This is a genomic window from Cerasicoccus arenae (assembly GCF_014651635.1).
GTDB lineage: Bacteria > Verrucomicrobiota > Verrucomicrobiia > Opitutales > Cerasicoccaceae > Cerasicoccus > Cerasicoccus arenae.
Map to the genome: position 1 here is coordinate 1 of NZ_BMXG01000002.1, position 115,343 is coordinate 115,343.

At 51.9% G+C, this 115,343-nt stretch carries 105 protein-coding genes, 2 tRNA genes and 1 pseudogene (1 of these 108 running past the window's edge); 37 read left to right on the top strand and 71 right to left on the bottom strand.

Annotated features, from left to right (window positions below):
- On the bottom strand, positions 1 to 1,191 hold a 1,191-nt coding region (locus IE065_RS01665; RefSeq protein ID WP_189511198.1), incomplete at its 3' end, for a hypothetical protein.
- Positions 1,192 to 1,326: 135 nt separating this feature from the next.
- Positions 1,327 to 2,490 carry a Gfo/Idh/MocA family protein gene (locus IE065_RS01670; protein ID WP_189511200.1) on the bottom strand — a complete coding sequence of 388 codons (1,164 nt, stop codon included), beginning with the start codon at positions 2,488 to 2,490 and terminating at the stop codon, positions 1,327 to 1,329.
- A 445-nt stretch (positions 2,491 to 2,935) separates the two neighbouring features.
- Here IE065_RS01670 and IE065_RS01675 point away from each other — a divergent pair, with 445 nt between their 5' ends.
- The 3 genes from IE065_RS01675 to IE065_RS01685 are packed head-to-tail and all read left to right on the top strand — an operon-like array spanning position 2,936 to position 4,599.
- The gene (locus IE065_RS01675; RefSeq protein WP_189511202.1) at positions 2,936 to 3,340 is read left to right on the top strand and encodes a hypothetical protein; all 405 of its coding nucleotides are present in this window, start codon (positions 2,936 to 2,938) and stop codon (positions 3,338 to 3,340) included.
- The gene (locus IE065_RS01680) at positions 3,310 to 4,413 is read left to right on the top strand and encodes a hypothetical protein (RefSeq protein ID WP_189511204.1); all 1,104 of its coding nucleotides are present in this window, start codon (positions 3,310 to 3,312) and stop codon (positions 4,411 to 4,413) included. The genes IE065_RS01675 and IE065_RS01680 overlap by 31 nt, the downstream gene beginning before the upstream one ends.
- Positions 4,414 to 4,425: 12 nt before the next feature.
- Positions 4,426 to 4,599: a hypothetical protein gene (locus tag IE065_RS01685; protein ID WP_189511206.1), complete on the top strand. Its 174-nt coding sequence runs from the start codon at positions 4,426 to 4,428 to the stop codon at positions 4,597 to 4,599.
- Between the two features lie 62 nt (positions 4,600 to 4,661).
- On the opposite strand, the gene recD2 is transcribed toward IE065_RS01685, so the two are convergent.
- The 4 genes from recD2 to malQ all read right to left on the bottom strand — a co-directional run bounded on the left by recD2 (position 4,662) and on the right by malQ (position 10,834).
- Entirely contained in the window at positions 4,662 to 6,863 is a 2,202-nt protein-coding gene (gene recD2 / locus IE065_RS01690; RefSeq protein ID WP_189511209.1) for an SF1B family DNA helicase RecD2, read from the bottom strand.
- A 143-nt stretch (positions 6,864 to 7,006) separates the two neighbouring features.
- Positions 7,007 to 8,944 (bottom strand): 1-deoxy-D-xylulose-5-phosphate synthase, encoded by a 1,938-nt coding sequence (gene dxs / locus IE065_RS01695; protein ID WP_189511211.1) that lies wholly within the window; start codon positions 8,942 to 8,944, stop codon positions 7,007 to 7,009.
- A gap of 24 nt (positions 8,945 to 8,968) precedes the next feature.
- Complete coding sequence (gene xseB, locus IE065_RS01700; RefSeq protein ID WP_189511213.1) at positions 8,969 to 9,220, bottom strand: exodeoxyribonuclease VII small subunit; 252 nt, start codon at positions 9,218 to 9,220, stop codon at positions 8,969 to 8,971.
- A gap of 81 nt (positions 9,221 to 9,301) precedes the next feature.
- Positions 9,302 to 10,834: a 4-alpha-glucanotransferase gene (gene malQ, locus IE065_RS01705; RefSeq protein WP_189511216.1), complete on the bottom strand. Its 1,533-nt coding sequence runs from the start codon at positions 10,832 to 10,834 to the stop codon at positions 9,302 to 9,304.
- 134 nt (positions 10,835 to 10,968) lie between these two features.
- On the opposite strand from malQ, the gene IE065_RS01710 reads away from it, so the two are divergent.
- Entirely contained in the window at positions 10,969 to 11,550 is a 582-nt protein-coding gene (locus IE065_RS01710) for a hypothetical protein (protein WP_189511218.1), read from the top strand.
- 43 nt (positions 11,551 to 11,593) lie between these two features.
- Positions 11,594 to 11,670: transfer RNA gene (locus tag IE065_RS01715), tRNA-Val, on the top strand.
- A 48-nt stretch (positions 11,671 to 11,718) separates the two neighbouring features.
- Here the strand turns inward: IE065_RS01715 and IE065_RS01720 are convergent.
- The 3 genes from IE065_RS01720 to IE065_RS01730 all read right to left on the bottom strand — a co-directional run bounded on the left by IE065_RS01720 (position 11,719) and on the right by IE065_RS01730 (position 17,433).
- Positions 11,719 to 12,768, bottom strand: coding sequence for a peptidase M42 (locus tag IE065_RS01720; RefSeq protein ID WP_189511220.1), 1,050 nt, complete (start codon positions 12,766 to 12,768; stop codon positions 11,719 to 11,721).
- 76 nt (positions 12,769 to 12,844) lie between these two features.
- Positions 12,845 to 15,502, bottom strand: a complete 2,658-nt coding sequence (locus IE065_RS01725; protein ID WP_189511223.1) for a hypothetical protein — start codon at positions 15,500 to 15,502, stop codon at positions 12,845 to 12,847.
- A 47-nt stretch (positions 15,503 to 15,549) separates the two neighbouring features.
- On the bottom strand, positions 15,550 to 17,433 hold the full coding sequence (locus IE065_RS01730) for an FAD-dependent oxidoreductase (RefSeq protein ID WP_189511225.1): 1,884 nt from the start codon (positions 17,431 to 17,433) through the stop codon (positions 15,550 to 15,552).
- A gap of 97 nt (positions 17,434 to 17,530) precedes the next feature.
- Between IE065_RS01730 and IE065_RS01735 the strand changes: the two genes are divergently transcribed.
- Positions 17,531 to 18,403, top strand: coding sequence for a ribokinase (locus IE065_RS01735; protein WP_200163359.1), 873 nt, complete (start codon positions 17,531 to 17,533; stop codon positions 18,401 to 18,403).
- Positions 18,404 to 18,456: 53 nt separating this feature from the next.
- Here IE065_RS01735 and IE065_RS01740 read toward each other — a convergent pair whose 3' ends face one another.
- Entirely contained in the window at positions 18,457 to 19,602 is a 1,146-nt protein-coding gene (locus IE065_RS01740; protein ID WP_189511227.1) for a sigma-70 family RNA polymerase sigma factor, read from the bottom strand.
- Positions 19,603 to 19,835: 233 nt separating this feature from the next.
- Between IE065_RS01740 and IE065_RS01745 the strand changes: the two genes are divergently transcribed.
- Positions 19,836 to 20,519: an exopolysaccharide biosynthesis protein gene (locus tag IE065_RS01745; RefSeq protein ID WP_189511229.1), complete on the top strand. Its 684-nt coding sequence runs from the start codon at positions 19,836 to 19,838 to the stop codon at positions 20,517 to 20,519.
- A 4-nt stretch (positions 20,520 to 20,523) separates the two neighbouring features.
- Here IE065_RS01745 and IE065_RS01750 read toward each other — a convergent pair whose 3' ends face one another.
- The gene (locus IE065_RS01750) at positions 20,524 to 22,920 is read right to left on the bottom strand and encodes a copper-transporting P-type ATPase (RefSeq protein WP_189511231.1); all 2,397 of its coding nucleotides are present in this window, start codon (positions 22,918 to 22,920) and stop codon (positions 20,524 to 20,526) included.
- Between the two features lie 107 nt (positions 22,921 to 23,027).
- On the opposite strand from IE065_RS01750, the gene IE065_RS01755 reads away from it, so the two are divergent.
- From IE065_RS01755 to IE065_RS17940, 3 genes and pseudogenes are all read left to right on the top strand, one after another.
- Positions 23,028 to 23,115 (top strand) — tRNA-Ser (locus IE065_RS01755).
- 57 nt (positions 23,116 to 23,172) lie between these two features.
- Positions 23,173 to 23,367 (top strand): annotated as a pseudogene (locus tag IE065_RS18330) (GIY-YIG nuclease family protein); the annotation flags it as partial.
- A gap of 14 nt (positions 23,368 to 23,381) precedes the next feature.
- On the top strand, positions 23,382 to 23,522 hold the full coding sequence (locus tag IE065_RS17940) for a GIY-YIG nuclease family protein (RefSeq protein ID WP_229792037.1): 141 nt from the start codon (positions 23,382 to 23,384) through the stop codon (positions 23,520 to 23,522).
- 4 nt (positions 23,523 to 23,526) lie between these two features.
- On the opposite strand, the gene IE065_RS01765 is transcribed toward IE065_RS17940, so the two are convergent.
- The 4 genes from IE065_RS01765 to IE065_RS01780 form a co-directional block, all read right to left on the bottom strand.
- A complete protein-coding gene (locus tag IE065_RS01765; RefSeq protein WP_189511235.1) occupies positions 23,527 to 24,579 on the bottom strand; it encodes a PqiB family protein in 1,053 nt (350 codons plus the stop codon).
- On the bottom strand, positions 24,572 to 25,219 hold the full coding sequence (locus tag IE065_RS01770; RefSeq protein ID WP_189511237.1) for a paraquat-inducible protein A: 648 nt from the start codon (positions 25,217 to 25,219) through the stop codon (positions 24,572 to 24,574). The genes IE065_RS01765 and IE065_RS01770 overlap by 8 nt, the downstream gene beginning before the upstream one ends.
- A complete protein-coding gene (locus IE065_RS01775) occupies positions 25,216 to 25,857 on the bottom strand; it encodes a paraquat-inducible protein A (RefSeq protein ID WP_189511239.1) in 642 nt (213 codons plus the stop codon). The genes IE065_RS01770 and IE065_RS01775 overlap by 4 nt, the downstream gene beginning before the upstream one ends.
- A gap of 77 nt (positions 25,858 to 25,934) precedes the next feature.
- Positions 25,935 to 26,972 carry a sugar phosphate isomerase/epimerase family protein gene (locus tag IE065_RS01780; RefSeq protein ID WP_189511241.1) on the bottom strand — a complete coding sequence of 346 codons (1,038 nt, stop codon included), beginning with the start codon at positions 26,970 to 26,972 and terminating at the stop codon, positions 25,935 to 25,937.
- A gap of 266 nt (positions 26,973 to 27,238) precedes the next feature.
- On the opposite strand from IE065_RS01780, the gene IE065_RS01785 reads away from it, so the two are divergent.
- A complete protein-coding gene (locus tag IE065_RS01785) occupies positions 27,239 to 27,652 on the top strand; it encodes a hypothetical protein (RefSeq protein ID WP_189511243.1) in 414 nt (137 codons plus the stop codon).
- A gap of 30 nt (positions 27,653 to 27,682) precedes the next feature.
- Here IE065_RS01785 and IE065_RS01790 read toward each other — a convergent pair whose 3' ends face one another.
- The 3 genes from IE065_RS01790 to rpmB form a co-directional block, all read right to left on the bottom strand.
- Entirely contained in the window at positions 27,683 to 28,447 is a 765-nt protein-coding gene (locus tag IE065_RS01790) for a tetratricopeptide repeat protein (RefSeq protein ID WP_189511245.1), read from the bottom strand.
- A 65-nt stretch (positions 28,448 to 28,512) separates the two neighbouring features.
- Positions 28,513 to 29,475, bottom strand: coding sequence for an adenylate/guanylate cyclase domain-containing protein (locus IE065_RS01795; protein ID WP_189511247.1), 963 nt, complete (start codon positions 29,473 to 29,475; stop codon positions 28,513 to 28,515).
- Positions 29,476 to 29,624: 149 nt separating this feature from the next.
- The gene (rpmB, locus tag IE065_RS01800; RefSeq protein ID WP_189511249.1) at positions 29,625 to 29,855 is read right to left on the bottom strand and encodes a 50S ribosomal protein L28; all 231 of its coding nucleotides are present in this window, start codon (positions 29,853 to 29,855) and stop codon (positions 29,625 to 29,627) included.
- 163 nt (positions 29,856 to 30,018) lie between these two features.
- On the opposite strand from rpmB, the gene ykgO reads away from it, so the two are divergent.
- The 3 genes from ykgO to IE065_RS01815 all read left to right on the top strand — a co-directional run bounded on the left by ykgO (position 30,019) and on the right by IE065_RS01815 (position 31,683).
- Complete coding sequence (gene ykgO / locus IE065_RS01805) at positions 30,019 to 30,144, top strand: type B 50S ribosomal protein L36 (RefSeq protein WP_189511251.1); 126 nt, start codon at positions 30,019 to 30,021, stop codon at positions 30,142 to 30,144.
- A gap of 21 nt (positions 30,145 to 30,165) precedes the next feature.
- Positions 30,166 to 30,414, top strand: a complete 249-nt coding sequence (locus IE065_RS01810; protein WP_189511254.1) for a type B 50S ribosomal protein L31 — start codon at positions 30,166 to 30,168, stop codon at positions 30,412 to 30,414.
- A gap of 204 nt (positions 30,415 to 30,618) precedes the next feature.
- Complete coding sequence (locus IE065_RS01815) at positions 30,619 to 31,683, top strand: response regulator (protein ID WP_189511255.1); 1,065 nt, start codon at positions 30,619 to 30,621, stop codon at positions 31,681 to 31,683.
- A gap of 29 nt (positions 31,684 to 31,712) precedes the next feature.
- On the opposite strand, the gene IE065_RS01820 is transcribed toward IE065_RS01815, so the two are convergent.
- From IE065_RS01820 to arfB, 40 genes are all read right to left on the bottom strand, one after another.
- A complete protein-coding gene (locus IE065_RS01820; RefSeq protein ID WP_189511257.1) occupies positions 31,713 to 34,988 on the bottom strand; it encodes a hypothetical protein in 3,276 nt (1,091 codons plus the stop codon).
- 64 nt (positions 34,989 to 35,052) lie between these two features.
- Positions 35,053 to 35,931: a PEP-CTERM sorting domain-containing protein gene (locus IE065_RS17945; protein WP_200163152.1), complete on the bottom strand. Its 879-nt coding sequence runs from the start codon at positions 35,929 to 35,931 to the stop codon at positions 35,053 to 35,055.
- Positions 35,932 to 36,134: 203 nt separating this feature from the next.
- Entirely contained in the window at positions 36,135 to 38,228 is a 2,094-nt protein-coding gene (locus IE065_RS01830) for a hypothetical protein (protein ID WP_189511259.1), read from the bottom strand.
- A gap of 18 nt (positions 38,229 to 38,246) precedes the next feature.
- Complete coding sequence (locus tag IE065_RS01835; protein WP_189511262.1) at positions 38,247 to 39,797, bottom strand: exosortase/archaeosortase family protein; 1,551 nt, start codon at positions 39,795 to 39,797, stop codon at positions 38,247 to 38,249.
- Positions 39,798 to 39,799: 2 nt separating this feature from the next.
- Complete coding sequence (locus IE065_RS01840; RefSeq protein WP_189511264.1) at positions 39,800 to 41,506, bottom strand: hypothetical protein; 1,707 nt, start codon at positions 41,504 to 41,506, stop codon at positions 39,800 to 39,802.
- A 4-nt stretch (positions 41,507 to 41,510) separates the two neighbouring features.
- Positions 41,511 to 43,634 carry a hypothetical protein gene (locus tag IE065_RS01845; RefSeq protein WP_189511266.1) on the bottom strand — a complete coding sequence of 708 codons (2,124 nt, stop codon included), beginning with the start codon at positions 43,632 to 43,634 and terminating at the stop codon, positions 41,511 to 41,513.
- Between the two features lie 142 nt (positions 43,635 to 43,776).
- Positions 43,777 to 44,568, bottom strand: a complete 792-nt coding sequence (locus IE065_RS01850) for a hypothetical protein (protein ID WP_189511268.1) — start codon at positions 44,566 to 44,568, stop codon at positions 43,777 to 43,779.
- A gap of 53 nt (positions 44,569 to 44,621) precedes the next feature.
- Positions 44,622 to 46,253 carry a tetratricopeptide repeat protein gene (locus IE065_RS01855; protein ID WP_189511270.1) on the bottom strand — a complete coding sequence of 544 codons (1,632 nt, stop codon included), beginning with the start codon at positions 46,251 to 46,253 and terminating at the stop codon, positions 44,622 to 44,624.
- Between the two features lie 71 nt (positions 46,254 to 46,324).
- A complete protein-coding gene (locus IE065_RS01860) occupies positions 46,325 to 47,764 on the bottom strand; it encodes an O-antigen ligase family protein (RefSeq protein WP_189511272.1) in 1,440 nt (479 codons plus the stop codon).
- Positions 47,765 to 47,820: 56 nt separating this feature from the next.
- The gene (locus IE065_RS01865; protein WP_189511274.1) at positions 47,821 to 48,699 is read right to left on the bottom strand and encodes a FecR family protein; all 879 of its coding nucleotides are present in this window, start codon (positions 48,697 to 48,699) and stop codon (positions 47,821 to 47,823) included.
- Between the two features lie 41 nt (positions 48,700 to 48,740).
- Positions 48,741 to 49,943: an outer membrane beta-barrel protein gene (locus IE065_RS01870; protein WP_189511276.1), complete on the bottom strand. Its 1,203-nt coding sequence runs from the start codon at positions 49,941 to 49,943 to the stop codon at positions 48,741 to 48,743.
- Positions 49,944 to 50,015: 72 nt separating this feature from the next.
- Positions 50,016 to 51,362, bottom strand: coding sequence for a hypothetical protein (locus IE065_RS01875; RefSeq protein WP_189511278.1), 1,347 nt, complete (start codon positions 51,360 to 51,362; stop codon positions 50,016 to 50,018).
- Between the two features lie 46 nt (positions 51,363 to 51,408).
- Complete coding sequence (locus IE065_RS01880; RefSeq protein WP_189511280.1) at positions 51,409 to 52,293, bottom strand: phosphodiester glycosidase family protein; 885 nt, start codon at positions 52,291 to 52,293, stop codon at positions 51,409 to 51,411.
- A 35-nt stretch (positions 52,294 to 52,328) separates the two neighbouring features.
- Positions 52,329 to 52,721 (bottom strand): LbetaH domain-containing protein, encoded by a 393-nt coding sequence (locus IE065_RS01885; protein WP_189511282.1) that lies wholly within the window; start codon positions 52,719 to 52,721, stop codon positions 52,329 to 52,331.
- A 181-nt stretch (positions 52,722 to 52,902) separates the two neighbouring features.
- Positions 52,903 to 54,204, bottom strand: coding sequence for a glycosyltransferase (locus IE065_RS01890; RefSeq protein WP_189511284.1), 1,302 nt, complete (start codon positions 54,202 to 54,204; stop codon positions 52,903 to 52,905).
- A 296-nt stretch (positions 54,205 to 54,500) separates the two neighbouring features.
- Positions 54,501 to 55,898, bottom strand: a complete 1,398-nt coding sequence (locus IE065_RS01895) for a hypothetical protein (protein WP_189511286.1) — start codon at positions 55,896 to 55,898, stop codon at positions 54,501 to 54,503.
- Positions 55,895 to 57,007: a glycosyltransferase family protein gene (locus tag IE065_RS01900; protein WP_189511288.1), complete on the bottom strand. Its 1,113-nt coding sequence runs from the start codon at positions 57,005 to 57,007 to the stop codon at positions 55,895 to 55,897. Before IE065_RS01900 ends, IE065_RS01895 begins: the two co-directional genes overlap by 4 nt.
- Before the next feature lie 2 nt (positions 57,008 to 57,009).
- Positions 57,010 to 58,032, bottom strand: a complete 1,023-nt coding sequence (locus tag IE065_RS01905) for a CgeB family protein (protein WP_189511290.1) — start codon at positions 58,030 to 58,032, stop codon at positions 57,010 to 57,012.
- Position 58,033: 1 nt separating this feature from the next.
- Positions 58,034 to 59,188, bottom strand: a complete 1,155-nt coding sequence (locus IE065_RS01910) for a glycosyltransferase family 4 protein (protein WP_189511292.1) — start codon at positions 59,186 to 59,188, stop codon at positions 58,034 to 58,036.
- 10 nt (positions 59,189 to 59,198) lie between these two features.
- Positions 59,199 to 60,203 (bottom strand): glycosyltransferase family 2 protein, encoded by a 1,005-nt coding sequence (locus IE065_RS01915; protein WP_189511294.1) that lies wholly within the window; start codon positions 60,201 to 60,203, stop codon positions 59,199 to 59,201.
- 6 nt (positions 60,204 to 60,209) lie between these two features.
- Entirely contained in the window at positions 60,210 to 61,091 is an 882-nt protein-coding gene (locus tag IE065_RS01920; RefSeq protein WP_189511297.1) for a glycosyltransferase family 2 protein, read from the bottom strand.
- An 18-nt stretch (positions 61,092 to 61,109) separates the two neighbouring features.
- The gene (locus IE065_RS01925) at positions 61,110 to 61,856 is read right to left on the bottom strand and encodes a hypothetical protein (protein WP_189511299.1); all 747 of its coding nucleotides are present in this window, start codon (positions 61,854 to 61,856) and stop codon (positions 61,110 to 61,112) included.
- The gene (locus tag IE065_RS01930; protein ID WP_189511301.1) at positions 61,853 to 62,953 is read right to left on the bottom strand and encodes a glycosyltransferase family 2 protein; all 1,101 of its coding nucleotides are present in this window, start codon (positions 62,951 to 62,953) and stop codon (positions 61,853 to 61,855) included. Before IE065_RS01930 ends, IE065_RS01925 begins: the two co-directional genes overlap by 4 nt.
- Positions 62,950 to 64,146 carry a glycosyltransferase gene (locus IE065_RS01935; RefSeq protein WP_189511303.1) on the bottom strand — a complete coding sequence of 399 codons (1,197 nt, stop codon included), beginning with the start codon at positions 64,144 to 64,146 and terminating at the stop codon, positions 62,950 to 62,952. Before IE065_RS01935 ends, IE065_RS01930 begins: the two co-directional genes overlap by 4 nt.
- On the bottom strand, positions 64,143 to 65,099 hold the full coding sequence (locus IE065_RS01940; protein ID WP_189511305.1) for a glycosyltransferase family 2 protein: 957 nt from the start codon (positions 65,097 to 65,099) through the stop codon (positions 64,143 to 64,145). The genes IE065_RS01935 and IE065_RS01940 overlap by 4 nt, the downstream gene beginning before the upstream one ends.
- A 29-nt stretch (positions 65,100 to 65,128) precedes the next feature.
- Positions 65,129 to 66,115 (bottom strand): NAD-dependent epimerase/dehydratase family protein, encoded by a 987-nt coding sequence (locus IE065_RS01945; RefSeq protein ID WP_189511307.1) that lies wholly within the window; start codon positions 66,113 to 66,115, stop codon positions 65,129 to 65,131.
- Positions 66,116 to 67,225, bottom strand: coding sequence for a glycosyltransferase (locus IE065_RS01950; protein ID WP_189511309.1), 1,110 nt, complete (start codon positions 67,223 to 67,225; stop codon positions 66,116 to 66,118).
- A 1-nt stretch (position 67,226) separates the two neighbouring features.
- The gene (locus IE065_RS01955) at positions 67,227 to 68,378 is read right to left on the bottom strand and encodes a glycosyltransferase family 4 protein (protein ID WP_189511311.1); all 1,152 of its coding nucleotides are present in this window, start codon (positions 68,376 to 68,378) and stop codon (positions 67,227 to 67,229) included.
- 3 nt (positions 68,379 to 68,381) lie between these two features.
- Positions 68,382 to 69,674 carry a glycosyltransferase family 4 protein gene (locus IE065_RS01960; RefSeq protein ID WP_189511314.1) on the bottom strand — a complete coding sequence of 431 codons (1,293 nt, stop codon included), beginning with the start codon at positions 69,672 to 69,674 and terminating at the stop codon, positions 68,382 to 68,384.
- A 2-nt stretch (positions 69,675 to 69,676) separates the two neighbouring features.
- Entirely contained in the window at positions 69,677 to 70,864 is a 1,188-nt protein-coding gene (locus IE065_RS01965) for a glycosyltransferase family 4 protein (RefSeq protein WP_189511315.1), read from the bottom strand.
- A 29-nt stretch (positions 70,865 to 70,893) separates the two neighbouring features.
- Entirely contained in the window at positions 70,894 to 72,060 is a 1,167-nt protein-coding gene (locus IE065_RS01970) for a glycosyltransferase family 4 protein (RefSeq protein WP_189511316.1), read from the bottom strand.
- A 1-nt stretch (position 72,061) separates the two neighbouring features.
- Complete coding sequence (locus IE065_RS01975; protein WP_189511317.1) at positions 72,062 to 72,931, bottom strand: hypothetical protein; 870 nt, start codon at positions 72,929 to 72,931, stop codon at positions 72,062 to 72,064.
- A 131-nt stretch (positions 72,932 to 73,062) separates the two neighbouring features.
- Positions 73,063 to 73,812, bottom strand: coding sequence for an acylneuraminate cytidylyltransferase family protein (locus IE065_RS01980; RefSeq protein WP_189511318.1), 750 nt, complete (start codon positions 73,810 to 73,812; stop codon positions 73,063 to 73,065).
- Positions 73,813 to 73,833: 21 nt separating this feature from the next.
- Positions 73,834 to 75,093, bottom strand: a complete 1,260-nt coding sequence (locus IE065_RS01985; protein WP_189511319.1) for an ABC transporter ATP-binding protein — start codon at positions 75,091 to 75,093, stop codon at positions 73,834 to 73,836.
- A 1-nt stretch (position 75,094) separates the two neighbouring features.
- Positions 75,095 to 75,937: an ABC transporter permease gene (locus IE065_RS01990; RefSeq protein WP_189511320.1), complete on the bottom strand. Its 843-nt coding sequence runs from the start codon at positions 75,935 to 75,937 to the stop codon at positions 75,095 to 75,097.
- Between the two features lie 304 nt (positions 75,938 to 76,241).
- Entirely contained in the window at positions 76,242 to 77,096 is an 855-nt protein-coding gene (locus IE065_RS01995) for a PIG-L deacetylase family protein (RefSeq protein WP_189511322.1), read from the bottom strand.
- A complete protein-coding gene (gene nagB / locus IE065_RS02000; RefSeq protein ID WP_189511324.1) occupies positions 77,093 to 78,997 on the bottom strand; it encodes a glucosamine-6-phosphate deaminase in 1,905 nt (634 codons plus the stop codon). The genes IE065_RS01995 and nagB overlap by 4 nt, the downstream gene beginning before the upstream one ends.
- 88 nt (positions 78,998 to 79,085) lie before the next feature.
- Positions 79,086 to 79,400 carry a hypothetical protein gene (locus IE065_RS02005; RefSeq protein WP_189511326.1) on the bottom strand — a complete coding sequence of 105 codons (315 nt, stop codon included), beginning with the start codon at positions 79,398 to 79,400 and terminating at the stop codon, positions 79,086 to 79,088.
- 202 nt (positions 79,401 to 79,602) lie between these two features.
- Positions 79,603 to 80,907, bottom strand: a complete 1,305-nt coding sequence (locus IE065_RS02010) for an O-acetylhomoserine aminocarboxypropyltransferase/cysteine synthase family protein (protein WP_189511328.1) — start codon at positions 80,905 to 80,907, stop codon at positions 79,603 to 79,605.
- A gap of 85 nt (positions 80,908 to 80,992) precedes the next feature.
- Entirely contained in the window at positions 80,993 to 81,403 is a 411-nt protein-coding gene (gene arfB, locus IE065_RS02015; RefSeq protein ID WP_189511330.1) for an alternative ribosome rescue aminoacyl-tRNA hydrolase ArfB, read from the bottom strand.
- A 205-nt stretch (positions 81,404 to 81,608) separates the two neighbouring features.
- Between arfB and IE065_RS02020 the strand changes: the two genes are divergently transcribed.
- A complete protein-coding gene (locus tag IE065_RS02020; RefSeq protein WP_189511333.1) occupies positions 81,609 to 82,358 on the top strand; it encodes a helix-turn-helix domain-containing protein in 750 nt (249 codons plus the stop codon).
- Complete coding sequence (locus tag IE065_RS02025) at positions 82,355 to 83,863, top strand: sulfatase family protein (protein WP_189511334.1); 1,509 nt, start codon at positions 82,355 to 82,357, stop codon at positions 83,861 to 83,863. The genes IE065_RS02020 and IE065_RS02025 overlap by 4 nt, the downstream gene beginning before the upstream one ends.
- 73 nt (positions 83,864 to 83,936) lie before the next feature.
- On the opposite strand, the gene IE065_RS02030 is transcribed toward IE065_RS02025, so the two are convergent.
- From IE065_RS02030 to IE065_RS02060, 7 genes are read right to left on the bottom strand one after another with little or no spacing between them, the layout of a single operon-like run.
- Positions 83,937 to 84,563 carry a bifunctional 4-hydroxy-2-oxoglutarate aldolase/2-dehydro-3-deoxy-phosphogluconate aldolase gene (locus IE065_RS02030; protein ID WP_189511337.1) on the bottom strand — a complete coding sequence of 209 codons (627 nt, stop codon included), beginning with the start codon at positions 84,561 to 84,563 and terminating at the stop codon, positions 83,937 to 83,939.
- Between the two features lie 19 nt (positions 84,564 to 84,582).
- Positions 84,583 to 85,356, bottom strand: coding sequence for a 3-ketoacyl-ACP reductase (locus tag IE065_RS02035; protein ID WP_189511340.1), 774 nt, complete (start codon positions 85,354 to 85,356; stop codon positions 84,583 to 84,585).
- A gap of 2 nt (positions 85,357 to 85,358) precedes the next feature.
- Positions 85,359 to 86,510: a Gfo/Idh/MocA family protein gene (locus IE065_RS02040; protein WP_189511342.1), complete on the bottom strand. Its 1,152-nt coding sequence runs from the start codon at positions 86,508 to 86,510 to the stop codon at positions 85,359 to 85,361.
- A gap of 31 nt (positions 86,511 to 86,541) precedes the next feature.
- Positions 86,542 to 87,354: a sugar phosphate isomerase/epimerase family protein gene (locus tag IE065_RS02045; protein WP_200163154.1), complete on the bottom strand. Its 813-nt coding sequence runs from the start codon at positions 87,352 to 87,354 to the stop codon at positions 86,542 to 86,544.
- Positions 87,355 to 87,356: 2 nt separating this feature from the next.
- On the bottom strand, positions 87,357 to 88,115 hold the full coding sequence (locus IE065_RS02050) for a sugar phosphate isomerase/epimerase family protein (RefSeq protein ID WP_189511344.1): 759 nt from the start codon (positions 88,113 to 88,115) through the stop codon (positions 87,357 to 87,359).
- Between the two features lie 11 nt (positions 88,116 to 88,126).
- Entirely contained in the window at positions 88,127 to 89,500 is a 1,374-nt protein-coding gene (locus IE065_RS02055; RefSeq protein ID WP_189511346.1) for a glycoside hydrolase family 88 protein, read from the bottom strand.
- A 6-nt stretch (positions 89,501 to 89,506) separates the two neighbouring features.
- Positions 89,507 to 90,043 carry a helix-turn-helix domain-containing protein gene (locus IE065_RS02060; RefSeq protein WP_189511347.1) on the bottom strand — a complete coding sequence of 179 codons (537 nt, stop codon included), beginning with the start codon at positions 90,041 to 90,043 and terminating at the stop codon, positions 89,507 to 89,509.
- Between the two features lie 191 nt (positions 90,044 to 90,234).
- On the opposite strand from IE065_RS02060, the gene IE065_RS02065 reads away from it, so the two are divergent.
- The gene (locus tag IE065_RS02065) at positions 90,235 to 91,533 is read left to right on the top strand and encodes a hypothetical protein (protein ID WP_189511349.1); all 1,299 of its coding nucleotides are present in this window, start codon (positions 90,235 to 90,237) and stop codon (positions 91,531 to 91,533) included.
- A 3-nt stretch (positions 91,534 to 91,536) separates the two neighbouring features.
- A complete protein-coding gene (locus IE065_RS02070) occupies positions 91,537 to 92,334 on the top strand; it encodes a type II secretion system protein (protein WP_189511351.1) in 798 nt (265 codons plus the stop codon).
- Here IE065_RS02070 and IE065_RS02075 read toward each other — a convergent pair.
- On the bottom strand, positions 92,331 to 92,723 hold the full coding sequence (locus IE065_RS02075) for an ExbD/TolR family protein (RefSeq protein ID WP_189511353.1): 393 nt from the start codon (positions 92,721 to 92,723) through the stop codon (positions 92,331 to 92,333). The two genes, IE065_RS02070 and IE065_RS02075, sit on opposite strands and share 4 nt — an antisense overlap.
- Before the next feature lie 42 nt (positions 92,724 to 92,765).
- The gene (locus tag IE065_RS02080) at positions 92,766 to 93,347 is read right to left on the bottom strand and encodes a MotA/TolQ/ExbB proton channel family protein (RefSeq protein ID WP_189511355.1); all 582 of its coding nucleotides are present in this window, start codon (positions 93,345 to 93,347) and stop codon (positions 92,766 to 92,768) included.
- A 248-nt stretch (positions 93,348 to 93,595) separates the two neighbouring features.
- Here IE065_RS02080 and pgsA point away from each other — a divergent pair, with 248 nt between their 5' ends.
- Genes pgsA through IE065_RS02095 form a run of 3 tightly spaced genes read left to right on the top strand, consistent with a single transcriptional unit; the run spans position 93,596 to position 94,937 of the window.
- Positions 93,596 to 94,195, top strand: a complete 600-nt coding sequence (gene pgsA, locus IE065_RS02085) for a CDP-diacylglycerol--glycerol-3-phosphate 3-phosphatidyltransferase (protein ID WP_189511357.1) — start codon at positions 93,596 to 93,598, stop codon at positions 94,193 to 94,195.
- Positions 94,192 to 94,719 (top strand): phosphatidylglycerophosphatase A family protein, encoded by a 528-nt coding sequence (locus IE065_RS02090; protein WP_189511359.1) that lies wholly within the window; start codon positions 94,192 to 94,194, stop codon positions 94,717 to 94,719. The genes pgsA and IE065_RS02090 overlap by 4 nt, the downstream gene beginning before the upstream one ends.
- A 5-nt stretch (positions 94,720 to 94,724) precedes the next feature.
- Positions 94,725 to 94,937 carry a hypothetical protein gene (locus IE065_RS02095; RefSeq protein ID WP_189511361.1) on the top strand — a complete coding sequence of 71 codons (213 nt, stop codon included), beginning with the start codon at positions 94,725 to 94,727 and terminating at the stop codon, positions 94,935 to 94,937.
- Positions 94,938 to 95,005: 68 nt separating this feature from the next.
- Here the strand turns inward: IE065_RS02095 and aroQ are convergent, their stop codons facing one another.
- Positions 95,006 to 95,455 carry a type II 3-dehydroquinate dehydratase gene (aroQ, locus tag IE065_RS02100; RefSeq protein WP_189511363.1) on the bottom strand — a complete coding sequence of 150 codons (450 nt, stop codon included), beginning with the start codon at positions 95,453 to 95,455 and terminating at the stop codon, positions 95,006 to 95,008.
- Positions 95,456 to 95,623: 168 nt separating this feature from the next.
- Between aroQ and IE065_RS02105 the strand changes: the two genes are divergently transcribed.
- Positions 95,624 to 97,420, top strand: a complete 1,797-nt coding sequence (locus IE065_RS02105; protein ID WP_189511365.1) for a bifunctional lysophospholipid acyltransferase family protein/GNAT family N-acetyltransferase — start codon at positions 95,624 to 95,626, stop codon at positions 97,418 to 97,420.
- An 81-nt stretch (positions 97,421 to 97,501) separates the two neighbouring features.
- On the opposite strand, the gene IE065_RS02110 is transcribed toward IE065_RS02105, so the two are convergent.
- Positions 97,502 to 99,403: a tetratricopeptide repeat protein gene (locus IE065_RS02110; protein WP_189511367.1), complete on the bottom strand. Its 1,902-nt coding sequence runs from the start codon at positions 99,401 to 99,403 to the stop codon at positions 97,502 to 97,504.
- Between the two features lie 91 nt (positions 99,404 to 99,494).
- Here IE065_RS02110 and IE065_RS02115 point away from each other — a divergent pair, with 91 nt between their 5' ends.
- The 15 genes from IE065_RS02115 to IE065_RS02185 all read left to right on the top strand — a co-directional run bounded on the left by IE065_RS02115 (position 99,495) and on the right by IE065_RS02185 (position 113,368).
- Entirely contained in the window at positions 99,495 to 100,505 is a 1,011-nt protein-coding gene (locus IE065_RS02115; RefSeq protein ID WP_189511369.1) for a DUF362 domain-containing protein, read from the top strand.
- A 143-nt stretch (positions 100,506 to 100,648) separates the two neighbouring features.
- Entirely contained in the window at positions 100,649 to 102,256 is a 1,608-nt protein-coding gene (gene serA, locus IE065_RS02120) for a phosphoglycerate dehydrogenase (protein WP_189511371.1), read from the top strand.
- 83 nt (positions 102,257 to 102,339) lie between these two features.
- The gene (plsY, locus tag IE065_RS02125; RefSeq protein WP_189511373.1) at positions 102,340 to 102,954 is read left to right on the top strand and encodes a glycerol-3-phosphate 1-O-acyltransferase PlsY; all 615 of its coding nucleotides are present in this window, start codon (positions 102,340 to 102,342) and stop codon (positions 102,952 to 102,954) included.
- Between the two features lie 126 nt (positions 102,955 to 103,080).
- Entirely contained in the window at positions 103,081 to 103,278 is a 198-nt protein-coding gene (gene rpmI, locus IE065_RS02130; protein ID WP_189511374.1) for a 50S ribosomal protein L35, read from the top strand.
- Positions 103,279 to 103,372: 94 nt separating this feature from the next.
- On the top strand, positions 103,373 to 103,756 hold the full coding sequence (gene rplT, locus IE065_RS02135; protein WP_189511376.1) for a 50S ribosomal protein L20: 384 nt from the start codon (positions 103,373 to 103,375) through the stop codon (positions 103,754 to 103,756).
- Positions 103,757 to 103,834: 78 nt separating this feature from the next.
- Entirely contained in the window at positions 103,835 to 104,875 is a 1,041-nt protein-coding gene (gene pheS / locus IE065_RS02140) for a phenylalanine--tRNA ligase subunit alpha (protein WP_189511378.1), read from the top strand.
- An 83-nt stretch (positions 104,876 to 104,958) separates the two neighbouring features.
- On the top strand, positions 104,959 to 105,114 hold the full coding sequence (locus IE065_RS18290; protein WP_378080058.1) for a GxxExxY protein: 156 nt from the start codon (positions 104,959 to 104,961) through the stop codon (positions 105,112 to 105,114).
- A gap of 66 nt (positions 105,115 to 105,180) precedes the next feature.
- Positions 105,181 to 105,765, top strand: coding sequence for an SGNH/GDSL hydrolase family protein (locus IE065_RS02150; protein WP_189511382.1), 585 nt, complete (start codon positions 105,181 to 105,183; stop codon positions 105,763 to 105,765).
- A gap of 9 nt (positions 105,766 to 105,774) precedes the next feature.
- Positions 105,775 to 108,201 carry a phenylalanine--tRNA ligase subunit beta gene (gene pheT / locus IE065_RS02155; protein ID WP_189511383.1) on the top strand — a complete coding sequence of 809 codons (2,427 nt, stop codon included), beginning with the start codon at positions 105,775 to 105,777 and terminating at the stop codon, positions 108,199 to 108,201.
- 295 nt (positions 108,202 to 108,496) lie between these two features.
- On the top strand, positions 108,497 to 108,997 hold the full coding sequence (locus IE065_RS02160) for a YciE/YciF ferroxidase family protein (protein WP_189511385.1): 501 nt from the start codon (positions 108,497 to 108,499) through the stop codon (positions 108,995 to 108,997).
- A 21-nt stretch (positions 108,998 to 109,018) separates the two neighbouring features.
- Positions 109,019 to 109,465 (top strand): ferritin-like domain-containing protein, encoded by a 447-nt coding sequence (locus IE065_RS02165; RefSeq protein WP_189511387.1) that lies wholly within the window; start codon positions 109,019 to 109,021, stop codon positions 109,463 to 109,465.
- Between the two features lie 152 nt (positions 109,466 to 109,617).
- Complete coding sequence (gene gatC / locus IE065_RS02170) at positions 109,618 to 109,905, top strand: Asp-tRNA(Asn)/Glu-tRNA(Gln) amidotransferase subunit GatC (RefSeq protein ID WP_189511389.1); 288 nt, start codon at positions 109,618 to 109,620, stop codon at positions 109,903 to 109,905.
- Positions 109,906 to 109,961: 56 nt separating this feature from the next.
- Positions 109,962 to 111,422, top strand: a complete 1,461-nt coding sequence (gene gatA / locus IE065_RS02175) for an Asp-tRNA(Asn)/Glu-tRNA(Gln) amidotransferase subunit GatA (RefSeq protein WP_189511391.1) — start codon at positions 109,962 to 109,964, stop codon at positions 111,420 to 111,422.
- Between the two features lie 102 nt (positions 111,423 to 111,524).
- Positions 111,525 to 112,676 carry a class I SAM-dependent rRNA methyltransferase gene (locus IE065_RS02180; protein WP_189511392.1) on the top strand — a complete coding sequence of 384 codons (1,152 nt, stop codon included), beginning with the start codon at positions 111,525 to 111,527 and terminating at the stop codon, positions 112,674 to 112,676.
- A gap of 50 nt (positions 112,677 to 112,726) precedes the next feature.
- Positions 112,727 to 113,368, top strand: coding sequence for a hypothetical protein (locus IE065_RS02185; protein WP_189511394.1), 642 nt, complete (start codon positions 112,727 to 112,729; stop codon positions 113,366 to 113,368).
- Here IE065_RS02185 and IE065_RS02190 read toward each other — a convergent pair whose 3' ends face one another.
- Positions 113,369 to 114,616, bottom strand: coding sequence for a tetratricopeptide repeat protein (locus IE065_RS02190; protein WP_189511396.1), 1,248 nt, complete (start codon positions 114,614 to 114,616; stop codon positions 113,369 to 113,371).
- Positions 114,616 to 115,343, bottom strand: partial view of an ATP-binding protein gene (locus IE065_RS02195; RefSeq protein WP_200163158.1) — the 3' portion only. Its footprint extends 640 nt past the window's final position; the window shows 728 of its 1,368 coding nt (coding positions 641-1,368); the start codon falls outside the window, past its right edge — the gene reads right to left on this strand; it ends in the stop codon at positions 114,616 to 114,618. Before IE065_RS02195 ends, IE065_RS02190 begins: the two co-directional genes overlap by 1 nt.

The following is a 115,343-nucleotide window of genomic DNA, read 5'->3' on the forward strand; positions in this document are numbered from 1 at the left end:
ATTGCTGGACCGAGTGTTTTTTGGGGCAACATTGGCCAGCGGGAGGCTGCTGCTGTGGGAGGGGGGGGGGGGGAGGGTTTGCTGGAAAGAGATATTGGCTTGGCGGGCGAGCATTTCCTGCTGGTTGCGCATATTGCCGAGTTCGGCGAGGGCGGAGGCTAATTCATCGCGCAGTTCGGTATTGGTCTTGGCTAGGACGGCGTTGTCTTTTGCCAGAAACTCTTGGCGCACAGTCATTTGCGCAACAGAGGCGGCGGAGAACTCCCGTGCTTCTTGTGAATCTTCCAGTTTCTCAAGCAGGGCAGCGTTGGCCTTTTCCATAACTTGGATGGCTTCGCCGGAGCGCAGTTGCTCGGCTTGTTTGGCCAATTCGGCGTTGTGGGCTTCGAGTGCGGCGATCTTCTCATCGCGGGCCTTGAGCTTCTGGTCCTGCAATCCGAGGCGGGTCTGCAAATCGGCGATCAGCTTTTCCTTGGCGGTCAGTTTTTCATCGAGCTCACGGATTTGCTCTTCGAGCTGCTGAAAGTCCTGCTGCGGGGTGACGTCGCGCTCCAGATTGGCAAAGAGGGTAATGGGGCCAGTGGCCTTGGCTTCTTCACCTGTCTCGGGGTTAATGAAGAGAAGCTCGAAGCTGGCTTCTTTATAAGCGGGGGCGGTGTAAAATGGGTCGGTGGAGTCAACCATTTCGCCATCATCGTCAAACAATGTAATGACTAAATTTTGAATCCTGAACCCGCTTTTTAGCGCCTCACCTTGCATCTGAGTGCTAAAGTAAATCACGTCGTCCTTATTCTTGGCTTCTCCATTTGTGATTAGAACGTAGTTTAAAAGCGGGGTATGCCCATCGGTTAGGAAACCTTCATAAGAAATCACGTAATTACGATCCAAGGTGAACTCTGCCTTGGTGATCGCTATCTTGGTTGGGAGGGACACGGTCGATGAGTATTTTCCAAAATTATTCGGATCTGAGTTAAGTTTTGATAATTCGCCCAGCTCCATCGTCCCGGCCAGCACTCTGGGCGGGCCAATCTCATCGCGGAGCACGGGGTCGACATGATCAATCTCGCCCTCGAAAACGAACGCAGGCGTCGTGTTGACATTCGCCGACGCAGCGGTCCCGGCCTGCTGTGCGCGCAGAATGGGCGCAAGCAGGCTCAGGCAGAGCAGACAAACGATGATTTGGGGACGCATATTGATTAGAGACAGGTAGGATAAGAAAGGGTTCTCTCACGAAGACACAGAGGCGAAGATATCATTCAAAATTGTTTTTTGGATGAAAAACGCTCTGCCTTGGTGTCTCCGTGCGAAAATCCTCGTTGTATTCGATTAGAGCTTCGGGAACTTGGTCCACTTCTTGGCCTTGGCGCTTTTGACGCAGGTTTCGATGAAGGCCATGCCGTAAACGCCGTCATCGACGTTCGGAAAGTCGTAGCCTTTTTTGCGTGGATACTTGCCCTGAATCTCGTCGGCAATGGCTTCGGCGGCGTTCGTGTAGGTGTTGGCAAAGGCTTCGAGGAAGGCTTCGGGATGGCCGGGCGGGATGCGGCACGCGGCCTGGGCGACGGGGGTTAGATATCCCTGTCCGCGCTTGAGCGTTTCGCGTGGCTTGTCTGGGTACTTGACGACCAGATCGGTTGGGTTTTCCTGATGCCATTCCAGCGAGGCTTTGGAACCATAAACGCGGATGCTGAGGTTGTTTTCCTCGCCGCTGGAAATCTGGGACGCATAGACGATGCCCTTGGCACCGCCCTTGTAGCGGACAAGCATGTTGCCGTCGTCTTCGAGTGTGCGGCCTGGCACAAAGGAGGTGAACTCGGCGCAAATCTCATCAATTTCGAGGTCGGTAATGTAACGGGCCAAGTTTTCAGCATGCGTGCCAATGTCGCCCACGCAGCAGCTGGCCCCAGCGCGCTTGGGGTCAGTGCGCCAAGCGGCTTGCTTCTGGTCGTCGGCTTCAAGGGCTGACAGCAGCCAGTCCTGCGGATACTCAGCAACGATCTTCAGGATGTTGCCGAGCTTGCCTTTTTTCACCCACTCGCGGGCTTCCTTGACCATTGGGTAGCCGGTGTAGTTGTGGGTCAGGGCAAAGACTTTGCCGGACTTTTCGACGATTTTTTTGAGCGCCTTGGCCTCCTTGAGGTCGAAGGTCATGGGCTTGTCGCAGATCACGTTGAAACCGGCTTCGAGGAAGCACTTGGAGACCGGGAAATGCAGGAAATTCGGCGTGACAATGGAGACGAAATCAAGCCGCTGGTCTTCGGGCAGTGCGGCTTCGGCCTTGGCCATTTCCTCGTAGGAGGAGTAGGTGCGTTCTGGGGCTATAAAAAGATCCAGCCCGGAGAGGCGGGAGCGGCCGGGGTCGCTGGAGAAGCAGCCGGCGACGAGCTCGATCTGCCCGTCTAGGTTCGCAGCCATACGGTGCACCGCGCCAATAAAGGCGTCGCGGCCACCACCAATCATTCCATAGCGGAGTTTTCGTTTCAGTTTCATGATAAAATGTTTTTCTGGATTTCAGTTCTAAGATTAATTATTCGAGATGGGCGTTTGCGCCCGAGTTTTAACATCACACCAGCGTGGGAGGGGGACAGTGAATGCTTGAAAAAGCGAAACAATGCAGACCCACATCGTGCAAGTCAATGCGCTGCTTTGGGGTGGGGTGCAGCGCCTCATTGAACTGGAGAGAGCGGGGAGTCGTGGGGAAATCGGGGCTATTCTATTTATATGAACGTAAGTATATGTTTGGGTGCGGGTTTGTCGAGTGATTTGTTTGTCGTTTTAAGAAATTTCGTTTCTTCGGCATCTCATGATGCGTGGATTAAGTCTTACTTTGCTGACCGAGTCATTGGATTGTTTCCAGGATGCGCGTTTCATCTGCATATAACTAATTAAAATAGTAGGAAATGTTCTTGATTATGCTTTACTGTATCTTTAATTCATGATAAGTAATCCTGATTCGGTTGATTTACATATGTTTTTTGTACTTAAGATTTATTTTTTTGTGTTTTTGAGTTTATTCACGGTTGGGTGTCACATGCACACGTCTGAGTATGCAGACGGGGCTAGGGTAGAGCACTATTTTGGCTACACGAGCGTGAGTTATCCTGCTACGGAGTCCAATGATGATCGTTTGGAAGTTAAGGATGTTGAAAATTTTGGTATCGCTCTGACGGATGGCATTCAGTTCGGGTATTCGAAGCAGAAAACCGTGCTATTGCCGTCGGATAACGCATTTTATGTAGAGAATTTGTCTGATCAACAAATTGATATTTTTGCATCAATAATAAGAGAAACTGAAACAAAAAATACGCTATGGCTACTGGAGAAAGAAACAAATCAATGAAGGCATTACTCCCAATGACTCTTGCATTACTGCTGGTTGGGGGATGCGTTCCCCAGCATAAGGATGCGATTGTTTTTGCTACAAACACAGTGGTCGGTGTAAAGGTGGGCACTAATTCGCAGCAGATTCCTGAAATCCAAGTGGGTTACACCAGACAAGAAGGTGCCTTTGTTCCACTCTATGTTAATGATGAGACATCAAAAGAGCTGGTTGCCGGTCAATTGAAGGATGATGTCGGTAAGGATTGGAGCAAAGAGCAGCAGTATTTGGGGCTCGCCTTAGTGGATCTTCAAGATGCGAAAAATATTTTTGAAGACCCGAATCAAAAGGGAGCTGTAAGCCAATTATTAGCGAACAGTAAGAACTATGTGGCTAATTTTAAAGCGAAGCCGATAACCAATGAGACAATTATTCAGTATATTGACGGTGCTATTACTGGAATCAATAACAGTGACACTCCGGCTGCCGGGTTGAATATCGAGAAGGCAATTCGCCTTATACAAGTGGAGCTTGATCTTCCTATTGCTATCATTGCATTCAATCCCGAAGCAAAATATACAGGCACGGTTAGTGAAAAAAATCGAACAGATGCATATTCTGTATTAGGAACGTTTTCTGGCGATATGAATGCAAAGTCTAAAACCAGCTTTAAGGCCAATAACAATCGAGGTCCTAATGCGCCATCCTTCGGAACCGATGCTAGTGGCGAAACTGGTGTAAGCGGTGGGATTGCCCAGTATTTTGCGACTGGTATTGCCGCTCAAATAATGGCTGAGAAGGGCGGGGCTGCGTTGGTTAATAGTGGAAGTGAACCAGCTGCTGAGTCGGCTTCAAATGCAGAGGTGATTGATGCGTTTACTAAAAGTATTGATCGGGCAAAATTAGAGGCTAAAATCCAAAATCGCTTTAAGGCGCTGACGACGAATGTTGATCAGCAAAAATTTTGCAGTGCATTTAATGCAAAGTATGGTACTAGTATTACCGATGGGACTTCACTTAAAAACGCGCTGGCAACCCTCACTCCAGAACAAATTGTTGAGGCAGATAAACTAACCGGAAATATCAACTATTAATAAATAAATGCTATGAGAATAGAAGTTATTAAAGAAGCTACATTTGATCTAATTGCGGATGATGATGAGGTAATGAACAAATTCCGTGATTTTATTAAAAGTTGGAAAGAAGCAAATTGGAAAGTTGTGATGATTAAAGAGATAAAAGACGATGGAAAACCTGCGTTGGAGTTCACAATGGAGTAGTCTATTATAAATGTATTCGCTGGACGATTTCTTATCTTCTTAGATTGTTGTGGTAATTGTTGTCATATGAATACATCGCCAAGGCGGGTGCCGAGGCCGGTGAGGCGGCGGAGGGAGTCGACGTTGCGAACAGCCATCGCGTAGGCGGCGGGGTCGCCAACGAGGAAGACTTTTTTGCGGCCGCGCGTGATCGCCGTGTAGAGCAAGTTGCGTTGGAGCATCACGAAGTGCTGCTTGAGCAGCGGTATCACTACGATGGGGAACTCGCTGCCTTGGCTCTTGTGAATCGTTATGGCGTAGGCGAGGGAGAGGTCGAGTAGTTCCGGGCGCTCGTAATCGATCGGGTCGCCGTCGAAGCGAACGGCCACTGTGCCAGCTTCAGCGTTGACCGCGCTGACGCGGCCTAAGTCGCCATTGAAAACGCCTTTTTCGTAGTTGTTACGGGTCTGAATGACTTTGTCACCGATGCGGAATTTGTTCTGCCCATAGGTGATGCCGCGGCTTTGCGCATTGAGGACTTCGGGTAGGGTTTCGTTGAGGCGCATGACGCCGCCCGCACCCTTGTGCATAGGCGCGAGAACTTGGATGTCCATGAACGGATCCGCCCATTTAAACCAGCGAGGCAGGTGTTCGTGGACGAGCGAAGTGAGCAGCTTGAGGGCGTCTTCGGGGTCTTCGGCAGCGAGGAAGTGCAGATCCTGTGCAGGATCGACATCTTGGATTTGATTGACGACGAAGGGGGCTTGAGCGCGGTTGTTGAGGATCGCGTGGGCGGTTGCAACGATGGCCGAGCGTGAGCCTTGGCGGAAAATTTTCTCCAGCCGCGTGACGGACATTTGCGGGCGGGGCTTTTCCTCGATAAAGGAAATGATGTCGCTGAGCACGGCACCGGCACCGACTGAGGGCAGCTGATAGATATCGCCAACCAGCAGTAGGTGCGCTGAGTCGGGTAGGGCGCGCAGCAGCGAGGAGGCGAGGCGGGAATCAAGCATCGAACTTTCGTCGACGATCATGAACTCCGTCTTGAGTCGGTTGTCATCGGTGTGAAGGAAGCCGCCAGCTTGGGCGTCAAACTTGAGCAAACGGTGGATGGTCTGCGCGTAGGCTCCCGTGCTTTCGGCCATGCGCTGGGCGGCGCGTCCCGTCGGTGCGGCCAAAGTCAGGCGGACTTTTTTGGCCTTCAAAATATCCACCAGAGCACGGAGGATGGTTGTCTTACCCGTGCCGGGGCCGCCAGTGAGGATGCTTACTTTGCAACGCAAGGCATGGCGCACGGCGTCGGCCTGCTCGGGGGCGAAATTGAAGCCTGCGCGTTCCTGTGCCCATTCCACGGCCTTGTCGATCTTGATGTCGGGCAGGGCGCTTTGAGCTTTGGCTAGGTCGGCGATAGCTTGGGCGATGGAGACTTCGGCTCGGCGCAATGCGGGGAGCTGGATGAAGGCTTCGCCATCGGCTCCGGCTTGCTGGACCAAATGCGAGCCCTCGACCAGAGCGTTTACGCGGGGTGAAACGAGGTCTTCCACTACGTCGAGCAGTACCGCGGATTTTTTCACCAGGTCTGAAATCGGGTAGCCCGTGTGGCCATCGACTTCGAGCTCTTGGAGGGCGAACAGCAGCCCGGCGTCGATACGCTGCGCGCTTTCGTTGGAGTAGCCAAGGTTGACCGCGATTTTATCCGCTGTCTTAAAGCCGATGCCGGGCACCTCGCGCGCAACGCGGTAGGGATCGTTTTGCAGGATGGTCTTGGCGGCGTTGCCGTATTGGCGGATGAGGCGCAGGCAAAGATTGGTGCCAACGCCATAGGTTTGCAGGAAGGTCATCACGTCGCGCAGGGCGTGTTGCTCGTCCCAAGCCTTTTTGATTTCTTTGGCTCGTTTTGGGCCAACGCCGGGGATTTCGCGCAGACGGCCGGATTCCTCAGAAATGACGCGAAGAGTGTCCTCGCCAAACTTGGCGACGATTTTCTTGGCGAACTTAGGGCCGACTTTGGGGATTTGGCCGCTGCCCAGATATTTCTCGATTCCGTAGACTGAGGCGGGAAGTTGCGAGGTGAATTCTTTGACCTTAAACTGCTTCCCGTGCATCGCGTGGTTGGACCACTCGCCGGAGAGCTTGAGGGTCTCGCCGCACTGCACGCCTGGCAAGTTGCCCAAAACGGTGATCGGCCCTCGATGTCCGTCCGTCTTCAGCTCGCCAATCGTATAATGGTTTTCCTCGTTGTGGAAAACAATGCGGTCAAGCACGCCTTGGAGAACATCTGGCATGCAGAAGAGGTAAAAGGTTAAAGGTTAAAGATTAAAGTCGAAACGTTGGAAAAGCGTCCAAGGGACTTATAAAAAGAAAAGGTCGCCATTTTGGCGACCCTTCTTTAAACTTTTAACTTTAATCTACGGCCTTAGGCCGGGCCTTATTTTCCGCTGGGGAAGCGGATAGCGTCGGCGGTGACTGATTCTTGCGGGATTGCGCGGAATCGGTTGAGGATGTCGTCCTCCATTTGCTGAGGGGACATGCCGTTGTCGCCGCGAAGTTCTTCGACTGTGTTGCCGTGGGTGACAAATTTGTCCGGCCAGCCAATGCGCACCACTGGGGTGTCAAGGCCAGCATCCTGAAGTTCTTCGAGGACCGCGCTGCCGAAACCGCCCTTGAGGACGTTTTCTTCGATCGTAGCGATCAGGCGGCAGCTCTTAGCATGCTCCAAAAGTAGCTCGGTGTCGATTGGCTTGGCGAAACGAGCGTTGACCACACCAACGTGCAGGCCTTGCTCAGCGGAAATCTTGCTGGCGAGCTTGAGGGCATCGTTAACCATCGGGCCGAGAGCCCAGATCATGACGTCGTCGCCTTCTCGGAGCAGTTCAGCCTTACCGATTTCGATCGCTTCCGGCTCGTCCTTCATCTTGACGCCGACGCCGTTTCCACGTGGGTAGCGAATGAAGGTCGCACCCTTGTGGTCGATGCCGGTCTTCATCATGTCGACCAGTTCGTCTTCATCCTTGGGAGCCATGATGATGGCACGGGGGACGCAGCGCAGGTAGGAAATGTCGAACAGGCCGTGGTGTGTTGGGCCGTCATTCGGTGACAGGCCAGCGCGGTCCATGCAGAACATTACATCGAGGTCTTGGAGGCAGACGTCGTGGATGATGCAGTCGTAAGCGCGCTGGAGGAAGGTTGAGTAGATCGCGACAACCGGCTTGATGTCACTGGTAGCGAGACCAGCGGCAAACAGGACGGCGTGTTCCTCGGCGATACCAACGTCGAAATATTGTCCTGGAAGCTCGTCGTGGAGATGCTTCATGCCAGTGCCTGATGGCATGGCACCAGTGATGCCGACAATGCGCTTGTCCTTCTTGGCGAAGTCTACCAATGCGCGTCCAAAGACATCCTGATAAACGGGTGGTTTACCGGGCTTGGAGGGCTTGGATTGGCCAGTTTCGGGGCAGAAAGGGCTGGTGCCGTGAAATTTCTCAGGATTGTTCAGGGCGGCTTCGAAGCCTTTACCCTTGGTCGTGAGGACGTGCAGGATGACTGGTTCTTCGCACTTCTTGGCAAAGGTCATGTACTGGTCGAGCAGCTCTTGATCGTGTCCGTCAATCGGGCCGATGTAGCGCAGGCCATATTTTTCAAAGAGTGAGGATTCCTGATCACTGAAGAAGTCCTTGGTTTCAGCCTTAACCTTTTTGCCAAATTTGCGGATCGCATTGCCGCCGGGAACGGACTCCAGGAAGCTCTCTAGATCGTTATGGAGGCGGTTGTAAACTGGATTGGTGATCAGTTCGTTGAGATAGCCGGGGATCGCGCCAACATTGGGAGCGATGGACCACTTGTTGTCATTAAGGATGACGATCAGGCGTTTGGTGGAAGCTTTGATGTTGTTCAGAGCCTCCATTGTAATCCCGCAGGTCAGGGCGGCGTCACCAATGACGGCGACGACGTGTTCGTCAGAGCCCTTCAAATCACGAGCGGTCGCCATACCCAGAGCGGCAGAAAGCGCGGTGCCAGCATGGCCAGCGCCATAACAGTCATGCTCGCTCTCATCACGGGTCAAGAACCCTGAAAGGCCTCCCGTAGAGCGAATTTTCTTGAACTTGTCGCCGTAGCGGCCGGTGAGCAGCTTGTGCACGTAGCCCTGATGCGCGACGTCGAAAACAAATCGATCTTTCGGGGTGGAAAAGTGCCGATGCAGTGCGATGGAGAGCTCCACGACACCTAGGTTCGGTCCAATATGGCCGCCATTATCGGAAGTCACCTGGATAATTTCCTGGCGAATTTCGTTGGCCAAAATTGGCAATTGTTCCGGGCTGAGCGCCTTGACGTCATCCGGGCCCTTGATGCGAGGGAGTAATTCCATGTTAAGCAGTCACCATATGCGGCTTCAGGGTTTAGAAGCGTCCGTAGGAATATCCTTCGGCTCGGCTTCGCCTTCCATCCGCAATTGTTCGATTTTCAGTTCAGCGTTAGTTAGTTTGCGATTACAAAGTTTAAAAAGGTTACTACCTTCTTCGTATTTTTCAACGAGTTGGGCAAGGGCAATATCTCCACTTTCGAGGGAGTCGACAAGAACCTCAAGCCGCTCTAAAGCATGCTCGAATGAAAGTTCTTCATCGTTGTCACCGTTTTGACCCATAAATGTATCCTCAACGGATAGCAAAAGACGTGCCGAATGAAAGCGCTGATTTCAAGCGTAAAATTGTCTGACGATTTTCCATTAGTCGCGGCATCGACCAAAAATATGGCCTAAATCCTTCAGGTAACCGGCTACTTCACGGTTGAGGAAATCGAGATTTTCTGGCTGATAACGCCATTGCCAATTGCCTTGAGCAGTGCCTGGGGCATTCATCCGTGCGTCACTACCCAGATTCAGGAGGTCTTGTAGCGTGATGACCGATAATTTTGCGGGCGAGCGGAAGCAGGCCCGAATAAAATCCCACTGAGGGGCCTCATCGCCCACACTCAAATAGCGTCGCACGTGCTCGCGAACATGGTCTCCCTCGGTCCAATACCAGCCGAGGGTGGTGTCGTTGTCGTGGGTGCCGGCGTAGGCGACGCTATTTTGCTCGTGATTGTGCGGCAGATAGTCGTTTTCGGCGTTTCCGCCGAATGCGAACTGGAGGATGACCATGCCAGGTAGGCCAGTTTTGACGCGAAGCTCGTGGACACCTGGTGAGAGGTCTCCCAAATCTTCGGCTATCAAATGCGCGTCAGGGATGGCCTTTTTAATCGTCTCGAAGAAATCGATCCCTGGGCCAGGCTTCCATTCTCCGCTGGTGGCGTCCTTGGCGTTTGCAGGGATGGCCCAGTAGTCGTGGAAAGCGCGGAAATGATCGATGCGCACCACATCATAAAGGGCGAAATTGGCCTTTAGGCGGTCGATCCACCAATCATATTGGCGGGCTTTTAGGGCATCCCAGTCAAATAGGGGATTACCCCATAGTTGGCCGAGCGGCGAAAAATAATCTGGTGGGACTCCAGCGACGGCCTTGGGTTTGCCATCCTTGGTCATCTGAAAGATTTCGAGCTGGGACCAGGCGTCTGCGCTGTCCAGAGCAACGAAAATGGGGACATCGCCAATAATGCCCACGCCTTTTTGATTGGCATAGTTCCGGAGTTGGGTCCATTGGCCGAAGAAGAGGTACTGGTAGAATTTTTCCGCCGCAATGTCGGTCGCTAGAGCTTTGGGCAAATCCGATTTCGACCACTCATCGAAGGAGCGGTATTTCTTGGGCCACTGGAACCATGCTTTGCCCTTGAAATGGGCTTTGGTCGCTCGATAGGCCGCATAAGCGTCCAACCAATGTGATTGTTTTTTGAGGAAGGCCTTGTAGTTGCCGTAGCCATCGAGGCTGGGTTCACCGTCTTTGGCGAAGCGTTTCGCGGCTTTGGCCATGAGTGGCCAGAAGGTTTCGTAAAGGGCACCGTAATCTACGTGGTCGTTGGGTAAATCGCGTAGGGGGGCGATTTCTTCCTCTTTTAATAAGCCAAAGCCGACGACGGGGTCTAGGTCAATCAGGTAAGGGTTACCAGCGAATGCAGAAAAACACTGATAGGGAGAATCGCCAAACCCGGTGGGGCCGAGTGGGCAAATCTGCCAGTAAGCAAAGCCTGCGTTGGCCAAAAAATCGACAAACTGGTAGGCTGTGCGGCCCAAGTTGCCAATGCCATGGCAGGAGGGGAGGGAAGTTGGGTGTAACAGTACGCCTGATGAGCGCTTATCGAGCCAATTGAAGAGTGGACTGGGCATAATTAGAGTTCGTGGTGGCGAAGCCTTTTATAACAATCCTGAGAGGGCCGTTTCTTCAAGCCGGAAATAGTGCGCGCGCTATTTATACTTTACGCAAGGAACTTTTTCGGGAGAATGTGGTTAATAAATTATTGATGATTGCTCCTCGAATTTTCAGCTCACGAGTGCTTATACTCGCCCCATTGATCGCCTTGGCTCCGAGCTTGTCGCATGCTGCCTTGGATGAGGCGCGTGAGAGTTTGCTGCGAAATTCACCCTTCGTCCAGTGGCAACCGCCACGTCAAGAGATCAAGGCACCGCCAGCTGTTGCGCCAGTTGGTAATTTAAGCCGAGAAGTGGATTTTAAGGGCATTCTGAAAATTGAGGACGAAACCTTTATCAATCTTTTCGACAAGGTTGAAAACAGGAGCGTTCTGCTGGGGCTTAATGAAAGTAAGGATTCAGCTCGTTTTAAAGTGGTATCATACAATAGCGAAGGAGACCGCTCCATCGTTCTTCAGGCTGGTAACGGCCAGAAAGAAACCATTTACTTAGCCTCGAGTGACGGCGTGTCGATTCCAACTGCTACCGCGCAGCCAGCACGGCCCACGAGTCCGCAAACAATCGGTGTTGATCGAACGACGCCAGCGATTCTCAATCGTACTTCAAGCGAGCCCAATACAAACCGCCGTCGTCGGGTGATTCCCCGCCGCGTGAACAGTAACTCTGGCGGATAATAAGGACGAGCTTCCGGATCTGATTAACCTTTTTAAGAGGAATGGGGGAGTAGCTCAGTTGGTTAGAGCGCATGCTTCACACGCATGAGGCCCCGGGTTCGAGTCCCGGCTTTCCCACCATTGTAGGGATTAACCCAAATGCCTCTTAGAGGACTCGTTGAGTTGCGGCTACACGTAGGAACTCAATAGCCGTAGGGCAGCCTCCACAGATGCAATGGACGCCGTTTCGCTGGCCGTATGATAGCCCGTTGTGGGGATCTGCAAGGTTGTGCCATTGATCGCACCACCGGTGGCCGCCGCAAGTCGCCCCAGTTCGGTGCGTCCGAGGGACATGGGTTTGGGCCGATTTAAATTTTGCTCGTCAATCCAAGCGTCCTTAAACGTGTAAGTGATTTTCAGTCGATCGCAAAGGGAAGCGATTTCTCTGGTGAAGCCTGGGTCGAACGGATACGTCGCGTCCTTATTGCGCAGCACGAGCTCTTGCTCTGCGGCGGCTTCGGGCGTCGGATAGGGGCTAGTGTCGACGACCAGCAGCCGGGACGTTGTAATGGACTCCCGCTGGAACCACGACAGCGCATAGCGCCAACTGCGACCCGCCTCTTCCTGAGCAGTCAACAACGCGGTGCCGGTGAAGCCATTGCGGAAGAGGTGGATGATCATCGCGACACTCAAGACATTATCGAGCTGCGCGGAAAGGTGTGTGTCGGTGAGTTGGAGTCGATCCAGAAAGGAAACCGGAGCACCCGGTTGAAGATACTCCAAGCCCTTGATTTCAAAGATGAGATTATTCCGTTTGGGACAAAGGTAGCTATTGGAAATGACTCCTTGGCCCAGATACGTGCCAGTGTATGGCAGGTGGGCCTGGACCCGCTGTCCAGTGAATCGATCCGCGATGGAGGCCATCATCTGCTCGGAAACAGAATCTCCCGTCAGCTCACCACGGTTTCCCGCAATGAAGGCTGCGTATTGAAACTCATTGGGCCCGGTGCAGAGCAGGCCATGTCGGTCAATGTGCGCCGAGAGGATCAGGCTTTCCGGCTCGGTTCCCTGGGCCACCAATACGCCCAGATGACGTTCAATGCGGACATTGACCTCCTCCAGTTCACGCCGAAGCACGCGGAAAAAGGAGTCCTCGGCGCCGACGACAGAAGGTTCGCGGACAAGCTGCTGGAGTATTTCGTAGAAGCCGGATAGGTCGGCGGCCGAGTGAGTGTTCACTGATGGATTTTAATGGGTGGCATAGCAAGAAAAGTGCCATGGCAATTTGATGAATTGTCGTGATTACGATGCATTGCTATTTCTCAATCAGATAATAAACAGTGTCTGGCAACAGTTCAAAACGCTTAGCGCCAGTGAAAGAGTTCTTCTGCGGATAGCCATTAAGGTCGAGCGGCGTGACCGTCATTTCTTGGGCATCTGGACGGGCGAGAAAGGCAGTGCCGTGCGGTGACTTAAAGAGCCAAGGATCGCGCCCAAGATTAAGAATTCGCTCTAATCCGTTGCCAGCTGATTCAGTTTCATAGTCGGTGGGCTCTTCCTCGGTCATTACTTGGAAAAGCAGCTTGCGGGAGGTCTCGACCGGTTGGTCATCGAGAGACACCAGCGCGGTGTAGATGGCGTCCATATCTGATGACAGTGCGTATTGCCCCGCTACGACGGCTTGACTGCGCTTGCTTAAGTCGCCCATGATTATCTGGGCTTGTGGCGCATTAACCGCCAGCACGCCATCGCCGTAGTCCCACTGGATTTCCCCTGTGGCGCTGCGAATGATTTCCTGATCCAAATCGATATACGGGCTGAGGTCATCGACCCGGGTTTCGCCGCCATCCTCAGTCATGTCTACATGAGTTTGGCCGACGTAATGAATCAGTGAAGTAATCTGGCCTTCATCATCGAGAGGAGCTTTCAAGTCCTTGGCTCGTAGCATATCGAGGTTCGACCGGGGGGAGAGCGGGGTGCCCTTCAGCGCTAGGAGGTCGCTGATTTTTAGTTGGATATCCGCTATCCGTGGCGCAGTCTTCACCAAGCCTTTACGGTAGATCAGTGCGGCGACAGAGTATTGCCCCATTTGGGTTGGCGTCATGATCGTCCATGGATCGACGTGGTGATGTTGTTGCGTCTGCCATTCGGTGCCATGCAGCGCGAAATGCATGATGGAATCGACGTCCTGTAGAGCACCAAAAATAGCATAATAGAGCTGTGATTCGCCGCGATAGCGATTGGGCCGCGTCCATGATGTTTCCGAAATAGTGCTCGGGTAATCGCCGTACTGAATGTCCATGACCGGATGGCTGAAGGAACGCGTTTCTCCCGGTTTTTGTGGATCGAATTTGAGGGCATTGCGATTTCCTGTAACGTGGTTTGTGCGGATGGACCACGAGGCCCCCGTACCTTCGCGATAGCTGCCAAAGTAGGCACCATGCCGGTCGATGAAGTCACCTGGGTAGTAGCTTAGGTATTCCAGTGGTCCAAGGATAGCTGGGCTTGCTGTTTGCCAGTTACTTGCGGTGATGAGTCCTTTGAAACCAAGTTCGTTACGTAGGAATTCGACCTGTTCTTGATAGAAACGGCGCTGGTCTTCGTAGAGGAAAGTGATGGTGTCCTGGTCTCGCTTTGTCTTTTTCGTAAAGGTTTCGCCGATCGGACGGAAAGCGAGGCGACCTTCCTGTGGACGATCACGTTTCATGCGCAAGCCGTCCCATGCCTTGTAGGCTTCATCGAAGGAACCGTATTTTTGCTTCACCCAGTTGCCGAAAACGTTTTCGTAGATGTGCATTTGTTCCGCCGGGATATTGTCATAGTTGAATGTCCAGAACAGGTTGGAGTCTTCGTTTTGGATTTCCACGCTCATCAATGCGGGATGGTCGATGAGCTTTCGCCCGTCTGGCCCTGGGACCAGCAACAGCTCACGCCACCAATTATGATAAAGCTCTTGAAACGCCTTATTAAAAAAGAGTACGGAAAAGCTGCGTTGTTTTCCATCGTAGCCCTTCAGGAAATCCAGGCCCGGTTCTGGGCGGAACCAAAGCGGAAAATAGATCGAGAGGTGCAGGTAAATGCCGTTTTTCTCGGCCTCGTCGGCCAAGGCTTGAATGCCCTCCCGCGCAGTGGGCTTAAAGGCCCCCGTGCTTCCGTCGAATACCGCCCCATGAATACGTAGCAGGTTGACGCCACGCTTGGCCAGTAGGCGACAAGACTTCGCCAGCTCTTCGCCGCGCATGTGAATGCCTGGGCCGTTAACTGCCCAAAATCGAACAGGCTCATCGGTTTTTTCAAAGAAAAATTGGCCGTCTCGGGCGATCACTCGGCCATCTAGGCCCGAGCGTTCCTGATTGAGCCAACGCATGTCGAGTGGGCTTTCTTTAAAGGAATCTTCATTGGGTTGCCAAACGGACCAACCGGGTTTCGCCTTGGGCTTTTCGTCCGGTCGTTGCACGCCAGATGGCCGGAACGGTTCATTGGTAAATACGATGGCATCGACCATGCCGTGGTGGTGGTTTGCACTGTCAAGAGTGAGGACCAAGGTGTTGTTGCCTGTCTTAAGAGTTACTTCGCCGACTCGGATCCACGCAATGAAACGCAGGTCGATTTTATCGTCTCTCGCTACATTTAGATGCCCCGTTTGGGCGGCGTCAGGAGGGACTGTTTGGGGTGCGCCGCCGTTGATCTCATACTGAATCTTTGTTCGGGTCGCATTCGCCCGTAACCATAAAACATAGTTGCCCCCCTCTGGGGCTTCAAAGCGATAGGTGAGCTTACCGGGCTCTTTATCGTCCCAATGATGCGCCAATGCGCCGTTGGAGAGGTTATTCGTGTGTATGCTGCCGTACCACGAATGTTCGGTTACGACAGCAGGATTAGCGTCCTCTCCCTCTAGCCAAACGAAGGATGCAGGAAGAGGCGAATTTATGATTAACAAGAGGGTAAGCAGGCGGGGGAATTGCTTAGTCACAAGCAGGGATTATTGCGCCTGCAAACCACCTGTCACTGCTAAATCAATCACGCCCCCACGCGACTTTGTCCACGTGATGAGTTCTCCAAACCGTGGTCAGGCTCTTTCAGGTCATCCGGGTTCAAGCTGTTGACAACATCTGTCCATGACTGCCCATTTGGTGGGTCTTCGCTCAGTGGAATCGGCGTGGTTGACGCTTCAATACTGAATAGACGGATTGGCGAATCGCCCCACGCGCTCTTTCCTGTAAATCGGAGGCCGACGATCTCGTCTTTGACGGGTAGCACGACTAGGCGGCGCTTGTTGTCGTCCTCTTCGTGGATTGTTTCCCATCGGCCATCAGCATGCTGTGCCTCGATTTGGAAGGCGCGGACAAGCTGTTTGGGCATAGTAACCGGCTTTCGGTTATGCGGGTAAAGGACGGGCATGCGCTTGCTGTCGTTCAGATCGCTATCAAAGACCAAGCGTAGGCAATCAACCTGAGCCGGAGTCCCCAAATTGAGGGTGACGGATGCGCCTGCCGGGCCTTCCCAAGCATTGTCTACCTGATTAATAATGCGTTCGTGCCCGTTGAGCAGGATGGAGGCGTCGGCGTCATTGGATGCATTAACCGTGGCCTCAGCCATCAAAGGAAGCGCGGGCTTGGCTAGACCTGGGAGCCAGCAGTCGTCTTCCATGAGTTGACGTTGTAGTTCGTGGAGGGTGTCGCCGACGATGTCACGTGGTTCAATACCGAGCTTTGCACACAGAGACGCTGCCGTGCCGACTGCTTGCCCGAGTAGCGCGCAGGTGCCCATGACACGCGTCGAGGACAGTGCACAGTGCGTCGCGGAAATGTTCCGACCTGCACAGAGCAAGTTGGGGACATTACGGGAGTAAAGTGTGCGTAGCGGAATGCCGTAGGGGGAGGGGGCCTGGTGAAACATCGTGGGTTTGCCGGGGTAGAGAAGCCCTGCAGGGTGATGATCGTCCATGCTCCAACCGCCGTAGGCGATAATGTCCTCGAATTTGCCTTCAGCGGTGACGTCGTTTTGGGTCAAAATATGATCCCCTAGATAGCGGCGATTCTCACGTTTCCCAGGAAGTGCGCCAAGCCAACGCAAGCGCCAATTAATGAGCTTTTCGGCCTGTGGACCGCGGTTTTTCATGTAGTCCCATACGCCCCAGGCGGCCTTAACAAGGTCATCGCGGATGTTTTCTGCATTGGAAATGGTGTTGGTCAGGCCGCCCAGCTCAAGCCACCAGAAGTTATTGCCCAAGCCACTGCCAAGGCGGGAGGGGAGGGTTGAGTTTTCGTCGAAATAATTGGCCCAAGGGGGGGGGGTAAAGGGTTGCGGTTCGGGGGTCTCTTCGAGCTGGAGGAGCACCGTGTTGCCCATGGTTTTCATGTCCGCGGCACGGGGGGCCAGGGATTCGTTAAACTCTTCCTGAGCTTCGCGACCTTGGCGTGTCTCTGCGCCGGAAAGCGGGGCAAGGATGGAGTCGCCGGAGCAATCGATGAAATACTTTGCCTCAATGCGCCGCCAAGTCTGGCTGGTCATTTCCCAAGCATCGATAGAGTTGAGCCGTCCGTCCTTGAGTTGTCCGTTGTTACAGGTGCAATTCAGGAAGGTCGTCAAGCCGGGCGTCATCTTGGCAAATTCGAACAAGACGGAATCCCAGACCGAATACATGCCTTGGGGGTTGCGGTGCAGGTTGCGGAGCTGGATCTCTTCCAGCAAGCCGGTTTCCTTCATGTTTTGGCCGTGGGCACCACAAATCCACATACGGATCTCCGATGAGGCGTTACCGCCAAGAACGGGCCGATCATGAACGAGAATGACGGAGCTGCCTCGTCGGGCAGCAGATACAGCAGCGATTAGGCCGGCGACGCCGCCGCCTACTACGCATACATCAACGGAATGTTTTTCTAGGGCAAGTTTGGGATTCATTGTATAGCTACAAATTCCTAGAAAAAATTGGTTTAGTAAAGTTCAACTCCGACATTTCAATTGAACGCGTTAAGTTAAATTGCCTATCTTCTTAATCATGGTGCGTATTCTCAATTTAGGTTCGATCAACATAGACCACGTTTATGCGGTTGATCATTTCGTCCGCCCCGGTGAAACACTTGCCAGCTTGGGCTACCAGGTATTTGCGGGAGGCAAGGGCTACAACCAGTCCATCGCTTTGGCCCGTGCTGGGGCCACTGTCAGCCATCTGGGCTGCATCGGCGAGGACGGTCGCTGGCTAGTTGATCGCCTGACCAAGGATGGTGTGGGCGCTGACCTGATTGCTGAAAGTGACTCCGCCACTGGCCACGCGATTATCCAAGTTTCTAGCTCGGGGGAGAACGCCATCGTCCTGCATGCAGGCGCGAACCACGTTATCGACGAAGCAGCGCTAAAACTAGCGTTGGCGAGCTATGGCCCTGGCGATTGGCTGCTAACGCAGAACGAAACCAGTTCGGTGGCAAACGCCATGCGCCTGGCTAAGGCTAAAGGACTGCGCATCGCTTTCAATCCCGCGCCGATGACAGACGCTGTGCAGGATTTTCCGCTGGAGCTGGTCGACTGCTTCATCCTCAATGAAACAGAGGCCGAGGCGCTTTCCGGCGGTGAGACTGATCAGGCTGGCGAAGCGCTGCGGGCGCGTTATCCGCAGGCTGTTGTTGTGCTGACACTGGGGGCCAAGGGGGCATGCTATCTGGATGCTCAAGACGAGGTCCATCAGGCGGCGGAACCCGTTGAGGCGGTGGATACGACTGCGGCGGGGGACACGTTTACGGGCTTTTTTCTAGCCTCGCTGATTGCGGGGGCCAAGCCTCAAGAGGCATTGGCGTTGGGCAGTCGGGCGGCAGGAATCTGCGTTACTCGGTCTGGCGCAGCCAATTCAATTCCGTTTCGGAGCGAGCTTGCCTGATTCTTGAACGAGCTGAAATGGCGCGTGTGACCTGAGTCGTATAGCCAAACGGCTTATAGCGCGTTCATTTCCTCGTAGAGCGGGCGCAGTACGCTTTCCAGCTTTTCGAGGGCGCGTTTCTCTCGTTGGGAAACTTGCTGGTGGCTGATGCCGACTTCTTGGGCAATTTCGGAGAGGGTCCACTGTCTATTGCCTTCATTGAGGCCGAAGCGTAGGGCGAGGACTTCGCGCTGCTTGTCGGTCAGCTCGCTCATCAGGCCACGCAATGCTGTGTGCAGATCCTTGCGGGAAAGTCGTTCGTGGGGGTCTTGGGCAAATTCGTCAGCCAGTTGGCGCGGGGCCTCATCATCGGTCGCTGGTGCGTCGAGCGGAACGCCGGGGTGAAGTAATTCATGAAACTGATTGAACTCGTGGTTGGTCGGAGATGGATCGCCGGGCCGCTCGGTCTTGGCCTCGTTTTCTTCACGACGTTGGGCTTCATTACCCTCACGCAATAAGCGAGAGGCGAGATTGATTGGCACATGGACGGGGAAGCGTTCGCCCATCAGGTAATTACGGATTTGCCGAGTAATCCAAGTGCGTGCATAGCTGCCGAACGATGCGCGGGAGTCCTCCACCTTATCAATGGCATGCACAAGGCCTAGAGCTGCTTCTTGGTAGGCGTCGGGGCGTTGCCCGGGATCGAAGACCTGGCGATTGACGAGTCGGTAAAGAAGGGACTGATAGCGGCGGAAAAGAATTGTCTGTGCTTTCTTGTAGCGGCTGTGCTCAAGGCGCATGCGATACAGGAGGCGTTCCTTGAACTCGAGCCACTCACTAAAGGAGAGGGTTTCACCCATTGGCTGATCAACGCCATCGAGTGCCCAGATACGGGCAATTCGGCGTGCGTGAGCGGCGGGAAAGCGGCCTCGGTACTGGGTGATTACCCATTGGGCGAGGAGTTGCTTGTATTCAACCATGAGGCTGTCGAGCAGCGCGCGTAAGTTGATACCACGGCGAGGCAGGGGTAAGGACAGCTCTTCCAAACCGGGTTGGTAGAGGTTCTCCCACTCGGGCACATGAAGAAGGTAGTCCACCTGAATACGGTGACGTGAAATTGTCTTGCGGCAGAGCCGCTCGCTAACCTGATCGTCCTTAGTCTCGACGCGCCCGAGTCCCGTCATCAAGTAAGGGCGAACAGACCTGTCTTCGGCGCTCATGGAAATTATAAGGGGTGTGGATTTATTCGGCGAGCAGCACGTTCGCCGAGGTGGTTTTGGGTTTTGAATCAACTTCTAACTAAAGAAGGCGTTGCCTTTCTGAATTTATTATGCATCGAGAATTGTTCGCATTGCCATACTGAAATGTAGTCTCAAGTAATTAAGTAGAACATCTGAACATATCACCTCAGTAATGCTTATCACGCATTTTTCTGGAACATCCCAAATTTTATATGTCGCACGACCATCGAACAAGCTTATCTGAAGCCTTATGCCGGTTCCGCGATTTTAAGGAAAAGCGTAATTATACCTTTGAAGAAATCCTGCAAGTAGTTGATGAAAAGGGCTTTGCGATTTTGTTGATTCTTCTTAGTTTGCCTGGTGCGCTTCCCATGCCAGCTACTGGCTATAGCACTCCGTTTGGCATCGTGATCCTGTCGCTCGGGGTCCAAATGCTACGAGGTAAGGCGATGCCGTGGTTGCCAGATAAGGTTAAAAAAATGACCCTACCGCACGGTTTTTTTCAGAAAATGATCAGTGCGGCGACGAAATTTCTGGGTGTGATCGAACATTTGATCCGTCCGCGTATGCGCTGGGTCACCCAGCCGATTGGGCGTCGGGCGCTTGCCATTTTGGTCATTATAATGGCTGCGCTGATGTGTTTGCCCATTCCGGGCACGAATACGTTTCCGGCCTTTGTTATTTTTTTAGTCGGTGTTTGCCTAAGTGAAGAGGATGGTCTGCTGGCTTTCTTTGCTCTAGCGGCTGGTCTTTTAGCGATATGCGTTTACGCCGCTGCAATCTTCTTTTGCGTGAAGTTCTTCCAGGAATACGGCTGGGATGGCATTCACGAATTCCTGAGCATGATCAAGGGTTACGTGAAGGGACTGTTGGGGCTGGAGCCTTCGGCTGAGTGAGGCTTTAATTCTTAATTTTCAATCGCTTCAGCCGCAGTGCGTTGCCAATCACGGAGACCGAGCTAAGGCTCATTGCAGCGGCGGCAATCATGGGGCTGAGCAGGATACCCAGAAACGGGTAAAGAATGCCCGCTGCGACGGGGACGCCAACGCCATTGTAGACGAAGGCAAAGAATAGGTTTTGGCGGATGTTTTTCATCACGCCTTGGCTCAGCGCACGTGCTTTCACAATGCCTAGCAGGTCGCTGTGTACCAGTGTGATGCCCGCGCTCTCCATTGCGACATCGGTCCCTGCGCCCATTGCGATGCCCACGTCGGCGGCAGCGAGGGCAGGGGCGTCGTTGAGACCGTCACCGGCCATCGCGACCTTCTCCCCACTTTGCTTGAGGCGCTGGACTTCGTCATGCTTGGCGGCGGGTTTCACGCCAGCATAGTATTTGTCGATCCCGACTTCTTCTGCGACGGCCTTGGCGGTCTCTTGATTATCACCAGTCATCATGACGATTTTCAGGCCCTGCGCATGAAGCTGGCGGATGGCTTCCTTGGTCGTGGACTTAATGGGGTCCGCAATTGCGATCAGTCCAGTCAGTTGGCCATCCTTCGAGACCCAGATAACTGTGCGGGCCTGCTTGGCAAGCGTGTCGCCTTTCTGGGTTAAATCATTCTGTGGCACCTTGCCTTGGGTGACAAATTCCAAACGTCCCACACGGATCTCGGCACCATCAATTTGGCCCATAACGCCGTCGCCGGTTTCCGAATCAAAATCCGTCACTTTGGCCAGCTTGAGATCGCGCTCCTCCGCGCTACGGATAACAGCCAGCGCGAGTGGGTGTTCACTCTGTTTTTCAATACTCGCAGCCAAGCGCAGCACGGCTCCTTCGTTGGAGCCATCGATGACGGCGACATCGGTCACTTTGGGTTGGCCTTCGGTCAGCGTGCCAGTCTTGTCGATGACAAGGGTAGTGACTTTTTCGAGGGTCTCAATGGCCTCGGCGTTTTTCACCAGAATACCTTCCCGGGCGGCGCGTCCGACGCCAACCATGATCGAGATCGGAGTCGCCAATCCGAGGGCGCAGGGGCAGGCAATGATTAGCACCGCGACGGCATTCACCAGCGCGTTGGCGAACTGCGGTGGTGGCCCAAAAATCGCCCAGCAAATGAACGATAGCACTGCGATACCGATCACTGCTGGCACGAAAATGCCGGCCACACGGTCCGCTGCTGCCTGGATGGGCGCGCGGCTGCGTTGCGCCGAAGCAACTAGGCTAACGATGCCAGCCAGCAAGGTGTCGCCGCCAACCTTTTCCGCAGTCATGATGAACGAGCCGCGCTGGTTGAGTGTGCCCGCAGTGACGGCATCGCCCTGTGCTTTTTTCACCGGATCGGGTTCGCCGGTAATCATGGACTCATCAACCGCGCCGCTGCCGTCGACCACCTGGCCGTCGACTGGGACTTTGGCACCCGGTTTGACTCGAAGGCGTTGACCGACTTTAACCTCGTCGAGGCTGACTTCCTTTTCCTCGCCGCTCTCATCGATCACGATTGCGGTGTCCGGCGTCTGACTCATCAAAAGCTGGAGCGCCTCGCCAGTTTTGCCACGGGCGCGCGCTTCGAGCATTTGGCCAAGCAAGACGAGGGACACGATAACCGCTGCTGACTCAAAATACAAATGGGCCTGCCCCCCCATCTTAAACGCATCAGGTAGGATGTCTGGCGCAATGACCGCGAGGGCGCTGAAGGCAAATGCTGCGCCGACGCCAATCGTAATCAGCGAGAACATATTAAGGTTCCAACTGATGATTGATTTGTAACCGCGCACAAAAATGAAGCCGCCTGCCCAAATCAGGACTGGCAATGTAAGTGCAAACTGGAGCCAACCGTTAGCTGCCGAATGGAAAAAATCCGCTTCGCCAAGCCCCGGAATCATTGGGAGCATTGCCAGCAAGAAGACCGGGATGGAGAAGATCAGTGAGCCATAGAAATACTTCCGCATGGTGCGGTATTCGGAGTCGTCAATAGCGCCAGTTGGCTCCTTTGGCTCAAGAGCCATGCCGCAAATGGGACATTCGCCCGGTCCGACTTGCTCAACTTCCGGATGCATGGGGCAGGTGTAAACCGCGTTGGGATCGGCTGAGCCAGTTTGCTTTTTCGGGCTGTGTCCATGACAGCATGAGCTGTGATCGTGTTGGTCGTGAATAGGCTGTACGTGGCTTTCTTCTTCGTGGCAGCAGTCATTTTTATTATGTCCACAGCAGTCGCCCTCTTTTTTGTCTTTGGCGTGGTTATGCTTCTCGTGGCCTGCTTGTTCCTTGTGGCAATGCTGTTGGTGGCCGTGTTGGTGGCCGTGTTGGTGGTCATGACCATGGTCATGGTCGTGGTCTGTTTTTGGTTGGGAGCCCATTAGCCAACTAATACAATCAAAACGTCGACAAGCGCAAGTGTTGAGCAATGTGTAAAATCGCCTTGCGCTTTCTCCGCAGACATGGGAATAGTTCGCTTCTTGATTCTGGATGGGTGGCAGAGTGGCCGAACGCGGTAGTCTTGAAAACTATTGAGGCGCAAGCCTCCGGGGGTTCGAATCCCTCCCCATCCGCCATTCGGTGCGCTCCGCTTGCTCATGGCAGGTCGAAATGATATATTGGAGACAAACAGAATGGAACTCCCAGAAGGGATAGTGTGCGTCGAATGCCCTGAGCCTGTCGAAGGGCTTTGCTGGGTGTACATTTTGTTGATGTGCAACGGAATGTTATATGTCGGTCAGACTCATAATGTTGCGAAACGTATTCAGCGTCATATTGATGGAACAGGTGCACGACAGACAAATCAGCTGAAAGATTTCCTTCTGGTATTCGTCGAAGGTCCATGGAATCTACTGCTGCGATCAAACGCGAGCGTCAGCTCAAGAAATGGTCGCGGGCCAAGAAGATGGCTCTCATCCAAGGTGATCTGAAAATGCGCAGCATCGATAAGGTCGATACTCGATCAAATCAATGGGCCTGCTGAGATATTACTGATGCCTTCCGGGCGGGCCAACAGGCAGTGTTTTTGGTGGCGAATTGGTGGATTCGTCGCTTATTTTATCAGTTCCAGCGGGCTGGGAGACTGTATTGCTATCCTTTTGAGAGGAAATGCTAATGGCGGCTGGAGAAGCGTTGGCAGTGATCGGGAGTTCGACATCTGGTATGGTAAGTGGAATGTCGGGAGACCAATCGGCCCAATCATCTTCAGGGTCGTCATATAGCTTGAAAACAGTGCCATCAGTGGCGGGCGGACCCATGTTATCATTGTTTGGAGTGGCAAGGGCGACGCCACCGCTGAGAATGGAGGACAGGGACTCAGTGTTTATCTTGGCACCGAAGAGGCCAAGGCTCATACCGATGCCTGATGCGTTCCAGAAGCGCGTGTTTTCGCGGATAAGCGGTTCATATTCAGCTTTGATGTGGATATGCGCATGGACGGAGCGGGAGTCACTGGAGAGGTAAACCTGATCCACTTCACCAATTTGGAATTCGCGATAATAAACCGGATCACCGTCAGTGAGTGAGCCGAGCTTTTCAGCTTGCAGGATGATGTTCAGGCCGGGTTCGTTAGGGCCTGCTGGTGGTTGCTCAGGCAGGCCGATAAATGATTTTGCCGGTGTTGATTCCTTACCCGGCGAAACTCCGATATATGGGCCGCTAAGAAGAGTATCGAGGCCACGTACCCCGCCGAGGCCAATTTGCGGACGTACGACCCAATAGGATGAGCCGTTCGTTGCGAGTCCGGCAGCGCTTTTATCGAGCCGTGCGCTTAGCACAACTTGTGATAATTTTTCGTCGAGATGGACTTTCTCGACCATGCCTACTTTGACGCCACGGTATTGGATTTCGGTTTTGCCAGCAACTAGGCCCGACCCATCCTGAAAAGTGATGGTGATATCAGGGCCACGTTTGGAGTAGCTATTGTAAATTAGCCAGCCAGCAACTAGCAGTGCAATGATTGGCACGACCCAGATGATTGAGAAGCCGCTGTGTTTGGTCACCACTACTTCGGGCAGAGAGTCTTTATTTTGATTATCCATGATGCGTAGCTGTTTCCGCGCTATCCCAGAGCACGCGCGGGTCAAAAGTGTTGGCCGCGAACATCGTGACGATGACGACTGCGGCGAAAAAGACAGCGCCAATTTCGGGGCTAATGGTGGCGATTTGGCCAAGGTTCACGACAGCGACCAAAATTGAAAGTAAGAAGACGTCCAGCATGGACCATCGGCCGATGCTTTCAATGGCGCGGTAGAGTCGGGTGCGGTCGCGTTTGCGATTTGGCTTGGCTCGTTGGACGGAAATTAGCAGGTAAGCCAAGCCAATGAGCTTCATCAATGGGACGACAATGCTGGCGCAGAAGACAAGCAGTCCGATGGCCCACATACCGCTTTGAAAAAGTTGGATGACGCCCGAGAGGATGGTATCGGCCTGTGCATTTCCCATCATATCGAGTGTCATGATGGGAAACAAGTTTGCCGGGATGTAGAGCATCATGCCCGTCAATACCAGTGCCCAGGTGCGTGAAACCATGCGATCAATGCGGCTTTCGACACGCTCGCCACATGTCGGGCAGGTAAGGGATTCCTTGGTGTTTTTAGGCAGGCGTGATAGTTGTCCGCAGCTTTCACAGGCTACGAGTTGATGGGCTTTGGCGGTTGGGCGGGGGGGGGGAGGGGTCATGCGCGTCGCCTTTCACTGGCGGTGACATAACGGGACCAGAGTAGGTCCGGGTCGTAACTTAGGCTTGCGAGTACGGTGCAGGCCAGAACGCCTGCCAAGCAATAAAGTCCTGTTCCGGGATCGACTTTAGCGAGGTCGGCGAGCTTCACAAAGGCGACGAGGCAGGCGAGGATGTAAACGTCGATCATTGCCCAACGGTAAAGCTTCTTGAGCAGTCGCATTACCTGGGTGAACGAGCGGTCTGGAAAGCGATCCAGCTGGCCGCAGGCCGAGACGTAGCCAAGGCACAGTAGGAGGAGGATTGGGAACACGATGCTCGTTAGAAACACCAGTAAAGACACGGCGGGCATGCGGCTGGACAGTAGCTCGATGGGGCCAGAAGCTAATTCATTCTGATTGTGTACTCCGTAAGATGAGAGCGTGACGAGCGGAAAGATATTAGCCGGCAAAAAGAATACCAATCCGCTCAGTGATAAGGCGAGAGTGCGCTGAATGGAGTTCGGGATTCGAGTAAACAGCTTGTGGCCGCAGGCGACGCAGTGGCCATCTCCGGTCAGAGACTCATCTGGCCGACGATGTAATGCGTCACAGCTGGGGCACGCGATCAAACCACGCCCAAACTTTACCCTCTCAGTCATGCTGGGAATAGAAATGAAATGCGCACCGGGGCGCAATGCTGTACAATCAGGAAATTTAATGCAGTTGTATAGCCAGCTTACTTATCCTTGTCGAACGCTGCGTCAAAGGCGACATCACTGGTTGGGAAATCGACGCTACGCACGAATTCTGCGGCTTCCGCAGCGCCGTGAAAACGGTCCATGCGGATGTCTTCCCATTCGACGGAGAGTGGGCCAGCATAGCCAACATCGTTCAGCGCGACAATAATGTCTTCGAACATGATGTCACCATGGCCGAGCGAACGGAAATCCCAGTAACGGCGGTGATCGCCGAAGTCGGTGTGGCCGCCGAAGACGCCCACCGAGCCGTCGCCATGGTCCCACCAGACGTCCTTCATGTGGACGTGGTGGATGCGGTCAGAGAAGGTGCGGATGAACTTCACGTAGTCGACGCCCTGATAGCCGAGATGGGATGGGTCGTAATTGAATCCAAAGCGTTTGTGGCCACCAATGGCCTTCAGGGCGCGTTGAGCGCTGGCGATGTCGAAGGCGATTTCAGTCGGGTGCACTTCGAGGGCGAAGTTGATGTCAACCTTGTCAAAGGCGTCCATGATGGGTTTCCAACGGGCGGCAAAGTCCTTGAAGCCGTCTTCGATCATCTTGGGGGTGACGGGTGGGAAAGAGTATATGAGGTGCCAGATACTGGAGCCAGTGAAGCCGTTCACGACAGCGGGGAACGAACTTTTGCCCAAGCTCTTGGGTTTGGCATCCATGAATTTGCGACAGGCCTTGGCGGTAGCGATCATTTCCTTGGCGGCACGTTTGCGGACGCCTTCCGGCTTGCCGTCTCCCCAGACATAATCGGGGATGATGGACTTGTGACGCTCGTCAATGAGGTCGCAGACGGCCTGGCCGACGAGGTGATTGGAAATTGCGTAGCAATTGAGACCGTGGTCAGCAAGCAGCTCCCACTTTTCAGTGAGGTATGATTTTTTACCGGCCTGGGAGACGTCGAAGTGGTCGCCCCAGCAGGCGAGTTCTACGCCATCGTAGCCCATCTCCTTGATGCGAGGGGCGAGCGTTTCTAGGGAGAGGTCGGCCCACTGGCCGGTGAACAAGGTGACAGGTCGGGACATTGCAGCAGGGATTTAAGGTTTTATGTGGTAATGATTAAGCCGACTATGTTTCAACGGTTTTCGTAAGGCAGTTCAACTGCAAATCGCATTTTTTCATCATGCCCCGTACTTTCGTTTGGCAAATAAAAAGCAGAATCGAATGCTGAGTCGTTGTTTCCAGATGCCCAATCGCACAATGATTGAGCGGGGAATCCGCCTGATGGGTGAATTTGGGCTGGCCAATTCGGGCAGCGGGCACTTTAGTGCGCGGCTTTGTCCCACCAAAGATGACTCCGAAGATCGATATTAATAACGTAATTGCCGTGGCGTCCACTAACGCCGAACAGCGCCAAGCCGCCTTTGAGGCGGTGAAGCAGATCGCTGCCGAATTCGGCGACAAGGTGCAGGTTGGCGAGGACCGTGTCCTTTTTCACTGTGAGTGGGAACCCCCTTTCAAGGCGCTTAAAAAGCTCTCCAAGGAGATGCCGGATGTATCTTTTACCCTTTGGGCGGATGCATTTCAAAAAAGCCACTGGATTTGCAAGGTGGAGTATCTGGAAGGCAAGGGCGAAGAGCAGACGCTGTCGCGCATTGACGACGATTTCCCCGGTATTTTTAAAGAAATCTTCGGTATCGAGGAGCCTTCTTGGCAAAAGAAGCAGACTGCGTCTTTTCAGGCGTGGTTTCCAAGCGCTCAGTAGAGCATTTGGCGGGTCTTTAGTCACGAAGCCTTATGGCTGCATGCTCTTGAGAATCTGCTGCGATAGAGAGACTGTTGCTCGGGTGGATTGCGGGTCGGTGATTAGCCCTTGCAGCAATTGATTTGCTTCTTTTTGGCGTCCCAAGAGTTGCAGCGCCATCGCTTTATTCATGATCAGCATGCCCTTGGTTTCGGCGTCCGGATTATAGGATAAGCCTCGATTGAGGTAATTAATGCGGTCATCAAGGTTTTCGGTCAAAATAGCCTTTTCCTTCCATGCGGGAGCAAAATTCGGCGCGTTTTTGATCAGTGTATTCACTTTTTGGAGTTTCGACTCATTGCTCTGCTCCCATTCGAGCATGGTGTAGGAAAGGAATAATCCTCGCGGAAACTCTTCCTTTGCTTCGCGCTCTAGGCTCCAGACGGCTGTTTTGGTCGCGAAGAATCCCTGAGGCTCTAGCTCGTCGACTTGCCGATAGATCGCCAATGCCTTTGCGGGGTCATTGATCAGGAGATGCGTAAAGGCCAAATCATAGCGTGGATATGCCCAATCGGGGGCGATCTGGATAGCTTGATTGAGTAGGGCAATCGCGGCGTCATACTCGCCAGCCTGCCCCTTCAATCTCGCTTCCTGATGAAGGCGCTTGGCGTCTTGGGTCATCATTTCAGAGCCAACTGGCGCGGACGAACTCTCAGAGGGCTGATCGTCGTCTATACGCGCAACTTGATTCTCTTTTTTGCCGCAAGCGGTAAGGAGAACAACAGCTGCAATGGCTGGTAATATTGAAAACTTCACTTGCCGATCGATTTATCTGTCGGGGGGGGGGGGCGCTTAACTTCCGCGATTTTAATTTACCCCGTTTACCGGGTCTTCATGCGCCACACGTTGTAGCGACCGAAGGACTTAATGTGGACGGAGATGTCGTCTTTGGGGATGCTCTCGTCGAGGCCAGGGACTGATCGGTCGATGAGTATTTCTGAGCCGTTACAGACGCTACAGAGGCGGCTGGCGACGTTGATGGGGCGGCCAATATAGTCATCTGCACCAGGGATTTGGCTGGCCAAGCCGAAAGACAGCCCGACTGCGACCTCTGAAGGGGCACCATGGCTGAATTGCGGTGCACGGCGAACGATGTCCCAGCGTTCTTGCAGCTCGCGAAGCCCGGTGAGGCACACGTCAAGCGCTGCGGCGCGGTCTTCATAAGTCGTTTCCCAAAGGGTAAGCACGCCGTCGCCCAAGTATTTGATGAGATCGGGGCGGAATTTGTTAAAGCGCTGCTCCACCACCTGATAAAAGGCGTACATGAGGCCGCAAGTATAAGGGCTTTCAATTTGAGGTTGCTCGCAAAAGGCGGAGAAGCCGCGCATGTCGATGATGGTGGTCAGGACTTCACAGGGGATGCCGAATTCAATACGTGGCTCGGAATCGTGGTCGAGCTGGTATTTTTCCAGCAATACTCCCTCAAATTCAAAAGTGTTCAGTCTGGAGATGGATGGAGTCTGTACCGTAAGGCCCATTGGTGAGTTGACTGAATCCCCGGCTTCGGTGATGTAGTCGAGTTGGGCGCAAAGAGAGGAATCAACCTTACCGTTATAAAGGGTGGCGTGGAACCGGTAAATCGAGGTGGCCTTGTCATGGAGAACCTTGAGAATCAACGAAATGTCATGTTCGTCTTCTACTATGGGGCCGTGGTCCGCATAGATGCTGTAGCGGACTTTAGGGAACTGGGGTTGTACGCGAAGTAAATAGCCGCAAATATCCCAGAAGTCTGTAAAGTCCAGGTACGGTATTGCGTAGTGTCGGTGCAGGCTTTTCGCAGGCATAGGGCGGAACCAGTTCAGAGATTCAGGATTTCTTATTTTATGGCAAGACTGAACCCTTTGTCATCATGCGAAGTCATCGAGTGGCGACGACATAAAAAAACCGCCGCGAATGCGACGGTTTGGTGAAAGAGTAAAAATCTTGCTTGAAGCTAGGCCTTTTCGATCATGCCAGCCTTGATGGCCTTAACAGAAACCCACATGCGCTTGACTTGACCGCTAGGCAGCTTGACGCGTATGCGCTGAAGGTTTGGACGGAAGGTACGCTTCACGCACTTAGTAACGTGCGTGCCAATGCCGCCGCTCTTTTTGGTCAGACCACTACGGTGGATTTTACGGCCTTTTACTGGGCGCTTGCCGGTTACGGTGCAAATTCGTGACATGTTGTCAAATGGTTGAGATTTGTCTTAGGAAAAGCGGATGAAACTGGGTGTCGGCCTAGCTATTGGCAAGACCATTTTTTAAAAAAATGACACCTCTTCCAAAAATCCATTGACACTTCGCTGGCGAAAGGCTTTTTTCTCCCTTTTTCCAAATTTCACAATCATGAAAGTCGTATCTTCCATCAAGTCGCTGAAACACCGCCACCCGGACTGTCAAGTAGTCCGTCGTCGCGGTCGCATCTACGTCATTAACAAGACCAACCCGCGCTTCAAGGCGCGTCAGGGTTGATCCTCAACGGATTCCTTTAACGTGAAAACCGAAATTCATCCCAATTACAATCCGGTCTGCTTCGTAGACGTCTCCAGTGGTAAGAAATTTCTGACCCGCTCGACTCTCAAAGGCAAGCAGAAGGAAACTATTGACGGCGTCGAATACAACGTGCTCGTCTGTGACGTGACTATGGACTCGCATCCTGCATACACTGGTGAAAAGCGCTTTGTCGACACCGCTGGTCGTGTGGAGAAGTTCGAAAACAAGTTCCGCCGCCGCCGTCGCTAAGCGATTACGATTCCAAGGCAATTATTTATCTAAGCCCTCAGCTTCACCGCTGGGGGCTTATTCTTGGATTAGTACAAGCACTGTTAAGAGGAACCGATTTTGATTGGTTTATTCGCAAAATCGACTCATTTAAACCGAATATAACGGGTAATGAGCCTATGAATATTCAATTTACTTCCAAGGGGCTGTTCTGCTTTGATTGATATGTTGAAAACTACTGCGAAATCTTTGCCCACCTTTGCTGGAAATCTTCTGGTTGTGGATGATGCTCCGAGCATTTTAATCATCTTGAAAAGCTTTTTGGAAGGTGATCGCTGCCGTCTTTTTCCGGCCGAGAACGGTGCCAAAGCAATCGAAATACTAGAGCAGCAGTCGATCGATTTGGTTTTGCTCGATATTATGATGCCCGAAATGGGCGGATACGAAGTTTGTCGTCACATGCGCGCGAATCCGCGTACACGAGATATTCCGGTTATTTTTCTTACGGGCCTCGCTCGAAAAGAAGAAATTATTCGTGGTTTAGAGGTCGGAGGTTCAGATTACCTGATCAAACCTTTTGATCGGGAGGAGCTGGTGCTACGAGTTCGCCATCACCTTCAGGCCTATTCAAACCAGAAACGTCTTCAGCGCATTATGCATGAGCAGCAGCTGTTCAATCAGGCGCTTAATGAGGAGCTTAGGCGTCAAGCGACGGATTGGGAGTCTGTGTATCAAGACGCCGGTGGAATGGATTGGGCGACGCTGGATATGGACAGAAAACTCGTTGGCCTAAAGCGATTCTTCCAGAATGTGCGGCAGTGGGGCGATCTACTTTCCGGCAACGAGACGATCATCCGATCAATGGTGAATTTTCGCGATGAGATATCCTGGCCAGCGTGGGAAGGGTTCTTTGCTGATCGGAATTTAGATCGCCAAATTATCTGCGAAACTGGTGCGGAGATTTACGCCGATGTCCGCATGGTCAATTTGATGTTTAGCCAGCTGTTGCCTTGGATGACTGCGATGGCTGTGCCAAAGACTGCTATCACCATTCAGCTTCTGGCGACTAGTGACATGGTTACGGTGCAATTCTCATGGGAATCAATGCCAGAGCGACTGGATTCCCTGCCTGATATACTGGATGTGGATTTACGGATGGGAAATAGTGATGAGGCGGAGCTTCCTTTGCGCCTGTCTCGCCTGATAATGAGCCGCCATTTTGGGGAGTTGATGTTGACGCGCGATGCACCCAATTGCGCCCGTCTTAGCTTGTCTTTTCCGACTACTTAGAGATGCCCCGAGTAGAGGGGGGGGGGGGGCTAGCGAGCCTCGTAGATATATTGGCTTTCGCCTGCTGGTAGCTGTAGCTCAATTGAATTCTTGAAGGCTGCCGGTCCTTTACGTGCTTTGATACGTGACCATTGACCGGGCGCGACGATTTTTACCGAACCGCCTGGGCAGTCGTCTGTCGTGCTCACCATTAGTCGGCCTTGGGTCACTTTTAATACTGTGGGGAAGTCGCCCTCGAGCTTCAATTTTCCTAGCTGGACTTGCCCTGGTGCACCGAGGATTAGCTCGCGCTCAGCGCCCCTTTCTTTGGCAGCTCCAGCGGTACCTCCAAAGGTTACTTCATCCATACTGGCCTTTTCATTTTGATCGCTTAAAAACGCATAATCTCGCCCTTGGGGCAGATCCACTCGGATGATTCGCCGACTCTCGTCTGTTGAAAAAGTTGGCGCTGGATGGTCATTAAAGCGGGGAAACAGGGCGAGGAAATACGAGCCATCATGGGGTAGCTGAAGGTGCATGAGGTCTTGGAACTGTTTGTGGTTTTTTTCATGCTGCACATCGCCGCCATAGCGTAAGGTATGACGTGGTGTGCCTTGGGGGGAGGCGATAAAGTATTCTAGATCAACTCCATATTGCCCGAGGGCGGTGTAGTGATCCCCTGATGGCAATTGATGTGCAGGCTGGGTGGAGTCTCCAAGTTGTTTGCCGAGGCTTGCTTCGTTACTAGTGAAGAGCCCGTTGGAAAGCGTCCAGAACTGCCAAACCGTGGGTTCTCCCCCAGAGGTGGTGTCCCGTACCACAAGGTAAGCTGGTGCCTCAGGGTTTTCCTCGCGCATAAAGAGGAATTGTCGATCGACGGTCAGTTGGCCGCTTTGAGCCTCATTTATTTGTGGATATGCTGGCAGGTCGGGCGGTAGCCAATTGCGATCGTCGCGTTTAGTGTTGGTGCGACTTGTGCGGGTATAGTCGAGGCCGGGGAGTGAGGCGAAAGCAGAAAAATGCGTTGTCGAGTAATAACCAAAGGGTAGGCCATTGTTTCCGGGTTGGTAATTGCGGGCTAACTGAACGCCTTCACTCAAGAGTTCATGCCGGTCTTTAGTGCCCGCTAGAATGGTGAAGCTGGTGCTGAGAGGCTTGCCCAAGGCATACCATTGGGCAATGTCCGTTACGCTGGGTGTCCAGATGTCCAAATTCCGTTCGGAGCCAACGCCGGTCAGTATGTTGACGAAGCTTTCCTGTGGCGTATTGAATGCTGCTCGGAAAACGGTGCCGAATTGAGGAAAGTTTTCGGAACCCCACTTGGGAGGAGACTGTGGCAAATTTCGGTCGAGATAGTAGCCAGCGAGCCCACTTAAGCGGAAGTCACCGATTTGTGCGGGGTACCCAGACTGAGCCCATGACCACTGCATTTCGGCGGAAAAGTCAGGATCACTTTTGGCTGTCATACGAGCTGCGATGCCAATCGTTGCAAGTTGCTCGGCGGCAATGCCTCGACCGTAAGCTGCTGTAGCCCGTTTGTCGCCTCGTTTGGGGTCCGGCGGCGTGTGCATACGGGCAAAGAAACTGATCAACTTTTTCAAGCGTGAATCGTTCGTGAAATCACGGTAGCCAGCGCGTTGTGATGCAATGGCGAAGCTGATAATGACTTCTAGGCTGACATTACCATAATGTGAGCCTTCGGGAATCCACTCGCCGGCGGAACCGACTTCCGCAGTCAGCCAATGATCCAGCCAGTCGCCCGCGTAATTTGCCCAAGTATCTGCCATAGGATGGTCCCGTAATACGCAGGCGACGACCCCAAGCGTGAGAATATAGGAGCAATGCATATTGGGGTTTCCGGAGCCATATCCTCGTTCTGATGACCAGCACATGGGATCGGCCAATACATAGCCTAAGTAGGCCATTTGAGCCCGGAATAGGTTACGCTGCTTCGCGCTTAGTGAGCCTGAATCGATGAGCGTATCATAAAGCCCGGCCGTGGCGATACCTTGGCGCATGACGTCAAAATTACCCAGAAGTGAGAGCTGTTTACTTAGTTGAGCGATGGCCTTGCCTGCGCGGTCGGTTATCCCTTTCGGTTGACCAATCGCGACTGCTGCGGATGCCCATTGGTTACCCAGTTGGCTTGAAGGCTGGTTTTGATTGGCTAGTGTGATTTCTGCTGCGTTTAGGAAAAGTAATGGGTGTTGCGCAGTTTCGGCCCAGTCTAGATTGAGGGACTGAATATGTGCGAGTTGGTCACCTATTAGGGGAGGGGCATTGCTTATGCGCCACTCACGGGCACCACGTGCAAAGTCGGCAATGAGGCTGATTGCTCCATTTTTCCCATAAACGACGGGCATTCCGCGCTCACGCCAACCGACCCACATTTGCTCAATCATGGGTAGGCTCCACTGCTGTTGGCCAAAATAGGTTTGGGGGGATGGCGGCGAGACCCAATCTCCTGGCTTACTGGAGGATAATTCCAAGGTTGTCTGCCCGTTGGTGAACACAACATGGGAGGGGTGGTCAGGGAATAGCCCTAGCAGGCTGGTATTTGGGCTTAGTTGCAGAAATCCATTGGCCGCCGATGTTGTTTGCAATTGGCGATCCTGTTTTGCCCATTGTCCGTAGCCCTTTGGCAATGTCACACGCTGGACATTGAATACGTTGGGCAATGCGAATACCAGCTTGGTGTCGGGGTTGTTGCCACTGACAGCCATTCGCCATCGAATGGCAGAATCTCCTGCGATTATTGTGGCCGTAAACGATGCCAAGGTCTGGTCAGTGAGTTCGTAGCTGATCCTTGTTTTAATATAAACGGGCCCTTCCTCAAGGATGCTTGATGACCATTGCTTGATGAGTTGGGGATTTTGCCACTCGCTAGGGGGGGACCATTCACCAGTTCCTAGGCGGAGGCCGAGGAGAGGGGGGGGAGGGGTGGCATTGCCTTGACCAAGAGGAAGGCGCGCGCTGATCAAGCCAGTGGAGATTTCAATGGAACTGGTGGTGCGATTAACGGAAAGTTGAGGAGTCGTGGGCTTGGCAGCGGGTTTATCAACGAGATTGTATGTGGAGGATTCACTTGCGGAAAGTGGGGCTGTGACGAACCAAATATCTTCGCCTGATATCTGATAGGGGATCGGGCCTTGTGGACCAATCAGGCTGCTGGTGCTTGAAGGATTGGCATTCAGCGGAAAGTGGATAAGCTCCGGACCGTAGTTACGGCCGAGTACCTCAGTGACTGTATATTCAGCGAGTGGTGTAGAGAGGGCTACAGTAGTTGAGAAAAGCCAGAATAGGAAAAAGTGTAGCGAACGACGCATGACACATAAAAAAAGCGTGCTTGGATTTAACCAAGCACGCTTTATGAAAGATTTGCTCTGCAATTTAGCTGGCTACTTCTTCTGTTGTTGCGATGGCCTTCTTGGCGCGGCGGCGATAGATGAAGTAGCCGAGGGCTACGAAACCGAGTCCAGCAATGTAGGTAGAAGGCTCAGGAACTGCAGCGATGCTGATATTATCGAGGCCTACACCTTGAACTGCGTTACCAGTGCTGACCACACCGAGTAGGTAGTAATCATACGTTGTTGCGCCAGCAATTGAGAAATTCTGCGTTTCCCATGCTGGTGCAGCATCGGTGCTTAGACTTGAAACGGCACTAAGATTCGTATTGATAATGCTGGTGAAGCCGAAGCCTGCAGGGTCATTAATATGATAACCTTGTCCGAGGATGGAATTACTCGATAAGGCCGTTGCCAAAGCCGTGGCATCGCCGGTAAATCCGTAAAGTGCAAATTGAACGTTTGCCGTATTGTTGATGTTTGCACCCGTAGTGGTAACAACGCCAGCGTCAGCTGTGTTGTAATCACTGAATACTGCAGCGTCGAAAGAAATGTCCGTTACGAAACCACTTTCACCGATTGCATCCATCGAAAAAAGATTCCATGCAGTTGTGCGGCCTGCTGCTGAAGCTGTACCGTTGGTAGCGAGGAAGAAGCCGCCGCCTCCATTGCCAGAAGTCGAATCTGTTAGATAGCTGCCGTATTGGCTCGGAACAGTCGTGTTTGAAAGACCATTGAAGATACGATTTGGATTATCTGATCCAATCCAGCCACCGTTTAAGTCGCTGCTTTCAACATGCACGAGTCCACCGCCTGTACGATAGGCTGGTGAATTGAAATCGCCACCGACGATTATGCCAGCAAAAGCGGATGATGCGGTAGCGGAAAGTGCACAAATTCCAATGATCTTCGTATAATTGTTCATAGTAGTAGTACCTGTTGCAGATTTATAATTTATTCACATTGAGATTTTCCTCATGTGAAGTCAAGGCCTTACACGATTGATTTTGTGGAATTTAATTTTGCTCTATAATTACCTTGTTTTAGTATTCAGTGATCCAGTATGATTTGAGCTAAACTATTTTAAATCAGTGCTTTAGAAGTGTTTTTGGGGTTCGAGGCTGGGCGTTATTTTTTTCCCTCTAGAAAGAGTGCCTTTTCATTGGGAAGGATGGCCGTTGAAATGTCTGGCAAATAGCTAAGATCACCAGTGACAGCGGCATATGCTAGGCGATGATGGCTAGATAGAACTTCTGGTTGGTATTGCATCGGCAATGATTTCAGGACTGCCTGCGCCATTTTTTCATGACCTGACTGGAAGTAAGCAAAGGCTAATGTGATGTAACAGTAGTATATTTCAGGGAACTCCTCGATGAACTGTTCGCTGTAGTAGCGACATTTTTCTAGATCCAGGCCAAACTGTAACTTCAGATAAATGATTAGGCTCATTGAGTCTGGGTCACCTTTGAATTGATCCAGATTAACATGCTTCAGGATCGTCTTGAGTTCATCGCTAAGGCCGAGAGCATATAGCAGTTCGACGTATTTGCGTATGGTGTAGGGGTTGCTATTGGTCAGGCCATATAACTCTCGATAAAATACCAGCTGCTGATGTGGTGAGGTGTAGGTTTTGACAAGGAACTCGATTTCGCCCCAATCACTCACATCGGATTCATCGATGGCTTGGAGCATTTCCAGGGTGTAGCCTTCATTGTTGCCCTCATATAAGTGGATGAAACTTTTCCAAAAGTGTTTGTCCGACTCGTTGAGCGCGCTGTTCTTAGTATTAATATCCACTAATTCCTTGGCGCGCTCGATATCTGGGCTATCCGACATGATCAGTGAGTAAAGTAAATGACGGCAGAGATCACGGTCCCGTCGAAGATCATTTTCAGTGATCAGTATATCGCTGACATCCCCAATGTGGAAAAAATTAAGGACACCAAATACCGACTTTCGCTCATCAGAGTCCTTCAGGTCATACTCTTCCAGAATGGACCGCAGGGCTTCTTCGCGGCCTAATTGTCCAGCTTCATAAGCGCGTCCAACGGCTAGAGTGATATGCTCGCGATTGGAGTCTGGATGTTTGCGTAGGTGCTCTAGAATGGCCAGGTAGTCAAAGGCATTGTCCCCTTGGTTTTCGGCGATACTTTGAGAGAGTGCGATTTCGCAAAGATAGAGGCCAATATCGTCCATGCGCATCAAATTATCGCGATGGTGCTGTTTGCTTTGTTCTGCGATAGCTGGATCGTCATTATTCGCGAGGCCAATAATGATGTCGTGAACGAGGGGCGTTTCCATCCCTTTTGCGTACATTTCGCGAGCACGTGTGAGTGCGCGATTACGATGTCCTTGCGCAAGGAGTAACTTGAGTTCGGTGTCGATGACTTGCTGTGAATCTGGATGCTGGGCTTGTAGGCGTGCCAAATACTTGGCACCAGTCGGCACTTGATGATAATCTACTGCATAATCAATGACCTTAGCCATGCTCGGAGCATCAAATTGCTTTTGTTTGGTCATTTGCTCGCTCCACCAGACGGCTTCTGCGGTTTCCAATGAACGAGCAGTCTCCATGGTGCGTTCGAGCACTGATGTATTGGTTGGATTGAGTAAGGCCGCGCTACGTAGTTTTTCGTAGGCTTTTACTTCGTAGTCCTGATCTTCAAGAGTTTGTGCCTCCTGCACCAATTGATCAGAGCGCCATTGCTTTGCCTCGTCTATCACCCACCTACTACTGATCAAAAAACCGATGCCAACGAGCAGGACTAGTATCGTTAGAATACGGGTAAGCATCCGCATCGCCAGCCATCGGTTGAACAGGCCCTCGAAGATGTCAATTATCGCTAACAAGATAGCAATATAGGACCCCCAAATTCCGGCGAGGATGCTCTTCAGTGACATGGAACTGACGTATGTCCATGCCCCTTTCATTTGCCGGAAGGCACGTTTGGGTGAGGTTATGAGGTCCCAAAGGAAATGGAGTAACTTTTGTGGTATCTCCAGTAATTGATCCTTCAGCTTGTTAAGCGCCTCTTTCCTCTCATGTTGTCGTGTGCGGCGCGCGTTTGGCAGTGCCTCTTTCCACAACTTGAGCATATAGAACTGATCATCAATCCATGCAAAGACTGACTTGATCTGATTTTTCAGGCCAAAGCGGAGATAGGCTCCAATGTCAGCAAGTGTGTCTTTTATTCGAAAGAATAATTCTTGGAAGAAATTCATACTGAGCCGCTAGTGGAGTTACCTGGCTTCATCCTTATTTAATGCCTCATGGATGAATCGATAAAGAGTGTCCTCTTCATTGGTTGATGAAGGGGAGGTGACTCCGATTAACAGGAGCTGTCGGGTCACCATGCTGTTTTCGTCAATACGATCCCAGAAATTTCGATATGACATTTTTAACTTATCAAACCATCCACTCGATGCTTGCAGGTAGAACTGGTTATATTTCTGCGTGCTTACTGGCAACATGAGGCTACGGTAGACGGCGATGCGCTCCGAGCTGATTGGATGCTGGAATTCGTAGCTCTCATACTCGGTGTCATCCCATGGCTGCTGGAGCATGTGTACCTCACGTGGTTTGGTGGTCAACATGCCTTCCACTGTCCCCATGCAAACCTCAGGCGTATGTGCATTGGCCCGCATGACAGGGTAGCCATCCGTCCAAGTGATGAAGAAATAATTCACCAAGCTTTCACCCACGAGAAATTGGCCCGAATAGACATCTTCCGTTTCGTAAAGTGTCTTCACCAGTGGATCGACTTTCAGGGTGCGATGGGCTGGTAATTTGCTTAACTGCGTAGGATCGATTTCCCAGTGGTCGCCATTATTCAGCTCTGGCATGTTATACCATTGCCAGCGAAAGAACTCGACTCCTCCGTAGGCTAGCAGAGCGAGCATAGAGAGTATCGAGCACCAGCGTGAGACAGGGAAGGTACTTGGTTTAGCTGCTGGTTTGGCGGACTTGTTATTCTTGGGCTCGATAATTAGAAATGCGATAAAGACCACGCCTAGTCCGAAGACAAAGGTGATCGCGCCAGTGTTGTCATGCCAGCGATCATAGGCTTCGGAGCCTTCGATGCCAGTGATCCAACCAAGGGCCAGAGCACGGATTGCATTTTGTACGAAAGAGGCACACATGCCAGCGATCAACAAGGCGATACGACGGGGCATTGAAAGCTGACCGTATTCGCCCAGAAAGAGCGTTGTAACGAGTAAGAATTGGAGGGATCGAATCCCACTACATGCCTCGGCGACCTCCACAACTGCATCGCCAATGGATATTTGGATGCCCTGAAGCATGGCGGGGATGCCGAGCATTTGAAGGGAAACAGTAACAAAGTTAGCAATGTGGCCGGTCAGCCAATCGCTGACTGCCATTTCGATGCGCCCAGGCCATGGAATTGATGTTAGAAAGAAAACTAAAGGGAACAGATAATGCCGGGACCAACGTACTCCGCCCCAAGCCATTCCCCAGAATATCCCAAAAGCGGCGAGGCAAAGACCCTCTGACCAACTGAGCATGTGCCAAGTGCTCATCGTTTCCCACAGCACTCGAATTATCGCGAATAGCCCGAGGAAAAACATAGCTGGAATCAGCCAACCAAACGTAGGCAGGCTACGCGGAGGTTCGTCTTCTGCTCGCGTCCAAAAAAGAAAGAGGCTCAGGACTGGCACTCCCCAGCCGAAGAAATAGTGCGAATCTGGGTCCCAGAAACCACATATCTGGTAATAGAACGCGAATTGAAGCAACAAAGGTAGCAGCCAGATCTTAAGGGTCGCAGTACTCATGTCTAGGAATTGAGCCTTTGCTTGGCTTCCAATAATAATGCACGCTCTTCTGGTAACAAGGCGCTTTCTGATATGCTTAGCGAGATTGCCCGGGCTTCGCCTAATTGGTTATTTCCTAAGGCGACTAACAGAGTAATCAATTGGCATGAGGGCAGAGGACGGTATTTATCAGGTAGTTGATCAAGAGCCTCTTGGGCAGCCTGGAAATCGCCATCACGCCATAAGGCTAAGGCATAAGTTGACCAGATGAAGCCATCCAGTTCCTTGATGATCTTTTCAGACGGATATGGGATGGGACCCTCTTGGACATCCAGCAGTGCCTCCAGATAGAATCGATTGTTGAGCATAACGCTGTGTTTGGGATAGACGTCGAGAAAGAGCCGAACGTCTTCTAATGCTTGCTGGGTACGCCCAATCTGCAGTTCAGCGTTGAACTTCTCTTGTAAAAGTTGAGCACGTGCGACTGGTGACTCTGTGGATTCTAATGCTGCGGAAAAACTTGCAAGTGAGTCTTTCCACCAGCGTGACCTTGCGGCTAATCGGGCCAGTGTGGTCAGCGCGTTGGCGTCTCCAGACTCCATTGCCAAGCTTTGTGCACTATACCAGTATTGGGTCGGCTCGGGAGGCGTTTCAGTTAGTTGATCATTCTCGATCAGTGCCAAGAGCGTCGCTCGTTGTAATTTATTAACTCGACTGTCGGAATGCACATTAGTGAGTAGCTTTTGAGCTTCCTGAAAATTCCCCTGATCCAGCGCGACTTTTAGATTTAATTCGAATTTTTGGTCAGGATTTAGCCCACGCGCGTCTTTACTCAGTAAGAACTGCTGAAGTTCTGGAATGGCCCGAATGCTAAGCAGCCATGGAGCGACATAGTCCGGGGCTGATTTTCCGTATTGCTTGATCCCATCCTGGATAATGCGCTCACGCTCTTCTGGCTTTAGAATAAGCTCTTGGTTTGAGGCGAGCAATCCAGTGCTGGCATTATTTTTAGAACTGTCGCGAAGTTCTCGAATTAGCCATGTTCGGTCATTATTGAACAGTGGTATCTCAGGTCGTGTGGCTAAAAGGATTAACGCTTCCGTGCCAACGGAACTATTATCGCGGGCGGCCTCACGCAAATTCACCTTGGCCTGCACGTAGTTGGCAAAAGAGTCTAGCCCGAGCAATAACTTTGCCCGCAAGAGGCGAGCTGATGAATGATCGGAATCAATCGCGAGCAATCGATCAAGCACGATTAAGGACTCCGCGGTTTGGTCCATCTCGTATTCGTATCGTGCCCACCAGTAAAGGTAGTCTGGCACGTGATTCAAATTATGGTAGTGCTTCTTAATCGCTTGGTCTGCCTGTTCATATAGCTTCGATTCGATCGCGATGCTTAAGTATGAGACAGTGTTCTCTTGGTAGTCCTCTGCGTTTGCATCCTCCATCAATGAATCGAGGATTTTAAGGGCTTCCTGCGGATCTTTCGCTTTTAGATTCAGTGCTTTTAGCTGTTGGACTTCACGTTTGCGCAAGCTGAGTTTCTCGAGGGTTGCGGAGCGCTCTGTTGCTTCACTGGTACTGCCCTCAGAAACGTTTTTCCGCAGTGCCTCAATTTGCTTTTCCTGCCAAAGATACCACGATAAGATGCCGCCGCCAAGTACGAGTGCTAGCAATAAGAAAACTGGAAGGAACTTGAGCTTCCCTAAGCGTTCTGGAAATAACAACATAACACTACAGGGCAGGCTTATCAATGGTCATTGACTGCAAGAGCGATTTCTCGCCTTGAGTTGGCAATTGGTCAATGGTGGGGAGGTTGCTTAAATCACCGCTGACATAGGCATGCATTAGTCTAATACATGGCTGCGCATTCTGAGGAGGCGGAGGTATTTCACTGTCGATGGATCGGGCAAGTGAAAATTCATCGGACATAGCGTAAACGAAGGCTAGGTTACGATAAAACAAAGCCGCCTTTGGATACTGACCAATCAATTTTTCCAGCCGCGTTCGAGTTTCTGGCAAGTTACGCCCTTGAACCGCATGCAAATAGAGGAGGAAATTTAGGGCATCCGGTTTATTCTCAAAGCGCTCGGGCTGAAGTTGCTTTAGAAGTATTTTCAATTCTTGGTCTTTGCCCAGTGCATATGCCAGCGTCAGATATCGTTCGGCCGCGATAACAGGGCTTTCCGGGCGCCCAAACAATTCGCGATAAAATGCCAATTGCTGCTCGGTGCTGGTGTGTTTTACCAAGATGCTGTGCATGTAGTCCCAATCACTGGTGGCCGAATTTTCTACGGACTGTAAAAGGCGAACAGAGAATTCCTTTTCCTGCTGTCGCGCGTTGGCGATCATTGCCTGCCAGAATCGTCGGTTGGCTTCGCTGATAGGTAGTGGGTGTTCCTGCTCGCCCGAAAGTAAGAGCGTGGCCGCATCGAGATCAGCCTGTTCGGAAAGAATTAACCATTCCAAGTAGGCGAGTGCATAATCAGGGTTTGAGTAAATTTTAGTTTCTGAGATCAATTGATCTCGGCCCCAGTAAATTTCGAATCTGCTTAGTGTGTTCAATGCGTTTAGCACTTCATCGTCATTGTTTAGGTCGTACTCAGCAATGATTGCCTTGAATGCCTCTTCTTCTGATATTTGTCCAGTAAAGGACGCAAATCCATTGGCTTCTATTCGGTCCATTCGTGTGGCTGAAGGATGAGCCAAAATGAGTTTACGTATAGACCGATCGCCCAGATCGATTTTTTCACGCTCTTCTGGTGGTAGGCGTTGAGCCAGTTTGCAAAACTCTAAACCGATGTCGTTTTGTTGTTCCAAGCCATCGCTTAATTGTTTTCGCGCATCTTGCTTGAGGCGTTCATCACTCGTGCGAAGTGAGAGTTCTACAAATACCCGATTGGCTAGTGGGCTATCGCTTCCTTCTTTTACAAGTTTAGCAGCCTTGAGTAGGGCTTGTTCTCGAAGTTCCTGTCGGAGCAGTAGTTCGATTTCCACATCGGCAAGTGTCGTGCTTTCTGGGAAGCGTGAGCGCATGACTGATAAATAACGTGCGCCAGTGCCCAATTGCCCATAGCTCATCGACTGTTCGACAATATTGACTAGGGAATCCGAGTCGTAGTGCTTACTGCGAGCCACTCTCTCGGACCACCAAACAGTATGAGGGTGCCGGAGCTTATTGGCGAGATTCATGGTTTGCTCTAGATTTTCATGCACGTCTGGTGCAAGCATTGCGGCGACGCGAGATTTCTCGTATGCTAGCTTTACCTGTTCTGTCTCCATGAGTGATTTTGCCTGATCATGGAGCTTGGAGGCACGCCATAATTTTGCCTCATGAAATAGATATGGACTGGCAACGAGGCCCACGGAAGCCGCCACTAGAAATGCCCCAGAAAGGACGCGTAGCCACACCTTTTGTTTCTTCCACCATTTAATGAACTTTTGTGGTAGGCGTGCAATGTAGCCAAGTATCGCTAAGTAAAGCCGCCAAGATTCCAGTAAGAATTCACGGAACGTTAGCTTACGCAGTTTTTTGTATGTCGAGCGTAGCGACTTAATGCACTGCCCCGGTATTTTTACGAGGAAAGCAATGCTATTGCTAATCCGATCACGGATCTTTTGTGGTGCCTTGGCTATTGAACGGTTGAGCTTTTGGTTCGCCTTTTTACGATCCTGCTCTCGATACATCTTTCTTACTGGCTGACTTTCTCGCCAGCGACGGTAAGTATCTCCTAGTTTACGCCAAGACTTTATGAGCTTTCGTCGACGCTGAGGCAGCACCTGCGTCCGGAAATAATATAAATCGTCTAAGCGCTTTTTTATCCAAGACTGAGACTTTTTTTTCCGGTGAGTCTTCATCGGATTAGACATGTGTACTGTAAACCCGTAAGCATGGCTGAATGTTCCTTGGTTACAAGTGACAATCCAATAAAAGAGCCTGCGACTATTCGCCGCAGGCTTTTATGTTTGAAATTAAAGAAATTTTACTTTGCTTAAGCGATTAAGCATTTTTCTTGGCCTTCTTCCGACGATAGCAGACGAATGCACCGAGCATAATCGCTGTTGCGCCAGCCATGTAAGTAGATGGTTCAGGGATTGCTTCCACAATGCCATTAAACTGAACGAAGTCGTTGTTTATGCTGGAGAAGGTTGCTCCAGTAGCTGCTCCTCCAGAGTTGCTACCTACGAGATAAAGCGTGTAGTGCTCAGGACCAAAAAAGCTGATTGGCAAACGGCCAACAAGATCGAAGGTCAAAGTAAAGGCACCATTTGCTCCTGGAGTTGGTTGAAAGGAGACATCACCTTTGTTGTCTTGGAGCAAAATACCTGAGAGATTCGTTCCAACACCTTGGATGACAATGCTTTCAGGCAAGATTTGGTAACCAATCGGTGCATCAAAAGTAGGAGTCAAGTCGTTCAGAATTGTAAATTGACCAATTGCTGCGAGCTGTCCAGTTGCTTGACCTGGGTTTGTTGGATTCGATCCAGCTGGATTGACTGTTCCGCCATATGAGTTGGCACCGGCAAGTGGCTGCATACCAATTTGAATTGGGAAGGTAATCAGCGGTGCAATGGTCAAGCCAAGCGTATTGTTGAAAGTGGCAGTGTTGTTATCAATGATGACCTTTGGGTCAAGGCTTGCGCCGCCTGCTGGCTGCCATCCGGCAGTCTCATCAATGTCAGCACCACTGTTAAAGAATGTGAATTCAGCCAAAGTGGCCGCATTAAGGGATGCCGCGCTTGCAGCAGAAATTGTCAGTATTGATAGTAGCTTGGTTGCCGAGTAGCTCATAGTGCCAGTAAACATAGATATTTCTAAAATTCTGTAAAGTATATTCTCAGCAATTATTTACTTGGATTTAGCGATTTTAGAGCCTCTTCCCTGAGTGATTTTTCTTCAGGAAGTAAGTTTTCTGGATTGATTTGGCTGATAATTTCAATCGCTTGTTCTTGGTTGCCAAGTTTCCCCGTGATAAGCCCCTTGAGGAGCTTTACGTCGGCTTGCACCTTAAGCCAATCTGGCAAGTCTTCGATTTTCTGCTGGGCTAAGGCATAGTCGCCATCGAGATAAAGCAGGAAAGCATAAGTCGCGTTGAGAGATTTTACCTGATTCTCCTCAATCAGTTTTGCAAACTGTTGGGTTTGGTTTTCGTTCTCCAGCCCTAAGAGAGCTCGGAAATAAAAGTAATTATTTTGGAAGACAGGGTTAAATGGGAAAAGCTCGCGCAATTCAGTGGATACTTTGAGTGCTTCGGCAGTTTTTCCTCGGGCTAAGAGCACGCTTAAGTATTCCCGTTTGGCATTCGCTTTCATCAGCTGATCTGTGGACAGGTCAATCGTGATCAGATAGGCTTTTTCTGCTTTTTCCCACCATTCTTTGCTTCCAGCAGCACGCGCTAGAGCAAGCATGGAGGCCTGTTCTTGGCTTTTTTCGGCCATCGAAAAGGCTTCGTCCCAAGCTTGAGCGGAATTCGCGCCAATCGAATTTAGCCCAATCAGGGCCTGAAGTGTTTTGCGCTGGATGTCATTAGCGGCGGAGTAATCAACGTCTAGTAGCTCCTTGATTCGCTCAAGGTCTTGGTCTTGCAGAGCGAGTCGGTACTGCAAAACCCACAATTCAGGGCTCGCAGAAATATCTACACGATCTAGAAACTCACGCGCTATTTCCGGTTCATCTACCGCTAAGAGCCACCGCCCTACGACTAAAGGCGTTTGGTTGCCGTGCTGGGAAATTGTTTGGGTGACGATTTCTTTTTTGCGAGCCTCATCAAGCATGATCTTCTGGGTCGCAGCCATAAGATGTGCCTCAACATTGGCATATGGGTGATTTTCTATCTTTTGGACAAGCCAGAGTCGTTCGTCTGGAAAAAGCTTAATTTCTGGCCGTGAACCCAGTGCAATAATTGAATCTAGTCCGTATTTGTCAGGCATTTGGGCCGCTTCTTTTAGGGCCGCCTTAGCTTCGATCCAATTGGTCACTCGAGGTTGACTAAGGAGTATCTGCGCCCGAATCCATTGGGCTTCAGAATTGTTTGGCGATATCTTTAGTAGATAGGTGAGTTCTTCCATGGCTTGCGCCAGATTACCTTGTTGCGCTAATCTCCGGGCATGGAGCATCATGTAATTGATGTTTTCACCCATACTCGGTGCCATGAGTTTAATGATGGCGTCAGCTTGGTCTCCTCGGCCAAGTTTGATACATAGATCTAAGTAAATCAGAGCACTTTCTTGGAAGGCCTCGCCATTTGGGTCTTTTATGAGCTTCTCCAGAGCTTGGATCGCCGATTCAGGGTCCTGTTCTCGAATAGCGGCTGCGAATAAATAATCATTCACTGGAGAACCAGGCTGAAGAATGCGGAGGAATCGAATATTTGAGAGCGCGGCGTCCCATCTGCCTTTTCGGATGTTCAGTTGTACTTGCTCTAGCTCATAGTTTAGCCAATTGGCCCAACCGAAATAGGAGACGCATGTTCCCATGAGGACTAACAATATTATTCCGAGCCATTTGGGCGGTTTTTTCTTCGAAGATCGCTTAGCCATGAGGTCAATTAGTCGTAGTAACTTGTTTTTTCCTTACTGGGACCCAAGCTGAGGCGGGCACATGCCCCAAAGCAGACTGCAAAGAGCGCAATGCCTGCGGAAGGGCCAAATGGAAAATCAAATGAGGCAAAACTCAGGAACAGCCCGATCGAAAAAGCAAGCCAGTACGATTCAGGGCTTTTCCGTGGGCGTCGAAAAGTTAGTACGATTATCCCGACTGGCACTGAGAGAAACAGAACGTAGCCGACAGTGCCTAACTCGACCCAATATTGCATCCAGTCATTGTGAGCATACTCGTTTCGTTTAACGATTTTTCCAAGCGGATGGCGGTATTCAGGGCCTGCATATTGGTAAAAAACATAGGCATAGGAACCTAAGCCCCAGCCCCACACTGGACGGTCTTTTACCATTTTCCAGCAGTCCCGAGGCGAGGCGTAAAAGCGCTGATCTATGCGCCCTTGTCCAATTTCTTCTTTGGTTTTTTCTAGGCGGTAATTCAGATTATCCCATACTAGGGCGAAACCAACGAAACTAAAAATGGCGAGGAAAGCCAGGAGAGAAATGCCTAAAGCTTTTCTTGTCTGTCGTTCTAAATGGGAAAAAATTGATGTGCGCCGTCGATAGGCGAACACCAAATAAGCTCCGCTGCCAAAGATAAACAAGGCAGAGAAAATCATTCCCGAACGTGATCCCGATAGAGGGATACTCACCCAAATGATGGCTGCAATTGTGACCCATACGATATCCCACCGCTGTCGTCCCCGCACATTCCATCCGGTGCGGTTGTAGTGTTGGATGTAGTTGTCGGCTACTGTAACTGCGCTGCCTAATGACAGAAGGGCGAATGCAACCCAGTGATTGTAATATCTAAAGCTCGAATAAAATCTTGGGTTTACGGCTTCAAACATACCCAGCACTTCTGGGTTGTGCGTTATCTTGAACCAAGCGCCAATTACGGCAAGGATGACCCCATTTATCCCAATCAGGCTTAGTAGCGTTATCACTTGCTTCTTCTGTTGGATGATTGTGAATACGCTCGTGGCGGTGATAAGCGCTCCAATGAAAATCCAGATGTATTCCTGTGTTCTGATTGGGTTGAAGCACACGGGAATGCCAGCGATTGGTTCAATGCTATCCCATACAACGAATGCCGATTCGGTGTTGTTTTGTGGCTTCCTCATTGGGTTTAGGTAGCCAACTACGAGTTGGGTGATCAGCAATAGCCATGGTGAGAGACATAGCGCCCATTTTTTGAAGCCGTGACCCTCTCGTTCATACCAGTAACGTATGAGCGGTATCAGGCCTAGCCACGCGATCGATCCAATATAAAAAGAGCTACCTGGGTAGCGCCCTCCCAGAGCCCAACTGGAAAACACGATCAGGGCGACGGCTTGCCCGGTTGCCAGCTTTACCGTAATGCCAGATGGTGAAGGTGAGTGCTGGTGCATAAAAAAAGCTGGAGCGCATTTTGCGCTCCAGCAATTTAAATTTTTTGCCAATCAACTTAGAACGGAGAATTCGTGAAGTTGGTGCTTTGACCCACATTATCAAGGTTCGTTGGGTCGTCCTGAGTCCGCAGGGGAGTCAAAACGAGATCACCTTGATCACCGCCGGGTGAAATCAGAAATTGATTGTTCTGGGCCTCGAGCAATTCATCGTCGAGTTTACGCAAGAGGATTGCGTCTGCCTCCAACAGGTCAGTTTCAGGCAGTTCTTCAGCGACTCGAATCCTCAATTCACCAACAGTGCCGTCTTCAAAACTGATTTCGATAACTTTAGATTCTCCAGCGGGGACAGTATATGTAACACCATCCACGACCAACTCCACCACACCCTCTCCAACAGAGAGCGAAGTAACGGTTGACTGAAGGTTGCCCTGAGACGCTTGTACTGCTTCACTTTTGGTGATAGTCGCATAGACAAACGTCGTGCCTCGGATCCCAGCGCTGCCGGTTGGTGAGTTGATAACGTATTTTGACTGAGGGGTCAACTTACGCACATTGCCAACGACTTTGCCGTAGTGAAGCTCTAATGTAGTATTAGAAGGGGAGGGGTCCTGGCCTAAAAGAGCATAGTTGCGCACGGACATCTCATACGGTTGCTGAGAGAACTCAGCGATGTTCAAGTAGGTTTCAGGAGTTACATTGATTGAACTGCCGTTGGAAAAGAGCAATAATGCGGAAGAGTTTACTTGTGTCTCAATCGCATAGCCCTCGCCAATTAGATCGCCACGTTGCAGTGGTTGAGTCTCTCCGGTGGCTAATTCAATTAGTGTGACGTCACCCTTAACCAGATAGACTTGAACAATGGCCTTTTCAACGGTGCCCGCTGATAAGGCGCTGGCTAGGGCCAGCCATAGAAGAAAGTGAGTAATAGTTTTCATTGGATTGATAGTCTTGAATTTAGCAGTCTAGTAGAAGCGATTTAAAAATGCACGCCTACATTTCCGAAGACCTGCCAGCTATTGTAATGGAATGTGTTCACGTCTGAATCATTAAATTGGTAGGATCCGTTAAGCCCGGCATTGGCCCATTCATTGATCTTGTATAAAAGCCCTCCACCAAAAATGAAGGAGTCATCACGGCGATTCGTTACTCCAGTGAAAAAGGTGTGCGTGTAATCAAACGCTGCATTGGCGCTCCATTGATCGGTGAATTCATGTGAGGCAGTGATGCCCGCGCCGGCTGTTTCCAATCCTTGATTGCCAGGGGATTGTCCGAGATCAACGCCAGCGTTTAAGCCAAAGGTAGTCTTGTCATCATATGCCCACTCCAACCCGATGTTAACGTAAGGATATACGAAATTTGATTCAGTATTGGGGTCTATCCAGTCGCGATATGTCAAACCGACCTGTGCGTTACCGGTTACTTTGGGGGCAATGACACCAAAGGCACCAGCAAACAGCGTGTGGTCCATGGATTCATAGGTCGGGCCGTTTCTGCTGCTTGGGGTGTACTCGTATCTGAACCGGTACCCTGCATCAAATGAGAGGAGTTCTGAATAGTTATATTGTAAATCCGTCGCTAAGCTGGCGGATAGCACGTCAGAGAATCCACTAGTGCGATAATCTTGGTATTGGAACGACGGTGATACGCCGATAGAGAACCTGTCCGACAGTTTGTAATTAAGGTCTGCGACTACATTATAATTGTAGCTGCTCGTTAATTCGCCAACTAAGTCGTTGGCTTCTGTCACGCGGCGGAAATCGAACAAAAGCTGAGCAGTTAGAGGCGATGTAACTCCATTTGGCCCCGCTAGCTTCAAGTAGAAGAATGGATCAACTGAATTATTTCCCTTCTGTGGAGTGATGACGAAACCAAAAGGAGAAAGTATTGTCGGTGTGACCACACTTCTTGAATTACCGGTTTTGTCGTATCGAATGATGCTCACACCAGCGCCGACGTCCAACGTGACGATTCCTTGTCGTCTTATAAATTGAACAGCAGGTGTAATTGTGAGGATGTCATCTCCTTCTTCGCCACTGTTAGCATTGATATTGGATGAGTATCCATATTTAGTGTTAAGAGAGACGCCGACCTCTCCACCCATGACTGGGAACAGCGCGTTTACTTGTGATGCTAAAGCAATGCATGCTGTAGCGGATAGCAGAATATTTCGTTTGTGCATAGCTAGTGTAATGCAGTTAGTTGCAGTTTGGATTAGAGATAGCGTGAATTCAGATAGTCGCAAGGCTAATTTTTACTTAATTCTCAAAACTGGAGCTGTTATGGCGGTTATAGTTGGAGGTATGCTAGTGCCAATGTGGCGCCAGATCTGGTATGTTTTCCCTGGCGGGTCTGGGGTCGATATTTCGATGGGGAGATCCCAGATATTAATGATAATTGACGAAGGTGGAGTGGAACCCACGGGAGTTACACGAGCAACTGCGTAGCTGAGATTTGATAAAGCTGACCAAACGACTTCATTATCTCCTTCTTTCGGGATATCAAAGTTACACACCTTGCCGGTTTTGATTAATGAGTTGTATTCGCTAAGTTCGCGCCAAATTTGGCTGATGTCTTGGATTTCGGCTATCTGTTCGTCCTGACTAAGTGTTGGTGCATTGAATATCATCATGCCCTGTATGCCACGCAACCACAGGTGTCGAAGACTCTCTCTGTACGCTTCGCGGCTCATAACGGGAAGGTCTTGCTTTTGGGCGTCGCGCACGATTCGTGCCACCCATGCGACTGAGCCTATGTATGGGGCGGATACGGCTCGATTCCGGGCGTCTACTGAGACGTGTTGTAGGAGCAGCCTTTGGTAAAACTGATCAACTTGGTCTGCTGCAAGTTCTGGCGAAAGACCGGCTAGCTCATAGGCTAAGGTGTTACCGTATGCATATGGATTACTATGGGTAAAGAAGAGTGCCCCGCTAGCTGCTGTCTGTTGTCCGGTTGCATCAATTATCGGTGATGCTGGGTATGATAGGTTTCCTACCCAGTTTAAGGTCGATATATTAGGAAAACTTTCGCGAGCAGGAGCAGCTAAATAGGCCGACGCAATGTTAAGGGCGAATTGTCGTCTCCATTGTGACCATTCGTGCAGATTCAAGCCATGTGGGGCATCCGTTAGGAGCTTACTAGTAGGTGCCATGAATGGAAATCCCTCATAGTCGAGCCAGAGTGCATTAACGGTGATGCCCCGTTCCTTGTAGCTCGTCATCCTGTCTCGTACAAGGTTTCCCACCGCATGCCAGCGAGATAAATCGGTTGAATCTTCTACCTGAGCTGGAAATTGATTTATATGGCCATCAGAGTCTTTAATCGGAAATGTTTTGAGGCCTTGCATCAGTTGGATAGGTGCCCCCCGCTTGCTTAGTGCTTTTGCTGTTTCGAAATGGTCTCCAAGCAGCGGCAGATGCTGATTAAAGCCAGCATTGAGGAGAAGTTGGATATCCTCTGGGGGCAGCGGCTCAAAGCCAACTCCGGACCAAAGCAGAATCGGGCCGGCTGGAGGAGAGGGTATCGCCTCTTGTGTAGCGGCTTCTTGCCGAAATATCTCAAGTATATCTTGAACTGATAATGGAGCCGCCCTGAGCGTCATACCGCATAGGATTAGCGTAAGGATTATTGTGGCGCGTATTATCATTTCAGTGATTGGGCGTAATTCCTAGGATGACAGGAACCGGCCGCGAAATGTATTTCTCAGGAGGAGGCGTTAGCAGATAGCTCTTTTGTTGCTTGATGATCATGCTAGTACTGCTTCCGCCATCAAAATTGAGGGCATTGGCTACGCCGAGGGACAACATGAATTCTGCTAGCTCGGGTAATGACGCGCCGGAATCTTTTGAGCTCTTTTGATTACTTGGGCCGCAGGCGACGAGAAAAAGCCACCTTCCATCCTCGGAGATCCCAGCGGCTGAGCGATTGGTTCTCTTGATGTAAGGGAGGGCCGCGTGGAAGACTTGATGCTCCTTGATTAACCAATGATAGGCGCTCAGGAACCATACGGCATTTTCAGGAGGCCGTAGGGTCGTTAATCCTACTTTGCCATTACTGTCTTGCCACAGAACGGGATAGCTGGGGGCTGCTGGGCCAAGACCAATTTGTTCCTGGTTTCGCGGTTTCGCTACGCCGCGCAAGGTCACGTTTGTTCCGGGGAGAAACGTTCTCCATGACTCTGTTTGCTCAGGTGACTTTCCCGGTAAGGTATATGATGTTGCGTTAACAGCGACAAGATATCCACCGACTTGCGCCATGGCGAGTGGGGATTCTAATCTCGCATTCGCGTCTTTATTTGTGCTGTTGTTGCTTGGATTTACTAATAAATTCAATGCGTAGTCGACCGCATGTAAATCTAATCGAACGGCCGTAAATTCGCCAAAGCCACTGCGAGAAATTTCACTCCACCAGACTAGTGGTCGTTCATCTGTTTTGTCTGGTCGCTCATCGATTCTTACGGGGAACTCGGGTCGTCGTAGACTCAACAAAACGATCAGAATGCTGATTGCGACCAAAGCAGGTGCAGCAATCACTAGTTTTGTTTTTGTTCTCAATCCTCAGACTGATCTCAACGTTTACCAATCACACGGGCAGGGTTACCAGCAACAATAACTCCCGGTTCGGTGATATCCTTAATGACAATTGCCCGTGCGCCGACGACTGCGTTATTTGCGATCGTGACTCCTGGTCCGATGAAGGCACCTGCGCAAATCCAGACTCCGCTGCCGACCGCGATGGGGGGGGTGATCAGAGGTAAATTGGGCTTTCGGAATTCGTGTGTGCCTGCGCATAGTTGTACTCCTTGGGAGACTAGGGTGTGTGAGCCAATCTCAATTGGGCCCAAGTTGTACACCTTCACATCCCAAGAGATAATGGAATGATCGCCCACCTTCAAGTTCCATGGGAAGAAGATTTCGGCCTGTGGGTAGATGACGACTTTTTCGCCAATTTCGGCTCCCATCTTACGCAATAGCCAATTCCTAAACTCGTACAGCGGTCGAGGGCTGAATCGAAATAATACCTTTAGAGCCCCCCAGATCACTCTTTTGATTAGAATGGATCTTGGGTAATTCTGGTTTAGGCGGTGTGCGGCTAGATCTTGATGGATCGGATTGGACTCATCCATATCAGCCGTTAATACATCAAGCGGCGCGTTTAACACAAGTCGGCATTGTTGATTGTCCGCTTAACCATGAATATACTTCATTGATTTGGCGTGCGATTCCTGTCCATCCATATTTTTCGAGGACCATTTGTCGACCGCGCCGTCCCATTTCTTTTCGCTGATGGTCGGTTAGGTTCATTGCCTCAAGCATTGCAGAGGCGAGGGGATCGACGCCAATGTCGACCCACCAGCCACATGAGTTTGTGGATATTTCCTTCCAAGGCGCACCCTTTGTTGTAATGACTGGAGTCTCGCAACCAAGTGCCTCAGCGACGGTTAGGCCAAAGTTTTCGGTATAGGTTGGAAGCACAAAAATATCCGCGTCATGGTATGTTTTCCATTTCGCTTCGTTGCTTTGGGGGCCGGTAAAGCTGATGTCTTGCAATACGCCTAAGCGGCGCGCTAAACGCTCAATCTCTGACTGATGATTGTCTTCCTCGGGGCCAACTATTTGAATGCGCCAACCGGGTTGGCGTACTTTTGCCCATGCCTTAACCAAGTTGGTTAGCCCTTTTACTTTTTGAATTCGCCCCAAGAATAACAGAGTGCGTATTTCTGGGTGTGCGCGATGCTTTCTTTCTACATTGAGCTGTTCAAGGCGTTCGTTTGAAATGATCTCTACGCCATTGGGGATTACAGCGATGGGCGCTTTAATGCCTAAGTTGCGGAGATGCTGCATCTCAATATCTGCAGTTGCGTGCAAGCAATTGGCATTTTGGAGGATCCGCTTTTGGTAAAGCCGCCAAGCCATAGCTTTTTTGATTTGCTTATGCCGCATTGCCCAAGGAGCAGCCATCCCTCTTGGTGAGACAACATATGGCACATTTGCGTTTTGAGCGAAGCGTGGACCTGCATTGAGAAACGGAAGCCAAAGCCCGTTCACATGGATGATGGAACGACTCTTTACGGCAATTCGTGTTTGAAGATATTCGTCTGCGTTGCGCGCATTAGCACTGAGCAGAAAGCATTCTGGCCCGTCCATGGTGATGGGGGCCGCGCTATTGCGCGAAATGATAGAGACATCAATGCCTTGCGACGCTAATTCGCAGCAAACCTGCGGAACTGAACGAGAAAGACCACCTGAGCTGGCGTCCAAATCTTTGACGAAGTGATATACACTTAGCGGTGAAGTGTTATTTCCAGGATGCCTTGGCCATTTCGCGGACCGATTAGTCGAGCGATCCGTAGACTTTGTGCCCGTAGCAAGGCTGTCTTGGATTAATCCAGCAGTGGAATGTTTGGCGAAAACGGGAGCCGTGTTTTTTAGTAGTGTAGTCATTAGCGCGTTCGTTAGCCAGTTTAAGTAGTGGCGAGATCTGTAGGACCTCGCAGAGCAGCTTTACATAATACGCATGGTGGGTGATTTCGTTCCGCAGCTGAGTCACCATGCCTCCAATAGGTCTGAGTTTATCTGTATGTTGAGATACCCTGTCCATATTGATGCCTTCAGCACATACTATACCAGAAGAGAACCTTTCTAGAGCCTCCAAGTGGTGTGCAGTATGCCGCAGTTTTTTACTCATTATTTTTACAACTAGCTAATTTGGGTAGGCTTGGCGAGTCTTGAATTTTCTGTTAATTTACCGCGCTGATTTGATCGGTAGCATCGTCTTCATTATCGTCTTCGTCTTCATCATCAGTCTCAATTTCTTGATTGATTTGATCAGGAACCAAGAAATGGTGCAGGCAGGTATATACCAAATAAGCCACGATCGATCCTTTGATTAGCTGATTTAACACTACGAGTAGCTCCGTTTCTGCTTTAATGGCTTGGTAGAAAACCAGTGGTATCCAGAACAGGAATGCGATGTCTCGGTGCGTAAATCGAGTAACAATACGGTAAATCGTGGCGTAAGCTAGCCCCCAGATGAACATGAATATGGCTCCCCCAAACGAGCCATAGTTGCCATAAGCTTCACCCAAGATACTAATGCCCATGGAAGTGTTGCTCTCTAATCTGAGCCCAGTAAAATGTTCAAAGTTTATTTTTCCCCCTGCGAGTGCCTTGTTCTTCATGATGGCACGAGGAAAAATTGAGCTAATTACAGCTTCTTTGATTGTATCTCCGTTGGCATACGGTTCAACCATTGGGACATTTAGCATGATTGCTGAAATAATCCAACCTTGGTTGATACGCTGTCCAGCTGCTTTCAGTGATTGCTCATTAAAGAACGCCTGGTTGCGGACGATTTTGTCGTAGGCGACTGCAAAAAGAGAAGCGTCGCGCCCTGACCATACTTGGGCGCGATAGTCTGCCTTGACCAACTGGATTGTGAATACACAAATGAATCCGGCAGTGAAAAATACAGCTTTTTTGGATGCCGACCATTTTATGGTTTGATACCAAAAGCATGCGATTAAGCTGACCCAAATGATGAGGTCATGAAACATCGCCGATTCCGCACTCCGCACGACCAATGTTCCGATTGAGAAAATGATCAGCAGATACCGCATCCGGTGTCCGGAGAAGAGGAAGTATATTGCCCCAACATAGCGTAACTGAGTAAGCAGAAAGAAGAAAAATGCTAAACTGCCTGGGACGCGACCTGCAATTAGCTGGGCGACCAAGCTGATTATCAATAAGGCGATGCCTCGTCGAAAATAGATTTCTTCCTTAAGTGTTGAAAGCTTTAGCGCCTGCCACTGATCCATAGGCCACATGAACAATGCGGCTAAGTAGAAACACGTGCCTGGAATTGCATAGGAGAAATATCGTGCGGCATCGACATACATTTCATAACGCAAGTCTGTCGAACCATATCGGTAACCAATCACGGGGCCTACCAACCACTGAAGTGTGGCGATACAGGCCGTGATCTCAATAATCGGAATGTGCGTTTCCAGTGCCCGATAGAAAGCCAGAAACATTAGACCAAAGACTGCCAATGCGAGAATGTCGTTGGGCGCAATCTGGAAACTACCCAGAAAGCCAGCAAACAACAGTGATCCGATTAATGTACCGCGGAAATTCATAATGAAAGTTGATCCAATAGAGGAGCGATAGCTGCCTCGCAACTATAGTCTGACCCGGTGGTTTTTGCTTCAGGCGGTATTAATACAGGAGGCTGAAAGTCGTCCAGCGACGAAAAATCCATTTTCCGTAATGGTGGTGTTGGCTGGCGTTCCGCAAATTCACTGATCTGCTTCATTTCCTGAGGATACCATGTCTCAAGGCCAGCTGCCCAATATTCGAACAATTTATTAGGTGCGTTGTAGATGAAATTAATTGTATTTCCGCGGTAAAGTATAAGACCGACATCATATTTACCAAGCTGTTGCGGAAGCTCATCGTAGCTCCATCCTTTTGGATTAGTTGCTACGTTGGGATAGGCCATTTTATTGAGCCATTCCCATATTGCGGGTTCGATGTTATAGCCGCTGATCATCAGAGTGACATCGTCGGGATGGCGTGCTACCCATTCGACGATCTCCTTAATGTATGTGTCACGAAATGAAGCCGAACCCACAAACAGCATCCGAACTGGCTTGGTTTTCTTAGTGGCCGTGGACTCCGGGTGCCAAGACCGAGGAGGATAGTTAGGCCAAACCTTGAGTTTGGCCGTTGCTAGTTTGGGATTATCTCTTTGCAGAAATTGCAGCCGATTCTCGTTTGTTTGAGAAATCCACAGAGCTCTTGGAAACAAATGTTTTTTTTCTAGTTTACTGGCCAACTGCACATTTCGCATGCCCTTTCGTTGATAATCAACGGGCGCATAGTATTCATGGTGGTGGATGAATAACTTAGCGCGTCCACCCAGTAGGTAATAATAGAACCAAACGGCGAGGGCCGAGTGAGGTTCAACTGAAATGATCGCATCCGCTTTTGATCGCTTTATGGCGCGCGCGCAATACCAGTGCCATGTATAGCTCTGAGCCACTCGCTTAAAAATATTGTCCGTTTTAACTACAAACTGCGGCCTTTCAATCGCGACACCACGGCACTCAAACGGCTGTCGGTTTTTCAGATTCTTACTGGTCCACACCGTCAGTTGAACGTCTTGCTTGCTGGCAAGTATTCGAATGGTATTGGTGGCCGGCGGATAATATTCGATCGGCAGAATGTGGACGTAAGCGATATTCATGATCAGTTCGTCGCTAGAACCCCCGTTTGCTCAAGCAAGGATTGTAGGATGCTGCGGTAATCACGTTGATCCCTTTTGACTCGGGCCTCGCCAGCGGCGGCCATTTTTTCCATTCGTGAGCTATCCTGAAGGAGGGCCTTTAACAACCCAGCCAGCTCGTTATAATCCTGAAAGAAAAGTGCCTCTTGGTCTGAAAAAAACGACTGAGTTTCGCTGTTTTTTTCGGTTGCCAGAATTGTACCGCAAGCTGGGATTTCGAATGTTCGAGTGGTGTGCAGCTCAGGAAAGCGTTTGGATACCAGGCCCAGGCTAATCCAAGATTGCGAGAGAAGCTGGGCGTAATCTTCACCGAATACTGCATTGCCGATGTAATGGAAATCAGGATTGTTGGGATGGCGTTGCTGGAATCCATCCCATCCGAAGCCTGCGATACGCACAGGAATACCTGCTTTCAATAGCTCTTCGACGCACGTTTCTCGATCTGGCTCGCAAAGGCCTACAAACACAGCTTCGAGGCGCTTTTCGGATGCGGGCGTCCGTGGAGAATGGAGGGTGTTATCGTAGCCTTGAGTTGTCATGATCAAGCGATCAGCTGGCAACCACTTTAGATATTCGTTTGCCTCAAATGACTTCGTAGATATCGCCCAGTCGTAGAATTGAAGTGACCGATTGAATGCTTGGGAACGGTTGGTGTGGTAAGCGGTGTCTGGCGTGTAATGTATCAGCGTTTCTGCATGCTGACGCATTATTTTGGTCGTATTGAAGGACAGGTAGGCGGCTTTATCTACCCAGATGAGATCCTGCTTTTCGGTGAGCTTTTGTTTCACCAGCTTGTTCGTTTGGCTGATGACAGGCCCTAGTTTTGCGCGGAAAGACAGTGTTTTTGCCCATCGCGGAGCGGTTAAGTAGGGTGGGTGGGTATCGATCCAAGACCATTCCCAGCCAGGGGTCAGTGATCGGAGGACGTCGGCGCGCATACGTGAAGTCGTACCTGGCGTCAGGATGCCAATGTAAGTTGCTTTCATGCTAGGCAAGGCACATCTTGATCCGGTCGGCCATTTGCGCGCCGATGACTTTCCACGTGGATTTTTGCATCGCGGTATCTCGTGCTTGTTGGCGCATTGCGCGGTAAATCTCAGGTTGTTCAATGAGGTATGAGATTTTTTGCACCAAGTCCTTGGGAGTGATTGGAGGGTCTAGGAGGAGTCCTGTTTCGCCATCCATTACCAGTTCCGGGATACCAAATTTCCGCACGCTGATAGCCGGGCATCCAAAGGTGGCTGCTTCAGTCAGCACGAGTGGGTTGGTATCTTCTCGGGTCGGGTGAATAATGAGGAACGCGTTGGCGTAAATGCTCTCGAAACGAGCTAACTCCTCCGGAACATCGGGGCTCAGTTTACCCACATACTCAATTTGCGGAAAGGCTCGCCAGCGGTCATTTGGGGGGGGGCCGCCAACTATCGTCCAGTGAAGTTCGGGATACTGCGTTACTAACTGCTCGAAGGCGTTCAATAAAATATCGCCGCCTTTCTGTTCGAAGTTCATGGCGATGGTCACCAAATTCAGGGAATGGCCATCCCAGACGTCCGAGGGGGGGGGGGGGAGGACACCGCCTCGCCCGAGAGCGACATAGTGCTCGCCTGATAGTTGATAGGCCTCGCGGGCTCGATCCAGACCCCATTGAGACTCAAAAAACACCGTTTCGGCACCTTCGAGGAATTGCGCTTCTTCGGCCCAAATCCGTCTGAGGTCTTTTTGATTAAAGTCGTTGATAGACAATCCGTTATGGAAAAACGTGTGAAAAACGACGTCAAGATAGACAAAATACGGGCGTTGTGGGCGACATCGGCTCCACCGTGCGGCAGATCGGAAAAACACGGCATCTAGGCAGTTTGCATCCAGTTGCCGCACTTGTTCGGCATTCCTGTTCAGCGTATTGGGGGAAAAATAGGCAAAGCGGCCTGGCTGGCGCAGGATTTTGCGCTGGAGCCGGGACCAGAGTTGCTCGCCCCAAGGAACCGATGGTTTATAGACCAAGGGTTCAATTTCGTCAAAATGCGCTTTGAGTTGCTGATAAGCATGCCAGCTCACCGCATAGCTACCACCACCAGAGGGCTGGAGATCTAAATCGGTGATGAATGCAAGTTTTGCGCACATTTCCCGCACAACATCGACGCTCAACGGTCATCATTCAAGCCGTTTCGATTCGCTGGACCCGCTGTCTCTCCTTGCGGGCGAGAATCGCTGACCAGCCATATTGGTAGATAAATGACTGAAGGCGGCGAATGTTCTTCCAGCCAAGTATCGGCAAGAGCACTTGCAACGCCCGCCCTCCCTGAATGCGTAGCTTGCTGCCTCCTAGTTGGTGGACAGCTTTTTCGGCCTGTATGGCAATTTCAGGGAAATCGGGGAAAAATTGATAGAGCCACATCTGATAGCGATCAGCGCAGATGCGACGGATACGTTCGCTGTTTTCGCGAGCTAGCAGGAGGTCGCAGCCGAGCGATGTGGTCAGATAGGCGGACGCCATTGCTTTTTGACCGCGGGTGCCACTGAGGGTTGGTGTCAGATTTTTACGGTAGGCGTAGAGCGCCTTATCTGCCCAACGAACGCCTTCCGAATGCAGAAGCAGGCGAATGCTGAACTCGAAATCATTATTGAGACTGAGTTGCGAATTCCAGCCGCCTGCTTGGGCGATGATTGCCTTGGGGATTAGCCATTTCCAGCCACCCATCATTCCCTCGTTGTGTGCGAGTGAATCGTAGAGCCACTCCAGCGGGTCATCGTAGTTACGATTGGTCGTCTCGATTCTGGCTTTGGCGAGGTTTTTGTCTTCAACAAAGTAGCCCCAATGGCAATCTGCCAAGCAGCGCGGGGAGTCGCGTAGCGCATCAATTTGTGCCTCCAGGTGTCCGGGCATGAGGGCGTCATCCGCGTCCACAAATTTAATATAGCTCCCCGTTGCTTCCTGAAGGCCGCGATTCAACGCTGCTGACTGTCCAGCATTGGCTTGTCGGATGAGCCGAATACGTGGATCGCCGAAATTGGTAATGATCTCCGCAGTGGCGTCGCGGGAGCCGTCATCTACGACGATGATTTCGAGTTCAGAGTAGGACTGTTCACAAACGGACGTCAGCGAAGTCTTAATCCATTCTTCGGCGTTATAGGCGGCAATGATGACCGATATCAGACTCATAATGGCCTAGTAGTAGGCTTTGAGGCCAGTCAGCATTTCGCTGAACGTTAGTTTGGAGTCTCGGTATGCGCTTCGGGCTAACGAGAGATTTCGGCTTTTTAAGGCTAAGGCGAGGATACGTCGTGCGTGGTGCTGTTGCACGCGTCGCTTTGCCATTTCAGAATCTGTTGAGCTGAGCGGGCATTCGGGGCTTTGCAGTGCGTTGATTACCGCTTGATGGCCGAGCACGAGGTATTCTTTTTGTGCCGGCGCACTGCGAAATTCTTGCCCCTCATGTACTCGCCACCAAACCAAAGAGGGTGGGAACAGAATGACTGGCCAGCGGGCGGCTAGGCGTAGCCACATGTCGTTATCACTGGCAACGCCGAAGGCCTGAAAGCAGCCGACGTCATTAAAAGCATTTCGACGCATGATTGCGCCGGATGGGCCGCAGGATAGGCAGCCTCGCTCTAGAAAATGTTTGTGGTAGGCTTCCTTGGGCGAAATGAGCCAGGGATATGGTTTCTCGGCTTGGAGATCTGAATGAGACAGGCCTAGTGCGGCATCGGGATGGGCTTCCATTGCTTCGACCATGATCGCGAGGCTGTGCGGGTAGATCAGATCGTCGGCATCGACATACTTGATGTATTTGCCTTGGGCCAGCGATGCGGCGCGATTACGATTTGGATAATCACGTAGATTCTTGGCGTTGAAATATGCCTGAACGCGGGAGTCCTTGGCCGCGATGTCCTTCATTAATGCCGCCGAACTGTCCGTCGAGCAATCGTCCACCATGATGACCTCAAGGTCTTCGAAGGTGGATTGAAGAATGCTCTCTACACAGGCCTCAAGGTAGGCTTCACGGTTATAGACCGTTACGAGAACGGAAACTGTTGGCGGGCTACTCATCAGCGAAAGTCCATCTGGCTATTGGGCATTCGTCAAGCGACGCCATGCGCGAACTGGTAAGCTGTGGCTGATTTTTCGTGGATCGATTTGCCAGCGTACCTTGTGGGATGATCGCAAATTATGCCAAGGTGTTTGCCAAGCAGGCAGTAAATTATGTGGCCAAAGATACCGGTACGGCGCATCAACAAATCCTTGCTGATTCGTCTCGGCGTATTCCCGCGGCTCCTCGTTGTGTTGATGGTGGCACGTCACGCTAAAGGCGGGATTGAGCGTTTCATAGTTGGCCGCTTGTAGCTCATACAGGAGTCGATTATCGCAACGAGGGGCACCCAAAAGAAAGTCTCCTGAGATGTCACGCAGTTCTCCGCGAAACGCCCAAGCATCCTGACTGTCGTTCCGATCAAAAAGGACCGAGCCTGATTTGCGACAATCCCAACGCGCCAAGGCCCAGCATTGATTTGACTTCAGGAATTGCTCAGCTAGCACGATTGATTGATCAAACCAAATATCGGTATTGGCAATCAGCGCAATGTCATCCGGCCCTTGTCGTTCCTTAATCCAGACAAAGAAATCAGTAAAATTCGGTCGAGATGCGATATCGCGCACTTGGAGTTTCTCCGAAGAAGGCAAGTCAGCCTGACCTTCACGCAGTATGCACACTTGGCCCAATGCCGGGTTTTTCAGATTGTTCTCCAAAGCCAGTGACATTTCACCGTGGCGGTTTGGATCGGCACAGGGATACCATGTAGTGAAGAGCCGTATCATCTTTCGCGCTTATCCTGTGCTGCTGCGGCAGCTTGATATTGCTCAAGTTGCTCTTGGATGGCTTGACGGATGCCGTTGCTCATACGGCGCGCGGAGTCGCTAGCTGGTGTGGCAAAATAGCTGGGCGGCAACAGCTGGACGGCTACACGCCGGGCCAGCCGAAGGATGATATAGGCTTTAGCTTTGCAACGCAAAGCGATTCGAAAATACGTCCGAATGATTAATCGCCGAGCAAGGCTTAGATTGTAGTTGGCCTGCATCGATTGAAGCGTATCAGCGATTGCCATATCTGCATGGTTCATGTTGAACAAGAGAAATTCTGCTTCGATGAAATACTGACCTTCCCACAGCAATTGAAGCACTGGGGAAGCATTGCTTTTTCGCAATGAATCCGCTCCCTCGTTCAATCGAATGGCGCGCGAAGCGACCAGTTTTTCGATGGCACTGTTGGTGATGCGAGCTTGTTCGCTGCGGCGGATGAATACATCGGGCAATGACTGGTCAAATTTTCTGTAAGTCAGCCCAGCCAGTATTGCACGTGTATGCACATCGGAATCGTCGCCATAGAAAACTCGTTCATTGAACCCCCCAATCTTTAGAAAGGATTTTCGGCACCAGAGAGGAGAGGATGTTTGCCAGACGGAATCAGCTGTGAGAAAGCGATTGAGATCGGGCGCGTCGTTACTCAGTTGATTCCAAAGGCAATCCAAGTCGCCGATTTTTTCGTGAAATAGGGCGACAGGAAATACTAAGAAATCCGCTGCGTTCTCTTTAATTTTAGCGGTTCGATTTTCCAGGCACCATGGTGCCATGAGATCATCTGAATCGAGGAAGAGCAACCACTCCCCATGCGCATGTTGGGCACCGATATTACGGCAGGTCGATGGCCCCTTTAGGCCTTCGTTGCGTTGCAAAATATGTATCCGGTCGGCTTCGGCCAATTGGGATACTGTCGCCCAAGTTTCATCGCTCGAGCCATCATCGACGATCCATGCCTCCCAATTTGAGTAGGACTGAGAACGTATCGTCTGCAGCGTTTGTTGCAGCAACTCAACCCGCTCAAAGTGGGGGATGATGATGGAGATGCGCGGCTTCAAATTTGTTGATAAAGCGATGCGTATTGTTGGGCAGCTACTGCGCTAGCGTAGCGAATTCTGGCTCGGTGCGAGATGGCTTCGCGATCAAATTTTTGTGACATGGCTTGATGCAACGCGTTGACCAAGGCATTGGCGTCGATTTCGGAAACGAGAATTCCGTCTTCGTCATTGTTGATCATTTCAGGAATGCCACCTACTGCAAAACTGATGACCGGCAAACCACAGCAAAGCGCTTCGCTGATAACATTGGGCAAGTTATCTTGTCGGCTGGGCAGCACGAAAAGATCGGCTGCGTTGTAGAGGATTGCCATCAGTCGTTCATCTTGTATTGAACCCAAACGGTGGACCTTGCCTAGGCCATCAGGGAGTGCGCCTTTTCCGGCCACTGCGATGGACCAATCTTCTGGCAAAGGCTTGCTGGTGAGCGCCGTGTGCAGCAGGTCGCCACCTTTTCGGTAGTCGTCGATGTTTTCCGCCACAAAAGCTAAGATTTTCCCTTCAGTTGGTAATCCAAGTGCCTCGCGGGCGAAGGTCTGTTGGAGTGGGCGAAAGACATCTGTGTTTAACCCGTTGGCGATGACTTTATGCTGCGTCGGCTGGAGCCCAGTCGAAGCGGCTGCTTCAGTATTCAACCATTCCGAAGGAGACACGCAGGTCAAATTCGATGGCGTGCGCAGCAAATTGCGCTGCTGGGTGATGACCGATTCGTTTTGCTTTTGAAGCGACTGCGGAGCACGTTCCAGATCGATACTGTAATGAAAGCCGCCGAGAAAGGTATGCATGTCGTGGAACGTCCAGACGATCGGGCAGGGGGCGTTTTTAAAAAACGTTGGCCAGTCTAAAATGCCAGACGTCCAATGAAGATTTATGATGTCTGCCTGTGCAATAAAGGGCACGCTGAGAAGGTCGTAATCGGCTTCAATGGACGAGTAAAAAACGTCCGTATTCTGGCGGCGCATGAACTGCTGGTGGCTTGCATCTTTAGTTGCAGCAATATTGAATTTAAACAACGCACGTTCGTGAAAACGAAGGTAACGTTTGGGCAGTTGCTTGATCCCCTCCGCGACGTTGGTCCCACAGTCGAGTGCCGCAAATGTGGAATCGACACCGAGCTGACGGAGCGCCTGATGCGTGCGGTATGCAGCGACGCCTGCACCTCCATTGCGGAACTTCGTTATGTGGACAACTTTCATTGTAGGAGGCCCATTTTCTTCCAGAGGCGATGCTTCCAGCGGCCCAGATTGCCTTTCAAATGATTGGCCCAAGTGGATGTTGAGCCCCAGCGAAGCGATTGCTGTAAGCTGAATTCGCCCAAGCGAGAAATTTTTGCTTTTCGCTTACGAACGCAAATGGAATCCGTGAGATTAATCGCCATACTTGAGCTGACATCTTGCGTAAAGTTTTCGCCAGTCCCATCGACTCCTATATTTCTAACCAACGAACGACGCGGGCTAAGGCAGAGTCCATCTTGGAGGAAAATTGATGCCGCCCAGAAAATTGCCCACGTTTTTATGCGGCAACATTGGTTTTCGAGTAGCTGATTGGAAAACCCATTACAGCCGCCGAGATTAAATTGCTTGTGCATTTTCTCGGAAGCATTGATGTCAGCGATTAGCTTATCGACATCCCATCGCGCACGCTCCCATGAGTCTTCCCATGTGCCCCAACCCCAGCACTGCATGTAGCGCGTAAAGAAGGTTTCTGGAAGTAGGGACTCGTAAGGCGTCGCGTGACAATACGCATTAATATGGCGAACGGCTGGCGTTGATTCATAGGCAAAAAGTGCCGTGTTCATATATTCGAGGAATCCCGGTGAAGTCACCAAGTCATCTTCTAAAACAATGACGCGACCATGCCGATTAACGACTTCTGAAACGCCTCGCTTGATCGATTCTGCTAAGCCGAGGTTTATCCCGGCCTCAATGATTTCGACCTGCCCACACCATTGCTGAGAACGAATCAACTGGCGAACTTGTGCAACAGCACTCGCGGTAGATTCATTCTTGCTGGCGTCAGAGTACACATAAAGCTGTGTCTGATCGGCCAGCCGATTTTTAGCAAGAGCTTCTAGGGTTTGGCGAGTATGGTCGGGCCGCGCATAAACAAACAGGACGACTGGCGCTAGCTGTGAAGAGTCTGACATCATGCGCCGGTTGAAGGAAATCGCGACTCACCTCAAGCCACGGGCTGGCCGTAGGATTTCAGGGCTTTGCGAATGCCTTCGCGGAAAGGAACCTTATACTCGAAGCCGAACTGTTTCTGTTTGGTGGTGTCACCGCCACGAGCGAATACGCCAGCAGGTTTGTCGGACAGGCCCACGACTTCCGGCTCATAACCACACTCTTCAGCGGCGATTCGTGCAAATTGTTTGAAGCTCGTGTAAATGCCAGTCGAAAGATTAACGGCATCGCCATCATCGATTTTATCAATGGTGGCCATCACGCCATCGACGCAATCTTCGATGTATATAAAGTCGCGCATCTGGTCGCCTGTGCCCCAAACCGTAAGGGTCTCTTCGCCGATGTGCGCCATCGCGCGTTTGCAGATGCTAGGGAACGGATAACTATCGTCCTGATCCTCACCATAGCCAGAGAAAGGGCGGTAGCAGGTGGATTTTAGCCCGTGCTTTTGGTAAGCAAGACGGGCGAGATATTCACAAGTAAGCTTGGCCCAGCCATAAGACATATCAGGCATGCCGATGTCATTATCGAAGGCGATCATATCCTCGCTAAGCAGCTCGTAGTTCTCCTCTCGTTGACGAGCAATTGGGTATGCTGCGCTGGAACTGAAGCAGGCGGTTTTGGCTGGGCGCGCTTTTTCGGCCCACTGCCAGTATTCCGCGTCGATTGAAAGGTCGTCGGCGACTGCGAGTGGATGGTTTTCAATCATCGCTCTTCCGCCGACCATTGCGGCGAGGTGAAAGACGTAATCAAAATCGTCATCCGCCCGTTGTTTGAACCATTCGCGGCAATCTTGGCGATAGAAATTGAAATTTGGGAAATCGCGGGGAGAAAACAGTGGCCAACTGTTGTCCGGGTCGATACCACCAGTGAATTCGGCAACTGGGTCTACGCAGTGAACCTCGGCTCCCTGATCCAGAAAACGTTTGCAGAATCGGCGACCGACAAATCCGGCGCCACCAGTGATCAATACTTTTTGCATTTAGCGTGTAGTGTTTTGGTTTACTTGAACTGATTCGTAAATATCGCAATACATACGGGCGCATTGAGCGGGCGTCCATTCATTCAAGGCCCGTTGACGATTTTTTTCCCCGAGATTTGTTTTTGCCAATTCAAATGCTTTTTCAAGCGCTTGCTTAGCAGTGGATGGATGCCCAGGGTCAAACACGGGATTACCGGTTTCGCGAAGAAGCTCGCCGACGTCCCAGGAATCTGGTCCAACAACGATCTTACCGAAAGTCAGGCCAAGGGTGATATTGCCCGAATTAAGCACTTTGAGGCGGGGGATGAACAACACATCCGCGGCGTTCAAGTAGAGCTGAGCGTCCTCTTCCTGCACGAAGCTATAGTTGAAGTTATAGCTCGGATGTAGCCGATAATAGAGTCGAGTGAGATCCCGCAGCCAATACTTTAGCCGGATCCATGAGACTTTGGCGAGCTTCTCGCGCCAGCGTGACACCAGCAGGATTTTATCGCCGACTTGGGCACCTTGAAATGTGTTCATGATCAAATCGCGTTCTTCCATGCTGCGAATGGCACCAAAGACTAACATGACTTTCGCTTTTTCGGAGATTCCGAGCTGCTTCCTAGCCGCTTGCCGGGAAATGTTATTTGGCAGCGAGGCGTAGTTGGCATGAGGGATGATGACATGTTTGGGCTCAACACCACGGTAAAAAACAGTGTTCGCGTAGCGGCTTTTGAACTCATCAATGCTTGCTTGGGCGAAATGAACAACCGCGTCTGCGTAGCGGTAAAAAAGTTCATACATTCGCTCCCAAACTGGGTTTTTGACTGCGTCGTGGGGCAGAAGGACGTGTCTGGTAATGACGATGTGTGAGCGGTCAGCCCAATGCTTTAGTCGCACTGCCACTTGCTCGACGAGTTCTTCGGTGAGCCCTTCTTGATAGGCTTTCTCGATTTCATGGGTAACGTATTCTGGGAAGTGCAGGTGGACGACATTGAAGTCGCCTTCCTGATTCCAGAATGTCTCGTGCGAATGCACGATTGTGACATCGTTTTTTTCCATGGCCTCGTGTAGGTCGACGAGGAATCGATTTCCAGGAAGCGGAATATTGGCGACAAGAATCTTCATCCTAGTGGTGTGACTTTTTTCGAGCATCATCAATGACTGACTGTAATCGATGTATATGCTGTTGGCTGTTGAAATTATTTTTAGTATGCTTGCGTGCTGCTGAACCCATTTGTCGGCAGAGTTCAGGATTACGGAGTAGGTGACTCATGTGAGCGCCCATGGTGTCGACATCCAGTTCGTCAACGAGCATGCCTGTTTTGCCTTCTATCACGACATCTTTTATACCAGCGTGTCGAGTACTGACTATCGGGAGCCCAGCCGCGGCTGCTTCAAGTATGGTATTGGGCGTGCCCTCGGCGTCTCCGTAAGATGGGATCACGGAATGCTGGGCGAAGCAGCAGGCATTGGCAAAATATTGAGCGATCTCCTGATGTGGAATGGCACCCTTGAAAATGACGTTTTTCTCAATGCCCAAAACTTTGGCCAGAGTAATACATGTTTCGAGAAGCTCGCCGTCACCGATCTGGACTAGCTGAGCATTTGGCACCTCTTTAAGCGCTTTGCTAAAGGCCAATAGCGTCAGATGATTCGCTTTGATGTTCGTAAACCGGCCGACTGATAAAACGATTGGCTGATAGCTGGATTGGATTTCATAAAATGAATCCCGTGGCCCGTAGGGATTGTAAACCAGCTTCTTTTCATTGCATCCAAGTCCGGCAAGGGCATCGATCATGAACCGAGAGACGCCGAGTACGCTATGCGCATAGTCGAACATTGCGCAATATTTCGCAAGCCGCTCCGGAGTCAACTCTGGCTGGCGATGTGCATCATGCCCGTGGAAATGCACGATTAGGGGGATGCCAAGCTGCTTCGCAATCGGTGTGATCGCGGCTCCGGTTGCCCCAAACTCAGCCAAGATTACATCGACATTATGACTGGCAAAAAAGCCTCCCAATGCATCAAGGACTGCGGGGGGGGATAATTCCTTGGCTGTAATCAGACGATGATAGAGTGCTTGTGGCAGGAGTCTCGCGGCTTTTTTCAGGAATGGTTTTTGGCTATAAAAATAGCGAATGGTCTTTCCCTGATAGGCATAGTCTGGATACGCGCGACTGACGCAGACTTTTTCTCCGCTGAGGGACTCTACGTGGATTCGAATAAAGTCCTTAATGACTTTATTGTCGTCAAATCCAACAATGCAGGTTGTTCCCATCCTTTAGCTCTCCTGTTTCGATTGATGCAGAAACATGCGTTTAATTTTTCCAGCGAACATACGGCTGCGAACAATGCGGCGCTTGAGGAATGTAGCGATAAGCTTTTCACGCTGCCCCGCATTATTTAGCTTATCGTTCTCTGCGGGCAGGGATATCCAACATGGAATGCTGATATTGCCTGGTCGTCGCCAATGCTTAATCTGATCGCGAAACGTCTCAGCCCATAGATCCGCACCAATGTCTTTGGTGTATTCACGGCGTATTTTATCTCGGCTTTCATTGGAAAATTTTTGCCAGAGCACGGGATCGTTGACCAGTTGTTGAATCGCCTTCGGGAGTGCATCCGGAGCGTCATCGAGAATGAATCCGTTAACGCCATCTTCAATCAATTCAGGGATACCGCTCTTATTGTAACGACAAACTGGAACGCATCCGCACGCCATTGCTTCCATGATCGCGATGGGTAGCCCTTCATAGTCAGACAGCAGGACAATAACATGGGATTCCCGCATCTTATCCTGAACTTGCTGGCTTGGTACGGCCCCCCCAAGATAAACTGAGAGGCCGCTCCCTTCTTTGGCTAGAATTGCCGCAACTTCTGCCTTTTCCGGGCCATCACCATAGATAATCGCTTCGACACTCGGCAACTGTTTGACAGTGCGGCAAAATGCCCGAGCAAGATCTTGGATGCGTTTCTGCTCGGTCACGAGGCGTCCGAAAAACGCGATGCGGAATTTGCCGTGTGGAGGAGCGACAAACTGATCAACGACAGGCGCACCATAGGGGATACGATAGACTGAGGTGTCGCGCGTTTTACAGTTAGTTAACTGCTGTTCCAGTTCGCGCGAGACGCCGACCATTCCAGTAAGTCGGTGGGACTTTTTTCCGGCGACAAATTCTTCCTGCAGGCCGTCGCAGTATGCGTGATCGGAATGTAGAATTCCCACCGTTGCAATGCCTGCTTTGCGTATCCAACGGCAAGCGTAATAGGCGGATGTAACGACATTGGGAAAGAAGATGTCTGTCGGCTTTGCTTTAAGCTGTTCGAGCGTCCACCGGATGCTGTCTTCAGTAGTTAGTGGATTAATGGTCTTGGAGTATTCGATGCCATTCTCATCGAGGAAATTGATGAGGGGGCCTTCGCCCAAATGCATGTAGACCAAGCAGCGAATACGGAAACCACGCTCAATGAGTGCAGGCATCAACCATAGTAACCATGACACGGGGCCACCGATAATGCCTGGCTTATCAAATGCGCAAATGGTGATGAGAGGCTTGCTGGAATCGATTGCCATTATCAATTGTCTTGGGCCTCAGCCAGTATTTCTCGGACTTTCGACAAGCTAGGTTCGGCGTAAACGATGTCCAACGTTTTTGCGACTTGTCGCCAGTCGTATTCTTTTAAAACGCGGTTCCGGGATTCAGTACAGCGATTGGTGTCGACGAGAGCATCACGCGTTTTCTGAGCAAGGTCTAAGATGTTATCTGGCTCGTAGACAAAGCCGTAGCGGCCATTATCAATTGCCTCCAAGCATCCTGCTTCCTCTGGGACGACAATTGGTTTCCCGTGTGTCATTGCTTCAAGGACTAGCGTTGGCAATCCTTCTCGCTTGCTCGTGACAACGACTGCCGCACTCGCGGCGATAGCGTCCTGAACGCCTCGATGGTCTGTGGCTCCGTAGATGGATACGTTGCTGGGCGTTTCCTGATTAAACTCGCTCAGCATCGTTTCTGCGCTGAGCCCTTGACCAAGCATAACAAATGAACGCTCTGGCATTTGTTGGGCCAATTGCACAAATGCGGCTGGGTTCTTGACTGGGTCGTTGCGCCCGACATAGAGAACGAAATCGTTCTGCTGTGTTTTCTTTACGAAGCGTTCCGCGCAACCTAGATCGCAGTTTTCTACATCGACGCCATTGGGCAAGTAATAGGTTTCAATACCATTTTGATTACGTAAATCATCCCGTTGCCACTTTGCGACGGAGAGCCTGATGTCGGCCTGCGGCGCTTCATGCAGCAAAGCTTCATTGATTTGCTCCTGCCATGGCTCTAAGCCAACTTTGCCATGCTCCGGGAAGTAATTGAGGTGGTAAGTGTGTATCCAGCGTATCCCATTTTTCTGAGCATTATGGCCCCAGTGAATCATCCAAGGAAAGACGTGAGAGTGAATCGCCAGACACTGATTCGGGACATACTGGATCAGCTCCTCCCGTAGGTGTGGGGGGATATTATCGAAGCCCGGAAAGGCTTGCTCGTTCGGCGTTAATTCCACACGCAGCTTTGAGTGCTTTTGAATGGCCATCAGGTGATGGCGGATTCCGCCGAAGCTCAGATTGACTCCGGCAAATACCTGTGGATGAGTTTGAGCAAGTCGAGCCATCCAAGCCGCGTATAGCTTTTGTTCATGGGCACGTTTATGATGAAACTTGCGCATTGCTAGCTTGTGCTGCGCAAATTTCCGGTAGCCCGCGAACTTCTCTGACAAGTAGCTAATGAGGAATTCTTTCTTGGAGGTTAGCTAGCTTTCTGGATGAGGCGGAAAAGGAATTCGTTCATGCCTTGGATCGAGAAGCTTGTTTTGATTCGCTGTAGATTGGCCGCTCCAAGTTCCTTTCGTAATGCCTCGTCATGCAGGAGCGTATTTATCTTATCAGCGAGGTCAACCGGGTCATGAGGCTTGGCGTAGACCAGTTCAACGTGATCGTCGCCCAAGGCCTGACGAATACCAGATATGTCGGTTCCAACAACCGCGCGGCCTAGCGCCATTGCTTCGCAAACTGCATTCGGGCAACCTTCTTTTATCGAGCTATGAACGACTATGTCGGACTCATAAAGCAGTTCGTTGGTCGTATCGATTGGGCCCAGAAAGCGGACAGAATCTCCCAGGCCAAGGTCGAATGCCAAGGCTTTTAATCCTAAAACGTGCTTTGCGTCTAGCAGATGCCCAGCTAAAGCCAATATCGGAAGAGGGAGGGATGTCGTGCGCGCCGATTTGATGACTAGGCTCCAGGCCCGAAAAAGCGTATCATGGTCTTTAAACGGGATAATGTTTGCGACCATTGAAACCAATAACTGGTTTTGTTTGACGCCAATTTTATCCCGCCAGATTGGCTTTAGCTTGTGTGCTTCGGGAATCGGTGTGCCGTTGTTGTAAACAACGATGTTTTCATACGGGATGTCGTAATTTTCGCTGATAAATTCAGCGCCTGCACGTGAATTAGAAGTTATGTGGACGGCATTATTCAGTGCTCGTTGTTCCATCTTGGATTTAAATAATCCTCTCCCTTCGTCCTGTTGATTCCACCAGATGTAGTGCGCGCCCGTCCATTTCCAAATAAGGCAGACTGGCTTGCTGTGGACAGAAACAAAAGGGAGAATGACATCGGGTTTGATCTGATGCCGAATGAATTGGGCAAGCTGATACAGCATTAAGAATTTTCGCCGTCCAGTCTTTTTCTCATTGTAAGGGAAATGAAAAATTTCGCAGCCCAACTCTCGTAGTGGCATTGTTAATGGCCCTTCGCCAAACCAGCCGAGCACCGCAACGGGTACGTTGAGTGTTGTGCGGAGGTATTCAATGAAATGAAACGCCTGTCGCTCGGCCCCACCCATGTGATGGAAATTGCCAAGAACGATTAGATACCGACACTGATTTGTTTGATTATCTAAAGAGGCCGTCATCTCAAATTCCTAACAATTGCTTAACTCGTGACTTGAATGAATGAATCACTCGTTGTGAAGCAGTTTTGCTCGGCGTGGCTGTGTTTTTTTGAGGGGCGTAGAATTCTTCTTCCCAACTTTTGATCATTGCGATGCCTTCGGGTGTTAATTTTTTCTCAGCCGAATCAATTTCCTGATTAAACATCTCAACTCCATATTCCTGGGCCAGAGATTTACCATTCAGAGACGGCTCCCAATTGGGGTTGTCTTCCGGTAGGTTGAGGAATTTTTGTAGTTTACTATGCAGCAATTGAGGGTTGTTCACGACATCCTCAAAATTGATTAGCAATACCTTTTCAGGAAAACGCGCAGCATATTCTTTGGCCACTTTCTGGCGTTCAAAAATTTCAAAGACCATCTTACGATCGATTCCTAAGTCGCCCATCATTGAGCGTATTCCCTCGACTGGCTTGCGCTGGCTGATCGACGCCATAATGCCTTGTGCTGAGCGCAACATATAGATGAGCGAAAAATCGAAATCGTTTGATTCCAAGTGCCTGAATATCGTTCCGTCATTACCCTCTAGTGCTACAATCGTATGAATATCTTCTACGGCTTGTTTTCCTAGATGATGCTTGATCAGAGTCTCATAAAGGGTGTCGAAAATGAAATTGAAGTTCCAGTCAGAGCCTTGGCGTAGTTTATTGAATAGCTCTAAATCGAAATCCTGAAATGAGAATTTGAAAGGTTCGAGATGGACATTCTCTCTTGAGAAATAGAAAGGAAAATGCCCCAGGTGGGAAAATGTTTCCAAGCGGTAATAGCCGTTGGCGCAAATGCTGGATCTCAGGGCAAAGGTTTCTCGTTCGCGAAGCCAAGTTTGCTCAGTCAACGCGGCTTTATTGATGCCAGAAAATGCATTGAGCTGGAAGAAATCGACATAGTGCCCGGGCGTATTGTCCAAGGTGTACGCGGCCATGCCTTTGCCGGACCCCCACCAACCATCAATGGCAACGTATCTCATTAACCTTTCAGGTCGGAGTAATGATAGAAATCGTTTGGCTGGATCGAGTTGAGATACCAGACGCTAGCGGCGATATCAATCCACGTGTGTATATCGCGACCGGTCACCCAAGGCCGTTCGATCATCCTGCAACGCTCACCGAGCCACACCCAAGGCGTTGGCCCTTTTTGCTCGATCGCACACTCTTTTTTGAACCCCCAAATACCTTGATCGTAAAAGAAAACATCGGGATACGCCTGTCGGTTTGATCCTGCTTCAACGTTAAGGAACGATTCCATGAAGCCGTCTTCGTTGCACTTCATTGCGCGGTAGGGGTGATCATCCTGAGCCTTCCAGGCAGTGAGGACTGAATCACAACTGCCATCGTCGAGTAGTTCAAATGCGCGGTCAATAATCCCTGGAGTCACCATTACCGTATTGCCGAGTAGGATAATGACATTCTCCAACTCGGGGTGCAGCAGGGTCACGGCTTCCACGGCATGCTTAATAACGTCTTTGTGCAGTGACGATGATTGGCTCAGTTCAGCGGGACGATCGATAATTTCCGCTCCTTCCATCCGAGCAATGTGCGAAATGTAAGGATCTTCTGTCGTTACATAAATGGCTTCACAGTGGCGTGAATGTTTGGCTGCTCGGAGTGGGTAAGACATGACTGGCACGTTCTGTACCGGTATGACGTTTTTGTTACCTACGCTATGGTTGCCGCCTTTTGCAGTCAGGATTACGGCGTTGCGAATTGGTTTGGACATAGTGCTGTGGGGGGATGATGGTTAGTTCCAATTAGCTGGTTGAAGAATGGCTGCCGCGGTTGTGGATATGCCCTCTACTTGCAGTGAAACGATATTATCATGACGGCAATAAACCATTGATTGGTCGACGGATGTCGCGACCGCACTCAGGAAGTAACGGCCACAATTCAGGTGCAGGGGAGGGCATTCAATTTTTAGAACAACTTCTTGTTTTCCGGTTTCCTTAAAATTGACAACGCGCCCTTGGTAGTCGGCATTTATGATATTAACGACTGGCAGCATATCCATGTTCCAGATGGTGATCTGAAAGCGTGCACTTTGCACCTGTTCAGTGGCCTTCACCCTCAGCTCGATATACAGTCCTTGAGCGTGTGAAATCTGTAGTTCACTGGATGTGCTGCTCGCTGATTCAATGCTCGTGCCAGCCTTAATCAGGTTAAATTGAATGTCCCGCGTGCCGCTGATCATGGCTTCTCCGCCGCCGCACATTGAGTAATACTTTTCAATTCCAAGCCCGACGTTGCCACCGTTGTATGTGCTTTTTCCGTGATCCATCAGCAGGATTTGGCTGCAGACACGTGCGACTTGAGGCATGGAGTGAGACACAAAAATCACGGCTGATTTGCTTAATATTCCAGCCATTGCGTTGACACATTTATGGCGGAACGCGATATCGCCTACGGCGAGCACTTCATCGAGCAATAGAATATCTGGCTCCATTTGAATCGCGACGGCGAATCCCAAGCGAACTTTCATCCCGGAGCTATAGTTTTGAACGGGCATATCAATGAACTGATCCAGCTCAGAGAAGGCTACAATTTCGTCCAGTTTCTCGTCGATTTCCTTCTTGCGAATGCCGAGCAGTGCGCCGGAATTATAGATGTTTTCTCGGCCAGTGAGAATAGGATTGAATCCGGCACCGAGCTCAATCAATGCACATACTCGGCCACGCATGCGTATGTGGCCAGTGTCTGGTTTGATCAAGCCATTGAGTACTTTGAGGAGCGTGCTCTTGCCTGCGCCATTGTGCCCGATTAGGCCAACGCACTCACCTCGCCGAAGTTGGAAACTGATGTTTTGAATTGCCCAAAATTCATCTTTTCTAAGCTCAGGGATTTTATTTCTACTGTCAGAAATACCCGTTTTGAGCAGAGGGTTCATGGCCCGCACGATGTCTTTGGCTCCGTACATGAGGGAACGCTTGAGCGAGCGGCAGAATTTCTTCCCGACCTGGTGTACGTCGATCAGGACATCGCTATCGTTTGGCAAATGAGAACCCATATCAGGAAGATAGTCGTTCGATGAGATAAGGAACGGCGATTTTATAGGCCAAAATCGCGAAGCACAATGCGATCAGCGTTATTATGCTCAGCAGAATAAATGGCTGTAGCATGATTGGCCCTTCGCCAAGTAGCCAACTGCGGCTCGTCACCAAAAGAGGGGTGACGGGATTGACGTCACTGATAAACTTTGCGAGTCCAGCAGCCGGCAATGGGTAAACGACTGGGGTGACGAAAAAACCGAACTTTAGAATCAACTGAACACCTCTGCTGACGTCGCCGTAAAGTGTGGCAATTGGCAATAGGAGTATGGCGATCGTTGCGCCAAACAAAATCATTACGATGACCCCGAGTGGAAAAAGTAACATCGTGGCATGAAACTCGTTCACATAAAAAGGGAGCACCGGGATAAGTATGACCAATGGGAGCATGGCATTTACCGCCGACTTCCCAAGGGCTGTGAGGAGCAGGGCTTCGTGTGGAAAGTTAATCTTCGACAGGAGGGCACGGGATTCATTCACCGTATTCAACATGCTGGTGAGGGTCGCGTTAAAGGCCGTCCACAGGAGATTGCCTGTCAGCACAAAGGCAGGGTAGGAGATGCCACCAGTGTCGACCTTGATGACGTCCTGGCTGTTTAAATACACCCAGATCAAAGTATTGGCGATTGGAGGCAAAAATATCCAAATATAGCCGAGAATGCTCTGCCGATACATCGCACGCATATCTCGGATAAACATGCGCGTAGCTAGCTCCCACGTCAGACTGGCATTCTTCCGCATGTTCCGTATGCTATGACGGATCGAAAGAATTCCGTCTTCCGGCGTGATTATCGTTTCTTGCATGACCTAATGGATATCAACATTCAAACACGCTGCCGCCTTTGGTCGGAACCGTCGATATCGGAAAACCAATCAATAATAGTAGCGTATGTTGAGGTAATGGCGGGCAATACCATCAAAAGATTCAATATCTATTGAACAAAAAGTTCTGTCAACGGCAAATACCCCCCCCTCGCTAATGCATCGCCCGTAATAATCAGCTATTGGGCGTCAATTTTGTTGGTTTTACTGCCAATCTGATCCCCCCCCTTTGAGAGGGAAGCGGTCAAATTTTCCCCCGCCAGCCTCCTCAGCTTGTCGCTGCTTATTAGTGGGTAATCTGGCCGAGTAACGAAGTCACTTCGTCTGTGAATTGCTCCAGAATTTCGCTGATGAATACCTCAACGGTTAGTGTGTCGTCTTGAATCAATGGTGTGAGATCAATCGCGTAGGCGGCACGCTGGCAGGCGTCGACTGAGTGAGAGTCGAAATAGGTGGCATTGGCGCAGTGTCGCCCTTCTACGGCGAGATCGTAACGCTTGCCGCCCGCAATTTGGGAATCGAATACCCCGGCCAGAGCCGCAGCAAGGTTGGGGTGGGCGTCGACTGGCTGAATGACCTTTAGGTGATCGGGCAGCCAGTCCAGCCCGCGCCAGACTTCACAGCCGAACAATTGTTGCGGGCGTTCGTTTTGGGGCAATCGTCGGATAGCCTCAAGCAGCGCGATCAGGACGCCGATGTGGGTGGCATGTTTGTCAAAGGGCTGATGCGTGTAGACAGCCTGAGGGCGTGTAAAGAGCAAGAGCGTTTCCAGATCGTCCACCAGTGGTTGGCGCTGGGTGGGTGCCTTGGCAGTAGTGCTCGGGTGACCAAGTTGCGCCATAAAACTGTATTGGCCAATAGTGGCGGCGACTTTTTGCTCATGCACGCGGACGCGCTTCATCTCGGAGTCTGTGTAGTTAGCATAAGGACCGCTGCGTGCACTCCCCCCCCCATCAGTGCAGGTGACGCCACCGAACCACTGATCCGCGCGTTGAAAGCACTCAAGGATGCCGTGTAGGGCCATGAACTCAAGGTCGTCTTGGTGGGCACCTACGCCCAGATGCGTCGTACGCTCCAGCGCGTTTGCTTCGGCTTCGTGGTCTGGAATGAAGAGGTCTTGATTATTCAGTCGAAATTTCATGAGCGGAATCGTTTGAAGCCTTCGATGGCTTCGTATTCAGCAAGGCCAAGGGCGTCGTATGCTTGCGCGGTGGCGCGGTTAAGGGCGCTGGCGAGGTTCCAGGAATTGGCGTCCTGTTTACTGCCACCGGGCGACTGACTGCGCTGGGTCTGATGTTGGTAAATACCTTTGATTTTAAAGTCGAGCTCATCAGGGGAGAGGGGCACGGCCATGTCCATTTCATGGATTTCCCATTCGACTCCCGGGCCGCGATAGAGCCAGATCCAGCAGTCTTTTAGCCAGTCCGCTCCGGCGCACGCACGCAAAGCGATTTGTAGGACTTCGAAGCTCAGTGCGGGGACTGAGAGTGGGTCGTGCCCGTGGCCAGTGGCAAAAATTTGGTGCGGTCGAATCTCATTGAGTAACGTAACCATCGCCGCGACGTCAGCCTTGGTGATCTGGAAACGCCGGTAGCGTCCTGTTTCGTAAAAAGGCAGGTCTAAGAAGCGTAACTGGGCCGGATCGATACCGAGCAACCGGGCAGAGGAGCGTGCTTCGCCGCGGCGGATGAGGCCCTTGAGACGACGTAAATCAGATGAGTCTTCGCCAAACTGGCCTTTGGCGTCGAGTTGCTGCTCCACCTTGCGCGCAAAGTGCACCTCGGCCACGTCGTCGAGGCGTTCGCCAAGTTCGATGATTAGTTCAATGGAGCGTCGGACGTCGGTGTCGGGCACCGCGAGGTTACCCGAAGTCAGGTAGGCGACAGTCAGTTGGTGTTTTTGGTTGGCCAAGCGGTGGAGGACGCCGCCCATGCAGAAGACATCGTCGGTCGGCTCGGAACTGAGCACGAGGGAACGTTTCGGGAAGGGGATGCGGCGTTCGGGCCGATAGGAGTCATCGGCGTCTGGCTTGCCGCCGGGCCAGCCCGTAATCGTGTGTTGGGTCGTGTTAAAAATCCGGATGTTCAGGTCGTAGGCTGAACCTTTCTCGGTCAACAGGTCGGCCATGGCGTTTTCTGTATAATCCTCGTCGGTGAGGCGGAGCAAGGGCTTGTTAGACTTCTGGGCAAGCCAGACAACGGCCTTTCGTGTCATGGTTTCTGTCCAATCTACTGGTCCAACTAGCCAAGGGTAGCGCAAACGGGTGAGGTGGCTGGCAGCGGCCTCGTCGACACAAAACACACAATTGGGGTGGCCTTGCAAAAAGCTTGCAGGGATGGACTCAGAGGGGGGGGCTTCGACGGACTCCGCGATGACGCGGGCTTTGGCCTCCCCCCAAGCGAGTAGGAAAATCTGCCGTGCGTCGAGAATCGTGCCAACCCCCATCGTGATGGCGTGCCGGGGAACATTTTCTTCACCCAGAAAGTCGCGTGCGGCGTCACGGCGCGTCAGACTGTCGAGTGTCACAAGGCGGGTGCGGGATTCAGGTCCTGAGCCGGGTTCGTTAAAGCCAATATGTCCTGTGCGGCCGATGCCCAGAATCTGAATGTCCAAGCCGCCTGCCTCACGCATGGCGGCTTCATAGTCTGAACAGGACTCGAAGACTTCGTCCTTTGCTGCGAGGCCATCGGGCACGTGTGTGTTCTCCGGAAGGATGTCTATATGGTCAAAAAGCTGGTCCTGCATGAACCGGCGGTAGCTCTCGGGGTGGTCGCCGGAAAGGCCGTAATATTCGTCGAGATTGAAAGTGATTACACGCTGAAAAGACAGACCCGCCTGACAGCGGCGGATGAGTTCGCGGTAAAGTCGCACGGGGGTGGAACCGGTTGCCAGACCAAGCACGGTCGGTTGTCCAGCGGCATTACGTTCGCTAACGAGGTCGGTGATGGCATCGGCGACATAGGTGCAGGCTTGGTCCGCCGATGGATAGATTTGCGTCGTGATGACTTCGCGTTGCGTGTAGCTAGGGGCACCGTTCTTCATGATAGTGCATTCTAACAGAATCGATTAGTGAAAAGGTTGCTCTTATCGGCTGTTTTTTGATTAAATCGGAAGTCGACCGATTTGCCAATCAACTTTCTGTGGATGTCTGTTGTTCGAGGCACATGGTATTCGGCTGAGTTGCACTTGTTTCGTCTTCCAAAGGTGGATCGATAGCGTCCTTGATTGCTTTGAGTGTTAGGCCAAAAGCCTCGGGAGCGAGCACTAAGATCTGGACAGGTAAAGTGACTACGTCGAAGGCTGCGGCAAGCGCCACGCCTTCTGGCTCTGGGTTGGCTGCTCCCCAACCTCCTCCCGAGGTGACATATGCCGTAGCACAGCCCGAGAGGCCAAGTGAATTGATTAACAGGATAGCGATGAGAAGATACGAACTGGATTTTTTCATGTCCGCGTCATCGCGTGTCTCGTGCCAACTACGCCTGGGGAATTATAAGTCCCTGATTAAAAAAGACATAAATTCCATAGGAAATAACTGCATGAATCTCTAGCTATACGATTTGTGTCGGATGCATTCATTTAATGAACGCAAATGGTAGGTGTCGCGCCTCATCTTACGCGCTAAACCATACCAATGAACGTTGCTGACTTTAGACCTGCGCGAGCGCTTGGTCGAGGTCGGCTATGATGTCTTCCGGGTCTTCGATACCAATGGAGAGGCGAACGTAGTCCTCGGTGACCCCTGCTGTAACTTGTTCGTCGGACGAGAGCTGGCTGTGGGTCGTGCTGGCAGGATGGATCGCGAGGCTCTTGGCGTCGCCGATGTTCGCCAAATGGCTGAAGAGCTTGAGCGATTCGATGAACTTACGACCCTCGGCCATGCCGCCCTTGACTCCGAAGCCGAGTAACGCACCCGCGCCGCCGATCAGGTATTTCTCGGCTAGCTCGTGACTTGGGTGGTCGGGCATGCCTGGGTAGTTGACCCAGCTGGTTTTATCATGATCCCGGAGGAATTCGGCGACCTTCATCGCATTGCTGCAATGTTGGCGCATGCGCAGGTGTAGCGTCTCAATGCCGAGTAGCGTTAGGAAACTGTTGTGCGGGGATTGGCACGCTCCCAGGTCGCGCAAGAGTTGCAATCGCATTTTCATGGCAAAGGCGATGTTTGCGCCGCCTGCCGGTTCAAAGGACTTGAAGGCGTCCCAGTGGACAAGTCCGTGGTAGCTCGGGTCCGCTGTGGTAAAGCCTGGGTGTCGGCCCTGTCCCCAGTCAAAATTACCTCCGTCAACGATCATACCGCCGATCGCGACGCCGTGGCCGCCGAGGAACTTTGTTGTCGAATGGACGACAATATTGGCACCGTGCTCAAGCGGGCGGCAAATGGCCGGTGAAAGGGCAGTGTTATCAATGATCAGCGGGATTCCGTTGGCGGCGGCAATTGCGCCGACTTCTTCAAACGGGAAAATGTTCAGGCGTGGGTTGCCAAGACTTTCGCCAAAGAAGGCCTTGGTGTTGGGCTTGATCGCAGCGGCGAAACTAGCTGGGTCCTCTGCGTCAACAAAGCTGACCTCGATGCCGAGCTTGGGTAGAGTGTGGTGGAAAAGGTTGTAAGTGCCGCCGTAGAGCTGAGCCACAGAGACGATGTGGTCACCTGCCCCAGCCAGATTAAGAATGCAGTTGGAAATTGCCGCCGAACCACTTGCGTAGGCCAAGCCTGCTGTGCCACCTTCGAGCGCCGCAACCCGTTTTTCGAGCACGTCGGTGGTGGGATTCATGATGCGGGTGTAGATATTACCTAGCTCTTTGAGGCCGAAAAGATTCGCTGCGTGTTCAGTGTCGCGAAACACGTAGCTCGTGGTCTGATAGATTGGCACCGCGCGGCTTAGTGTGTCGGAGTCGGGCGTATGGCCTGCGTGAAGAGAAAGGGTTCCAGTTCCGGGCTTTTGGTGGCTCATAAGGGTGTTTTATTAGGAGGGATTTGCCGAGAGGTAAACCTTGAATTCGGCACGTGTTACATGAAAAAAATGCTTCTTGGCGGGCTTATTCTGGGCGGCGGCGCATGGCCTTTTTCTCGCCCTGCTTTTTCTTTGATTCGACACGGCGCTTTTGGGAATTGCGAGTCGGTCGGGTGGGGCGGCGCTTCTTTTCGATTTTGGTCGCCGCTAGAATGATTTCCCTGAGGCGTTTGAGTGCGAGTTCACGGTTCATCTCCAGCGAACGCGAATCCTGCGCCTTGATGATGATGACGCCACTATCGGTGATACGGTGGTCCTGATGGCCGAGTAGGCGTTCCCGATAAAAAGTCGGTAGAGAGGAGGCTCGGATATCGAAGAAGAGCTGTGCGGCGCAAGAGGTCTTGTTGACGTGTTGTCCGCCGGGACCTTGCGCACGCACCATCTGCCACTGGATTTCAGTGTCTGGAATGATGACTTTGGTGGAGAGGCGCAGCATTTCGCTTTTAGGGAAGTTCGGTTGGTGGTAGGCGGCGAGTTCGGGGGGGGGGGGAGATTTAGCTCATGCGTTTAAAGATAAGGCTGTCTCGCCAATTCGCGCAAAACAAAACCATGCGGAGTACCATCGTGATGTTTTCACTGTTCATTGTTGACTTGGTAGCTGGATGTTCCTTTGGTGGAATAAATGTTCTATATATGAAATAATGAGTGTAAAAGCCGACCATTCAAGTGACGCAAAGATTGATCCTGCTCCCGCTCTGACGCGTGGTTTGGCGCTGCTTGCTATTTTGGGGCGTGATGGGCAGAGCTCACTGGAAGCGTTGGTGCGGAAGACTGGTTGGCCAAAGTCGTCTGTATGGCGCTATTTACAGGCCCTAGAGTCTTTGGGGGCTGTGCATCAAGACGATGGATCAAAGCTTTGGGAAGCGCGGCAGGCATTAAGATCGGTCGCTAGCCTAGAGAGTCTGGCGCTCGAAGAGGCGCGCCGGATTTTGCCCGTTTGGGCGAAGGAAGTGAAATGCTGCGTAGAGCTTTATCGCGTGGGCGTTGCCTCTTTGGTGCTAATTGATAGAGCCGAACCAGAAGACGAAATTGTATCGATACGTGCGCGGATTGGTTTTCAGCGCGATCTAGAGGAGTTGGAGGCCACGGTCTTAATTTATTTCGCTTTCCAGAATATGGTGCTACCCGAAGCCAATACATGGGTATGGGATGAGGGGCGGAAGCGCAAGGTCGATCCATCTGCTGCCGCAATGCGTATTAATGAAGCCCGCACTTTCAATTGGGCGCAGGACAATGATTTTAATGAATTTGGCATCCGCCGCTTTGCTTGCCCGATACTCGATGGCGATCAGCTCGTTGGTGTGATCGCCATTGCGCAAAGGCAGACGCCACGTGCTGAGCGGGACAAGCTGCTATTGATAGAAACCATCCGAACCAACCTTAACCCATGAATATCCTCTACATCGATATCGATTCGTTACGGCCTGACCATCTTGGCTGCTATGGCTACCATCGTGAGACTAGCCCTAATCTTGACGCGATTGCCGCCGAAGGCTTGCGCTTCACTAACTGCTATGCGCCGGATGCCCCATGCCTCCCAAGTCGCACTGCGATGACGACAGGTCGCTGCGGCATCCACACGGGAGTTATCAATCATGGCGGTGTGGCATCTCAACCGTTTATATGGGGAGAAGATCGGCATTTCTTCTGCGACATGACTCAGCCCAATTGGGCCAACCAATTTCAGAAAAAGGGTTACCACACCGTAGCCTTTAGTCCGTTTGCACAACGGCATGGTGCCTGGCATTGGTACGCTGGTTTTATGGAAATCCACAATACTGGTGGTAACGGCCAAGAAACTGCGGATATGATTGCGCCTCAGGTGACCGATTGGTTCGAGCGAAAAGGCAGTGACGAAAAACCGTTCTTCATGTGGGTGAATGTTTGGGACCCACACACGCCGTATCGCACCCCATTGGACTACGGAAACCCCTTCGCTGACGAACCGATTCCCGAATGGTACTCCGAGGAGGTTCGTCAGGAGCATTGGAAGCAAGCGGGGCCGCACTCTGCACAAGAGGTTAACGGTTACTCGCCCCGCCCAGAGTGGATGTTTAATGGCTCGCGGCCAGATGTAGAAGCTCGACAGCCGGTCTCCATCGATAGCATGAAGGAGGCGCGCGCAATGTTTGATGGCTATGACTGTGGCGTGGCTTATGCGGACTACTACGTTGGCCAGATTATCCAGTCACTGAAGGATCAAGGGCTCTATGAAAACACGGCTATCATCATTTCTGCCGACCACGGTGAAAATCTGGGCGAGCTGAATGTCTATGGCGACCACCAGACGGCTGACCAATTCACCTGCAATATTCCCATGATCGTACGTTGGCCCGGCGTTACTGATGATCGTGCCGGTCAATCCGATGATCGCTTGATGTATTCACTCGATATGGCGGCAACATCGCTTGAGCTATCGGGCAGGGCAGTGCCGGATTGCTGGGATGGCATAGGCTTTGCGTCGCAACTGAATGAGCCGAATAAAGCCCATCGCGACACTCTGGTCATTTCGCAGGCAGCTTGGTGCTGTCAACGCGCCGCCCGTTGGGATGACTACATATTTATCGAGACCTATCACGATTCCTGGCATGACTACCCGGACTTAATGCTTTTCGATTTGGCGAATGACCCGCACGAGCAAAATAACCTTGCCGAATCAAAACCCGAACTCCTGCAGAAGGGACAGGGTATCATTGCAAAGTGGAAAGAAGAAATGATGGTGTCTTCGCGTTTTGACATTGATCCGATGAATACCGTGCTCGCCGAAGGTGGCTCACTGCACAGCAAGGAAGATGGAGTAAAATATCTGAAGCGTCTGCGTGAAACGGGGCGTGGTGAAGCCGCGGATCGTCTTGCCAAGAAACATGGTGTGGTGGAGTCGCAACCCACTGCATAAACAAATTATCTAAAGTAAAGCGCCCGGACTATTCGTCCGGGCGCTTTATTATTAACGATTGAAAAGGTAGAGTTTAAACTTCGGCTGCTTTTGCGAGAGCGTCTTTGACCTGTTGCGTAATGCCAGCCCAGTCACCTGAAGCAATCTGCGCCTTCGTCGCCAACCAGGAACCACCGATGGCGAATACTTCCGGCATGGCCAGATACTCCAGCATGTTGTCGAGCGATACGCCGCCAGTGGGGCAGAACTTTACGCCAAGATTGCTGTAGGGCGCGCACATCGCCTTGAGCATCTTCGTGCCGCCAGCAGCGCCGGCGGGGAAGAATTTCAAGCGTTTGCAACCTGCCTTGTAGGCCATCTGGATATCAGTGGGAGTCATCACGCCGGGAATGAATGGGACATTCTTGCTCTTGAAGTAGGCGATGGTTTCGGGGTCTGTGCCCGGTGCCAAGCCAAACTTACTGCCAGCGTCGATTGCGCGTTGCGCCTGCTCAGCAGTAACGACGGTGCCAGCGCCCACGAGCATATCAGGAAACTTGTTCGCGATGCGCTCGATAGCCTCGGCGGCGGCGGCGGTGCGGAATGTGACTTCAATGATATTAAGCCCACCCGCGATAAGTGCTTCGGCCAAAGGCACGGCGTCGTTCGCGTTATCGATGACGATGACCGGTATGACCGGAAATTGATCTAAGTCTGCCATAATGTTGTTGGTTGTTTAATTAAAGCCGAGGCATAGTCAATGCGCCATCGATCATAATCACTTGGCCGGTGGAGTAGGGGAAGTCTCCGCGTGATAATGCGCCAACAGCCTTGCCGATATCCTCAGGTAAGCCCCAACGCTTTGTAACGCAAAGTCCGTCACTGATGAGCTTATCATATTTGTCGGTTACGCCGCTGGTCATATCGGTTTTGATGACGCCTGGGCGAATCTCATAGACCGGAATGTTATACTCACCAAGCCGCGCCGCGAAGAGCTGAGACATCATTGCTATGCCAGCCTTGGATACGCAGTATTCACCGCGATTTACGGAGACGACTGTTGCCGAGATCGAGCCGACATTGATAATCGTAAAGAACTCATCAGGGTTGGCTTCCTTCTGCTCGATCATCCAGTTGGCCGCACTTTGCGATAGAAAATAAGGGCCCTTGACGTTGGTGCCCACGACGTAATCGAAGCTTTCCTCGGTGGCTTCCAGTATATCCTTACGCTCTTTCGGTGCGACGCCCGCGTTGTTCACGAGGACGTTGAGTTTGCCGAAACGCTCCTTGATGGAGCCGAGCATGGAAGCACGGGCATCGGCGGAACCGATGTCACCCTGACAGTAAAGCACTTCTGCGCCGAGTGCCTTGAGTTTTTCAATCGGCTCGCTGACTTGAGACTCGTCGCGCATCCCGTTGATGGCGACGTTGAAGCCCAATTCTGCCAGCCGAGCGGCGCAGCCGAAGCCAATGCCTCGACTGCCGCCCGTAACAAATGCAACTGGTTTGCTCATGATTATGCCTGTAGTTCAGGAAGGTCGAGCCAGCGGCGCTCTTCCGAGCTCTTGAGGCCGTATTCTGCGAGCTGAACGCCCTTGGCACCTTCGAGGAGGTTCCAGCGGAATGGTTCGTCAAGCACGACGTGGCGAAGGAACATTTCCCACTGGATCTTAAACGCATTGTCGTAAGTTTCCTGTTCTGGAACCTTCTGCCAGCCGTCAAAGAAGTCGATTGGGTTCTTGATGTCAGGGTTCCAGACTGGGCGCGGCGTGTTGCCGTAGTGCTGGGTCCAAACGTCACGCAAGCCGACAATGGCGCTGCCCTTTGTACCGTCGATCTGCATGGTTAGTAGGTCGTCACGGCGGACACGGACATTCCAAGACGAATTGAAGTGGCAGATGACGCCGTTTTCCAACTCGAAGGTTGAGTAGGCAGAGTCGTCAGCGGTGCACTTGTAGGGCTTACCTTCTTCGTCGATTCGCTCCGGAATGTGTGTCGCTGCGAGACATGACACGCTCTTGACCGGACCAAAGAGATTGTCGATCACGTAGCGCCAGTGGCAGAGCATGTCGATGATCATGCCGCCGCCGTCTTCCTTGCGATAGTTCCAGGATGGGCGTTGAGGTGGCACAGTGTGGCCTTCAAATACCCAATAACCGAACTCACCGCGGACCGACATGATTTCGCCGAAGAAACCGTTTTCCATGAGGCGCTTGGCCTTGACGAGACCGGGCAGCCAGAGCTTGTCCTGAACAACACCGTTCTTCACACCAGCATCACGGCAGATTTCATAAAGCTTGTGTGCATCCTCAGTCGTGATCGCAGTCGGCTTTTCGCAGTAGACGTGCTTGCCAGCAGCGGCGGCTTTCTTGACGGCGTCGAAGCGGCGCAGTGTGGTTTGCGCGTCGAAGTAAATTGGATATGCCGGATCATTCATCACGCTGTCGAGATCGGTCGTGTATTTCTCGACTGAAGTCTTAGCGATGAGTTCCTTGAGCTTGATTTCATTACGGCCAACGAGGATGGGGTCAGGCATGATGACCTCGGTTGGGCTTACCTTGACGCCGCCTTGCTTGATGATCGCGTCGATGGAACGAAGCAGATGCTGGTTGGTGCCCATGCGTCCCGTGACGCCGTTCATGATGATGCCGATTCTATGTGTTTTCATATCGATATTTGGTAAATTGTTGGAGGAGAGGTTAGACGTGGGTTTTATAAGCGGAGATAATCTTTTCGAGATACTCATCTTGATCAGTCGCCCAGTGACGGGCGGAGAAAACTTCGACTTCGATCCAGCCGTTGAAGCCGGTGGACTCGACAAGCTGGCGAATGCCGCGGTTATCGATGCAGCCTTCGCCCATCAAGCCACGGTCGTTGAGCATGTCGGCAGTGGGGGTCATCCAATCGCAGACATGAAAGCCAATGATGCGTTTGCCTGCGCGCTTGATTTCCTGCTCAAGCTGTGGGTCCCACCAGATGTGGTAAACATCGGCAGCGATGCCAACCCACTCGTCGCCGAGCTGGTCGATCATGTCGTTGCATTGGCCAATGGTATTTACCGCACTGCGGCAGTCGGCATACATCGGGTGCAGTGGTTCGATGGAAAGCATGACGCCGACCTTGCTTGCGTGCTCAATCAGTGAACTAATGCCTTCGGTGATCTGCTTGCGGTTCTCGGTAATGCTCAACTCAGGCTTGGCTCCACAGACAAGCACGACTTGTGGCGCGCCAACGGCGGCAGCTTCGTCGAGCGCCTTGATGTTGTCATCGAACGCGGCTTGCCTTTCGGCGGCATTGAGATGCGGATAAAAACCACTGCGCACGAGCGACACTGCTTTGAGGCCATGGTCATCGAGCATCTTTTTGGACTCCGCGAGCGGCCGGCTGTCGAGCCATTGGCGCCAGAGGCCGACGCCGGGCACGCCAGCAGCGGAATACTTGGCGCAAGCCGTGGGGAGGTCCCAAGGCTTGGTGGTCATCGTGTGAATCGCGAGTCGGTCGAGGTTTTCCATGACTATGAATTGATTAGGGCGTGTAATGTCTTGGCGTCGTCGCGGAGTTGGTCTGGCTGGTCACCTTTAACAAACTCAAAGATGATGTAGCGGTCGCCATCGGCTTCGCGGATGATTTTCAAATATTCGGTCCAAGGCTCGACGCCATCTGCCAGTGGGTGACGATCCTTCCAGCCAGCGGGGCCCCAATGAAAGCAATGCACGTGCGCCATGTGGGGGAGGGCAGCCTTTAGCTCAGGAATGTCGCCTTCGAACGTGCCACCTGTCCGTGGTTGCCAGTAGAGTTTAAGCTCTGGTCGACCAACTTCGGCGAGTAATTGATGCGCGGATTCCTGCGTGTCCGTCAATGTACCGCCGTGGTATTCCAGTGCAACTGTGACGCCAACTGCCTTGGCCGCATCAACTGCTTTTTGCAGGGAAATAACCACCTCGGCGCGTTCTTCCATGAAGGCGTCGGCAGAGCCTTTCTCACCAGCCCAAACGCGGATCACCGGTGCACCAAGTGCTTGCGCAGTGGCTAGCGTGTCCTCGAAGGTGCCTGACTCTGCATTGCATCGGTAATATGAGCCGTAGGATGGAATTGCTAAGCCCGCCGCTTTGGTCTTTGCTTTGATTTCCTTTGCGAGGGCAAGTTCACCAGGCTTGGCGTGAACATCACCGCCCCACTCAATCCCGTCGATACCGCACTCCTTGGTGAGTGCGATGATCTCGTCGACGGAAAGTGGGCGAAAGGTGATAGAGGTGAGGCCAGTTTTTAGCATGACGGATCCCTTTACGCGAAGAACGTGTAATACGGAGCCTTCTTGATGAGGCGTTGCAGATAGACAGCGAGTTCCATCGCGTGGTAATCGCCCCACATGGAGGACTCGCCATAAGCGGCCTTGCCAGACTCGGGTTTATGATCCCAGCCATTTGGCTCGTGGTAAATGGAGTGGAGGATGAGGCCGTGGTGCTTAGGATCGGTGGAAAGATAAGGCTCGGCGAAAAGCGAGTCCGACATCTTGAGACCAGCGTCAATGTATTTCTCAGCAACGGCGGAGTCTCCCTTGGCCATCAAGTAATGACCGAGGCGGAGCATTCCCTGCGCGCTGATTGCGGCGGCGGAGCTGTCGACTGGCTCGTAGGCATTGTAAGGATCGGCTGGGCGGTCCATGTAGTCACCGAGCAAGTGGAGCTTCGGCGCGCCAGTGTCCCAGTACGGAATGCCACAGACGGGTGTGTTTTCGATGCAATGGTCAGCGGTTGCAGTGGCGGCCTTCAGCATCATTGCTTCGATCTCGGAACGGCCACCGAAAGGCGCGAGTTCTTCGTCGGAGAATTCTTTCAGCAGCTCAAGCTCTTCGGCGAAACCAACGATGGCCCAGGCCTGTCCGCGGGTCCAGGTACTGAAGCCCGTGTAACCCTGCTGGCTGTTCGGGCAACGATAGGCACCGTCCTTGGTGTTGAAAATTGCTTCGTGCGTGGTGCGTCCACGTTCGTCGTAGCTATCGCGGCCTTCACCATAGAAGACGGAATATTTCGCGGTCGACTCGATGTGCTGCAAGGCGCGCTCAAGCAAGTTGATGGGCTTGTCGCCTTCGCCCATGAGCACGTGGCCGAGGCGGTGTGCAACCATCAGGATGCGGCAACTGCGGATGGTGTCGACGAAGAGCGAGTGCGGGCCGTTGAAAGAGTGGATGAAGCCGCCGCCCTGACGCTCGGTCCAACGTGCTGCTTGGACGGCACCGGAAACCTTGATGGCGAGCTCGTAGAAATTCTTTTCCCACTCGTTGTCTGGGATACGACCTTCGAGCATGAGGCGGCGGAGGTTGCCGTAGGTCGAGAGGTTGTTGAAACCGTGGTCGTGCACGCCGATATGGCTGACGTGCGTTGCCATCTTGGAAACGGTTTGGTCGCGGCCCGACTTCAGGCTGGATTCATCGCCCGTGGCGTCGAAGTGCAACACGGAAATGCCGTAGCGGAAACCCTCGGTCCACTCAGTCCAACCGCGCGTGGTGTATTTGCCTTCCACGGTAAACACGGGTGATCCCTTGCTGTTGTCATACTCAGCGTCAATGGCCGTGATCTTGGTCTTGGCCAAGTCGAAGAATTGGTTGAGCTTCGGCTCAAGGGCTTTGAGCTCAGGGGCGGATTTTAGGTCGATCATAGGATTTTAGAATCGGTGGGATTTTTCGAGGTGTATGATGGTGATTTCGCTGTCTTCGAGGATCTCGTAGGTGTGCTCGAGCGCAGCGTCAAATTTAAGGGCTTGCCCAGGCTCCAACAGGTGTTTTTCGCGCGGGAGATTGATCTGGAGCTTGCCGCTCTTGAGCCAGCAAATTTCAAACTCGTCGCCGTGGGCTTCTGGCTTGGAAAGCTTGGCACCGACTTTGGCCGTGGCGGTAAAGCAGTCGATGCCCTTGAAACCAATGTGGTCGAAGTGGAAAGGGCCCGAGGAATAGCTGTCTTTGTCTTTCTTCGTCGCGGAGCAAGATTCCGCAAGGTTGAGCAGATCCGTTGCTGAGAGGCCAAACACCCGCGCGAGGCGGTAGAGGGTGTCCAGCTCGATCATGTTCTGATTGCGCTCAAGCTTCGACAGGCCCGCGATCGTGATGCCGCAGAGCTTGGAAACGTCTTCAAGTGTCATGCCCGCCCGCTTGCGCATATCGCGGACAATGGAGAAATCCAGGGTAGTTTCGTTTGAAGCCATGAGGTAAATGTCGTTGTGGAATAAAAAAACAGATATTTTTTATTTTTAAAGAAAAAAATGGCGCAATTCGAATAATCGCCGCACAGATTTTAGTAGGTTGATTAATCTATCTAATGTCTGGTTGTTTCTATATTAAAACGGCAATTTACTGCCAATAAGAGGCTTGGCATTTCACTGCTAATCTGTTCCTCTTGCTGGAAATGAAGCGTTTGGGGATGTTTTGTCTGTTGTCTCCCTTGCTGGTGGTAAGCCTGCATGGGCAGTATTCACATGGTTATTTTGATAGTGAGAATGCTTTTGATGCACCCATTCCCGGCTTCATTGGCCCAGATGGGGATGGGGCTGTGATTTATAAGCCTGATAGTGGATCGCCCAATGGCGAATCTCCTGACTTGGCCTACCTTAACCCGATTTTCTTGAACTGGGCAGATTCGGTTGAAAGCTACTCGCCAACATCTACGGTAGCCGATGATTGGCAGTTTAAAGCCAACGCAGTAGGATCGGCAATCGGCGAGCAACAAGTGGTGGTTTCATTGGGCGACTTATTACCCGAGGAGATCGACAATGGCGTCAATCCGGGCGAGATCGTCTTGGCTTTTAATGAGCGTATCTACAATGCCCCTGGCGCGGATTTCGCGGTATTTGAAAACGGTTATATTACTACAGATGACCAAGGCGGTTTTGGGGTCGGTGGTATCTGGGCTGAATTGGCTTACGTCGAAGTTTCAACGGATGGCGAGAATTTTGCTCGTTTTCCAAGTGTGTCCTTAACGGAGGACATCGTGTCGCCCTACGGTTCCATCGATCCAACGCTCGTCTTCAATTTGGCTGGAAAGCACGTGAATGCTGATGGTGAATCCTGGGGGACGCCTTTTGATTTATCACAGCTGTTGGTTGATCCGCTCGTGATTTCTGGGGCAGTGGATTTGGACAACATATTCTATATTCGGATTATCGATATTCCAGGAAGAGGCGATTTCCTGGATTCGTTGGGCAATCCCATTTATGATGCCTGGTATACGTTTGGTAGCGGCGGGGCGGATATTGACGGTATTGGCGTTGTGAGCAATGCACTCAGTTATGATGAGTGGGATGCGGAGCGTAATCTTGTTCCTGGAGATAATGATGACGGAGATCTCTGGCCGAACCTAGTTGAATACGCATTTGGATACGATCCCGAGCTACACGAAAGTGAAGAAGCTGTCCGCCTGGAGGTTTTAGAGGATCGCTTAGTTTACTGTTTTCCTCGTGAAATGAGGACCTCAGATTGTCGTATTTTGGTGGAGACGTCGCTCGATTTAGATAACTGGGAAACCGTCGCAACGCTTGGGCCGCTCAATGAAATTTCTCTGACGGAATCCGTGTTGGGGATCGGAAGCACTTCCCGCCACACTCAGGCGAGTCTTGGCGTCTTGCGGGACTTCCGCCTCGATTTTGCATTGCCGGAAACGCAAGTTTTCTTCCGCCTTACTGTGGAGCCGATTGAATAACGCATGAAAGCCCGAAACGCATTTACATTGGTCGAGATACTGACGGTTGGTACGATTGTGGGAATACTCACGGCGATCATGATCCCCGCCGTTGGCCGAGTTCGGCAATCGGCGCTCACGAGCCAGTCCGTAAATAATATTCGTCAGCTGTCGATGGCCAATCTCGCATGCTTGGCGGATACGGGGCATTTTGTACAGAGTATGAGTGGCAACAATCGGACACACTGGTATGGCAAAAAAAAAGGCAAAGAATATTTACCGGAGGGCGGCTATTTAATTCCTTATCTCCAAAGCGGTGCAGTAACCCGTTGCCCAGTCTTTGATCAGATTCTGGGCGACAGTGTGAACGAAGACGCACAATTCAATGCGGGTGCTGGTGGATACGGTTATAATTCGCTCTATTTAGGATCCAGTCCGCAGCTATCTGAGAGGGGAGTATCTACTTGGTGGACAACCCCGAATGTGCCAGCAAATGTCCCTGATCCAAGCAAGACCGTGATGTTTACCTCGACGGCGATCACGAACGGGGAAGGCATTGTGGAATACGGCTTCAGTGAGCCACCGTTTAACCTGAGCGGGGGAAAACTGGCTGGGCGCGCCACGCCGTCCGTGCATTTTCGATTCAACGGCGAGGCGCTGGTGGCTTGGGCCGATGGTCGTGTGTCCTTTGAGTCACCGAGCGGCGACTCAAAGCATAATCACTGGGGCGCAGATAACGAAAAAGCGCAGATTGGCTGGTTTGGCCCCGAAGATTTCAACGGTTACTGGAATCCGCACTTTCAGGACAAACGCCCGTATTAGCGGCCCATGAGGCGGACTTTGCCCAAGTCGACCTTGCGCGTTTGATCCATCACGAAGGAGACGTATTTAAAGGGAGCATCTTGGTCAGCCTGGACTAAAATGCTAGGCTTGTCATCCAGCTTGGAAGCCTCTGAGAATGCGGAGATAATTTCGTCTTCAGTGACAACCTCGTTGTTGAGGTAGTATTCGCCTTCGGCATTGATGCCGATTACGATCTGGTCGAGTTGCCCAGATTTGCCCGCCGTTTCCATTTTGGGCGGCGTGATGTTGAGCACGTTCAAGTTCCGGAACTGCATCGTCATCAAGAAGAAGAAAATCAGCACAATCAGCACGTCGATCAACGGAACAATGTTGATCTCAGCTTTGCGGCGTTGGCGGCGGCGATACATGTTGGGAAAGGTTTAAGTGGGAAGATTAAAGGTGAGGGCCCTTTAAGCTTTAGCTTTATTACTTTTCGCCAAATCGACCATACGCTCGACGCCGACGTAGATTTGCGCCGTCAGCATGTCCACCCGGCGACTTAAGTAACTGGCGCCGACGAGGGCAGGGATGGCAATGGACAGCCCGAGCATAGTAGTGGTCAGCGCCATGGCGATGCCTTGCATGAACTGAGTGGGGTCTGGCAGGCCGCTTTCAGGGTCGATGCCACTAAAAACGTCGATGAGGCCCGTCACTGTGCCAAGTAGGCCGAGTAACGGTGCCGCGCCAACCACGATATCGAGGATAAACATCCCTCGTTCCAGACGGGCGGTTTCCAAAGAGGCGAAAGCCTTGAGCGCATCTGGGTCAGGTCGATTTAGCTGATAGAAGAAGAGAATGCGGCCAGCGACGGACTCATGATCTCCTTCTAGTTCAAGCACTTCGCCCGTAACAAAGCTGTCCACGATTGCCTTGGGCAGTATCTTGGAATTACGCAGCGCAAATAGGCGTTCGGCCAAAATAAACACCATTAAGATCGAACACAGCCCTAGCGGAATTACAAACCAACCCGCGCCTTCCAGAATACCATTCATGGGCAATGGAGATTGGGCCTCACTTGCGCGCAAGCAATGTTTAATTTCGCCACATTTTCTGTGAATGGCGGAAATCTGTAATTTGCACGGTCATTTAGCCATTCGGTTCTCTAATTGATATTCAATTATCACTTGAGCCCCCCCCCTTCTGGATTTTTTTGTGCTTGGGTGTCCGCAAAGAGAGTCTAGTCTTACGAGCAATCTACATCTATTCGGATGACGTAGATAAACTTCGAACCTGCATTTTCTTGAACCTGCCAAATCTCCTCAGTCTGTCCCGCATCGCGTTCTTGTTCCTGATCGCGGCGCTCCTGTTTTTGAACGTAAAAGGGGCGGTCATGGCGGCGCTAGTGTGTTTTATTATTGCTGCGCTGACGGATTGGGCGGACGGCTACGTGGCACGCCGCTTCAAGCTGATTACCGATTTTGGTAAGCTGATGGATGCACTGGCCGACAAGGTATTGATGGTTGGCATGTTTGTTATCTTGGTATCGATACCCGGTTTTTTACCACGTTGGAGCCTGTTTCTGGTCCTAATAATCATTGGCCGAGAGTTTCTAATCACTGGCTTACGCTTGGTGGCGGCGAGCCGAGGCGTAGTGTTAGCAGCCGAGAAGGGTGGTAAGATCAAGACTGTGTTCCAAATCTTAGCGGCTTCTGTGTTATTGCTGGCCCTCTCATTGGCGCGCGATTTCGGCATGGATGGTGTGGTGTTAAAAACACTTTTTTGGACTGGCATGGGGCTCTTTGTATTCGCGACTGGACTCACATTACAATCCGGGGCGACTTACTTGACTAAATACTGGTTTTTGTTCAAGCCGGTGGAGAATGAAAATTCGCAAAAATGACCCCTGAGAAATGGCATCCATGGACCGTGTTATTACCGAGTCCAATCATCACTAATGTCGCTACGCTGGGCAAGCTCGGCTATTTGGGGAAGGCACCCGGGACCAATGGTTCTGTGGCTGGTGTGTTGTTGTACACGGTAATGTTTTACCCGCTTGAGCCGTTCTTCTATTTCCTGATTTTGGCGGCTTGGATCTACCTAGCGATAGCCTTTTGCGGTGAGGCGGAGAACCGCCTGTTTAAGCGTGATCCCGGCGAAGTCATCCTCGACGAGGTCGTCGCGATGCCGGTGTGCTTCATTGGCTTACAAGGTGCCATTGCGGCATTTGGTGCTTGGGCGTGGACAATTCTGCTGCTGGGCTTTGGGCTTTTTCGGCTTTTCGACATCCTCAAACCCTTCGGAATCAAGAAACTGCAAGACTTGCCGGGCGGCCTTGGGGTGGTTGTTGACGACCTTGCCGCTGGCGTAGCAACTTGCATTTGCCTCCATTTCGCGGTCTATTTTGCGGCTCCATATATAGTCTGAGCGCCATGAATGTTTTTAGCCTGATCCTTTTTTCTGTATTACTCGTTCTATCCTCGGGATGTTCATCATTGGACTGTCCGGAGCCCGGAGCGGACGAGGCTATCGTCGACAAGGACTATTACGATGAGTATCAACGGCAGCAAATGAGGCAGCAGGAAGCAAAAGAACAGAATCAACGGATTCAGAATCAGTTCAACGAATTCCAGAAGCACCTCTGAGGGGAGCCCTATTATAGCTCGCTCGCTTGCGTTGTTGCGCAAATACCTCGATCCAACGAGATTGTTGGTTAAATGAGGTCTGGTGAACTGGGGTGCCTGACTAGCCATTCGAGCGCGTGGAGATAGCCGTCGAGTCCGAGCCCAGCGATGATGCCTTTGGCCAAAGGAGCCGTGTAAGATTTATGGCGGAATTCCTCGCGGGCATAGACATTGGAAATGTGCACCTCGACAAAGGCCAAGTCACTGCTCGCGATGGCGTCGCGCAGAGCAATTGAAGTATGAGTGAATGCCGCGCCGTTGAGCACAAATCCGTTGAATTGGCATTCGGCCCAATGATGGATCTTCTCAATGAGATCGCCTTCATGGTTGGATTGGAAGCACTCGACGGTAACGCCCAATTCCTTGGCCTTGTCTATAATCGACTGCTCCAGGTCCGCCAGTGTCTGTGATCCGTAGATCGCAGGCTCGCGTTGGCCAAGTCGGTTCAAGTTGGGACCATTGAGAATACCGAATTTCATGGAAGGAGCTAATAGTAAAATGATTCCGGGAAAAAGATTAAATTTTCCCTGTAATTCGTCGGTTGAGGCATTGTCGTTAACTGAACTTTCGTGCTTGTGACAGTTTGCCCGAGTCCTAGAGTTCCTGTTTTTATGTCAAGCACCTCGTCTTCAAAGCCACTCATTAACGTGAAGGATTCCCTCACGGGCTGGAAGCGTGCGCTTTATTCCATGGGTGGAAAGCCATTGGAGGACTTCATCGGTATATCGGCGCTCAATGATATTTATCGTCGGGTGACTGAGGATCATTCGACAATCAACTTTTTCGAGCGTTCGTTAAGGTCGCTCAATGTCGCCTACGAAGTGAGTGAAGAAGACTTGGCCAAGGTGCCCAAGGACGGTCCGGTGCTGATTGTGAGTAATCACCCCTTTGGCATCGTGGATGGCGTGGTCTTTGGTGCTCTGGTGACTGGTTTGCGGGATGACGCTAAGCTGCTCGCCAATTATTTGCTGACCAAGATGCCCGAAATTCAGCCGTGGCTCATCGCGGTGGACCCATTTGGTGGCCCGGAAGCAGCCCGCAGCAATTTCGCAGCAATGAAGGAGACTATCCGCTTTTTGCGCGACGGTGGCTGTATTGGCACGTTTCCCTCGGGAACGGTGTCGCATTGGCATTGGAAAACCCGCCAGATCACCGATCCACCCTGGCTCGACAATACTGCACGCTTGGTGCAGAAGTCGCAGGCCACGGTGGTGCCAGTCTTCATTGAAGGCCACAACAGCCTCGCTTATCAGATTGCTGGCATGATTAGCCCGATGCTTCGCACGGCCTCGTTGACTCGGGAAATGTCCAAGCAGGTCGACGGAGTTGTCCGCCTACGCATTGGTCAGCCTTTAGCCTATCGCCAATTGAAAGACTTTCCCACGAGTCAGGCGCTGACTGACTTTTTACGGGTGAAAACCTATATTTTGGCCAAACGAGAGGGGGATGAAAAACCCCGCCGCCGGTTCGCTTTTCCTCGTCTACCTAAGCGTGAGGTGCCGATGACGCCTGTGGCTGAATCAGCCCCCCCCGAAGTCTTAGCCAAAGAAATTGTCGGATTGCCCGAAGATCGTCTGTTGACGGAACATGGGGACTTTAAGGTCTATTGGGCGCACGCCTCTGAAATTCCTGAAGTGCTCGAAGAACTTGGCCGCTTGCGTGAGCGGACGTTCCGCGTAGTGGGGGAGGGCACAGGCGAATCGACGGACCTCGACCGCTTCGATCTCTACTATCGCCACCTCTTTATGTGGGACGCTGGTGCCAACGCGATTGTCGGCTCCTACCGCATTGGGCTGACTGATGAAATCTTACTCACCAAAGGCCGCCAAGGGCTCTACACCGCCTCGCTATTCAAGTTTAAACCCGAGTTCTTCGAACGTCTCGGCCCCGCACTGGAGGTTGGTCGTTCGTTCATCGCTGTTGACTACCAGAAAAAGCATGCCTCACTGTCGTTGATTTGGCGCGGAATCGGTCTGTTCGTGGTCCGCCACCCACAGTATCGCACGTTATTCGGTCCGGTTAGTATTAGTCAGGAATACAACGCGGTCTCGAAGGACCTGATGGTGAAATTTCTCAAGAAGAATAAGCTCCACCATGAACTCGCAAGCCTCGTCAAGGCCAAGCACCCCCCGCGGGGGGGCACCAAAATGGGGGCCAGCGAAAAAGAAGCCATGCTCGCTTCCGTGCGCAGCATTGACGACGTTTCAGCGTTGATCTCAGAGATTGAGCAGGACCAAAAAGGCGTTCCTGTTCTTCTGCGCCACTATCTGAAGCTCAACGGTACCTTGCTTTCTTTTAACGTTGATGCGGACTTTGGGCACTGCCTCGACGGTCTAATCGTTGTCGACTTGACCAAGTCTGATCAGCGTTTGCTTAAGAACTACCTCACTCCGAAAGGACTCGAAAGCTTCCTAACCTACCACGAGGTGAAATACACCGGATAAAGAGGGGGGGGGGCAACTGTTGGCGATGCAAACGGTTTGGCGGTTTCTTGTTCCCGTCTTACTGATGCTATCTAGAATAATCTAGTAGCGCGGCAGCTTTTCGAGTTTTTTCCTGATTTCGTCGGTCCGAGGGTGATTAGGGGCCATGGTGACGAACTCCTCATAGAGGAAGCGGGCATTGCGTGTATTGCCCATAATGACTTCGTAGGCGCGGCCAAGTGCCAGCGTGATGTCTGGGCTGTTCGGAAAACGTTCCTTAGCGCGGACAAGCTCACGCATGAGCGCTTCACGGCTCATCGTGCGTTGGATGGCGCGTAGATAGTTGAGGGTGAAGCGGACGTCATTGGGGCTGAGCCGTGTCGCCTCGGAAGCGTAGATTTCTGCCTCGCGGTATTGCCCGTTATTAAAATATGCGCGGGAAAGGTCGTAGGACAACTCGGCGTTATTACTCTCTGTGGCCAGAGCCTGTCGGTAAAAACGGATTGCCGTGACGTAATCCTCCGCCTCGTAAGCCAAGGTGGCGCGCTGGGCTGGGGTCATGTTGCGATCTGGAGGATCAATTTCAATAATTCCGATTGTCTCTGTAACCGTTTCTCCTGCTGCGCTGGTCGTTTCAGTGATTTCAGCGACGGTGAGTTCGCCGCCGTCTGTGGTTTCAATGGTTTCTGTTTCCGTGATGGCTACTTCGGTCATTTCAGCGGCTGTGTCGCTCAATGTAGTCTCTGTGATTTCGACATCCGTAGCGGTTAATGCGCCAGCATCGGTGGTGACAACGGGGGTGTGTGTTTGCAATTCGGCGGTAATGTCGACCATTGTTTCTGTTGGAAAGGCCTTGGCTAGCGCAGGGTCATTGGGATCAGTGAGGTTACCAAGCGTTGTGGCTGAGGCGATAGCACTCGTTGTCGTGCTGGTTGCGGTCGACGTAGAAGTTGCGGGTGTCGTTGTTGGCTTTGGTGTCGTTGCTGCTTGTTCGGTAGAAAGAGGGGGGGGGGGGACTGCGACGTTGCTGCTTGAAACCACCACTGGCATGTCGGCGCTGGCGGCGAGCAAATCTTCAGTTGAAAGCATATTACTGGCGTTCGTTGACACCTGTGGGGCGCTGCTGGTGGCTGTTGAGGCCCCGCTGACGGGGATGCTGGAGGGGGGAGGGGTGTCAACTGCTTGGGATAATGCGGCCTCTTGAAGGGCATTTTGTGCTGTGCGCCATTTAATCAATTCTGTGCGGGATGAGGCATAAGGGCCGGCTGCCAGTTCGCCCGGGAACTCTGATTCGATCTGGATCATTAGTTCGTTGGCGCGGGGCCACTCGTGGGCACGCAGGGCAAGTTCAAACAGGCCAAGCTGTGCGGTGAGGCGGTCTGTGGGGGCACCACCGGGGCGCAGGGCCTGCATATACCATTTGGTGGCTTGGGCGGAGTTACCAACGGCGTGGTAGAGATGCCCGACCATGGCCGCTTCCTCGTGGGTGGGTGTCTGTCGGCTGCGACGGAAGGCCTCCAAATAGGCGTCCAGTGCCGCTTGGTTGCGTTTTAATTCATACTCTGCGCTGGCAAGCGCTTTCCAGGCAACGGCGTCATCTGGATTTGTTTTAAGATAAGTGCCGTAGGCGCTTGCTGCGGATTTGGGGTCGCCGTTTTCAAGATGAGACTGCGCCGCATAAAGCGCGAGGTCTGCGTTGGCGGGGTTCATTCGGTAGGCCTGATCAAAATAAATCGCGGCCATGGCGGGATCTGGCTGTTTAGCGTAGGCAAAGGCCATGGCTTCAATGACCAGTGGGTTGCCGGGGGCTTGCTTTTCAAGCTCCTCCAGGCGGGTGATGGCCAGATCGACCTGGTTCTCGTAAACCAGTTCATTGGCCGCGTCGAGGGCTTGTTGGATAGCGGCTTCATCCGGCATACGCTCTTTCCCACCGCATGCGGCTAGAAAAAGTGTTGCCAGCAAAACCAAAAGGCAGGCAAGCTGGGTGCTGTATTGCTGTTTCATTCAGAGGCAGTTATAACCTTCGGCTATGCCGAAATTGAGTCAAGCGCTGATAATGTTGGGAATACGTCAATTTACGAAATTTATTGCAGTCATGCTACTGGCCTCCCCTGTCTGGGGCCAGTCCTATCGCCCGACGACGGCGGAAAAGGATTATGTCTGGGAGTATCCCTTGAACGGCTTCACTGAGGTGGATTACGATGCGGGGGTGGAATCGCTGATTTCTCATTGGGAATCTGTGTCCGGTAAAACCTTGAAGCCGGGGTCTAATGGCAGGGTTGGGATTAAGGTTTTTACCCAATCAGGACCAGGTCTTATGACTCCATTGGCCTTGACTAAGGCCGTGATCGATTCTCTGGAAAAGCGCGGCTATTCGCGCTCTATGTTATTTATCATCGACGGTAGTGAACAGCGACTGCGGGAGTGCGGCTACCTGCCCAGCCGTAAGGGGTTGGGCGACGAAACTTTCAACGACGTGCCGGTTTATTCGCTGGATACCACCTCGGGAATTACCAACGATTTGTGGTTCTACGACAGTAATTTGCCATCGCGTGAGCGCATGGCCCGCGCGATTTCAGCTGGGCGGGGCTTTTCTTTTGAAGAAGATCCGAACGACCGCAAGAGCTACTTGGCCTCAACGCTTTTTCTGGACACTGATTTTTGGATCAATCTGCCAATGGCGTCCGATAACGAGGCGCTCGGGATTAGCGGTGCACTGGCCAACGCCACTCTTTGGAATGTGACCAACAACCAGCGCTTTTTCCTCAGCCCGGCGAATGCGCCCGTGGCTACAGCGGAAATGGCCGCCATTCCTGAACTCAACGACAAATGGGTCTTCACGATCCTCTCGCTGGAGCGTTATCAGTTCCTCGGTGGGCCGCGTTTCAATGCTTTATATACCGGCAGAGAGCAAAAACTTTGGCTCAGTGCTAATCCTGTCGCCTTGGACTACCTGATGTGGCGCAAGCTGATCAAGGGCCGCCGCGCCGCCAATTTCGATGTGCCTAACGGCGAGCCACCACTCTTTGAATATGCATCAAAGCTGGGATTGGGGCCATATCGGCTCAATGAGCTGAAGCTGCGAAAGCTTGGGCCCATGAATTAATTGCGTTGGGTTGGTGGGGTGCCTTGGCGAGTATGTCGCCTAATGGAGGTTATTAGTTTTTCCTCTCAATTTGACATTAGGAGAGATCGGATTTTCTACGGTTGCATTTCAGCGACGGCAGCGTTCAATCACCTGCTTCCATTATGAAAATCCTGGTCGCCGATAAGATCTCGCCTACGGGCATCGAATATTTCAAGCAGCAACCCGGCTACGAGGTCGTCGTTGCATGGGAAGTCATTGCCGACTGGTCCGCATCCCCCGAACAGGTTATTTCCTTGATCGGTGATGTGGACGGCATTGCGGTGCGCTCTGAAACGACCGTTAGCGAGGAAGTCATCGCCGCCGCGCCGAAGCTCAAGGTTGTTGGCCGCGCCGGGGTCGGTGTGGACAATGTCAACATCCCTGCGGCCACTGAGCGCGGGGTGATCGTCATGAACACTCCCGGCGGCAACACCATTGCTACCGCAGAATTGACGTTCACGCATATGCTTTGCGGGAGCCGCCCAATTGCGCGCGCCGATGCGGAGATGAAAGCTGGCGGCTGGCCGCGCAAGACGCTCCCGAAGGGTGCGGAACTTTACCAAAAGGTACTCGGTGTTTGCGGTCTTGGCCGCATCGGTGCAGAAGTCGCCAAGCGTGCGCAAGGCTTTGGCATGACCGTGCTGGCCTACGATCCCTACTTGACTGAAAGCCGTGCGGAAACGCTGGGCCTGAAGAAGGTCGACCTCGACACTCTGGTCAAGCAGAGCGATTACATCACGGTTCACATGCCATTGACGCCTGAGACCAAATACATGATCGACGAGGCCGCCATCGCCAAGATGAAGAAGGGGGTACGCCTCTTTAACTGCGCTCGCGGTGGAATTATCAAGGAATCTGCCCTGATCGAAGGTTTGCAGAGCGGTAAGGTCGCTGCGGCTGGCTTAGACGTTTACGAAGACGAGCCACTTGCCAAGGACTGCCCGTTTCGCTCGATGGACAATGTGGTTCTCACCCCGCACCTTGGTGCCTCGACTTCCGAAGCACAAGAAAGCGTGGGTATCGAAATCGCCGAACAGATGGTCGACGCGCTCAATGGCGGTATGGTCCGCAACGCGATTAACATGCCGTCGATCGACCCAAAGGATCTGGAAAAGCTCAAGCCTTACCTGAATCTCGGCGAAAAGCTCGGCAGCTTCATCCAACAGCTTTCCAATGACGGGGTGGAGAAGATCAAGATCAGCTATTTTGGCAAGATTATCAACCTCGACACGACTCCGCTGTCCCGCGCGATCCAGCGTGGCTATCTCGCCCGCATTTCGCCGAATGTCAATGACGTGAACGCTCCCAGCAAGCTGGAGCAGCTCGGCGTCGACGTAGAGACGACGAGGAGTAGCACGGACGCAAATTATACTGAGTTAATCGAGGTGCAGGCCATCGAAAGTAGCGGTAAGACGCGCACGGTTGCTGGCACATTGTTTGGCAAGTCGCAGAGCCCGCGCATCGTTTCGATCGACGGCCACGGCGTGGAGGTCAACACCTCCGGTACGCTACTCGTCGTTAAAAACAAGGATGTTCCCGGCATGGTCGGCTACCTCGGTACCGTGCTCGGTAAGGACGGCGTGAATATCGCCAATCTGTCGCTGGCCCGCGATCAGGGCGAAGGTTTCGCCATTAGCGTGGTTGAGCTCGATAGCGCTCCTTCCGCCGCGACACAGGCCGAAATCTCTGGCCATGAGCACATTGAGAAGTTTAAAGTGATCGAATTATAAGTTCGATTGCTTGTCCGTTTGAAGGTTCGTGGGGTTTTTCTCACGAGCCTTTGAGCGAGAGAAACTGACGAATAGATTACTTCATGAACTTGTTCACTCTCATTGGCGTTATGCTGGTCGGGTATTTGCTCGGCGCGATCCCGTTTGCGGTGATTATTGCGCGTCGTCATGGAGTCGACATTCTGAAGGCTGGCAGCGGCAATCCCGGTGCCACCAACGTCAAGCGCGTGCTTGGCAAGACGGCAGGGAATGCCTGTTTTGCGTTGGATGTGCTCAAGGGCTTCATTGCCACGATTTTGCCTCGGCTTTTGATTGCAGATGAGTCCGCACTGGCCTTTGCCATTCTCGGGCTCGTTGGAGCCATTCTCGGGCACAGCTTCTCGGTTTTCATTGGTTTCAAGGGTGGTAAAGGTGTCGCCGTGACCATGGGCGGCCTGCTGGCGCTCGCGCCGCTGGTGCTGCTCTGTGGCCTGCTGATCTGGGTGGCGACATTTTACACTTCGCGCTACGTTTCCCTGGCTTCAATCGTCTTTGGCGTGAGCTTGCCGCTAATTGCCCTGATGACTGGTTCGCCGGGACTATTGATCGGTTTCTTGGTCCTGTTGGCCGCGTTGATTGTTTTGCGCCACCGGAGCAATATTCAGCGTCTCATCGCCGGAACCGAAAATCGTTTTTCCAAAAAAGACAAGCCGGAGTAGCTAACTGGTTCGATGAAGGGGAGGCTGTGTAAGCCGATATTACCTGAAATCAGGACGTTCTGAACTAAAAAAGCCTTTACACCGACCCGGAAATGCTGTGTTTTCCTCAGCTTTTCCACAATTCTTATGTCACAGAAAACACGCAAAGCAATGGCCAAGCGGTTCAAAATTACCGGCACGGGCAAGGTGCGTCGCTTCAAAGCGAATCACCGGCACCTCCTGCGTAATAAGAGCCAAAAGCAAAAGCGCTCGATGCGTCAGAGTCACAGCCTAGGTGAGGGTCAATCCCGCCAGGTTCTCCGTGCTCTGCCACACTCGCACTAAGCTTAGGCCTTAACCATACTGATTAATCCGGGCGCGTTCGAGGTGAATTCATAGGCGACCTCGCCGCCCACGAAACGAAGGAACATACAACAACATGCCACGCGCAACCAATGCACCCGCTACCCGGGCCCGCCGCAAGAACAAGCTAAAGCAGGCCAAGGGTTATTTCGGCAATAAATCGCGTCTCTATCGTTACGCGAAGGACGCCGTCTCGCGTTCCGGTAAGTTCGCTTACCGCGACCGTCGTAAGAAAAAGTCTGAGTTTCGTCAACTCTGGATCATCCGTATCAACGCTGCCTGCCGTCCTCTGGACATCTCTTACAGCCGTTTGATGGAAGGTCTCAAGCAAGCCGAAATCGGTCTTGACCGTAAGGCAATTAGCGAAATGGCTATCCACGACGAAGCCGCGTTCCAGTCTTTGGTTGAAAAAGCCAAAAACGCACTGGTTGAAAAAGCAAAAGCTGCTAAAGCCGAGTAACGCAACGTCCTGCTTGACGAATTCACGGAGGCGGCCCACGATGGCCGCCTTTTTTATTGCGCACAATTCGCATCCCTCATGAAGGAACAACTCCAGGCAATTCTCACCGAAGTCGAAAACGCTATCCCGGGCATCGTTAAACGCTCGGATTTCGAGGCGTTTAAGGCGACCATTTCCGGCCCTAAGGGCAAGCTAACGGACATTCTCAAAGGCATGAAAAATGTGCCTAAGGAAGACCGTCCTGCCATGGGCAAGCTGATCAATGAGTATAAAACGCAGATCGAAGCGTTTTATACACAGGCCTTGGAAAACCTCGACGCGTTGGAGCTGGCGGCTCTCATCGGCCCGCCGATCGATCCATCGTTGCCCAGCCCGGACCCCGCGCCCGGCCTCCTGCACCCACTCACCCAGACTCGTCGTCGGATGGACGACGTGTTCCGCAAGATCGGGTTCACCGTTGCCGAAGGCCCGGAGGTTGAAACGGAATGGTTCTGCTTCGATGCGCTTAATACGCCAGAAGACCACCCGGCACGTGACGAGCAAGATACGCTGTTCATGCCGGAAGACGCCAAGATGGGCAATGTATCGAAACGCGGGGAAGAGCGCTATATTCTCCGCTCGCACACCTCTACGGTGCAGATCCGCACGATGCTCGCCGAGAAGCCGCCACTGCGGATTATTTCGCCCGGTCGTGTGTTCCGCCGCGACACCTCCGACGCTACGCATAGCGCAAATTTCCACCAATGCGAAGGCCTTTACATCGACCGCGAGGTGACGATCAAGGACCTTAAGGCTGTGCTTGATTACTTTGTGGCAGAAATCTTTGGCAAGGGCTCCAAGGTCCGTTTGCGCCCGAGCTTTTTCCCGTTCACCGAGCCGTCATTCGAGCTGGATATGATGACGCCCAACCTTGGCAAACTCTCGAACCAATGGATCGAACTGGGCGGTTGCGGCATGGTTGACCCGAAGGTCTTCGACGCGGTCGGCATCAATTCAGGGAAATGGACGGGTTTTGCCTTCGGTATGGGCGTGGAACGCATTGCCATGATTCTCCACGGCATTGACGATATCCGTCACTTCTACAACAACGACCTACGCTTCCTGCGGCAGTTCGCGTAAAGGATTTTGAACAGAAGGAAGCAAAGATAACAAAGCCATGCATCCGAAGTTTGAGAAGGTGAACGGTTTAAGCCGTCAAGCCATTGGCGCAGGGATCGAAGTCCACCGCGATCCATAAAGCACAACTCATGAGTTATATGAAGATACTGGATATACCGCTTGGCTTACTCATGAATTTTAATTCCATAAAACTAGTTGACGATATTCATCGCCCCATGCTCCTAGGTTCCAATTCATAAGATCCATACTCTGCTTTCTTCGCTGCCTTCTGTTCAAAAACACTGCCTCACCGAAAACAAAAATCCATGTCCCATTTTCCTGAAGTCCTGATTATTGGCGATTCCATTTCAATCGGTTACACGCCGTTTGTTGAAAAAGCCTTTCTTGGGCGCGCCAACGTTTCCCGGAACGAGGGTAATGCATCCTCGACTATTTATACGCTAGAGCATATCGATGCTTGGCTGGGCGATACTCACTGGGATGTGATCCACTTCAACTGGGGGTTACACGACCTGAAGTTCGTCGACGAGGATTTGACGATGGTTTCCGTTTCCGAAGGCCGTCAGTTGCTCTCGTTGGATGATTACGAAAAGAATCTCCGTGTGCTCGTTGCCCGTTTACAAAAGACCGGTGCCAAACTAATTTGGGCAATGACGACGCCTATCCCAGAGGGGGTAAGTGGCCGCATTCCGGGAGACGAAATTGCCTACAATGCTGTTGCCCGCAAGGTGATGGAAGAGACTGGAGTTGCCATCAGTGACTTGTATGCAGTCATGGCTGAAGATCGTGGCAACAAAGGCGGCAAGGTGGCTGATGTCCACTATACGGACGAAGGCTCCGAGCTGCTGTCTCGGCAGGTTATCCAATATATCGAAGACGCGCTTAAATAGAAATTTCCCATGAAAGTATCTTTAAACTGGCTGAATAATTATGTCGATCTCGACGCCTCTGTTGATGCAATCTGCGAGGCCCTGCCGATGATCGGCCTAGAAGTGGAGGCTGTCGAAACCAAAGGACTGCCGCCGATTGATAATCTCGTCGTAGGCGAAGTCCTGAGTCGCGAGCAGCATCCGGACGCAGATCGTTTAGGCGTGTGCATGGTCAAGTATTCTCCGACGGAAGAGCCTACGCAGATTGTTTGTGGAGCGACGAATTACAAGGTCGGCGACCGTGTGCCGGTAGCGTTGGTGGGCGCAAAGCTCCCTGGTGATTTCAAGATCAAGAAGAGCAAACTGCGTGGCGTTGAAAGCAATGGCATGATGTGCTCGGCCAAGGAACTTGGGATGGGAGATGACCATAGCGGCCTAATGATCCTGACCGACCGGCCAGAGATCGGCACGTCGATGAACGATCTTTTCAAGGACAGCGACACCGTCATCGAACTCGAGCTGACCGCCAACCGCGGCGACTGCCTGAGCCACATTGGCGTAGCTCGTGAGCTGGCCGCATATTTCGGTAAGAAATTGAAAACGCCCGTCGTGAAAACAATGGCAGGACAGGGGAGGGGGCTGATCGATTCCGTTGAGGTTACCAGTGCTACCTGCCCTTACTACACTGCTTGGAGCATTAAGGGCGTCAAAATTGCCGAAAGCCCGGAGTGGCTCAAGAAGGCGCTCACTGCAATTGGGCAACGGCCAATCAACAACGTGGTCGATGTTACCAATTATGTGCTGATGGAAACTGGCCAGCCGCTGCATGCCTTTGATGCGGGTAAGATTCGCGGCGGTAAGCTGCTGGTCCGCCAAGCCACTGATGGCGAGCCGATCACGACCCTGGACGAGAAGCAGCGCAAGCTTTCGGCCAAGATGATGGTCATCGCCGATGCTGAGCGTCCACTAGTCGTCGCTGGCGTCATGGGCAGCCTAGATGCAGAAGTGGATGGGGCGACGACGGACATCGTGCTGGAAAGCGCGTGGTTCGAGCCGGGTTCGGTTCGCTGGAGTAGTCGTCGGCTAAATCTCTTTTCCGATAGCTCGCATCGCTTCACGCGTGACGTCGATCCTGCGGGTGTGGATTATGCCGCCAAGCGCGCCATTGATTTGATACTCGAAATTGCTGGTGGCGAAATTATTGGTGCGCCGATTGTTGTTGGCCAAGCTCCTCGCGGTGACCGCACGATCTTGATCACTGGCGACTATGTGCGCAAAGTTTGCGGATTCGACGTCAAGGACAGCGAAATCTCATCTGCATTTGTGAGCCTTGGCTTTGCGTTGGAAAATGATACTTCTGTTCAAGCTGATGGTGCATGGCAAGTCACGGTACCGAGTTTCCGTCCAGAAGTTGACCGCCCAATCGACCTTGTCGAAGAGTTTATCCGTCTTTACGGCACTGCGAGAATTCCAACTTCTGCCGTTAAGGCTACGGGCTTGACTCGTGACGACGCTCCGTTGGCAAAATATAATCGCGCTGCTGCGAACCTCCTTTCGGCAAATGGCTTTGCGGAGTGCTCGCACTACACCTTGGTTGATGGCGATCAACTGACGGCTTTCGAATACGAAGACCAGTATGCAAATCTGAAACTGGCCAATCCGCTCACATCCGAGATGGGGCACTTGCGTGCCTCGTTGATTCCTGGGCTTGTGCGTGCGGTGCAGCTTAACCAGAGCCGTGGCAACGCACCGACGCAGCTCTTTGAGACCGGTCGGGTATTCCGCTACGGCGAAGGCGATATCTTCGAAATAGCTTCGCTGGCTTTTGTCTGGCGCGCGGATGCGGCAGGCCGTCAATGGCGCGAACGCGGTGCTCCGGATTTTTATTCGGCTAAGGCGATGGCGGAAAACCTGCTTGGCCTAGGCGGCTTCGCACCGCAGGACTGGGATACCACGAATCACCCAGCTTGGCAGGAAGGTCAGTCCGGGGGGGCGGGTTGCTGGTTCACCGGCGCAGTCATGGTTCGTGCAGGCCTTCTCTCGATGGCGATGCTTAAAGAAATGGAAGTCGATGGTCTCTGGTTGGGGGGCGAAATCCTCTTCCGCGCTGATCGTTTGCCCAAGAACGACAAGGCGACTCGATTTGCGGGGTTCAGTGATTTCCCCGGCAGCGAAAAAGATATCGCATTGGTGGTCGACTCTGGGCTGGCTGCCGAAAGCGTGCGCTCCACGCTTGCGAAGGCCGCGAAGGAATCAACCGCTGGTGCCTTTGACGTCGACTCGGTCGATGTGTTCGATGTTTACGCCGGTGAGGGACTTCCCGAAGGCAAAAAGAGCCTAGCCTTCAGCATTCGCTACCGCAGCCCTGAGCGCACGCTCAAGGACAAGGAAGTGAACTCAGCCTTCGACGCAGTTCAGAAGGCAATGACCGCAGTTGGCTATCAGGTGCGTAGTTAACGCGCTTGTTTTGGGTTCGATTTAGTAGCCGTTTTTTGGTCGGGCTACTTATTTGGTCAGTGCTTCATCTCTCTATCGAAACAGGGGGCTAATGCCCCCTTTGTAAATACGTGCATATTGCCATATTATGGACGAAAGTCGATGGCATTTTGCAACTTATTGAGAGACTCAGAAATTCGGCTGGAATTTTTGCTCACTGAATATCAATGACTTGTGTGATCGATGGGCGGATTGGCACCTAGGTTGCGTAATATATTCTGTTTACACGGAATATAAACCTAAACCAAGAACCCACATGAACCTCAGAGAACTATACATCGAGCAACTTCAAGACATCTACAGTGCCGAAACCCAGTTGGTGGATTTTCTACATCAACTATCGTGGAAAGCGCGCAGCACGGGGCTCAAGCAAGCTTTGGGTAATCACTTGGATGAGACCAAGGGACAAGTTGACCGGCTCAAACAAGTGTTTGCCAACCACTCCGGTGCCAATCCTGATGGCCATACTTGCCAAGCGATGAAAGGCTTGGTGCGTGAAGGTAAAGAAGCTTTGGACACCCACGGCAAAAGCGAAATCATTGATGCACATCTCGTCGCCAATGCGAGCCGAATTGAGCACTACGAAATAGCCGCTTACACAACCGCAATCTCCATCGCGACGTCGCTCGACTATAAGGCTGACGTCGAATTGCTGAAGGAAAGTCTGAAGCAGGAAAAGGCCGCAAGCAATGACCTCGAAAAAATGGCTGGTGGCGGGATATTCTCGCAGGGCCTACACGCTGCCGCCGCAAAATAACCATCCAACCACAATAATACCATGAGTAACTTAAAATCCAAACTAGCGAACAATCTCTCAAGCATCAATGAATACTGTAATGATTCAGTGAAAGGCTTCGAAGAGGCAGCAGATTCAATCCAAGATACCAATGCTCGACTGGCCGCCAACTTCAAGGTCCGGGCTAATGAACGACGCGTCTTTTCCGAGCGTTTATCGGAGCGTCTGCTATGCATCGGTGAAGACCGCGAGGATGGTGGCTCACTTAGTGGCGCGATCCACCGAGGCATTCTTAAGCTGAAGGAGGCATTTACGAGCGACGATGTAAGCGCCGTCATCAATGAATGCATCCGCGGCGAAGAGGGGCTACGTGATGAAGTCGATGAAGCGTTGAACTCCAAGGCTGACCCCGAAACCACCTCCGTCCTCCTTGACCTGAAGCAGCACGTAAGTGTCTCTATCGGCGACCTTAATTTGCTGAAACAGTAGGTCACAGTCAGTCACATTTCTCGAGTCCCCGGCTATATTGCCGGGGATTTTTTATGCAATAGTTAGCCGGTGCGCTCCGGATCAAGGCATCGGTTCGTTAAAATACACCCTCGACAGCATCGCCTCGCCAACTTTCTTATTAAGCATTCATCATGGCCCATACCGAAATTGACATCGACAAAGTCGCGCGCCTCGCGCGCTTGGATCTTTCCGACGAAGAAAAGCGCACCTATTCGGCGCAGCTTGGCCAAGTGCTGGAGCACATGGATAAGCTCAATGCGCTTGATCTGGACGGCGTAGAACCGACCGCACACTCCTTTCCCTTGAGCAATGTACTCGACGAAGACGAGGAGCAGCCAGGTTTTACGGTGGAGGAAGCGTTACGCAACGCGCCTAAAGCCCGTGATAACCAAGTCGTTGTGCCAAAGGTCGTTGAGTAAGCTTTTGCTGCTCTTCGATTTTCTATTCAAAACACGTTTCATTAGTTTTTCTAACAATGCCCGAACTTTACGAATCAACCGCCGCCGAATTGAGTACCCTACTGGCCAGTGGACAAACGAGCGCCAAGGAAATCATGGCTGCCTATTTGTCGCGTATTGAGCAGGTAGATGGAAATGTCCGGGCCTTCAATTCTTATGACCACGACGATGCGCTTCGACAGGCGGATGCCTCAGATACCCGCCGTCGTGAAGAACGAGCAATGGGGCCGCTTGATGGCATACCGGTCGCGTTGAAAGATGTCATCGCGGTTAAAGATCAGCCGCTTACGGCGTCCAGCAAGATGCTGAAGGACTTTGTCTCGCCCTACGATTCGCACGTTACTGAGCTGCTCAAACGTCAGGGAGCGGTGTTATTCGGACGGTTGAACCTGGACGAGTTTGCGATGGGTTCGTCGACCGAAAATAGCGGTTTCCAACGCACCTGCAATCCATGGGACCTAGAGCGGATTCCGGGTGGCAGCTCTGGTGGTAGCGCTGCCGCAATTGCTGCATGTGAAGCGCCATTGACCTTGGGTAGTGATACAGGCGGCTCGATTCGCCAACCGGCGGCATTGTGTGGAGTGGTGGGAATGAAGCCGACTTACGGCTTGGTGTCGCGTTATGGCTTGATTGCCTTTGCCTCGTCGCTTGATCAGATCGGGCCGTTTGCTCAAACGGTGGAAGACGCCGCAATTTTATTGCAGGGCATTGTTGGCCATGACCGGCGTGACTCGACTTCGATCAAAATGGCGGTTCCGGATTACCGTGCGGCATTGAAGACTGACAAGAAATGGCGTCTTGGCGTGCCCAAGGAATACTTTGGCGAAGGTCTCGATGCAGAGGTCCGTGCCGCAGTGGAAGCAGCGATTAAGACCTATGAAGGCCTTGGTCACGAGATCGTAGAAGTCAGCCTGCCGACGACTGACCTTGCGGTGCCGGTGTATTACATTCTTGCGCCTGCTGAGGCCTCGTCGAACCTCTCCCGCTACGACGGCATCCGCTACGGGCACCGTAGTTCCAACGCGGCGGACGCGATCGACGTTTACTATAAGAGCCGGGCGGAGGGTTTTGGCCCAGAGGTAAAACGCCGGATTATTTTGGGCTCCTATGTGCTTTCGAGTGGCTATTACGACGCCTATTATTTGAAAGCGCAAAAGGCACGCACGATCATTCGCAACGACTTCAATTCCGCCTTTGAGCAGTGTGATGCGTTATTGACGCCAACTGCGCCGACTGCGGCCTTTAAGGCAGGTGAGAAGACCAACGATCCACTTTCGATGTATCTCTCGGACATCTTCACGATCAATGTGAATCTAGCGGGCCTACCGGGTGTCAGTGTGCCCTGCGGCTTTACCTCGACGGGGTTGCCGATTGGCTTGCAGATCATTGGGAAAGCCTTCGAGGAAGCGGAGATGTTGGCCATTGCGCACGCCTACGAGCAGCAGCATGATTGGGGTAAGCAGCGGCCTTCGCTGTAGAATCGCGTGGAATGATTTTTCCTTTGGGCTGGCCAAGGAGGGGTAGCTAGTTAGCTTCCGCTGTTCGATCGAACCGCACACAATCAACAAATTTATCATCATATGCTTCCGGCACTACAATTAAAACCGGGCACTGGGCCACGCTCTTTGCAAGGACACCCTTGGGCTTACGCTAGTGACGTGCGCGAACTGCTCCCCGCTAAAATAAACGGTCAAGCCGTCGAACTGAAGGACACACGTGGTCGTAGCCTTGGCGCTGGGCTCTACAATGGGCAGTCACAGATTGTGTGGCGCCGGTTTAGTCGCGAAGCCAAGCCGTTTGACCATGCCTTCATTTCTCATGCCATCCCGGCAGCCATTGCTCGTCGTGAACCAAGGGCCTTTCGTCGCTTGGTATGGTCGGAGGCAGATGCATTGCCTGGCCTCGTGATTGACCAGTTTGACGATGTGCTGGTCGTTCAATTACTGACCCTTGGGATGGACGCTCGTCGAGAAGATATTGAAAGTGTGCTCGAGGAATGCCTGTCTCCACGGGAAATAATCTATCGTAATGACGCGCCGACGCGGCAGCATGAGGGGCTTATCATGAAAGTGTCCTCACGATCAGGAGAGTCATTCCCAGCCCAGTGGTTTACGATCGATGGTGTAGAGTATTTCCTGGATCTTTACGAAGGTCAGAAGACAGGGTTCTACCTGGATCAACGGTCAGAGCATTTGCGAGTTGCTGCTATGGCGCAGGGTCGCCGAGTGCTTGATGCGTTTTGTAATCAAGGAGCTTTCGGGCTGCAATGCGCGCGTGCGGGTGCCGCTTCGGTGCTGGCAGTCGACATCTCTCAGGACTGTGTGAAAGCGACCAAAACGAATGCCGGTAGAAACCACCTTACAGTGGAGGCTCATCAGGCAAATATGTTTGATTGGTTCACGGAGAATCGCAAAGAAACCTTTGATTTAATCATTCTCGATCCGCCGAGTTTTGCTCGTAACAAGCGGGCAGTTGATGGTGCCTTACGCGGCTATAAAGAGCTGAATCTGCGCGCCCTTCGGCTTCTAGCGCCGGGCGGTGTTTTGGCGACTTATTCTTGTTCGCAAAATGTGACTTTGGCAGATTTTATGGCGGTAGCGCAGCATGCCGCCAGTGATGCGAGGCGGGATGTCCGATTGATCGAGATCACGGGGCAACCTGTGGATCATCCGGCGCTGTTGAATATGCCGGAGAGCTATTATTTGAAGGGCATGATCCTAGAGGCGCGATAATGCATAATTCGCTTGGATGTCCAGCTCGGTGGTCGTAGATTTTATTTGATATGGAAACAGATCAAGTCTCCGCCGGTGTCTGGATGATGCTTGTCGTCATGGTTTTGCTGTTGTTGGGTGTCGCGATCGTCGCGATCAGCTTCAACTTGCGTCAGCATAGCAAACTGGTGGAGCAGTTCCGCAGACTGGGAGAGAAATTCGATTTGGAGCTGACGATTCCCAAGGCGACCTTGGGCGGGCTTTATCGCCGTAATCCCACACTTTACGGCCGTTATCTCGGTCACGAAATGTCGATTTACCCCAAGGGCTATGGATTGGACAATACCCGCCAAACAGATACGGCAGTGCGTATTACTACGATGGCCGATTCCAAACTTCACCTGACAATCGCCCGCCGAAACTTAACTGGTAAGATGGGGCAGATTGGCCGCTTGAAAGAATGCAAGACCGGCGATACTTCATTTGATGAAGTATTCTCACTGCGTAGTAACGACCCAGCGCAGGCGGTAAAAGTTTTCAATGATCAATGGCGCGCGAAGCTTTCGGCAGAGTGGCCGAAGCTGGATAGTTTCCTAACCTTGCAGGACGGCATTATTACGCATCTACGTTCTGGCCTGCCGTATGAGGATGAATCCCGCGAAGACATCGAACGAATGGTCACATTTTGCGCAGCTTTATCGGAATCGTTCTGACTATCGTTTTAGCGCCGACGGCCCGACCCAGCTAAAGATCACCAATGCATATATTGCCAAGTCGCGGAGGTTTCCTGTTTTTTCGGGCTCTGCGCCAGTGAAGAATAAAATGGCTGATGCAACGAGCGCCACTGTGCAACCAGCTGCCAAGCCCAATGTTAGCTTAAAGTTGCGGCCGCGAAGCTGCCCAGCATAGGCTAGGGGTAGGCAAAGTAGCAGGAAGCCGATAGCGGTCATAAAGAGTGGGCTAAGGTCCGGTGAACTGAAGGATAGCCCCAGTCCAGTAAAACCAATCGTGAGCACAGCACCGACTCCAGTGGAAATCCATTTCTGTTGGGTCGAAAGGATCATCCGGCCTCGTTTATTGAGCAGGAGAAGAAGATTGAAAATTGCGTCGCCAGCCCAAGTCAGTAATACAAGGGCAACCCATATCGCCATCACAATGCCAGCTAGCAGGAAGTGGCCGCTGGCTTCCAGTGACCGGACGATGATCTGATAGCCAATGAAGCCGCCGAGGATGATCGCGATTCGCTTGCCTTGAGGCAGACTCGTCATGAAAAATGAATAAGAAAGCAGCGCCCCGTAAATCGGGCTTTTCGCCTTCATGGCGCTGATGAGGCCTTGGCGGGCGTATTCAAAATGGGGCTCACGGCGGAGTGCTTCGGTGAAGTGATCCAGTGCGGCTTCTCGTTGCCCAGCCTGCAATTTTGCCCAACCGGCGTTTGCGTGAGTATAGGCGTCTTCGGGGTCGCGGGCTAAGGCGGAGTCAATGCTCTGAAAGGCACGCTCGTTTTGCTTAAGAAACATCAGTGCGCGTGTGCGAGCGTTGATGCAATTGCTTTCATCGGGATCAAGGGCGAGGCCATGCTCTGCCTGTTCTAGCGTTTCCCGCCAGCGTCCCTCGGCGGCGTAAGTCCAGGCAAGGACGCCAAAAATATCGGCATCGTGCGGGTCCAACTCCAGCGCCTGTTCACAGTCTGTTCGCGCGAGCTTGTGCTTGTTCAGGGTCAGGTAAATACGGGCCCGAGCGATGTAACATAAGGGTGAGTTGGGCTCTAGGCTAATAGCGCGATTAACGGCCTCCAATGCTTCGCGAGGCTGGTCTTGATTCAGGGCCGCTTGGGCAATGATCAGATGTGCGCCGACGGAGTCCGGGTTGGTTGCCAGTGCCTCTTGCGCCGCTTGTTGGGCTTCTTTGAAGCGGCGGATATTTAGCAGTGCCCAAGCGCGGTTAAGTGAATCCGACATTAACGTTTCATCTTCAGATGTTCGAGGATGTCGTCATAGAGACCACTCTGATTGGCGTAGAGTGCGTAGTTTTTTGCCGTGGAGAACCACTCACGCGTGCTTGGCTTAATGCGTTTAGCGGCCTTGAGTAGATCCTTGGTGGTGAGGGGGACGAGGTCGCCCTTTTTCATAGCCTCTTCGAGTTTGGCTTCGATTGCGTCATCAATTAGGCCCTTGAGATCGGCACCGGAAAAGCCATCCGTTTTCTTGGCTACGGCTTCGAAGTCGATGCGATCTGCCGGTTTGTTCCGCACCATGACCTCGAGGATTGCGGCACGGGCGGGCAGGTCGGGGGGGGGGACGAAGATGATGCGGTCGAAGCGGCCGGGGCGGCGGAATGCGGAGTCCAAGTGCCACGGTGCATTGGTGGCGGCTAGGATGAGTAGCCCGTTGTTGTCAGAGTCAATGCCGTCCAGCTCCGAGAGGAACTGGTTGATCGTGTTGCGGCCAGCGCTCTGCTTGAGATCAGAACGGCTGGCACCGAGTGCGTCGACTTCGTCAAAAAACAGCACACTGGGGGCATGCATACGCGCCTGAGAAAATACCTCGTGGAGGTTCTTTTCGCTCTGGCCAATCCACATATCGAGCACGTCGTGGAGGCCGACGGCCATGAAGCTCGCCTTGACTTCACCAGCGGTCGCTCTGGCAAGGAGGGTTTTACCGCAGCCGGGTGGGCCGTAGAGCAGGA

Excerpts from the sequence above, each read along its gene's own strand:
- IE065_RS02150 (WP_189511382.1), top strand. The coding sequence starts at position 105,181 with ATGTCCCATTTTCCTGAAGTCCTGATTATTGGCGATTCCATTTCAATC.
- IE065_RS02060 (WP_189511347.1), bottom strand. The coding sequence starts at position 90,043 with ATGGCTTCAAACGAAACTACCCTGGATTTCTCCATTGTCCGCGATATG.
- IE065_RS01745 (WP_189511229.1), top strand. The coding sequence starts at position 19,836 with ATGTCGCACGACCATCGAACAAGCTTATCTGAAGCCTTATGCCGGTTC.
- serA (WP_189511371.1), top strand. The coding sequence starts at position 100,649 with ATGAAAATCCTGGTCGCCGATAAGATCTCGCCTACGGGCATCGAATAT.
- IE065_RS02090 (WP_189511359.1), top strand. The coding sequence starts at position 94,192 with ATGACCCCTGAGAAATGGCATCCATGGACCGTGTTATTACCGAGTCCA.
- IE065_RS01990 (WP_189511320.1), bottom strand. The coding sequence starts at position 75,937 with ATGCAAGAAACGATAATCACGCCGGAAGACGGAATTCTTTCGATCCGT.
- IE065_RS01945 (WP_189511307.1), bottom strand. The coding sequence starts at position 66,115 with ATGCAAAAAGTATTGATCACTGGTGGCGCCGGATTTGTCGGTCGCCGA.
- IE065_RS01680 (WP_189511204.1), top strand. The coding sequence starts at position 3,310 with ATGGCTACTGGAGAAAGAAACAAATCAATGAAGGCATTACTCCCAATG.
- pheT (WP_189511383.1), top strand. The coding sequence starts at position 105,775 with ATGAAAGTATCTTTAAACTGGCTGAATAATTATGTCGATCTCGACGCC.
- IE065_RS01820 (WP_189511257.1), bottom strand. The coding sequence starts at position 34,988 with ATGCGTCGTTCGCTACACTTTTTCCTATTCTGGCTTTTCTCAACTACT.
- IE065_RS02045 (WP_200163154.1), bottom strand. The coding sequence starts at position 87,354 with ATGGAAAACCTCGACCGACTCGCGATTCACACGATGACCACCAAGCCT.
- IE065_RS01935 (WP_189511303.1), bottom strand. The coding sequence starts at position 64,146 with ATGAAAGTTGTCCACATAACGAAGTTCCGCAATGGAGGTGCAGGCGTC.
- IE065_RS01850 (WP_189511268.1), bottom strand. The coding sequence starts at position 44,568 with ATGAGCTACTCGGCAACCAAGCTACTATCAATACTGACAATTTCTGCT.
- IE065_RS01765 (WP_189511235.1), bottom strand. The coding sequence starts at position 24,579 with ATGGATAATCAAAATAAAGACTCTCTGCCCGAAGTAGTGGTGACCAAA.
- IE065_RS02160 (WP_189511385.1), top strand. The coding sequence starts at position 108,497 with ATGAACCTCAGAGAACTATACATCGAGCAACTTCAAGACATCTACAGT.
- IE065_RS01735 (WP_200163359.1), top strand. The coding sequence starts at position 17,531 with ATGGTGCGTATTCTCAATTTAGGTTCGATCAACATAGACCACGTTTAT.
- IE065_RS02185 (WP_189511394.1), top strand. The coding sequence starts at position 112,727 with ATGGAAACAGATCAAGTCTCCGCCGGTGTCTGGATGATGCTTGTCGTC.
- IE065_RS02050 (WP_189511344.1), bottom strand. The coding sequence starts at position 88,115 with ATGCTAAAAACTGGCCTCACCTCTATCACCTTTCGCCCACTTTCCGTC.
- IE065_RS01685 (WP_189511206.1), top strand. The coding sequence starts at position 4,426 with ATGAGAATAGAAGTTATTAAAGAAGCTACATTTGATCTAATTGCGGAT.
- IE065_RS02110 (WP_189511367.1), bottom strand. The coding sequence starts at position 99,403 with ATGAAACAGCAATACAGCACCCAGCTTGCCTGCCTTTTGGTTTTGCTG.
- IE065_RS01900 (WP_189511288.1), bottom strand. The coding sequence starts at position 57,007 with ATGAATATCGCTTACGTCCACATTCTGCCGATCGAATATTATCCGCCG.
- ykgO (WP_189511251.1), top strand. The coding sequence starts at position 30,019 with ATGAAAGTCGTATCTTCCATCAAGTCGCTGAAACACCGCCACCCGGAC.
- IE065_RS01870 (WP_189511276.1), bottom strand. The coding sequence starts at position 49,943 with ATGCACAAACGAAATATTCTGCTATCCGCTACAGCATGCATTGCTTTA.
- IE065_RS02010 (WP_189511328.1), bottom strand. The coding sequence starts at position 80,907 with ATGAGCCACCAAAAGCCCGGAACTGGAACCCTTTCTCTTCACGCAGGC.
- IE065_RS01740 (WP_189511227.1), bottom strand. The coding sequence starts at position 19,602 with ATGAGCGCCGAAGACAGGTCTGTTCGCCCTTACTTGATGACGGGACTC.
- dxs (WP_189511211.1), bottom strand. The coding sequence starts at position 8,944 with ATGGAATTACTCCCTCGCATCAAGGGCCCGGATGACGTCAAGGCGCTC.
- IE065_RS02055 (WP_189511346.1), bottom strand. The coding sequence starts at position 89,500 with ATGATCGACCTAAAATCCGCCCCTGAGCTCAAAGCCCTTGAGCCGAAG.
- IE065_RS01925 (WP_189511299.1), bottom strand. The coding sequence starts at position 61,856 with ATGATACGGCTCTTCACTACATGGTATCCCTGTGCCGATCCAAACCGC.
- IE065_RS02095 (WP_189511361.1), top strand. The coding sequence starts at position 94,725 with ATGAATGTTTTTAGCCTGATCCTTTTTTCTGTATTACTCGTTCTATCC.
- IE065_RS01855 (WP_189511270.1), bottom strand. The coding sequence starts at position 46,253 with ATGGGAACATGCGTCTCCTATTTCGGTTGGGCCAATTGGCTAAACTAT.
- recD2 (WP_189511209.1), bottom strand. The coding sequence starts at position 6,863 with ATGCCAGATGTTCTCCAAGGCGTGCTTGACCGCATTGTTTTCCACAAC.
- IE065_RS02040 (WP_189511342.1), bottom strand. The coding sequence starts at position 86,510 with ATGAAAACACATAGAATCGGCATCATCATGAACGGCGTCACGGGACGC.
- IE065_RS01830 (WP_189511259.1), bottom strand. The coding sequence starts at position 38,228 with ATGAATTTCTTCCAAGAATTATTCTTTCGAATAAAAGACACACTTGCT.
- aroQ (WP_189511363.1), bottom strand. The coding sequence starts at position 95,455 with ATGAAATTCGGTATTCTCAATGGTCCCAACTTGAACCGACTTGGCCAA.
- IE065_RS02025 (WP_189511334.1), top strand. The coding sequence starts at position 82,355 with ATGAATATCCTCTACATCGATATCGATTCGTTACGGCCTGACCATCTT.
- IE065_RS01995 (WP_189511322.1), bottom strand. The coding sequence starts at position 77,096 with ATGAAATTTCGACTGAATAATCAAGACCTCTTCATTCCAGACCACGAA.
- gatC (WP_189511389.1), top strand. The coding sequence starts at position 109,618 with ATGGCCCATACCGAAATTGACATCGACAAAGTCGCGCGCCTCGCGCGC.
- IE065_RS01905 (WP_189511290.1), bottom strand. The coding sequence starts at position 58,032 with ATGAAAGCAACTTACATTGGCATCCTGACGCCAGGTACGACTTCACGT.
- IE065_RS01940 (WP_189511305.1), bottom strand. The coding sequence starts at position 65,099 with ATGATGTCAGACTCTTCACAGCTAGCGCCAGTCGTCCTGTTTGTTTAT.
- IE065_RS01710 (WP_189511218.1), top strand. The coding sequence starts at position 10,969 with ATGATTGCTCCTCGAATTTTCAGCTCACGAGTGCTTATACTCGCCCCA.
- IE065_RS02035 (WP_189511340.1), bottom strand. The coding sequence starts at position 85,356 with ATGAGCAAACCAGTTGCATTTGTTACGGGCGGCAGTCGAGGCATTGGC.
- IE065_RS01750 (WP_189511231.1), bottom strand. The coding sequence starts at position 22,920 with ATGGGCTCCCAACCAAAAACAGACCACGACCATGACCATGGTCATGAC.
- IE065_RS01895 (WP_189511286.1), bottom strand. The coding sequence starts at position 55,898 with ATGAATTTCCGCGGTACATTAATCGGATCACTGTTGTTTGCTGGCTTT.
- IE065_RS02005 (WP_189511326.1), bottom strand. The coding sequence starts at position 79,400 with ATGAAAAAATCCAGTTCGTATCTTCTCATCGCTATCCTGTTAATCAAT.
- IE065_RS02020 (WP_189511333.1), top strand. The coding sequence starts at position 81,609 with ATGAGTGTAAAAGCCGACCATTCAAGTGACGCAAAGATTGATCCTGCT.
- IE065_RS01840 (WP_189511264.1), bottom strand. The coding sequence starts at position 41,506 with ATGTTGTTATTTCCAGAACGCTTAGGGAAGCTCAAGTTCCTTCCAGTT.
- IE065_RS01955 (WP_189511311.1), bottom strand. The coding sequence starts at position 68,378 with ATGGGAACAACCTGCATTGTTGGATTTGACGACAATAAAGTCATTAAG.
- IE065_RS01915 (WP_189511294.1), bottom strand. The coding sequence starts at position 60,203 with ATGAGTCTGATATCGGTCATCATTGCCGCCTATAACGCCGAAGAATGG.
- malQ (WP_189511216.1), bottom strand. The coding sequence starts at position 10,834 with ATGCCCAGTCCACTCTTCAATTGGCTCGATAAGCGCTCATCAGGCGTA.
- IE065_RS01920 (WP_189511297.1), bottom strand. The coding sequence starts at position 61,091 with ATGAGTAGCCCGCCAACAGTTTCCGTTCTCGTAACGGTCTATAACCGT.
- rpmI (WP_189511374.1), top strand. The coding sequence starts at position 103,081 with ATGTCACAGAAAACACGCAAAGCAATGGCCAAGCGGTTCAAAATTACC.
- xseB (WP_189511213.1), bottom strand. The coding sequence starts at position 9,220 with ATGGGTCAAAACGGTGACAACGATGAAGAACTTTCATTCGAGCATGCT.
- IE065_RS01780 (WP_189511241.1), bottom strand. The coding sequence starts at position 26,972 with ATGTCCCGACCTGTCACCTTGTTCACCGGCCAGTGGGCCGACCTCTCC.
- IE065_RS01980 (WP_189511318.1), bottom strand. The coding sequence starts at position 73,812 with ATGTCCAAACCAATTCGCAACGCCGTAATCCTGACTGCAAAAGGCGGC.
- IE065_RS01985 (WP_189511319.1), bottom strand. The coding sequence starts at position 75,093 with ATGGGTTCTCATTTGCCAAACGATAGCGATGTCCTGATCGACGTACAC.
- IE065_RS01860 (WP_189511272.1), bottom strand. The coding sequence starts at position 47,764 with ATGCACCAGCACTCACCTTCACCATCTGGCATTACGGTAAAGCTGGCA.
- IE065_RS01670 (WP_189511200.1), bottom strand. The coding sequence starts at position 2,490 with ATGAAACTGAAACGAAAACTCCGCTATGGAATGATTGGTGGTGGCCGC.
- IE065_RS02180 (WP_189511392.1), top strand. The coding sequence starts at position 111,525 with ATGCTTCCGGCACTACAATTAAAACCGGGCACTGGGCCACGCTCTTTG.
- IE065_RS01960 (WP_189511314.1), bottom strand. The coding sequence starts at position 69,674 with ATGGCAATCGATTCCAGCAAGCCTCTCATCACCATTTGCGCATTTGAT.
- IE065_RS02190 (WP_189511396.1), bottom strand. The coding sequence starts at position 114,616 with ATGTCGGATTCACTTAACCGCGCTTGGGCACTGCTAAATATCCGCCGC.
- nagB (WP_189511324.1), bottom strand. The coding sequence starts at position 78,997 with ATGAAGAACGGTGCCCCTAGCTACACGCAACGCGAAGTCATCACGACG.
- IE065_RS01875 (WP_189511278.1), bottom strand. The coding sequence starts at position 51,362 with ATGACGCTCAGGGCGGCTCCATTATCAGTTCAAGATATACTTGAGATA.
- IE065_RS01795 (WP_189511247.1), bottom strand. The coding sequence starts at position 29,475 with ATGCCTGCGAAAAGCCTGCACCGACACTACGCAATACCGTACCTGGAC.
- IE065_RS01775 (WP_189511239.1), bottom strand. The coding sequence starts at position 25,857 with ATGACTGAGAGGGTAAAGTTTGGGCGTGGTTTGATCGCGTGCCCCAGC.
- gatA (WP_189511391.1), top strand. The coding sequence starts at position 109,962 with ATGCCCGAACTTTACGAATCAACCGCCGCCGAATTGAGTACCCTACTG.
- IE065_RS01845 (WP_189511266.1), bottom strand. The coding sequence starts at position 43,634 with ATGAAGACTCACCGGAAAAAAAAGTCTCAGTCTTGGATAAAAAAGCGC.
- IE065_RS02165 (WP_189511387.1), top strand. The coding sequence starts at position 109,019 with ATGAGTAACTTAAAATCCAAACTAGCGAACAATCTCTCAAGCATCAAT.
- plsY (WP_189511373.1), top strand. The coding sequence starts at position 102,340 with ATGAACTTGTTCACTCTCATTGGCGTTATGCTGGTCGGGTATTTGCTC.
- IE065_RS01785 (WP_189511243.1), top strand. The coding sequence starts at position 27,239 with ATGACTCCGAAGATCGATATTAATAACGTAATTGCCGTGGCGTCCACT.
- IE065_RS01770 (WP_189511237.1), bottom strand. The coding sequence starts at position 25,219 with ATGACCCCTCCCCCCCCCCGCCCAACCGCCAAAGCCCATCAACTCGTA.
- pheS (WP_189511378.1), top strand. The coding sequence starts at position 103,835 with ATGAAGGAACAACTCCAGGCAATTCTCACCGAAGTCGAAAACGCTATC.
- IE065_RS02115 (WP_189511369.1), top strand. The coding sequence starts at position 99,495 with ATGCTACTGGCCTCCCCTGTCTGGGGCCAGTCCTATCGCCCGACGACG.
- IE065_RS02075 (WP_189511353.1), bottom strand. The coding sequence starts at position 92,723 with ATGTATCGCCGCCGCCAACGCCGCAAAGCTGAGATCAACATTGTTCCG.
- IE065_RS02080 (WP_189511355.1), bottom strand. The coding sequence starts at position 93,347 with ATGAATGGTATTCTGGAAGGCGCGGGTTGGTTTGTAATTCCGCTAGGG.
- IE065_RS02070 (WP_189511351.1), top strand. The coding sequence starts at position 91,537 with ATGAAAGCCCGAAACGCATTTACATTGGTCGAGATACTGACGGTTGGT.
- IE065_RS17940 (WP_229792037.1), top strand. The coding sequence starts at position 23,382 with ATGGAATCTACTGCTGCGATCAAACGCGAGCGTCAGCTCAAGAAATGG.
- IE065_RS01835 (WP_189511262.1), bottom strand. The coding sequence starts at position 39,797 with ATGAGTACTGCGACCCTTAAGATCTGGCTGCTACCTTTGTTGCTTCAA.
- IE065_RS01970 (WP_189511316.1), bottom strand. The coding sequence starts at position 72,060 with ATGACGGCCTCTTTAGATAATCAAACAAATCAGTGTCGGTATCTAATC.
- IE065_RS02030 (WP_189511337.1), bottom strand. The coding sequence starts at position 84,563 with ATGGCAGACTTAGATCAATTTCCGGTCATACCGGTCATCGTCATCGAT.
- IE065_RS17945 (WP_200163152.1), bottom strand. The coding sequence starts at position 35,931 with ATGAACAATTATACGAAGATCATTGGAATTTGTGCACTTTCCGCTACC.
- arfB (WP_189511330.1), bottom strand. The coding sequence starts at position 81,403 with ATGCTGCGCCTCTCCACCAAAGTCATCATTCCAGACACTGAAATCCAG.
- IE065_RS01885 (WP_189511282.1), bottom strand. The coding sequence starts at position 52,721 with ATGGGAGCCGAAATTGGCGAAAAAGTCGTCATCTACCCACAGGCCGAA.
- IE065_RS01675 (WP_189511202.1), top strand. The coding sequence starts at position 2,936 with ATGATAAGTAATCCTGATTCGGTTGATTTACATATGTTTTTTGTACTT.
- IE065_RS01815 (WP_189511255.1), top strand. The coding sequence starts at position 30,619 with ATGTTGAAAACTACTGCGAAATCTTTGCCCACCTTTGCTGGAAATCTT.
- rplT (WP_189511376.1), top strand. The coding sequence starts at position 103,373 with ATGCCACGCGCAACCAATGCACCCGCTACCCGGGCCCGCCGCAAGAAC.
- rpmB (WP_189511249.1), bottom strand. The coding sequence starts at position 29,855 with ATGTCACGAATTTGCACCGTAACCGGCAAGCGCCCAGTAAAAGGCCGT.
- IE065_RS01890 (WP_189511284.1), bottom strand. The coding sequence starts at position 54,204 with ATGACTACACTACTAAAAAACACGGCTCCCGTTTTCGCCAAACATTCC.
- IE065_RS01730 (WP_189511225.1), bottom strand. The coding sequence starts at position 17,433 with ATGAATCCCAAACTTGCCCTAGAAAAACATTCCGTTGATGTATGCGTA.
- IE065_RS01950 (WP_189511309.1), bottom strand. The coding sequence starts at position 67,225 with ATGAAGATTCTTGTCGCCAATATTCCGCTTCCTGGAAATCGATTCCTC.
- IE065_RS01865 (WP_189511274.1), bottom strand. The coding sequence starts at position 48,699 with ATGAAAACTATTACTCACTTTCTTCTATGGCTGGCCCTAGCCAGCGCC.